The sequence below is a fragment of the Mangrovibacter plantisponsor genome (assembly GCF_003182475.1).
GTDB classification, from domain to species: domain Bacteria; phylum Pseudomonadota; class Gammaproteobacteria; order Enterobacterales; family Enterobacteriaceae; genus Mangrovibacter; species Mangrovibacter plantisponsor.
In genome coordinates this window covers 1-115,343 of the sequence record NZ_QGTS01000009.1, presented here as the reverse complement: position 1 = coordinate 115,343, position 115,343 = coordinate 1, and the positions used below count along the sequence as shown (strand labels likewise).

95 protein-coding genes, 1 tRNA gene, 2 rRNA genes, 1 pseudogene and 1 riboswitch are annotated in these 115,343 nt (G+C 50.6%); of the genes and pseudogenes, 37 read left to right on the top strand and 62 right to left on the bottom strand.

Annotation, left to right across the window (positions count from 1 at the left end; all coding sequences use genetic code 11):
• The first annotated feature begins 140 nt into the window (after positions 1 to 140).
• The 5 genes from DES37_RS15710 to DES37_RS15690 all read left to right on the top strand — a co-directional run bounded on the left by DES37_RS15710 (position 141) and on the right by DES37_RS15690 (position 5,046).
• Entirely contained in the window at positions 141 to 455 is a 315-nt protein-coding gene (locus DES37_RS15710; protein WP_036108914.1) for a PTS sugar transporter subunit IIB, read from the top strand.
• A gap of 13 nt (positions 456 to 468) precedes the next feature.
• Complete coding sequence (locus DES37_RS15705) at positions 469 to 1,794, top strand: PTS sugar transporter subunit IIC (RefSeq protein ID WP_036108912.1); 1,326 nt, start codon at positions 469 to 471, stop codon at positions 1,792 to 1,794.
• A gap of 18 nt (positions 1,795 to 1,812) precedes the next feature.
• On the top strand, positions 1,813 to 3,201 hold the full coding sequence (locus tag DES37_RS15700; RefSeq protein WP_110026648.1) for a glycoside hydrolase family 1 protein: 1,389 nt from the start codon (positions 1,813 to 1,815) through the stop codon (positions 3,199 to 3,201).
• A 6-nt stretch (positions 3,202 to 3,207) separates the two neighbouring features.
• A complete protein-coding gene (locus DES37_RS15695) occupies positions 3,208 to 3,510 on the top strand; it encodes a PTS lactose/cellobiose transporter subunit IIA (RefSeq protein ID WP_110026646.1) in 303 nt (100 codons plus the stop codon).
• Positions 3,511 to 3,669: 159 nt separating this feature from the next.
• Positions 3,670 to 5,046 carry a carbohydrate porin gene (locus DES37_RS15690; protein ID WP_036108905.1) on the top strand — a complete coding sequence of 459 codons (1,377 nt, stop codon included), beginning with the start codon at positions 3,670 to 3,672 and terminating at the stop codon, positions 5,044 to 5,046.
• Positions 5,047 to 5,726: 680 nt separating this feature from the next.
• Here the strand turns inward: DES37_RS15690 and DES37_RS15685 are convergent.
• From DES37_RS15685 to soxR, 3 genes are all read right to left on the bottom strand, one after another.
• Positions 5,727 to 7,076 (bottom strand): NCS2 family permease, encoded by a 1,350-nt coding sequence (locus DES37_RS15685; protein ID WP_036116602.1) that lies wholly within the window; start codon positions 7,074 to 7,076, stop codon positions 5,727 to 5,729.
• 332 nt (positions 7,077 to 7,408) lie between these two features.
• A complete protein-coding gene (locus tag DES37_RS15680; protein WP_110026645.1) occupies positions 7,409 to 8,071 on the bottom strand; it encodes a glutathione S-transferase family protein in 663 nt (220 codons plus the stop codon).
• Positions 8,072 to 8,440: 369 nt separating this feature from the next.
• The gene (gene soxR / locus DES37_RS15675; protein ID WP_036116597.1) at positions 8,441 to 8,899 is read right to left on the bottom strand and encodes a redox-sensitive transcriptional activator SoxR; all 459 of its coding nucleotides are present in this window, start codon (positions 8,897 to 8,899) and stop codon (positions 8,441 to 8,443) included.
• Between the two features lie 84 nt (positions 8,900 to 8,983).
• On the opposite strand from soxR, the gene soxS reads away from it, so the two are divergent.
• Positions 8,984 to 9,307 (top strand): superoxide response transcriptional regulator SoxS, encoded by a 324-nt coding sequence (soxS, locus tag DES37_RS15670; RefSeq protein WP_036116595.1) that lies wholly within the window; start codon positions 8,984 to 8,986, stop codon positions 9,305 to 9,307.
• 9 nt (positions 9,308 to 9,316) lie between these two features.
• On the opposite strand, the gene DES37_RS15665 is transcribed toward soxS, so the two are convergent.
• Positions 9,317 to 10,906, bottom strand: a complete 1,590-nt coding sequence (locus tag DES37_RS15665; protein ID WP_036116614.1) for an EAL domain-containing protein — start codon at positions 10,904 to 10,906, stop codon at positions 9,317 to 9,319.
• Positions 10,907 to 11,249: 343 nt separating this feature from the next.
• A complete protein-coding gene (locus DES37_RS15660; protein WP_051691537.1) occupies positions 11,250 to 12,683 on the bottom strand; it encodes a GGDEF domain-containing protein in 1,434 nt (477 codons plus the stop codon).
• A gap of 615 nt (positions 12,684 to 13,298) precedes the next feature.
• On the opposite strand from DES37_RS15660, the gene DES37_RS15655 reads away from it, so the two are divergent.
• Complete coding sequence (locus tag DES37_RS15655) at positions 13,299 to 13,580, top strand: YjcB family protein (protein ID WP_036116593.1); 282 nt, start codon at positions 13,299 to 13,301, stop codon at positions 13,578 to 13,580.
• A 168-nt stretch (positions 13,581 to 13,748) separates the two neighbouring features.
• Here the strand turns inward: DES37_RS15655 and DES37_RS15650 are convergent, their stop codons facing one another.
• The 6 genes from DES37_RS15650 to DES37_RS15625 form a co-directional block, all read right to left on the bottom strand.
• On the bottom strand, positions 13,749 to 14,336 hold the full coding sequence (locus DES37_RS15650) for an SMI1/KNR4 family protein (protein WP_110026643.1): 588 nt from the start codon (positions 14,334 to 14,336) through the stop codon (positions 13,749 to 13,751).
• A gap of 110 nt (positions 14,337 to 14,446) precedes the next feature.
• Positions 14,447 to 15,409: a LacI family DNA-binding transcriptional regulator gene (locus DES37_RS15645; protein ID WP_110026813.1), complete on the bottom strand. Its 963-nt coding sequence runs from the start codon at positions 15,407 to 15,409 to the stop codon at positions 14,447 to 14,449.
• 80 nt (positions 15,410 to 15,489) lie between these two features.
• Positions 15,490 to 16,389, bottom strand: a complete 900-nt coding sequence (locus tag DES37_RS15640) for an ROK family protein (protein WP_110026642.1) — start codon at positions 16,387 to 16,389, stop codon at positions 15,490 to 15,492.
• 54 nt (positions 16,390 to 16,443) lie between these two features.
• Positions 16,444 to 16,758, bottom strand: a complete 315-nt coding sequence (locus tag DES37_RS15635) for a PTS lactose/cellobiose transporter subunit IIA (RefSeq protein ID WP_110026640.1) — start codon at positions 16,756 to 16,758, stop codon at positions 16,444 to 16,446.
• A gap of 21 nt (positions 16,759 to 16,779) precedes the next feature.
• Complete coding sequence (locus DES37_RS15630) at positions 16,780 to 18,102, bottom strand: PTS sugar transporter subunit IIC (RefSeq protein ID WP_110026638.1); 1,323 nt, start codon at positions 18,100 to 18,102, stop codon at positions 16,780 to 16,782.
• An 11-nt stretch (positions 18,103 to 18,113) separates the two neighbouring features.
• A complete protein-coding gene (locus tag DES37_RS15625) occupies positions 18,114 to 18,428 on the bottom strand; it encodes a PTS sugar transporter subunit IIB (protein ID WP_110026636.1) in 315 nt (104 codons plus the stop codon).
• A gap of 178 nt (positions 18,429 to 18,606) precedes the next feature.
• On the opposite strand from DES37_RS15625, the gene DES37_RS15620 reads away from it, so the two are divergent.
• The 5 genes from DES37_RS15620 to manA all read left to right on the top strand — a co-directional run bounded on the left by DES37_RS15620 (position 18,607) and on the right by manA (position 26,380).
• Positions 18,607 to 19,878: a PTS sugar transporter subunit IIC gene (locus DES37_RS15620; RefSeq protein ID WP_110026635.1), complete on the top strand. Its 1,272-nt coding sequence runs from the start codon at positions 18,607 to 18,609 to the stop codon at positions 19,876 to 19,878.
• 312 nt (positions 19,879 to 20,190) lie between these two features.
• Positions 20,191 to 21,528 carry a maltoporin gene (locus DES37_RS15615; protein WP_110026633.1) on the top strand — a complete coding sequence of 446 codons (1,338 nt, stop codon included), beginning with the start codon at positions 20,191 to 20,193 and terminating at the stop codon, positions 21,526 to 21,528.
• Positions 21,529 to 21,539: 11 nt separating this feature from the next.
• Positions 21,540 to 23,732 carry a CBM35 domain-containing protein gene (locus DES37_RS15610; RefSeq protein WP_110026631.1) on the top strand — a complete coding sequence of 731 codons (2,193 nt, stop codon included), beginning with the start codon at positions 21,540 to 21,542 and terminating at the stop codon, positions 23,730 to 23,732.
• 60 nt (positions 23,733 to 23,792) lie between these two features.
• A complete protein-coding gene (locus tag DES37_RS15605; RefSeq protein WP_110026630.1) occupies positions 23,793 to 25,208 on the top strand; it encodes a glycoside hydrolase family 1 protein in 1,416 nt (471 codons plus the stop codon).
• Entirely contained in the window at positions 25,205 to 26,380 is a 1,176-nt protein-coding gene (gene manA / locus DES37_RS15600) for a mannose-6-phosphate isomerase, class I (RefSeq protein ID WP_110026628.1), read from the top strand. The genes DES37_RS15605 and manA overlap by 4 nt, the downstream gene beginning before the upstream one ends.
• A 79-nt stretch (positions 26,381 to 26,459) precedes the next feature.
• On the opposite strand, the gene malI is transcribed toward manA, so the two are convergent.
• Positions 26,460 to 27,482 (bottom strand): Mal regulon transcriptional regulator MalI, encoded by a 1,023-nt coding sequence (gene malI, locus DES37_RS15595; protein ID WP_110026626.1) that lies wholly within the window; start codon positions 27,480 to 27,482, stop codon positions 26,460 to 26,462.
• 237 nt (positions 27,483 to 27,719) lie between these two features.
• Here malI and malX point away from each other — a divergent pair, with 237 nt between their 5' ends.
• Complete coding sequence (malX, locus tag DES37_RS15590; protein ID WP_110026625.1) at positions 27,720 to 29,291, top strand: maltose/glucose-specific PTS transporter subunit IIBC; 1,572 nt, start codon at positions 27,720 to 27,722, stop codon at positions 29,289 to 29,291.
• Positions 29,292 to 29,366: 75 nt separating this feature from the next.
• Entirely contained in the window at positions 29,367 to 30,545 is a 1,179-nt protein-coding gene (locus DES37_RS15585) for a MalY/PatB family protein (RefSeq protein WP_036116585.1), read from the top strand.
• Positions 30,546 to 30,625: 80 nt separating this feature from the next.
• Here DES37_RS15585 and DES37_RS15580 read toward each other — a convergent pair whose 3' ends face one another.
• The 8 genes and pseudogenes from DES37_RS15580 to ssb1 all read right to left on the bottom strand — a co-directional run bounded on the left by DES37_RS15580 (position 30,626) and on the right by ssb1 (position 42,031).
• A complete protein-coding gene (locus DES37_RS15580; RefSeq protein WP_170123779.1) occupies positions 30,626 to 31,351 on the bottom strand; it encodes a 3'-5' exonuclease in 726 nt (241 codons plus the stop codon).
• Position 31,352: 1 nt separating this feature from the next.
• Positions 31,353 to 33,218, bottom strand: coding sequence for a putative nucleotidyltransferase substrate binding domain-containing protein (locus DES37_RS15575; protein ID WP_110026621.1), 1,866 nt, complete (start codon positions 33,216 to 33,218; stop codon positions 31,353 to 31,355).
• 112 nt (positions 33,219 to 33,330) lie between these two features.
• The gene (locus DES37_RS15570) at positions 33,331 to 34,962 is read right to left on the bottom strand and encodes a sodium/sugar symporter (RefSeq protein ID WP_036116581.1); all 1,632 of its coding nucleotides are present in this window, start codon (positions 34,960 to 34,962) and stop codon (positions 33,331 to 33,333) included.
• A 733-nt stretch (positions 34,963 to 35,695) separates the two neighbouring features.
• Positions 35,696 to 36,857, bottom strand: a pseudogene (locus DES37_RS15560) (IS3 family transposase).
• 127 nt (positions 36,858 to 36,984) lie between these two features.
• On the bottom strand, positions 36,985 to 38,355 hold the full coding sequence (locus DES37_RS15550; protein WP_110026616.1) for a DNA-processing protein DprA: 1,371 nt from the start codon (positions 38,353 to 38,355) through the stop codon (positions 36,985 to 36,987).
• Positions 38,352 to 40,451, bottom strand: coding sequence for a RecQ family ATP-dependent DNA helicase (locus DES37_RS15545; protein WP_110026615.1), 2,100 nt, complete (start codon positions 40,449 to 40,451; stop codon positions 38,352 to 38,354). Before DES37_RS15545 ends, DES37_RS15550 begins: the two co-directional genes overlap by 4 nt.
• Positions 40,452 to 40,465: 14 nt before the next feature.
• A complete protein-coding gene (locus DES37_RS15540; protein WP_110026613.1) occupies positions 40,466 to 40,930 on the bottom strand; it encodes a restriction endonuclease subunit S in 465 nt (154 codons plus the stop codon).
• A 552-nt stretch (positions 40,931 to 41,482) separates the two neighbouring features.
• Positions 41,483 to 42,031 carry a single-stranded DNA-binding protein SSB1 gene (gene ssb1, locus DES37_RS15530; protein WP_036116551.1) on the bottom strand — a complete coding sequence of 183 codons (549 nt, stop codon included), beginning with the start codon at positions 42,029 to 42,031 and terminating at the stop codon, positions 41,483 to 41,485.
• Between the two features lie 259 nt (positions 42,032 to 42,290).
• Between ssb1 and uvrA the strand changes: the two genes are divergently transcribed.
• Entirely contained in the window at positions 42,291 to 45,116 is a 2,826-nt protein-coding gene (gene uvrA, locus DES37_RS15525; protein WP_110026611.1) for an excinuclease ABC subunit UvrA, read from the top strand.
• Positions 45,117 to 45,123: 7 nt separating this feature from the next.
• On the opposite strand, the gene DES37_RS15520 is transcribed toward uvrA, so the two are convergent.
• The 6 genes from DES37_RS15520 to dnaB form a co-directional block, all read right to left on the bottom strand.
• Positions 45,124 to 45,477: an MmcQ/YjbR family DNA-binding protein gene (locus DES37_RS15520; protein ID WP_036116546.1), complete on the bottom strand. Its 354-nt coding sequence runs from the start codon at positions 45,475 to 45,477 to the stop codon at positions 45,124 to 45,126.
• Positions 45,474 to 45,899 (bottom strand): secondary thiamine-phosphate synthase enzyme YjbQ, encoded by a 426-nt coding sequence (locus DES37_RS15515; RefSeq protein WP_110026610.1) that lies wholly within the window; start codon positions 45,897 to 45,899, stop codon positions 45,474 to 45,476. Before DES37_RS15515 ends, DES37_RS15520 begins: the two co-directional genes overlap by 4 nt.
• 134 nt (positions 45,900 to 46,033) lie before the next feature.
• Positions 46,034 to 46,744, bottom strand: a complete 711-nt coding sequence (gene aphA / locus DES37_RS15510; RefSeq protein ID WP_110026608.1) for an acid phosphatase AphA — start codon at positions 46,742 to 46,744, stop codon at positions 46,034 to 46,036.
• A gap of 166 nt (positions 46,745 to 46,910) precedes the next feature.
• Positions 46,911 to 48,104, bottom strand: a complete 1,194-nt coding sequence (locus tag DES37_RS15505) for an amino acid aminotransferase (protein ID WP_110026606.1) — start codon at positions 48,102 to 48,104, stop codon at positions 46,911 to 46,913.
• 252 nt (positions 48,105 to 48,356) lie between these two features.
• Positions 48,357 to 49,436: an alanine racemase gene (gene alr, locus DES37_RS15500; protein ID WP_036116538.1), complete on the bottom strand. Its 1,080-nt coding sequence runs from the start codon at positions 49,434 to 49,436 to the stop codon at positions 48,357 to 48,359.
• Positions 49,437 to 49,450: 14 nt separating this feature from the next.
• A complete protein-coding gene (gene dnaB / locus DES37_RS15495; protein ID WP_036116608.1) occupies positions 49,451 to 50,866 on the bottom strand; it encodes a replicative DNA helicase in 1,416 nt (471 codons plus the stop codon).
• A gap of 133 nt (positions 50,867 to 50,999) precedes the next feature.
• Here dnaB and DES37_RS15490 point away from each other — a divergent pair, with 133 nt between their 5' ends.
• Positions 51,000 to 51,983, top strand: coding sequence for a quinone oxidoreductase (locus DES37_RS15490; protein WP_110026811.1), 984 nt, complete (start codon positions 51,000 to 51,002; stop codon positions 51,981 to 51,983).
• Positions 51,984 to 52,196: 213 nt separating this feature from the next.
• Here the strand turns inward: DES37_RS15490 and pspG are convergent, their stop codons facing one another.
• Positions 52,197 to 52,442, bottom strand: a complete 246-nt coding sequence (gene pspG / locus DES37_RS15485) for an envelope stress response protein PspG (protein WP_036116536.1) — start codon at positions 52,440 to 52,442, stop codon at positions 52,197 to 52,199.
• Positions 52,443 to 52,571: 129 nt separating this feature from the next.
• Entirely contained in the window at positions 52,572 to 53,555 is a 984-nt protein-coding gene (gene dusA / locus DES37_RS15480; protein ID WP_110026605.1) for a tRNA dihydrouridine(20/20a) synthase DusA, read from the bottom strand.
• Positions 53,556 to 53,823: 268 nt separating this feature from the next.
• Here dusA and DES37_RS15475 point away from each other — a divergent pair, with 268 nt between their 5' ends.
• Positions 53,824 to 54,243 carry an anti-virulence regulator CigR family protein gene (locus DES37_RS15475; RefSeq protein ID WP_036116533.1) on the top strand — a complete coding sequence of 140 codons (420 nt, stop codon included), beginning with the start codon at positions 53,824 to 53,826 and terminating at the stop codon, positions 54,241 to 54,243.
• A gap of 21 nt (positions 54,244 to 54,264) precedes the next feature.
• Here DES37_RS15475 and araC read toward each other — a convergent pair whose 3' ends face one another.
• From araC to DES37_RS15460, 3 genes are read right to left on the bottom strand one after another with little or no spacing between them, the layout of a single operon-like run.
• Positions 54,265 to 55,146 carry an arabinose operon transcriptional regulator AraC gene (gene araC, locus DES37_RS15470; RefSeq protein WP_110026603.1) on the bottom strand — a complete coding sequence of 294 codons (882 nt, stop codon included), beginning with the start codon at positions 55,144 to 55,146 and terminating at the stop codon, positions 54,265 to 54,267.
• 11 nt (positions 55,147 to 55,157) lie between these two features.
• Positions 55,158 to 57,179, bottom strand: coding sequence for a beta-galactosidase (locus tag DES37_RS15465; protein ID WP_110026601.1), 2,022 nt, complete (start codon positions 57,177 to 57,179; stop codon positions 55,158 to 55,160).
• Positions 57,180 to 57,196: 17 nt separating this feature from the next.
• Positions 57,197 to 58,429 (bottom strand): oligosaccharide MFS transporter, encoded by a 1,233-nt coding sequence (locus tag DES37_RS15460; protein WP_110026600.1) that lies wholly within the window; start codon positions 58,427 to 58,429, stop codon positions 57,197 to 57,199.
• A gap of 306 nt (positions 58,430 to 58,735) precedes the next feature.
• Here DES37_RS15460 and DES37_RS26065 point away from each other — a divergent pair, with 306 nt between their 5' ends.
• Genes DES37_RS26065 through DES37_RS15445 form a run of 4 tightly spaced genes read left to right on the top strand, consistent with a single transcriptional unit; the run spans position 58,736 to position 61,284 of the window.
• Positions 58,736 to 58,858: a hypothetical protein gene (locus tag DES37_RS26065; RefSeq protein WP_281271488.1), complete on the top strand. Its 123-nt coding sequence runs from the start codon at positions 58,736 to 58,738 to the stop codon at positions 58,856 to 58,858.
• On the top strand, positions 58,855 to 59,508 hold the full coding sequence (locus DES37_RS15455) for a metal ABC transporter ATP-binding protein (RefSeq protein ID WP_110026598.1): 654 nt from the start codon (positions 58,855 to 58,857) through the stop codon (positions 59,506 to 59,508). Before DES37_RS26065 ends, DES37_RS15455 begins: the two co-directional genes overlap by 4 nt.
• A gap of 22 nt (positions 59,509 to 59,530) precedes the next feature.
• Positions 59,531 to 60,409, top strand: a complete 879-nt coding sequence (locus tag DES37_RS15450) for a metal ABC transporter permease (RefSeq protein ID WP_036116522.1) — start codon at positions 59,531 to 59,533, stop codon at positions 60,407 to 60,409.
• Positions 60,406 to 61,284, top strand: coding sequence for a metal ABC transporter substrate-binding protein (locus tag DES37_RS15445; protein ID WP_110026596.1), 879 nt, complete (start codon positions 60,406 to 60,408; stop codon positions 61,282 to 61,284). Before DES37_RS15450 ends, DES37_RS15445 begins: the two co-directional genes overlap by 4 nt.
• Positions 61,285 to 61,332: 48 nt before the next feature.
• On the opposite strand, the gene DES37_RS15440 is transcribed toward DES37_RS15445, so the two are convergent.
• Positions 61,333 to 62,586, bottom strand: a complete 1,254-nt coding sequence (locus DES37_RS15440) for a conjugal transfer protein TraF (protein ID WP_110026810.1) — start codon at positions 62,584 to 62,586, stop codon at positions 61,333 to 61,335.
• Between the two features lie 325 nt (positions 62,587 to 62,911).
• Here DES37_RS15440 and zur point away from each other — a divergent pair, with 325 nt between their 5' ends.
• Positions 62,912 to 63,424, top strand: coding sequence for a zinc uptake transcriptional repressor Zur (gene zur / locus DES37_RS15435; protein ID WP_036116517.1), 513 nt, complete (start codon positions 62,912 to 62,914; stop codon positions 63,422 to 63,424).
• A 57-nt stretch (positions 63,425 to 63,481) separates the two neighbouring features.
• Here zur and DES37_RS15430 read toward each other — a convergent pair whose 3' ends face one another.
• The gene (locus tag DES37_RS15430; RefSeq protein WP_036116515.1) at positions 63,482 to 63,691 is read right to left on the bottom strand and encodes a CsbD family protein; all 210 of its coding nucleotides are present in this window, start codon (positions 63,689 to 63,691) and stop codon (positions 63,482 to 63,484) included.
• Positions 63,692 to 63,980: 289 nt separating this feature from the next.
• On the opposite strand from DES37_RS15430, the gene DES37_RS15425 reads away from it, so the two are divergent.
• Positions 63,981 to 64,418, top strand: coding sequence for a MarR family winged helix-turn-helix transcriptional regulator (locus tag DES37_RS15425; RefSeq protein WP_110026594.1), 438 nt, complete (start codon positions 63,981 to 63,983; stop codon positions 64,416 to 64,418).
• 96 nt (positions 64,419 to 64,514) lie between these two features.
• Entirely contained in the window at positions 64,515 to 64,802 is a 288-nt protein-coding gene (locus DES37_RS15420) for a DUF1330 domain-containing protein (RefSeq protein WP_036116512.1), read from the top strand.
• Between the two features lie 770 nt (positions 64,803 to 65,572).
• On the opposite strand, the gene dinF is transcribed toward DES37_RS15420, so the two are convergent.
• The 3 genes from dinF to DES37_RS15400 form a co-directional block, all read right to left on the bottom strand.
• A complete protein-coding gene (gene dinF / locus DES37_RS15410; RefSeq protein WP_110026591.1) occupies positions 65,573 to 66,898 on the bottom strand; it encodes an MATE family efflux transporter DinF in 1,326 nt (441 codons plus the stop codon).
• 99 nt (positions 66,899 to 66,997) lie between these two features.
• Positions 66,998 to 67,612: a transcriptional repressor LexA gene (gene lexA, locus DES37_RS15405; RefSeq protein ID WP_036102991.1), complete on the bottom strand. Its 615-nt coding sequence runs from the start codon at positions 67,610 to 67,612 to the stop codon at positions 66,998 to 67,000.
• A gap of 168 nt (positions 67,613 to 67,780) precedes the next feature.
• Positions 67,781 to 68,149: a diacylglycerol kinase gene (locus tag DES37_RS15400; protein ID WP_036102989.1), complete on the bottom strand. Its 369-nt coding sequence runs from the start codon at positions 68,147 to 68,149 to the stop codon at positions 67,781 to 67,783.
• 130 nt (positions 68,150 to 68,279) lie between these two features.
• Here DES37_RS15400 and plsB point away from each other — a divergent pair, with 130 nt between their 5' ends.
• Positions 68,280 to 70,718, top strand: a complete 2,439-nt coding sequence (plsB, locus tag DES37_RS15395; protein WP_110026590.1) for a glycerol-3-phosphate 1-O-acyltransferase PlsB — start codon at positions 68,280 to 68,282, stop codon at positions 70,716 to 70,718.
• A gap of 108 nt (positions 70,719 to 70,826) precedes the next feature.
• Here plsB and ubiA read toward each other — a convergent pair whose 3' ends face one another.
• From ubiA to malK, 5 genes are all read right to left on the bottom strand, one after another.
• Positions 70,827 to 71,708 (bottom strand): 4-hydroxybenzoate octaprenyltransferase, encoded by an 882-nt coding sequence (gene ubiA / locus DES37_RS15390; protein WP_110026588.1) that lies wholly within the window; start codon positions 71,706 to 71,708, stop codon positions 70,827 to 70,829.
• The gene (gene ubiC / locus DES37_RS15385) at positions 71,693 to 72,220 is read right to left on the bottom strand and encodes a chorismate lyase (RefSeq protein WP_110026587.1); all 528 of its coding nucleotides are present in this window, start codon (positions 72,218 to 72,220) and stop codon (positions 71,693 to 71,695) included. Before ubiC ends, ubiA begins: the two co-directional genes overlap by 16 nt.
• Before the next feature lie 183 nt (positions 72,221 to 72,403).
• The gene (gene malM, locus DES37_RS15380; RefSeq protein WP_110026808.1) at positions 72,404 to 73,324 is read right to left on the bottom strand and encodes a maltose operon protein MalM; all 921 of its coding nucleotides are present in this window, start codon (positions 73,322 to 73,324) and stop codon (positions 72,404 to 72,406) included.
• 124 nt (positions 73,325 to 73,448) lie between these two features.
• The gene (locus tag DES37_RS15375) at positions 73,449 to 74,723 is read right to left on the bottom strand and encodes a maltoporin (RefSeq protein WP_110026585.1); all 1,275 of its coding nucleotides are present in this window, start codon (positions 74,721 to 74,723) and stop codon (positions 73,449 to 73,451) included.
• A 39-nt stretch (positions 74,724 to 74,762) separates the two neighbouring features.
• Positions 74,763 to 75,872 carry a maltose/maltodextrin ABC transporter ATP-binding protein MalK gene (malK, locus tag DES37_RS15370; protein ID WP_036102983.1) on the bottom strand — a complete coding sequence of 370 codons (1,110 nt, stop codon included), beginning with the start codon at positions 75,870 to 75,872 and terminating at the stop codon, positions 74,763 to 74,765.
• A gap of 375 nt (positions 75,873 to 76,247) precedes the next feature.
• Here malK and malE point away from each other — a divergent pair, with 375 nt between their 5' ends.
• The 3 genes from malE (at position 76,248) to malG (ending at position 79,962) form a co-directional block, all read left to right on the top strand.
• Complete coding sequence (malE, locus tag DES37_RS15365) at positions 76,248 to 77,438, top strand: maltose/maltodextrin ABC transporter substrate-binding protein MalE (protein WP_110026584.1); 1,191 nt, start codon at positions 76,248 to 76,250, stop codon at positions 77,436 to 77,438.
• A 76-nt stretch (positions 77,439 to 77,514) separates the two neighbouring features.
• Entirely contained in the window at positions 77,515 to 79,059 is a 1,545-nt protein-coding gene (malF, locus tag DES37_RS15360) for a maltose ABC transporter permease MalF (protein ID WP_110026582.1), read from the top strand.
• A 12-nt stretch (positions 79,060 to 79,071) separates the two neighbouring features.
• Positions 79,072 to 79,962 carry a maltose ABC transporter permease MalG gene (gene malG / locus DES37_RS15355; RefSeq protein ID WP_036102978.1) on the top strand — a complete coding sequence of 297 codons (891 nt, stop codon included), beginning with the start codon at positions 79,072 to 79,074 and terminating at the stop codon, positions 79,960 to 79,962.
• Positions 79,963 to 80,096: 134 nt separating this feature from the next.
• Here malG and psiE read toward each other — a convergent pair whose 3' ends face one another.
• Complete coding sequence (psiE, locus tag DES37_RS15350; protein WP_036102976.1) at positions 80,097 to 80,510, bottom strand: phosphate-starvation-inducible protein PsiE; 414 nt, start codon at positions 80,508 to 80,510, stop codon at positions 80,097 to 80,099.
• A 143-nt stretch (positions 80,511 to 80,653) separates the two neighbouring features.
• Between psiE and DES37_RS15345 the strand changes: the two genes are divergently transcribed.
• The 4 genes from DES37_RS15345 to DES37_RS15330 all read left to right on the top strand — a co-directional run bounded on the left by DES37_RS15345 (position 80,654) and on the right by DES37_RS15330 (position 84,583).
• Positions 80,654 to 81,307 carry an aspartate/glutamate racemase family protein gene (locus DES37_RS15345; RefSeq protein ID WP_110026580.1) on the top strand — a complete coding sequence of 218 codons (654 nt, stop codon included), beginning with the start codon at positions 80,654 to 80,656 and terminating at the stop codon, positions 81,305 to 81,307.
• 377 nt (positions 81,308 to 81,684) lie between these two features.
• Positions 81,685 to 82,260 carry a PDC sensor domain-containing protein gene (locus DES37_RS15340; protein WP_110026578.1) on the top strand — a complete coding sequence of 192 codons (576 nt, stop codon included), beginning with the start codon at positions 81,685 to 81,687 and terminating at the stop codon, positions 82,258 to 82,260.
• Positions 82,261 to 82,357: 97 nt separating this feature from the next.
• Positions 82,358 to 83,935, top strand: coding sequence for a methyl-accepting chemotaxis protein (locus DES37_RS15335; protein ID WP_110026577.1), 1,578 nt, complete (start codon positions 82,358 to 82,360; stop codon positions 83,933 to 83,935).
• Positions 83,936 to 84,022: 87 nt separating this feature from the next.
• Complete coding sequence (locus tag DES37_RS15330; RefSeq protein ID WP_170123778.1) at positions 84,023 to 84,583, top strand: GNAT family N-acetyltransferase; 561 nt, start codon at positions 84,023 to 84,025, stop codon at positions 84,581 to 84,583.
• On the opposite strand, the gene DES37_RS15325 is transcribed toward DES37_RS15330, so the two are convergent.
• From DES37_RS15325 to kduI, 10 genes are all read right to left on the bottom strand, one after another.
• Positions 84,570 to 86,660, bottom strand: a complete 2,091-nt coding sequence (locus tag DES37_RS15325; protein WP_110026573.1) for a YjbH domain-containing protein — start codon at positions 86,658 to 86,660, stop codon at positions 84,570 to 84,572. The genes DES37_RS15330 and DES37_RS15325 overlap by 14 nt on opposite strands.
• Positions 86,660 to 87,415: a capsule biosynthesis GfcC family protein gene (locus DES37_RS15320; protein ID WP_110026571.1), complete on the bottom strand. Its 756-nt coding sequence runs from the start codon at positions 87,413 to 87,415 to the stop codon at positions 86,660 to 86,662. The genes DES37_RS15325 and DES37_RS15320 overlap by 1 nt, the downstream gene beginning before the upstream one ends.
• Complete coding sequence (locus DES37_RS15315; RefSeq protein ID WP_036102971.1) at positions 87,415 to 88,050, bottom strand: YjbF family lipoprotein; 636 nt, start codon at positions 88,048 to 88,050, stop codon at positions 87,415 to 87,417. The genes DES37_RS15320 and DES37_RS15315 overlap by 1 nt, the downstream gene beginning before the upstream one ends.
• 62 nt (positions 88,051 to 88,112) lie before the next feature.
• Positions 88,113 to 88,448, bottom strand: coding sequence for an exopolysaccharide production protein YjbE (gene yjbE, locus DES37_RS26210; protein ID WP_036102969.1), 336 nt, complete (start codon positions 88,446 to 88,448; stop codon positions 88,113 to 88,115).
• A gap of 375 nt (positions 88,449 to 88,823) precedes the next feature.
• On the bottom strand, positions 88,824 to 90,473 hold the full coding sequence (gene pgi / locus DES37_RS15305; protein ID WP_110026569.1) for a glucose-6-phosphate isomerase: 1,650 nt from the start codon (positions 90,471 to 90,473) through the stop codon (positions 88,824 to 88,826).
• Between the two features lie 258 nt (positions 90,474 to 90,731).
• Positions 90,732 to 91,535, bottom strand: a complete 804-nt coding sequence (locus tag DES37_RS15300; protein ID WP_200874762.1) for an IclR family transcriptional regulator — start codon at positions 91,533 to 91,535, stop codon at positions 90,732 to 90,734.
• A 71-nt stretch (positions 91,536 to 91,606) separates the two neighbouring features.
• The gene (locus DES37_RS15295) at positions 91,607 to 92,914 is read right to left on the bottom strand and encodes a TRAP transporter large permease (RefSeq protein ID WP_036102964.1); all 1,308 of its coding nucleotides are present in this window, start codon (positions 92,912 to 92,914) and stop codon (positions 91,607 to 91,609) included.
• A 3-nt stretch (positions 92,915 to 92,917) separates the two neighbouring features.
• Entirely contained in the window at positions 92,918 to 93,427 is a 510-nt protein-coding gene (locus DES37_RS15290; protein WP_110026568.1) for a TRAP transporter small permease, read from the bottom strand.
• A 62-nt stretch (positions 93,428 to 93,489) separates the two neighbouring features.
• Entirely contained in the window at positions 93,490 to 94,479 is a 990-nt protein-coding gene (locus DES37_RS15285) for a TRAP transporter substrate-binding protein (RefSeq protein WP_110026566.1), read from the bottom strand.
• 60 nt (positions 94,480 to 94,539) lie between these two features.
• On the bottom strand, positions 94,540 to 95,388 hold the full coding sequence (gene kduI, locus DES37_RS15280; RefSeq protein WP_110026564.1) for a 5-dehydro-4-deoxy-D-glucuronate isomerase: 849 nt from the start codon (positions 95,386 to 95,388) through the stop codon (positions 94,540 to 94,542).
• Between the two features lie 311 nt (positions 95,389 to 95,699).
• Positions 95,700 to 95,893, top strand: a riboswitch (Lysine riboswitch).
• 154 nt (positions 95,894 to 96,047) lie between these two features.
• On the opposite strand from kduI, the gene lysC reads away from it, so the two are divergent.
• Positions 96,048 to 97,409, top strand: coding sequence for a lysine-sensitive aspartokinase 3 (gene lysC / locus DES37_RS15275; RefSeq protein ID WP_110026562.1), 1,362 nt, complete (start codon positions 96,048 to 96,050; stop codon positions 97,407 to 97,409).
• Between the two features lie 126 nt (positions 97,410 to 97,535).
• On the top strand, positions 97,536 to 98,468 hold the full coding sequence (gene panS, locus DES37_RS15270) for a ketopantoate/pantoate/pantothenate transporter PanS (RefSeq protein ID WP_110026561.1): 933 nt from the start codon (positions 97,536 to 97,538) through the stop codon (positions 98,466 to 98,468).
• A 60-nt stretch (positions 98,469 to 98,528) separates the two neighbouring features.
• Here the strand turns inward: panS and DES37_RS15265 are convergent, their stop codons facing one another.
• Positions 98,529 to 100,157, bottom strand: a complete 1,629-nt coding sequence (locus DES37_RS15265) for a Na/Pi cotransporter family protein (protein WP_110026559.1) — start codon at positions 100,155 to 100,157, stop codon at positions 98,529 to 98,531.
• A gap of 158 nt (positions 100,158 to 100,315) precedes the next feature.
• Entirely contained in the window at positions 100,316 to 101,275 is a 960-nt protein-coding gene (locus DES37_RS15260) for a LysR substrate-binding domain-containing protein (protein ID WP_110026557.1), read from the bottom strand.
• Positions 101,276 to 101,356: 81 nt separating this feature from the next.
• Here DES37_RS15260 and DES37_RS15255 point away from each other — a divergent pair, with 81 nt between their 5' ends.
• Both DES37_RS15255 and DES37_RS15250 read left to right on the top strand, forming a co-directional pair.
• Positions 101,357 to 102,178 carry an MBL fold metallo-hydrolase gene (locus DES37_RS15255; protein ID WP_110026555.1) on the top strand — a complete coding sequence of 274 codons (822 nt, stop codon included), beginning with the start codon at positions 101,357 to 101,359 and terminating at the stop codon, positions 102,176 to 102,178.
• Between the two features lie 3 nt (positions 102,179 to 102,181).
• Positions 102,182 to 103,522 carry an amidase gene (locus DES37_RS15250; protein WP_110026553.1) on the top strand — a complete coding sequence of 447 codons (1,341 nt, stop codon included), beginning with the start codon at positions 102,182 to 102,184 and terminating at the stop codon, positions 103,520 to 103,522.
• 130 nt (positions 103,523 to 103,652) lie between these two features.
• On the opposite strand, the gene metH is transcribed toward DES37_RS15250, so the two are convergent.
• Positions 103,653 to 107,336 (bottom strand): methionine synthase, encoded by a 3,684-nt coding sequence (metH, locus tag DES37_RS15245; protein WP_245930100.1) that lies wholly within the window; start codon positions 107,334 to 107,336, stop codon positions 103,653 to 103,655.
• A 197-nt stretch (positions 107,337 to 107,533) separates the two neighbouring features.
• On the opposite strand from metH, the gene iclR reads away from it, so the two are divergent.
• Positions 107,534 to 108,367 (top strand): glyoxylate bypass operon transcriptional repressor IclR, encoded by an 834-nt coding sequence (gene iclR / locus DES37_RS15240; RefSeq protein ID WP_036102933.1) that lies wholly within the window; start codon positions 107,534 to 107,536, stop codon positions 108,365 to 108,367.
• On the opposite strand, the gene aceK is transcribed toward iclR, so the two are convergent.
• From aceK to rrf (DES37_RS15200), 7 genes are all read right to left on the bottom strand, one after another.
• Positions 108,364 to 110,142: a bifunctional isocitrate dehydrogenase kinase/phosphatase gene (gene aceK, locus DES37_RS15235; protein WP_110026551.1), complete on the bottom strand. Its 1,779-nt coding sequence runs from the start codon at positions 110,140 to 110,142 to the stop codon at positions 108,364 to 108,366. The two genes, iclR and aceK, sit on opposite strands and share 4 nt — an antisense overlap.
• Positions 110,143 to 110,232: 90 nt before the next feature.
• Positions 110,233 to 111,540 (bottom strand): isocitrate lyase, encoded by a 1,308-nt coding sequence (aceA, locus tag DES37_RS15230; protein ID WP_110026549.1) that lies wholly within the window; start codon positions 111,538 to 111,540, stop codon positions 110,233 to 110,235.
• A gap of 102 nt (positions 111,541 to 111,642) precedes the next feature.
• Positions 111,643 to 113,241, bottom strand: coding sequence for a malate synthase A (gene aceB / locus DES37_RS15225; protein WP_110026548.1), 1,599 nt, complete (start codon positions 113,239 to 113,241; stop codon positions 111,643 to 111,645).
• 252 nt (positions 113,242 to 113,493) lie between these two features.
• Complete coding sequence (gene metA, locus DES37_RS15220) at positions 113,494 to 114,423, bottom strand: homoserine O-acetyltransferase MetA (protein ID WP_110026546.1); 930 nt, start codon at positions 114,421 to 114,423, stop codon at positions 113,494 to 113,496.
• 385 nt (positions 114,424 to 114,808) lie between these two features.
• Positions 114,809 to 114,924: ribosomal RNA gene (gene rrf / locus DES37_RS15210) — 5S ribosomal RNA — on the bottom strand.
• A gap of 34 nt (positions 114,925 to 114,958) precedes the next feature.
• Positions 114,959 to 115,034: transfer RNA gene (locus DES37_RS15205), tRNA-Thr, on the bottom strand.
• A gap of 36 nt (positions 115,035 to 115,070) precedes the next feature.
• A 5S ribosomal RNA gene (gene rrf, locus DES37_RS15200) occupies positions 115,071 to 115,186 on the bottom strand.
• Positions 115,187 to 115,343 lie beyond the last annotated feature (157 nt).

The window sequence follows — 115,343 nt, the reverse complement described above, 5'->3', positions numbered from 1 at the left end:
ATGTAAATCCGATTAATCGCCCTATTAATTAGTAGAAATTGATAACTATCACACTTCCTTACCATACAAATGGAAACCGGTTTCCATATGATATCCAATCATGAGCGAAACAACTTTCTGTCTTTGGAGGATGGTCGTCAATGTTCAAGATTATGCTGTGCTGCTCTGCCGGGATGTCCACCAGTCTTCTGGTGAGGAAAATGGTTGAGGTGGCGGAAGAAAGAAATTTGCCAGTCAAGATTGATGCATATGGTGTTTCCGAGTTTGACACTCAGTTTCCACAATATCAGGTAGTGCTTCTCGGGCCACAAGTAAAATATATGTTGAAAACACTCTCTGATAAGGCCGCTACTCAGGGCATTCCGGTGCAAGCCATCGATATGATGGATTACGGTATGCAGCGTGGCGATAAGGTACTGGATTATGCACTGTCGCTCATCGACGCGACTCACTAAGTAAGGTGAACTCATGAGTTCGTTATATCAGTCAATGATTGCCTTTATTGAGCAATCTCTCACTCCTCTGGCGGGGAAACTCGGGCAGCAAAAATACGTTATCGCGATTCGTGATGGTTTTACTGCCGCGCTACCCTTTATGATAATCGGCTCGTTTATGCTGGTATTTATCTTTCCACCCTTTTCGGCTGATACCACTAATTCGTTTGCCCGTGGCTGGCTGGATTTTTCCCAGACATACCGCGAACAGCTGATGTTACCGTTTAACCTCAGCATGGGCGTGATGACATTCTTTATCTCTGTTGGCATTGGAGCCAGTCTTGGCCGCCAGTTCAACCTTGATCCGGTAATGTCAGGCCTGCTGGCATTTATGGCATTCCTGCTGGTCGCCGCGCCGTATGCAGACGGTAAAATTTCCACTCAGTACTTATCCGGACAAGGGATTTTCACCGCCCTGATCACCGCCATCTACTCCACCCGAGTCTATGCATGGCTGAAGCAGAATAATGTGACGATTCGCCTGCCAAAAGAAGTGCCAACCGGCGTGGCACGTTCATTTGAAATACTGATTCCGGTTCTGGTGGTCATTGCCACATTGCACCCACTGAACTTGTTTATTGAAGCGCAAACCGGAATGATTATTCCGCAGGCGATTATGCACTTACTGGAACCACTGGTTTCCGCGTCCGATTCCTTACCTGCAATTCTGCTCTCCGTACTACTGTGCCAAATATTCTGGTTCGCGGGCATTCACGGTTCACTGATTGTCACTGGCATCATGAACCCATTTTGGATGGCTAACCTGTCGGCAAACCAGGCTGCACTGGCTGCAGGCGTAGCTCTGCCACATGTTTACCTGCAAGGCTTCTGGGATCATTACCTGTTGATTGGCGGCGTGGGCTCTACCTTACCACTGGCCTTTCTGTTGTTACGCAGCCGCACCACACATCTGCGTACCATCGGCAAAATGGGCATAGTACCCAGCTTCTTTAACATCAACGAACCCATCCTGTTCGGTGCCCCCATCATCATGAACCCGATGCTGTTTATCCCTTTCGTCTGCGTGCCGCTGGTTAACGCCGTACTGGCGTATACCGCAACCCGGCTGGGCTGGCTGGAACAGGTGGTATCACTCACCCCCTGGACCACACCTGCACCAATCGGTGCGTCGTGGGCGGCTAACTGGGCGCTCAGCCCGGTGATTATGTGCCTTATCTGTATGGTAGTTTCTGCTCTGATTTACCTTCCGTTTCTGCGCGCGTATGAGCGCTCTTTAATGAAAACAGAAGAGCAGAAAACACAGGCGAGAGTAGGTGCAGCAGAAACTATCAGCAACTAAGACGAAGAGGTAAGAATAATGAAATATGTATTCCCCGAAAATTTCTGGTGGGGCAGCGCCAGCTCCGCACTACAAAGTGAAGGCGAAGGTTATTACACCAGTAGAGGGGAGACCACATGGGATCACTGGTTTGCCAGCCAACCTAACCGGTTCCATCAGGAAACAGGGCCTCAGGATACGTCCCAGTTTTACCGTCACTGGCAAGACGACATTCAGTTACTGAAGCAGCTTAATCACAACAGTTTTCGTACATCCTTAAGCTGGGCACGTCTTATCCCGAATGGCATTGGTGAAGTTAACCCCGAAGCAGTTGCTTTCTATAACCAGGTTATTAACGAGTTAATTGAACAGGGCATTACACCTTTTATTACTCTGTTCCACTTCGATATGCCGATGGCAATGCAGGAAATGGGGGGATGGGAAAACCGCGAAGTTGTCGATGCCTATGCCCGCTACGCAAAAATCTGCTTTGAGCTTTTTGGGGACCGTGTTTTGCACTGGTTTACCTTCAACGAGCCCATTGTGCCAGTGGAAGGTGGATATCTGTATGATTTCCATTATCCGAATGTCGTTGATTTCCGCCGTGCTGCAACGGTGGCATATAACACCGTACTGGCACATGCTAAAGCTGTTCAGGCATTCCGGGCAGGGCATTATGCGGGAGAAATCGGTATCGTTCTGAATCTTACGCCATCTTATCCGCGCTCACAAAATCCGGAGGACCGAAAAGCAGCACATCATGCGGATTTACTGTTTAACCGCAGCTTTCTCGACCCAGTACTGCGAGGCAAATACCCTGCAGACCTGGTGACGTTACTCAAAGACTACGACCAGTTACCAAAATGCCAGGCGGAAGACAGCAGCACTATTGCTGAAGGAACGATCGACCTGCTGGGTATTAACTATTACCAGCCACGCCGTGTGAAATGCCGCGATAGCATCGTGAACCCATTAACGCCGTTTATGCCGGAATGGTTATTTGATAATTACGAAATGCCGGGGCGAAAAATGAATCCGTATCGTGGATGGGAAATCTATGAGCCTGGCATTTACGATATTTTAGTCAACCTGCGTGATAATTATGGTAACCCACGATGTTTTATTTCAGAAAATGGCATGGGTGTTGAAAACGAACAACGCTTTATTGAAAACGGAAAAATTAACGACCAATACCGCATCGATTTTATTTCTGGCCACCTTAAGTGGTTACACAAAGGAATTAGCGAAGGTTGTAATTGCCTTGGTTACCATATGTGGACATTTATTGATAACTGGTCGTGGTGCAACGCATATAAAAACCGCTACGGTTTTATACAACTGGATTTAGCCACACAAAAACGCACTATCAAGAAAAGTGGCGAATGGTTCGCCATTACCGCTATTAATAATGGTTTCGATGAGGAGTAATTAATCATGGTTGAATTAGAAGATGCTGTAATGGAAATAATCACCAACGCAGGCCAGTCCAGAAGTTTGTGTTTCGAAGCCCTGCATGCTGCACGCTCTGGTGACTTTGACGAAGCCAAAAAACTGTTACATGAAGCCGATGGCTATGCCCGCCGGGCGCATCACATGCAAACTAAATTGATAGAACAGGATGCAGGAGAAGGCCGCCAACCGATGACATTAATTATGGTTCACGCGCAGGACCACTTAATGAATTCACTATTGGCTCGTGAATTATCTGAAGAGATCATTCACCTTTACCAGCGTTAATAGCCACAACATTTATCATGGGGAATTTATTCCGGTAGTATTTTAACACTCTGTACCTCTAAGTCCATTTCTGAATACTGATGCCAGATAAACAATCTGCATACCAGTACAGGATGGTTATTGCCAAAATAATAATTTAATATAATGAGATAGCTACAAATGAAAATGAAAAAACTTCCACTAATAATGGCAGTTACGGTCGCATTTTGCCCAATATCCGTACTTGCACAAGAATTTACTCAAGAACAAATCGACGCCATAGTAGCAAAGGCTGTTGATAAAGCACTGGCAGATCGGCAGGCAAAAATAGATGCCGCAACCGCCAAAAAGGCTGATGTTATCACCGAGCCACAAAGTGCTGCCCAGTCGCCTGATATGGCGATTCCGTTTGGCGTGAAATTTACTGGTTATGCCCGCTATGGTGCGCATTTTCAGTCTGGCGACCAGAAATATGTTGGTGTGGATGGCTCCTATAATGGTGCATCGGCCATTGGGCGTCTTGGTAATGAAGGTAATGGGGGTGAATTCCAGCTTTCCAAAGCATTTAAAGGTGATAACGGAGCCATCTGGGACATTAACGTCATGTTTGACCATTGGGGCGACGAAGTTAACCTGAAAAAAGCTTATGCAGGGGTAACCAACCTGCTGGACTCTAACCCGAACGCCTACTTCTGGGCGGGCCGCGATTTCCATCAGCGGCCACAACAAGGTATCAATGACTATTTCTGGATGAACCACGACGGCCAGGGTGCCGGGGTGAAAAACTTTGATATTAGTGGTGTTCAGTTTGATGTCGCGACCGTGGCTGCGGTGGAATCCTGTAGCCCGGAAGTTATGGAAGATGAAACTAACCCGTCTCGTATCACCTGTACTGGTGGCTCCGGCACTGGCGATAAAGGCAACTACGCACTGACATCCAAAATACACGGTATGAAAGTTGGCCCACTGGATCTGGAGCTGTATGCCAACTATGGGTTTGATTCCAAAGCTATCGATAGCGACGACCGGATGAGTGCCTGGCAAGGTGGCGTGGTGCTGAGCCACACCAATGACAGCGGCGTGAATAAAATTATCGCCCGTTACTCTGATAACTCCGATAACAGCGTGTTCAACAAAACGGATGGTCTGACTGCTGTTTATGCCAGCTTCGAAGGCCTGCACAAGTTCTCACAACGCGCACAGGTCGAATATCTGCTGGCGTTTCATGACTACGACAATAAAACAGACAATACTGACAACCGTAAGAACTATGGTGCAATCATTCGCCCAATGTACTGGTGGAACGATGTCCACTCCACCTGGCTGGAAGCAGGTTATCAGCAAGTCAGGTACGATCAGGGTGGTACTAACAAAGGCTGGAAACTGACACTCTCGCAAAATATTTCTATCGCGATGGGGCCGGAATTCCGCCCGATGTTGCGCTTCTACGTGACGGGTGGCCAGGTGGATAACCAACGTACTGCGCACGTTAACGGTACGGATGACCAGACACTCGATGATTTCAACGTTGGCGCAATGTGGGAAGCCTGGTTCTAATGTTTTGCACTGACTCCCGCAGTTCACAATCTGCGGGAGTTCCAGTCGTGGTGGTAAACGGAACAGCCATACCTGCCTGGTGAACGAAATCCACTCTGCCAGTACTGAGCAAATTGCGCGCCGTGTCAGCCACACTGCCTTTACTCACCCACTGCGCCCGGCGCCCGCAGGGCACGCCTCAACGATTTAGAGGCCACACCCGTTTGTATGCTCACAGCAAAAAACACACAAAGACAGATCAGGCACAAATTCCACAGCCACACCATACAGCACAAAAAAAACCCTACTTGCAGCGAGGCCTGTTCGCGTAAGACCGGTGAACCGCAGAAAGGAAGACAAGGTTATTCCGCCCGGATGGCGGAATAAGGCGAAACGAGGCATGGATGCCGAGTCGAGCCGGCCGCAGGCTGACTGCCCGGAGGTGAACGCAGTGCGCAGCACCGGTCGCCCGCGAAAACGGGGATTGCAAAGGGGGCGAGCCCCCTTTCGCCCGTTCACAGGCTGTGAAGCCACATTAGCCACATCACTTCAGGTGAACGGAAACAACCACACTGTAAGTGAACGGAAACAACCACACAGCAAGTGAACGGAAACAACCGCACTGTAAGTGAACGGAATCAGTCACCACACCGGCATCAGTACAAAGCAAACAAAACCAGGACAACAAAGGGGCGAGCCCCTTAAATCGCCCATCCCCCGGCATAAAACGCCACCAACGCAACAGCAATCACCAGCGTCCCAACATTCAGCTTACGCCATTCACCAGACACAATACGGCCAATCACCAGCGCAGCAAAACCCAGCATAATCCCGGTCACAATGTTACAAGTCAGGACAATAAACACCGCAGTGATAAGGCCCGCCATCGCATCGACAAAATCATCAAAATCAAGGCGCGACACATTACTCAGCATCAGCAACCCCACATACATCAGTGCAGGCGCAGTGGCATAAGCAGGCACCAGGTAAGACAGTGGAGACAGGAACATAATCAGCAGGAATAACAAACCAATCACCACAGCTGTCAGCCCGGTTTTGCCACCAGCAGCCGTACCTGCAGCAGACTCAATATACACAGCCGCCGGTGCCGCTCCCACAAGGCCGGAGAACACACTGCTCACTGAGTCACTGGTCAGCGCTTTACCACCATCAATAATCTGCCCGTCTTTATCCAGCAGATTAGCCTGGCCTGCCACAGCACGAATCGTACCGGTGGCGTCGAATACCGCCGTCATAACCAGAGCCAGCACACTGGGTAAAACAACCGGGTTCAGCGCCCCCATAATGTCCAGGCTACCAATCAGTGAATGCCCATTTTCATCGTTCAGGGAAGGCATTTGAAAGAAACCGTGGAAGTGAACTGATGGGTCAAAAATCAGCCCAACCACAGAAACCCCAACGATAGTTATCAGAATCCCGCCTGGTACTTTCAGCTTTTCCAGGCCAATTATCACAGCCAGGCCAATCAGTGACATAATCACAGGAAAACTGGCAAAATCCCCCAATGCAACCGGTAAACCATCCAGCGGGTTTTTGATAACCAGACCAACCCCATTGGCAGCAATCAATAACAGAAACAGGCCAATCCCAATCCCGGTACCTTGCGCAACACCCGCGGGCAGGTTACGTAAAATCCAGCTACGAATACCCGTTGCAGAAATAACACTGAACAAAACCCCCATCAGGAATACCGCGCCCAACGCAACAGGAATACTGATGTGTTGCCCCAGCACCAGGCTGAATGCCGTAAAAGCAGTTAACGAAATAGCGCAACCAATGGCCAGTGGCAGGTTAGCCCACAGCCCCATAAGGAGAGAGCCAAAACCCGCAACCAGGCACGTTGCTACAAATACGGCAGTGGGTGGGAACCCTGCTTTACCGAGCATGCCAGGCACCACAATGACGGAGTAAACCATGGCGAGGAAGGTTGTCAGGCCAGCGATGACTTCCTGGCGCACGGTGCTGCCACGTGCTGAAATTTTGAACCAGGCGTCGAGAGAGCCGCCGGCACGCGGAGAAGGTGTAGACATACTGAAAATCCTCTGAGATTTCTTGGCTGGTTTTACTGCGAAGAGACAACCCGGTAAACGTAAACTTCCCGCAACTGATGTGAGATACAGCGAGGCACCACAAAAGCAAACGTTTAACTTCGCAAGCGAAAACACTGACTGTTTTTTGAGGCCTGCGATTATCAAGCCTTCTCACAGCCATTTTCAACTTTACTGTGCGGCTTTTCGCGAAAAAAAACGTTCTGTTGACCAGAGATTAACCAGCCGATGCGCAATCGTTATCGTCTATGCGCAATGCTGCAACAATATTGCAGCATTAAACCTGCTGTAGCGGCAAAAGCACTGGGGTGACATCAGGTGCTGAGGGTCAGAGGCCCGCCAACCTCGATGGCTTTTTGCCAGGCCGCGCGGGATTCCACAGCAGAAATCCAGCGGCGGGTATGAGAAAGATCTTCAGGCGCGCGCCGGGCAAGCATGGCAATCACCGGGAAGCTCATTTGAAAATCAGCACAACTGATAGCATCGCCAGCAAACCATTCATGGGCTTCCAGATGTTTTTCGATAAAATTGACATGGATATCTATTCGGCGATTCAGCCATGTTTTCTGTACCGCTTCACCAAACATCGCACCAATAGTACGAAAGGTTTCAGGCACCGGAGGCCTGTCGAGGTTACCAAATACCGTTTTCATTACCATCAGCGGCATCAGTGAGCTTTCTGCATAATGCAACCAAAATCGGTAATCAGCGCGGGACTGAGCAGCCGAGGGTTTAAACTGATTTTGCACATCGTAGGTTTCCTGAAGATATTCCAGAATAGCGCCAGACTCTGCCAGTACCAGGCCGTTATCCTCCAGGACAGGGGAACTCCCCAGCGGATGAACACGCTTCAGTGCATCCGGTGCCAATAATGTACTTTCCCGTTGGTAACGCACCAGCTCGTAAGGCAACCCTAACTCCTCCAGCATCCACAAGATCCGGTGAGAACGTGAGTTAGTGAGGTGATGCAGTTTCATACTTATCCCCTAATAAGAACACCCTGTTTTAACTATATCCAAAATAAGCAAATTTGCCGGGAAGCCATGAGCAAAACGCCATGTTTTACTGGCAACTTCAAACTGAAGGCTATAAACAGATGTCGGCAACCTGGTGAAAATATTTAGGAAATAAACACACAATAAAAAAAATTGTGTGTTTTTCATACAGCGCACTATACTTATTTATGTCGGGGCGCACCGGTACCTGAAAGCAAAGGCTGTAAAGGGGCTCCGATGTCGGGGGAAACCCTCCTGCCCAATGCGGGATAGAGCGAAAGACAACCGGCAAAACGAAAGCGCCAGCAATGGCGCTTTCGTCGTTCAGGCAGGGTTATAGCAGTTTTAATGCTACTTATCTTCCAGCAGGCGGGCACCACTGCCCTGCTCACCGAGTTTATCGCCTGGGTTGCGCAACGGACAATCACTGCGCGACAGGCAGCCACAACCAATACAACCATCCAGTTCATCCCTCAGGGCTTCCAGGGTTTTGATACGGTGATCCAGCTCTTCCCGCCAGCCCGAGGAAAGCTGTTTCCATTCGGCAGGAGTCAGTCGGTGCCCTTCAGGCAAAACACTAAAGGCTTCACCAATGGTTGACAGCGGAATACCAATACGTTGCGCAATCTTAATTATTGCTACATAACGCAACACATCACGCGTGTAACGCCGCTGATTACCACTATTTCTCGTACTTTTAATCAGGCCTTTGCTTTCATAAAAATGCAGCGCAGAAACCGCCACGCCACTACGCCTGGCAACATCACCGGGCGTGAGGAGCGCTTTTATACGGGGAGATTTATTTTGCATAATTCGCTTTACCTCAAGTTAACTTGAGGAATTATACTCGCCCCAGATGAAACTTTCTAATTGAGAGCAACGCGAGGGAGTCTTATGTCACATCAGGATATTATCCAGACGCTGGTTGAGTGGATTGATGAACATATTGATCAGCCTTTAAACATTGATGTTGTGGCGCAGAAATCGGGCTATTCGAAGTGGTATTTACAACGGATGTTTCGGGGAGTCATGCACCAAACGCTGGGTGATTATATCCGCCAGCGCAGGCTGAATATGGCTGCAGAGGCGTTACGCACAACTGAACGCCCTATTTTCGACATCGCCATGGACTATGGCTATGTATCTCAACAGACCTTTTCACGCATTTTCCGCCGCCAGTTTGACAGAACGCCAACTGACTACCGGTTACAGGCCTGACAGGTAGCATTAAAAGACCCAGTGCGGCTTGCCGGGGAACACGGTTTTTCGGGCAAGCCAGGCCTCAAACTCATCGGAAGGCATTGCCCGGGCAAAATACCAGCCCTGGCAGTATTGCACACCCCGCTTAAGTAACCAGGCAACCTGTTCCATGTTCTCAACACCTTCCGCAATCGTTTTGAGTTGCAGGCTGTGTGCCATTTCAATGATATGCTCCGCAATCAAATGGCTGGTATTCGGCCCAACCAGCGTATCAATGAAAGACTTATCAATTTTGAGAATATCCACGTTCAGTGAATAGAGGTTTTGCAGGTTAGAATAGCCGGTACCAAAGTCATCAATTGCCACTTCAAAACCTGCGGCCCGAAAGGCCTGGATAACCGGCGTCGTTTTCGCGACATCAATAAAACCACGCTCAGTCACTTCAATCTTGATTTGCCCGGTTTTCACACCGAACTGATGTGCTTTATCAGAAATCCAGTCAATCAAATACGGGGAATGAAAATCCGTGGCAGACAGGTTGATGGAAATATAAATATCCGGAGTTTTTGCCAGGTACTCACCCAGGTCGTCAAAGACATAATCAATGACATATTCAGTCAGGTGAGACATCAGCCCTTCCCGCTCCGCCACAGGTATAAACACTGCCGGGCTCATCAGCGGGCCTGAATAACCATGCCAGCGCAGTAGCGCTTCCGCGCCAACACACCGGCCAAGCTTAATATCGACAATTGGTTGATAATGCAGGTGGAACTGTTTTTTCTTCATGGCATTCATCAACAAACGACGGGGAGAATTAAGCTCCCGCTGCGCCCGTGACCATCCCATAAAGATAAGCAAACTCAAGATTACCCCCAACGGCACAGTTACAGTCATTTGGTGAGACCAGAAACTGTAAAACAGGTCATCTGAGGTTGATACAATGACAGCTATGGGGCGTTTGGCATTGCTTATGCTGTAAAAACGCTGGTTGGCGCGAAACATCGAATTGCCATGCCGAATTAACCCGGACAAATCCTGTGCGTCAACACCTGGGCCCAAAGAGAAAAAGTGCATTGTGCGGGTATCGAAAATCCCCCACTGCATTGATTTGTCGTTGGTTATAACGTTACCAAACGCCAGAGGGTTCACCACCGCAACATAATTCCCTTTGCGCATGTAAACCATTTTGTGGCCGGAGAAAAATGGGGTATCGCGAAAATAATAGATAGCGACATCACCTTCACGCGAATAATCCGGAGCCCCCAGGTAAAAAGGGAGCGACGGGCGTAAGAACGTCGAACAGAGCAGGTCATCGTTATGCGCGTAAATCAGCTCCTCCACATCCATGGAGGTTCGCAGGCTGGTAAGCATACTCACCTGATGTGCAGGCGAACAAGGGATCCCGCGAAAACGGCTGGCATCTTCGCGAACATCGTTCACATGGCTAATCACGCTTTCACTTTTTTCGAGAACCATAGAGGCAAATGCCTGCAAGTGCTGTTGCGTATCATTTTCAGCACGGATTCTCGCGAACCAGATTGCAAAGACAATTGGTAGCATGACTATCAGCAAAACGCCGATTATTCGCAACGTTTTCTTCCACGGCTGGAGAGTCATAGATGCCTCATAAGCGCGGTTATAGCACCTGGTAATGAGAATCAGTAAAAATAGACGTTTACGTTGCATGAATCCCTAAAAATTAGCAATAGGGAATACCTTTAATTTTCTTAAATTTCAGAGAAACAGTCGCCATTCGTCATAAATTAACGCTATAAATAAAGTGATTTGGTGTTTTGATAATCAATTACAAATATTGGCTGAGAAATACGCTAACGACGGAAAAACCTTGGTCATAGAACGCTACGCATAGCAAAAGCGGGACATAAGGTAAATAACAGCTGGAACATCGCATAAATCAGTTAAAAAACAGCATATTTACATCACACAATTAAGATAAATCTTAATTTATCGATGTTTTCGCTATCCACTGCGGTGAACCCCCAACGATAACAGACATACCGCGACCATTGCGTTTCGCACCATACAGCGCTTCATCCACTTGTTTTAATACTTCACTGGCAGGCATGACTTCGCCAGAACGTAAAGAAAGAATACCCGCACTGAAAGAAATACGCAGATCATGGTAGCCTGGAACCACCTGGCTGTTGGCAAGGCGCTGGCGAAATTGCTCAATAAAACGCCATGCCTGCTGGCTATCAGCTGCCGGGAAAATCGCCAAAAACTCTTCTCCGCCAAGGCGGCCGGTAACCATGCCAGGTAGAGGATGAGCCTGCAATTCCCGGCCAAAAAACGACAGGGCAATATCACCGACTGAATGCCCCCAGCGGTCATTAATGCTTTTAAAATAATCCAGATCAAACATAACCACCGACATACCATTCTGAATCACAAGGTGGCTGTTGCGCAGCAGAATCTCATTGAGTTGCGCAAGAATGCCCGCCCGGTTGAGGCACTGAGTGAGCTCATCAGTAATGGCTTTACGCGCCAGACGCTGCTCTTCACGTTTACGTGCAGTAATATCCACACCAATATTCAAAATAGAATGATCCGGCAATAAAATATTTGACCACAAGGTGGTTAATACGCGCCCGTTTTTATCAATTGGGTACCATTCCTGCATTTTATCCCCTGGCACCGTGGTTACCGAGGCCCGAACGCGTTCACGAACTGTCAGGTCGGGATAAAAAAGTGCCAGTGGATCCGGAAAGCGATTTAATTCATCCCGGCTCCAGCCAAATAATCGCTGGCATTCCCCGTTCCATAATATGCAGCGATTATCTGCACTAAATGAATTTATTAATATTGGCGCATTCGAAAAAAGGGTGGTGTATTGTGAAACTATCTTTTGCGTCTCGTTTAGCAGAAGCGAATTAACAGAATGCTTAATTAGATATTCTTTTATTGCTCCGGAAATAATAGCTGCAAGATTACGGAGTACTTTTTGCGAATAAGATTGGTGGGGGAAAGCGAGAAAAAAATAACCAGCGACATCACCATTTTGGTGTCGAAGTTTACCTAATACAGCAGATTCAAGGGCACACAAGTTACTCTCAGACCGGGAAAAGAAATGCTTACCGACCCCACTTTCCCAAACCACAGTGTTCCACCCGCACGCCTGCAGGCGTTGGTCCGCAAGCATCTGGTAAACATCCTGCTCCTGGCAAGGACAACAACCACTCACCAGGACATTAAGACTTTGTGCTTCTTGCTCAATAAGAGCGACCCACCCCAGGCTCGCACCAAGTGCATGAGTAAAAGCATCAATAACCTGTTCGAGAGAGGCGCTTTCAAGAATAACCGGAAGCACCCCGGCCAGGGCATTCAATATTGAATCAGGTGTCTGTATATGGTGCTCAGCATTATCATTTTTCATTTAGAATTATTCACATAACTATATGAATTCGAATAAAATTAACTGAACAACGCTATCGCATTGCGTTATAAATGCAGACTAAAAATAGATCTGTATACAGTGTGATGCGCCAAAAAATATAACAATAACAATCAATACCAAAGGTGACACAGGGTCTGAAAAAACCCACCGTGATATAACACAGTGTAATAAGTCATGAAAAAGTATTAGTAATCAATACACTGGCATACAAGCGCAGTTAATAATCACTTGCGCCATAATAAGTCAGCCTGGTTCTGCTGTAAATAACATCAGGCGGTGCAGGCAACATAGTGATATTTATAATCAACTGATTTTATTTATATAATTAGCCACACCCAGGATTATTCCTGGCAAATTTTCCAACGACCACAAACCACGCTAGTATTTTCCCTTTATAAAATAATCACATAAAACATCCGTACATTTTTTTAAAAAATTATCATCGTCAACTGGTGAATAAAACAACAAATGTGATATAGTTCACAAAAATGAGTTAAAGATTGCTTCATCACCTGCAATGTCACTGCGCTTTCTCAAGGCCGACGTCATCAAAACCAGCCACAGAAAGCCACAGAAATACTGAGGATTGTTTTCATGGCTACTCTAACAACGAGCGTAATGCTGATGCGCTGGCCACTGTTCAGCGCTGTGCTGATGTTTATGGCAAGTACCCTTAATATTCGTTTTCGCCGTAACGAACGTTACGCGCTGGCATTTGTAAGCACCAGTTGTGGTCTGGCAGCATCTTGCTGGTTTGCAACAACATTACTGGGCTTATCGCTGGTTGATTTAAGTATTTTCTGGGTACATTTCAAAGATGTAATGGTTGATATTATGAGCCATACGCCCCCGGAATGGCCGGTTATGGTTAGCTAAGTTCAGCAGTTAGCTGAAGTGCCTTCTGCAATAGTGGATAAAGCGAATAAACAATACGTTACAGCAAAACACACCATTTTATTCTGATAGCATAACCAAACCGCTAAAGAGCAAACATCCGTGTTCTGTTGCCCCGGGGTGCTACTTTTTATTTCACTTTCTGGTGAGTTAATATTCGCTGACAAACGCGTAATTACTTTCCAGCACCCCGGCGATATACGCCTCAAAGCTATCTGCCAGGACAATATAACTGTCCGGGTCGTGCAGAAAGCGTACCACCTGGCCACAAGTACCACCGGTTGCCGGGTGGAAATCGATATACAGGCGAGAAGTTCCACCATTATTAAGGCAATGAGCAAAACACAACCGTTCACTCATCGCGACAGAGGTATCAATCCGGCTGTCCACATCAATGACATCCGCCTGCCCGAGCCACTCGCCATAAATATCATCAATTGAATCCCCAAAACGCTGTTCTTCCTGCATTTGTTCACAAGAAAGCAGATAGTAACCAAAGTCCTCGCCTACATCGGATGCCAGTAACAGCAAATTGACCATTTGCCCGCCATACTTTTTCCAGTATGTACCATCAACTTTACTTAACAGTTGCTGTAATTCAGGTGGGCATTGTGGGTAACGTTTTACCAGTTGCGCAAGTGCCTGTTCTGTTGCACCGCACAGCACAGCCCACTGTTCCTGGTTTTCTTCATCCAAATGTAACCTGACTTTTTCGAGGTGGCGCTCAACCAACGTCATAACCTCTCCCTGATGCACAATTAACCAAAGCGCTATCTTGTGTTTTCCAGGTGAAGGCGTCAATCAGCCAGCTGCTATAAATGAAGCAACACTTGCGCAGCTGACGAATGTCAGGATAAGTTGGCGACAGACTGGCGGGGGACAAGCCGCCCGGAAATGGCTTTAGCATCACAGGCAACCAGTGGCCGGCCTTCAATCAGAAGACGCAAACGCTGAACACAACCTTCCAACATTTGTTCCAGTGGCCAGGCGATACATGTCAGTGGAGGGTAAAGTAGTGATGCCAGTGGCGAATCCTCAAGGCTCAATAGTGAAACCTCCTGAGGAACGGCAATATTGAACTCACGTAACAGACGCATTGCTTCAGCAGCATAGCTGTCCCGCTTTACAATAATCGCACTGTATTTATTGAAGCTATTAATTAACGTCAGTAATGCCTGCTCAACATCATCATTCGCCTCCAGCAGTAACTGCCGATTAAATGGCAACGAATAATTCTGCAGGACATTACGGTAACCTTCGATCATTTGCTGGCTGGCAGGGTCGTTGCTGGTATCAACCAACAATGCGATATTGTGATGCCCCTTGTTCATTATGTAGCGACAGGCACTTTCAGTCGCAAAGGTAAAATCATAGCCAGCATGTTCGCTGGGAGTGTTCCCGGCATATTCAAAGGGAAGGACATTTTCTGGTAGCCCGGGCATAACACTGCCCATGACAATAACAGCTACGCACTGGTGTTGAAGCTCATCAATAGCCGCAGCCTGCTCGGTTGCATCACTGACATACTGCACCATTAAATTCTTATTCAAAGACCGCACACTACGGGATAACAAAGGAAGAACCCGTGACGCACGACTCTCATCCTGAGATGAAATCACCATACCAACATGATTCGAGCTTTGGCTGGCAAGATTTTGTGCCGCGAAACTGGGGCGATAATTTAACTCCTCGACAGCACGGAGTACTGCCACCCGGCTCTCTTCACGAACGCCACGCGTGCCCGTAAGTACGCGGGAAACAGTCGCTTTAGAAACATTCGCAAGACGCGATACATCATCTATTGTTGGCATGGCGTTTTCAGTGTGGAATTTTGTGTAGCTTAACATACCCGCACTAAACTGTCTTATCGCAGACATATGCGAACGCCTGCTTATGACATGTCCATAGTGGGCAACCACGCCGCACCTCTGACTCCACTGGAATCTCCGTATTTCGCTTTAACAATACGCGTGCGGCAAGTGCCGGAAAAGAGCCAGGGCACGACTGAATCCGGCAGTGTTTCATAAATTAAATCAACATTAGACAACCCACCACCTAATACAATGACATGGGGGTCGAGAATATTGATAACAGAGGCCAGGCTTCGAGAAAAAGCACCAATAAAATGAGCCCAGTGTGCCACCGCTGCGGGCTCACCTTCACTGACCAAACTTATAATCTCTGGAGCAGTAATATTTGCACCAAAGCGCCGGGAAAATCCCGTACCGGAGATAAAAGTTTCAATACAATTTAGTTTGCCACAATAACACTGCTGCGCTGGACCATCTTGCATGGCATCATAACCAGGCAATGGGTTATGCCCCCATTCGCCAACAATTGCATTTGGCCCACTAAGCAAAGCCCGGTTCACAACGATTCCTCCGCCACACCCGGTACCGATGATGACGCCAAAAACTGTACCCGCTCCCGCACCGGCACCATCTACCGCTTCAGATAAAGTAAAACAATCCGCATCATTCGCCAGCCATACAGGCTGCTGAAGAGCTCGAGATAGATCAGCTTTTAAATCATGCCCATTCAATACCAGACAATTACTGTTTTTAATCACATGGCTAACAGGATCGAGTGCGCCTGGTAGCCCTATTCCCACAGAGAAAGGGACTGGCGACCGCTGCCTGATTGAGCCAATCAGCGACAGTAATTCTTGCATAAACTCATGATAAGTGGTCTTACAGGTGGGGCGACGCTCACAGGTAATGCTATTCCCCTGTTCATCTAACAATACGGCTTCCATCTTTGTGCCGCCGATATCCAGACCAAGATGTAACATAGAGCCCTCGGTTTCCTTGCCGGGAGTAAGGCTCCCGGCATTAGTTATCTCTGCTTAGCTTCTCGCTTCTCTGGAACGATAAACATCAATCAGTTCAGCAATGAGCTCTTGAGCCAGAATAGAAGTCATCAGATGATCCTGAGCATGAACCATCACCAACGTCATTCTGGTTTTCCCTTCACCTTCATCCGCTTCAATTAGCTGAGTCTGCACTCGATGTGCTTCCCGGGCATATTGCACCGCTTCCTGCATTTTCCCGTCTGCACCTGAAAAATCCCCTGCTTTTGCGCAACGCAGCGCTTCGTAACACAAGCTGCGTGACTGACCAGCATTGATAATAATGCCCATCACCTGTTCTTCTAATTCCATGAGTCACTCCTGATTTGTTCGTTATACAGACTGCAGCGCTTCATCGCCATGCTCTGCCAAATTCTCTTTTTCCTGATCAAGCAATTGTTTTTCATAAGCTTTCAGGAATGGGAAATACATCACTGCCGACATAGCCATACAGATGAAACACATAATTACCGGACTGAATGTCCAGTTCGCAGCCCAGGAGGCACCAATAGGCGCGGGGGTAGTCCACGGCGTCATAGAAACCACCCTGCTGACAAGATCAAGTTTCAGTGCAAAATATGCCAGCGTGGCATTAACCATAGGGACAAGGACAAAGGGCAGGAAAAACAGAGGGTTCATGATGATTGGCGCGCCAAATAAAATGGGCTCATTAATATTGAATGCCCCCGGAACGACGCCCATACGGCCAATGGTGCGCAAGTGTACCGCTTTGCTGCGCAGCAACATCAACGCTAATGGTAATGTGGAACCGACGCCACCAATCAACAAATAGTGATCCCAAAATCCCTGAACATAAATGTGCGGGATAGCCTGGCCAGCAGCCATAGCGGCCTGATTGACTGATAAATTAGCCATCCAGAATGGGTTCATTATGCCCGTCACAATAAGAGCGCCATGAATCCCGGCGAACCAGAGTACCTGGCAAACCAACACAGAGAGCAAAATGGCAGGTAAAGTGTCTGATGCGGCAACCAACGGCTTCACCAAAGACATGATAGCTTCAGGAATAATCATGCCTAATTCCGCTTCAATAAACAGATTCAGCGGATGCAGTGTCACCACTATCGCCAGGACAGGAATCAGAATCTCAAAAGAACGCGCCACCCCAGTGGGAACCTCTGGCGGCAGGCGGATAGTGACATTGTGCCGTTTCAGGAAGGCGTACAGTTCCGTAGAATAAATTGCGACCAGAATTGCCGTAAAAATCCCTTGCCCCGATAAGTAATCTGTTGCTATTTGCCCATCTTTTAGTGGCGCTGCCACCAGTAAGAAGGCCATCAAAGACAACATGCCTGATGTCAGCGGGTCCAGGTTATGGTGTTTGGCGAGACTTGCCGCAATCCCGACTGCAATGAACAGCGTCATGATGCCCATACTAAAGTGGAAAGGCAGCATCAGTGCTTCCCGGTGGTTCAACGAGAACTGCAACCAGGCTCTGGCAAATCCCCATGAGGTATCCGGAGAGAAAGGAGGGAAAATAAACACCAACATAAATGAGCCCACTATCATAAATGGCAGTGCGGTAATGAACCCATCACGAATAGAGGTGACATATTTCTGTTGCCCGACAGCACCCGCCATCGGAGTAATTTTATGCTCAATGAGTGAAATTAATTTCGCGTACAGAGTGCTCATAAGTCGCCCCTTTAATTTTTGTTGTCGATTAGGGAAAGGGCAAAATCAAGAACCGCACCACCTTTTTGCATGCCATAGTCCATCATATTGATAGGCTCAACACGGATACCCCAAGGGTCAGCCTGCTTTTGCAAATCGCCTTGCATGTATTTCACTTGCGGCCCCAGTAATACCACCTGGTAATTTCCTACCTGCTGCGCGAACTCGGCCACACCAAAAGCTTTTATTTCGACTTCCAGATTTCGTTTTTGCGCATCTTCAAGCATTTTCTTCACCAACAGACTCGTGGACATGCCTGCGGAACAACACAACATGATCTTTTTCATTGCTAACTAACTCCCAGTCATTCTGATGACGTGAATATAGCCACAACGGACTTAAAACGGAAAGCGCTTTCCAAGTATGGATTATTTTATTGTGACAACGATCACCAGAAGCCTCTTTCACTTTACCAGGATGTGCGCCATTATCGCGGCACATTAACGCATCCAAAAAAGGTATGTTATGAACATTCACTTGATGAATGTCATCGTCGATTTGATCGAGCAACGCCTGACTCCGCTTGCAAATATGTTGACCCGCAGCAAGCACATCACCGCGATGCGCGACAGCTTCGCTCTGGCTATGCCATTCGTGATCGCAGGGAGTTTAATGGTGCCACTATTGTTTCCACCTGTTTCCATTCAGGGGGATTCATGGCCTGGAACCTTATATTTACTGGTTCGTCCGGTGCTCCTGCCCACTTTTGAACTCACTATTGGGCTGGTTGCCTTGATTGTTGCCTTTGGTGCCAGTGCAAGCCTGGCAAAGCAATATCATTTACCTGAACGGTTATGTGGGCTGACGGGGTGCCTGGCTTTTTTATTGTTTATTGGCTTCCGGGAAAATGGCGGAACCAATGTTTTTCTGGGCGGTATGGGTATTTTTACCGCCTTATTTTCCAGTATTTATTCAATTGAAATTATACGTTTTTTTTACAAAAAGGGATGGTGTGTCCGTTTGCCAGAAGAAGTCCCTGTCATGACACGCAATGGCTTCCAGTTACTGGTACCGTTGCTTGTGATAATGCTGTCCATAAGTGTCGTCAATGCGGTTTTACAGCAGGCTTGCGGAAAGATATTGCCGGAACTCATCAGCGAAGCTGTCAGGCCACTGATCATTGCTTCCGATACCCTTACTGCAGTACTTATCTCCTTATTAATCTGTAACTTACTATGGTTTGTCGGGATTCACGGCGCGCTGATAGTCACCGGAATAATGAACCCGTTCTGGATGACTTATTTGTTTGAAAATCAACAAGCTCTTGCTTCTGGCACAGCTATGCTGCCACATATCTATTTACAGGGGTTCTGGGATTTTTATTTACTGATTGGTGGGATTGGCTCCACACTCCCCATGGTATTTATGGCAATACGCAGCCGCTCCAGGCAACTGAAAAGCGTGGGGAAAATAGGCCTTTTACCTTCGTTGTTTAATATTAACGAGCCCATTCTATTTGGCTTTCCCATCATTATGAATCCGGTATTTTTGCTACCGTTTCTCTTTGTACCATTAATAAATGCCTGTATTGCCTGGTATTTAACTCAAGCTGGCATACTGGATCGAGCAGTCGCCATGCTCCCGTGGTCAATGCCTTCTCCACTGGGTGCAGCATGGTCGGCTAACGGCAGTTGGAAAAATTTTTGTATGTGTTTGTTCGCATTATTTAACGCGTGGATGCTTTATCGCCCATTCTTCAAAGTATACGAAAAGCAGCTCATGGCCGCTGAGCGCTGAATAAATGACACATTTCTAAAGCCAGGCCCGCTCAGGCGGGCAAAACTCAATTAATACATTGAATTTAAACGCGATTAATAACTGGCACTCTGAGAACTCGTCCTTTCTGGCAGCCTGACTCTAAGGCGTCCATCGTCGTCCTCACATTCTTTCGTGACAAAAATCACAAAAAACATTCTCACTGGCTTCATTTTGTGATGAACACCAGCAAATACGGAAAGCGCTTTCCATATTTGGATATACATTTCCGTTTTATCCTCGTAAATTTCCTGCTTGTTATCTGGCTATTTATAAAAATGACAAAGGAAAATCATGATAAAGCTAATTAAATCAATACCTCTGTCCTTACTTGCCCTTGGGGTAATGAGTGACTGCGCACGCGCAGAACAGCAGTATGACTTCGCGCTTCATGGCTATCTCCGCTCAGGCATCCTGGCAAACTCGGATGGTAACCGTTCGGATTCTCTGGGGCTAATGCCTGACGGGAAATGGCGACTTGGCAACGAAGAAGATACCAAAATTGAACTGTTACCCCAGGTAACACTGACCTCTGACTCTGGTGTGGTGGCCCGGGTGAAAGCCAATCTTACCCATCAGTCCAAATGTACTTCGGACTGGAACTGTCTGGATGACGACGGGAAAAGTATTCAATTCCGTGAAGGATTCGTGGAGTTGAGTAACCTCGACTTTGCACCAGATATCACTTTCTGGGGTGGGAAACGCTATAGCAGTTCCAACACCTCAAGCCACCAGTTTGACTGGGAATATATTCAATATAACGGTACCGGGGGCGGGTTTGACGGCATGGACCTGGGCTTTGCCAAACTGGATGCCGGCATTTATGCCTTTTCTCCGACAGATGAAACGGATGCCTTCCCGGTAGATAAAAACGAGCAAGGTTATCCAGATGATTACTCACTGAATGTTTGGCTGAAAAAAATTGCAGGTACAGGGTTTGATTTGGAATTGATTGGCCACCGAATGAACCGTAATGAAAACCACCCTACTGCTGCGCAACATGGCTACGGTGTGACAGGTGTTTATAACTTTGATGGTTTTTACGGTCTGACTGGCGGCTATTCCCGTGTCGTCTTTCAGTATGGCCGTGGCCTCGCCGCAGGTGATTCTTTAGGCAAAAATGGCTGGGGTTGGGCAAACCTGAACGACACACAATCCTGGCGTGTGGTACTGGATAATCTCGCAACTGTCGGTGACTGGGAATTCGCGACCTTCGCGTTTTACCAGAAAGATAAAAATTACCGTTGGTGGAGCAGTGACAACGATGGCTGGGGCCGTACCAGCTGGGTTGCCGGTATCCGCCCGTATCAGCAAATTACCCGCAATTTCGCTATGCAATACGAATTGGGATACGAATATCTCGATGACGACAACTACAAGGGGGTTGGCGGTAAAGGCAAAGGGGGTCTGACCAAAATTACCGTTGCTCCTACCTTGACGTTTGACTCCGGGTTCTGGACCCGGCCACAACTGCGCTTCTTCGCCACCTGGGCAAAATGGGACAAAGGCGTCTCAGACGCACTGGATGGCACCTACAACTGGGATACCAACACGATCTCTGCTGGCGGTTATACCCGCAGCGGTAAGACCGACACCCTCAATTTTGGTGTACAGGCTGAAGTTTGGTTCTGAGGAAGACGCATATGAAGAACCCTATCAAAAAAACGTTATTAATCGCTATGTTGTCAATTTTAGGCAGCACTGGCGCAATGGCGGCTGAACAATCACATTTTGAACACTTTATTACCCGCGATGGCGCCCGCCTGCTTGATGGTGACAAAGTGTTTCGCTTCGCCGGAATTCATGCCCCGGAGCTACACCGCATTGAAGATGATGCCCGTGGCCCCTGTAAAGCCGACCCCCGTGGCTGGGGGCAATACTTTAAATGGCCCACGCCTGATGAACAGGAAAACTGGATCAAAGCGATCGTGCGAACAGGTGCAAAGGCAGAGCGTGTCTATGTGCTTTCTGTACAACAAGAATTTGACAAAGCCTGTGGGCGGGAAACCCATATTCTGGCCCCTTCAACCCCCGATGGTATGCCGCGCCTGAATGAAAAGGCGATGGAAGTCTACGATAACATGATTGCACAAGCAGATAAGCAAGGACTGCGCCTGATACTGCCATTTATAGATCATTGGTGGTGGTGGGGTGGACGCGAGCAACTGGCCGCGTTTTACCACGAAAAACCAGAAGATTTTTACCGCACCGACAGCAAAACTTACAAGGCATATTTGGACATCATCAAACAAGTGATCACCCGGAAAAATACCATTACCGGCCGATCTTACTTTGATGAAAAAGCCATTATGGCCTGGGAAACGGGTAATGAACTGGAAGATACCAATGCCGCATTTCTGAAAACCACTGCAGCATGGATAAAAAAGTGGGCGCCGCATCAGTTAGTTATTGATGGAACTTACAAGAAGATCAATGCATTCGCATTAACGGATCCGAACGTCGACATTATCAGCAACCACTATTACACCAATGCTGACAACAACCACCCTGAACAGGTCACAAAAGATCTGACCGCGATCGGTGGTAAAAAAGTCTATCTGGTTGGGGAATTTGGTCTTCTGGACAGCCATGACCTGGATAGCATTATGCAGGCAATAGTACATACCAAAGTCAATGGTGCACAGGCCGCAGGCGGCTTTATCTGGGGTTTCAGGGGGCATCGCCATGAGGGCGGTTTTTACTGGCATAAAGAATATACCGGCCATTACAGCTACCACTTACCAGGTTTCCCTTCTGAGGGCAAAGCTAACCAGGAAATGGAAGTGGTCAACCTGGTACGTAAAGCTTCTGCACAACTGGCAGGCCAGGAAAAAGTACCCCCATTACCGGTTCCTGAACCACCAAAACTGAGGGAAACCACTTCTCCTTTTGCCATTAACTGGATGGGATCCCCTACCGGACGTTACTACGACGTCGAGCGGGCGACCTCGGTAACCGGCCCATGGAAACTGGTAGGAAAGAATATTTCCGATGGTGTTAACCGCTGGGATCCCACCACAATGAACTTGTTCAGGGATAATTACCGGGAATTAACGCTGGGAGAAACCCTGTATTACCGCGTCATTGCGAAGAATGAAAGCGGCGCCTCTCAACCATCTAACATTATTCACGTTATGCATACCCAGAAAAATAAAGCGCCTGTGGTAATGCTGACTGAAACGCAGAGTACAACGCAGGACAAAGGCATACTGCTGGCGGCTCAATGGCAGGATGATACCTTGCCTGACAACAAGGTGAGTACCCTATGGAAGGCTGACAGCACAAGCGTTCACTTCTGTGATGCCCGGCATCCCCAAACCCGGGCATGGTTTGATGCACCAGGGAACTATGCCCTCACCTTCACCGCAGATGATGGCTTATTACACACCACGAAAACCCTCATGGTCACCGTTAACCAGGCCGTGGCAACAGCACCAGCTGATTTTTGCCATTTCACCAGCCCGTTAATGACCGTTGATCAGGGAAAACTCCACGCGACAGAAAGTGACAAAGATACCCTGGCTCTGGGTACAGACGGCTTTCTCGGCCCTTTTGCTCATGAGGGCGACAGGGTTACCTGGTCTGTTGAAGCCCCGTGGGATGGGCAATATCAGTTGCAAGTTCATTTTAATGCCAGGTGGGGAGGAAAGAAAAACTCGTTTGTCATCAACCAGGGCACTCCGGTTGACGTTGAATTTCCACCTACAGATGAGACAGGTAGTGAATTAACACTGCCTGTCACCTTGAAAGCAGGCCATAACACTATTTCGTTTGGCCGGTTTGCCGGTGACTGGGGATATATGTTTGTTAAATCTATCCAGGTCACTACAGAGTAGTGCGCTTTAACCGCGCCCTTTGTGGCGCGGTTTTTTTCATTCTATTTTTAAGGAGGAATTATGACTCAGTATACTTTTCCCACTGGCTTTTTTTGGGGGGCTGCAGCGTCTGGCCCACAAACAGAAGGTGATATTAATAAACCCCATCGTTCTATTTGGGATAGCTGGTTCAGAGAACAACCTGAGCGCTTTTTTCAACAAATTGGTCCACAGAAAGTCTGCGAAACCTATGACAAATTCCGCGAAGATGTCGCGCTCATGAAACAAACAGGCTTTAACTCATTTCGTACATCAATTCAGTGGTCACGGTTAATTAACGACCTGGAAACAGGCGAACCCGATGCGGACGCAGTACGGTTCTACAACGCATATTTTGATGAAATGATATCCAACGGCATTACGCCGATGATCAACCTTTACCACTTTGATATGCCAGAAGTATTGCAAAAACGCTATGGTGGCTTTGAGTCAGCCCATGTTACTGAACTTTTTGCCCGTTTTGCCCGTACTGCGTTCCAGTTATTCGGCCATAAGGTGAAACACTGGATAACATTTAATGAGCCCATTGTGCCGGTCGAAGGAGGGTATTTGTATGATTTCCACTACCCCAATAAAAAAGATGGCAAACTGGCCGCTCAGGTTGCTTTTAATATTATGCTGGCTCATGCCAAAGCAGTAAGAATATTTCGTGAAACAGTTCCCAATGGTGAAATTGGGGTTGTACTTAACCTGACACCCTCTTATCCACGCAGTGATTCTGACGCAGATAAGAAAGCCGCCTGGTATGCCGACTTACTGTTTAATCGAAGCTTCCTCGACCCGTTGGTGAAACATGAATTTCCCAAAGAGCTCTGTGAAATTCTCGCTACACATGATTGCCTGCCAGAAATGCAGGCCGGCGATGCTCATCTTATCACCAGTAGCGCCATTGATTTTCTTGGGGTGAATTATTATGTTCCACGGCGCGTAAAAGCCAGGGAAAGTGCTTACACACTCGATTACTTTACCCCTGAATACTATTTTGAAAATTATGTTGATCCTGACGGGCGGTTTAACCCTTACCGGGATAATAACGAGATCCTGCCACAGGCAATTTATGATATTGCCACAAACATTCGCGATAACTACGGCAATATCAAGTGGTACCTGGCAGAAATTGGAATCGCGATGGATGAGGAATCAGAAGGGCAACCTCAGGCAGATGGTGTCATTGATGATACATTTCGCATTAGGCTGATGGAAGAGCACCTTCTCCAGTTGCACCGGGCTATCACTGACGGCTCTCAATGTTTCGGCGTTCACCAGTGGACCTTCATTGATAACTGGTCATGGATTAATAGCTTTAAACGCCGTTATGGTTTCTGGCGGCTTAATCTCACAACAGGTGAGCGGCAAATAAAGCGCAATGCTCTCTGGTTTGAAAAACTGGCCCGCTCTAATACGCTGACAATTAGTACACCGGAGGGAGAGCAATGAACCCTCGCGTATTCTACCCACTGCACAACACCATCAAGCACTACCCCTGGGGCAGCAAGCAGGCATTCAGTACATTATTCGCCATTTCTGACACCGACGGGCAGCCTCAGGCAGAAATTTGGATGGGTGCACACCCTTCAGGTTGTTCTGTGGTGGAGCAGCCCAACGGCACACAATTACCGTTAAGTGAGCTGATTAACCAGGAGCCGGAAACAACGCTGGGTCTGCGAGTCTCACAGCAATTTGGTGAGTTGCCTTTCCTGCTCAAGGTACTGGCGGCCCAAAGTGCATTATCGTTACAAGTGCATCCGGAAAAAACATATGCAGAGCAAGGTTTTCTCCGGGAACAACAAATGGCATCAGGTGACTACCATGACGGTAACCATAAGCCAGAGCTGGTTTATGCTCTGACTCCATTTATGGCAATGAACGGATTCCGGCCTTACGATGACATCATTCACCACTTCGAACTTCTTGATGCACCAGAGATTAAGCATGCGCTGGCAGACTTTAAAGCGCAACGTGATGAATCAGGCTTACAGCATTTCTTTATTGCCCTGATGCAGTTGGAGACTGCACAGCGTAGTGCTGCTCTCGCCAGACTTGAAGAGAAAAATAATACTGGGGTATTCCCGCAAATAACGCCTTACCTCAAAAAACTTATTCAGGATTACCCTGGTGATATTGGTTTACTTAGCCCTCTTCTCCTGCACTGCATCACCCTGGATCCCGGTGAAGCAATGTTTTTGTGGCCAGGCACATTGCATGCTTATATCCAGGGGGTAGCAGTTGAAGTTATGGCTAATTCAGATAACGTACTGCGCGCCGGGTTAACAGCAAAAAAAATTAACCTGCCAGAGCTAGTGCGCTGTACACATTTTCATTCCCGTCCGGAAAACACCTTAACCATGAAACCTGTTCAGGAAGGCCATTTTTTGTCTTACCCTGTTCCGGTGGAGGATTTCCGCTTTACTTTGTCAAAAACTAACGATTCAGTGCCAGTTATGCTTGAAAGTGTCCAAATCATCCTGGTTATGAGTGGTCATGCGATGCTGAGTCACGCCAATGGCGAGACGCTCAACCTGGTAGCTGGCCAGTCTGCTTTTATCCCTGCCAGCACCGGGGAGTATGTACTGAGCCATCAAGGTGAGGTTTGCCTGGTCAGTGCTTGATCTGGTTTCCCCTGAGCCATCCACAGTGATGGGCTCAGGGTTACAGGAAGGTAATATTATGCGGCTGACAGCACTGTAACTACGCCGATTCGCGAATGATAAGTTTTGGCGGCAGGATCAGGCTGTATGTTTCACTGCTACGCTGCCCAAGCTGGCTGATTAACCGCCTGGCGGCCTGGCGGCCCATTTCACGCGCATTGAAATTGACAAACGTAAGGGAAGGTTCGGTTAGTTCCGCTTCTTCGACGTCGTCAAAGCCAATAACAGAAACTTGCTGGCCAATAAACTGATCTTTACCGATTGACCGCCCCGCCCGGTGTACACCATAAACCGCACCCAGCGCAGTTGACGAATGGTGGCACAGCATCGCGGTCACTTGTGGCTGCGCTAACAGTAATTGCTCCACAGCCTGAGCGGCAGACGACTGGCTTTTCCCGCATTCCACCACCCATTCAGGCCTGAATGGTAAACCAAACTGCAAGAGTGTTGAGCAGTACCCACCAATACGTTCAGCCCGGCACAAAGAGTGGCTTGCCCCGCCAATGTAAGCAATTCTGCGGTGCCCCTGGCGGATAAGATGTTCAGTCGCGAGTTTTGCCGCAGACATATTATCCGGCCCAACATAATCAACCTGTTTATACACTGGCGCACGAGCAATGCAGACCAGTGGTAAACCATGTTCTTGCAGATTCTCAAGATTGAATGGCTGGCTTTCGTCGATAGGGCAAAACGCTATGCCACCAACGCCCTGCCGCGCCATGGTTAACAGACATTTTTCGAATTTTTCCTGGCTGTCACCACTCTGAGCCAGAAACAGCATAAAACCCTGCTGCTCTATCTCCTCGCTGATACCAGAAGCCACTTCAGCGTAGTAAGGATCACTGATGTCTTTCAGTATTAATCCAATGATTTCGCCTGCCCCGGAACGCAGGTTAGCTGCGGCCCGGTTACGTATGTAACCCAGCTCTTCGACGGCACCATTCACTTTTTCTATCGTGTCAGTAGAAATCCGCCCTTTGTTGCCCAACACCATCGACACCGTAGAAACCGATACACCGGCATGTTTAGCCACTTCTGTGATGGTCACCTTTTTTGCAGACATAGATTCACTTTCAGGATGAGAAAAACGTTTTATCAGAAAACTTTAACCCTGGAAGCCTGATTTTAAAAGCTCGCAGTTTGGGGAAGCCAAACTTGTTTAACACGATCACAGATATTTTGATAAAACGTTTTATCAAAATTTTACCTCTGTATATTGTGCGGATAAAGACAAAAATCCCCTGCACATAATCAGTTGATGGCTTGTGCGCTAAAAGTTCTCAAACTCTGGAGACGTGATATGTCGAATGCTAACAAATCGACCATTTGGGAGTTCCTGCAAAGCCTGGGCAAGACCTTCATGCTACCCGTGGCACTGCTGGCATTTTCCGGCATCTTACTCGGGGTCGGTAGTTCGTTTTCGAGTTCGGCGGTTAAGGCAGCAATCCCTTTGCTGGATAATAACTGGTTGCAATACTTGTTCATGTGGATGACCAAGATTGGTCTGGTCGCCTTTATCTTTTTGCCAGTGATGTTTGCCGTTGCCATTCCGCTGGGTTTAGCCCGCGAAGAGAAAGGCGTCGCAGGGTTTGCCGGGTTTGTTGGCTACGCAGCATTCAATCTCGCCATCAATTTTTTCTTAACAGTTGCGGGCGTGCTGGATGACCCAGCCGCGCGCACAGCTTATGGCGTAAAGAATATTATCGGCATTGAGTCTATTGATACCGGTATTCTTGGCGCGGTTATTGTGGGCGTAATTGTTGCCAGGCTCCACCAGCGTTACTACACATTCAAAATGCCCGATGCGCTGGCCTTCTTCGGCGGTGCGCGCTTTGTGCCAATTATTTCAGCCATTGTTCTGGGTGTGGTGGGCGTATTTATTCCCTATGTCTGGCCTTACTTTGCTGCGGGAATTAACAGCATAGGCCATGTTATTGAAAAGGCCGGGGTCTTTGGCCCAATGCTGTTTGGCACTGGCGAGCGTTTGCTGCTTCCTGTTGGGCTTCACCATATTTTGGTGGCACTGATTCGTTTCACCGAAGCGGGCGGCACGATGGATGTCTGCGGGCAAACCGTCTCTGGCGCACTGAACATCTTCTATTCTGAACTTTCCTGCCCCACGACCACGGCTTTCACACCAGAAGTTACCGCGTTTTTATCTCAGGGGAAAATGCCTGCTTTCCTGGGCGGCTTACCTGGTGCGGCTCTGGCGATGTACCATTGCGCCCGCCCGGAAAACCGGTCAAAAATCAAAGCGCTGCTTATTTCTGGCGTCGTAGCCTGCGTTATTGGTGGCATTACCGAACCACTCGAGTTCCTGTTCCTGTTTGTTGCGCCGGTTCTGTATTTGATTCACGCCATCCTGACGGGCATTGGCTTTATGCTGATGGGGATGCTGGATGTCACTATTGGCAATACCGACGGTAATCTGATCGACTTCCTGGTATTTGGCGTGCTGCAAGGCACGGCAACCAAATGGTATTTAGTGCCTCTGGTGGCAGGTATTTGGTTCGCGGTTTACTACGGCGTGTTTAAGTTCGCTATTACCCGGTTCAACCTGAAAACGCCAGGCCGGGAAGTGGATAACGCTGCGGTTGATCAAGAGTTGCAGGCAGTATTTGTCAATGAATCTGGTAAAGGTGCGGCAGTCCTCGCAGCTCTGGGCGGGAAAGAAAATATTACTTCACTGGATAACTGCATAACGCGCCTGCGCCTGTCCGTTAACGATATGAGCTTAGTGGACGACGCCAAACTGAAGGCGCTGGGTGCCCTGGGCGTGGTGAAATTAGACAAACACAGTTTACAGGTAGTAATTGGCACACAAGTTCACCTGGTGAAAAACGAAATGCAGGCCATTATTTCCGCAAGCTAAGAACGGTTTGCATTAATGCTCACTTTCGGCACGTTTCTTTCCAGTGCCGAAGGTGCGTAACCTGGGGTGATACGCATGACACAGAACACTGACTTTGATACACCGATTGACCGCACTGGTACTTACTGCACACAGTGGGATTATGTCCAGGACAGGTTTGGGCAGCCCGGCCTGCTGCCTTTTACCATTTCAGATATGGACTTTGCCGTACCAGAGCCCGTGCTGGCCGCCCTTAAGCAGCGGCTTGCACACCCGGTTTTTGGCTACAGCCGCTGGAACCATGATGATTTTAAGTCTGCCATCAGCCACTGGTGCCAGTCCCGTTTTGGCTGCGCCATTGATAAGCAACATGTGGTTTACGGGCCATCCGTTATCTACATAGTTTCTAAACTGATTGAGCAGTGGACTGAACCTGGTCAGGGTGTTGTTTTTCATACACCCGCTTACGATGCGTTCGACAAAATGATTACCGGCCAGGGAAGAGAGTGTATTCATAGCCCGCTGGTTAACAGGCAGGGCCGGTTTGAAATCGACTGGGGCGATTTAGAGCGCAAGCTGGCTGATGCCAGGAACACACTGTTCTTATTATGCAGCCCGCACAACCCAACCGGGCGGGTATGGAGCAGGCACGATCTACAAAAACTCGCAGATCTTTGTGCACAGCACCATGTCAGGGTTATCTCCGATGAGATCCATATGGATCTCTGTTTTAAACCTCATACGCCGTATGTCGGGTTTGGGCCATCTGAGCACTGGGCACTGGTAACTTCCGCATCCAAGTCGTTCAATATCCCGGCACTGAACGGTGCCTGGGCGTTGATTCCCTGCCCACAGGCCAGAGAGCAGTACCTGCACAAACTCAAAGACGTGGATGGCCTTTCATCACCCGCTATTTTGGCTGTTCTGGCAACCATGGCGGCTTACCACGAAGGCGCGACATGGCTTGATGCACTGAATAATTACGTTCGGGCGAATCATGTGTATTTACAGGAAACACTGCACAGCGCATTCCCTGAAATAAGCTACCAGTTGCCCGATGCAACTTATCTGGCGTGGCTGAACCTGAGGCCGTTGAAGCTCAATATGGCAGAGCTTAACCAGGCATTAATCGAACAGTTTCACGTAGCCATTATGTCTGGTGAGGTGTACGGGGAAGCTGGCCTGGGTTACTTGCGCCTCAACCTTGGGTGCCCACGCGCCAAAGTAGAGCAAGGTGTGGCAGCATTAATCCAGGCGATTAAACTGCAACGGTAAGCAACCAGGGGTTGTGTGCACGAGCAACCCGCCGCCTTCCCCTTGGTATATGTGGCAAATAGCCTGTGTGGCAAAAAGCATCATGGCTGAGAATACTGGTACAGCTCGCCAACCGTGGCACTGGCAGCAGTGTGGCGGTACAGTCGGTCGATTTGCACCAACAAGAGTTCAGCACAAGCCACTGCATCCACCAGCGCATGGTGTGCCGGGTAATCAGGCAGCCCGTAACGGCGGCGGACTTCAGCCAGTTGCCAGTAACCACGCGGCTCTTGCTCCATTCCCCAGGGCCGGGGTAATGATTTTTCGATGTTAAGCGTATCCAGCCAAATCAGAGCGGGGGCTGGCAACCCTGCCAGCCTGAAAAAACGCGCAATAAATGCCTGTTCAACCACGGTGCCATGCCCTAATACCACCTGCCCATCCAGCGCCTGCCATACGCTTTCCAGTGCTTCTGCCAGTGGTAACCCCTGGCGCTGCATCTGGGGCAGAATATGGTGTAACCGAATTGCGTCCCCCTGCTCCGGAACGGCTGACTGCACCAGCATATGCCGCGCAGAGGCAAGGCGGATTATACCCGCCGGTAATGCCACAAACCCGATACTGACAATATTGTCCTGGTCCGGGTTCAGGCCACTGGTTTCAAAATCCAGAGCGAGAATGGTTTGCCCGAACAGAGGTGCATTTTCACCAGCCAGTGGCCGGGAAAACACGGTCGCCAGAGCCCCAGGCCAGGGTAAACCGGCCTGTTGTGCATAAAGCTGTGCAAGCCGTTGCCAGGCAGAGCGACGCAGGAAGGGCCAGCGCATCTTACAGCCCGAAGTGCATTTTCGCGGCATCCTGAAAACCGCTGATAATCCGGAAAGCGTCTTTCAGGTGCTGGCGTTCAAAACTGCCAAAGCGCGCAGGTTGCAGGATGTTATCCGGGGTATCGCCACGCTTCAGGGCCTCACGCTGGTGAACATAACGTAACTGATTTACATAATGCCAGGTGCCCGACATATTCTCCCCGGAGGCATGGTTCAGAACCCCGGCATCAATCAGTGCCTGAATACGCTCCCCGGTATTCAGTTGCCGTAACCCCTGCTGCAAACTGTAAATGCGTACCAAATCCACCAGGCAGTGAATCGACGCATCTTTAATATTCAGTACCTTCTGGTTATCGCCATTTTTTTCCAGTACCAAATTATGGAAGATGCCCAAAGGAGGGCGAATACGCAGTGCATTACGCAACAGAGAAACCATAAGCCGTGGATTATTGCTCACTTGCTGATGGCGGTAATCGTCTACCCGGGCAAACAGCGCCGGGTCCCCGTCAAGGCAGCGCAGCTCAACAAACACATTCAGATTGAGCAGGTATTCATATTCCGGGTTAGTTGCCCACTTGCGGTAATAATGGCACCAGACCCTTTCGCGCTGGCACCATTTAGAAGTAGCCGCCATAAACCGGCCACTGCACAGGGTATAGCCGCACTCTGCCAGCCCTTTGCATATATACATGGCAAAGTGGTTAAAGTAGCGCAGGTCACGTTCAGTTGCGCTGTCTTCCAGAATCAATGCATTATCCTGGTCTGAAGACATATGCACTTCATTACGGGCATGGGACCCCGCAACCACCCAGCTCCAGGCGCAGGGCGGCTCACCAAAATAGTGAATCGCCATGGCTATCAGACGGCGGGTAAAGGCATCGTAAATCATGGTCATGACATCACCAATGATATCGGGCGCCACGTTGCCGTCTACCAGTGCCGCAAAAATGGCTTCCCGCACTGGCAACAATGCCTGCAATGCAGCAACGGAATCTGCCCGGCTGATTTGGTCGATTAAAAATATCGCCTGGACGCTGTTTTTCTGAATCAGTTGCTGGGGTGTAATCAGCCCCACCGGTTGCTGGCGGGCATTGAGCACTGGGATATTCTGGATGTTGTATTGCATCATCAGCAGTGTGGCGCGCAATACCCGCTGGTCATCCTGCACGGTGTGCAAAGAAGCGGTCATCACATCCGCTACCGGCCGTTGAATATCAACCCCTTGTGCCACCACCCGGCGTGTCATGTCTTTGTCCGTCATCATACCTACCAGGCGGCCCGCGTCATCGACGACAAAAGCACAGGTGGTACGCACGACATTACGCATCTGATGCGCAACCTGCTGGATGGTATCGCCCGGTTTAACCAGTGCCATATTCCGGCTGGCAACTTCGGTGACAGGTTTAAAAAACAAGCCTTTATCGGTATCTGACCACTGTACTTCAACCGCTGACGCCATGCGGGCCCAGGCACTGCGCGCCAGTTGCGAAATGATATGCGGGTAACCGGCCAGGGCATCAATCAGGCGCGCGTAAACAATCCGGTAGATAAGCGAGCTTTCCAGCGCCCGCACGCTGTAGTCGGCCACCTGCTGTTCCGGGCTGGCATGCAGGCTGAAACCGAACAGATCATCGCTGCCCAGTTTGGCTCGCAGGCTGCCATCTTTATGGCGCTGCTCAACCACACCAGAGCGAATAAAATAGAGATACTCCTGGTTATCTGGCGGATACTGCAGCACTTCATCCTGAGCCAGCCAGAGAATTTCCATATGGCGGGAAATACTATCCAGCACCGATACAGGCAATGATTCAAAAGGCTTCAGCGATTGCAGAAAGTTTATGATATTTGGCAGTAATTCATCATTCATCAACACCTCCGCCATAAGCAACAAAGGCCTTCTACTGAAGGCCTGAGGCTGACGACACACCTCATGTTCGTGCAGAACCAGAGGGTGTCACTCAATAAAAACCTGCCGTGTTTTACCAGAACAGCGCGTACAGCACCGCCAGTATCACAACAATGGCATAAGCCGCTACGTTAAAACTACGCTCTGTTTTAAAAGTGGCGGCAGTGACATGAATTGCACCGCTGTCATCATCCTGCTCTGATGTGCTCAGGCTGGTGAAGGCAATCACCACGATAGTAAACAGCAGGGTATACAGCATCTGGTCCATGAACGGCATGTTCAGCGGCATGAACTTCAGGAACAGTGCAAACGGAATGGATGCCACAACCCCAATGATAGCGCCTTTACTGGTGGTTTTTTTCCAGAACAGGCCCAGCAAGAAGACCGCCAGGATACCCGGGCTCACCAGACCAGTATATTCCTGAATATACTGGAACGCCTGACCGATACCACCCAGCATAGGTGCAACAAAGCAGGCAATAACCAGCGCCACAACCGCAGAAATACGCCCAACATTAACCAGTTTGTGGTCACCGGTATTCGGTGCGATGTGCGCTTTATAGATATCCATGGTGAAAATGGTCGCGGTGGAGTTCAGCATGGATGCCAGGGAAGACACAATTGCCGCAGCCAGCGCCGCAAACACAATGCCTTTAATACCAGCAGGCAGGAACTGAGTCAGCCACGGGTAAGCTTTATCGGCATGTGCAACACTTGGCAGGTTATGTGCCGCAACAGAACCCATTTGCGCCATCAGTTCCGGAGACTGGGTAATGACATAAGCCGCGATACCCGGAATAACCACCAGGAACGGAACAATCAGTTTCAGGAAGGCAGCAAACAGAATACCTTTCTGTGCTTCCGGAACAGATTTCGCCGCCAGAGTACGCTGGATAATGTACTGGTTGAAGCCCCAGTAATACAGGTTGGCAACCCACAGACCACCAATCAACACAGCAATGCCCGGCAAGTTCATATATTGCGGGTTGCTCTGGTCGAGGATCATCTGGAAGTGTTCAGGTGCGGCATCAAACATTTTGCCGAAGCCGGACAGGAAGCCGCCATCACCGCCAATAAAGGAGACGGCCATCCAGGTTGTCATCAGGCCACCGAGTACCAGGAAGAACACCTGAATAACATCGGTCCATACCACGGCAGAAAGACCACCATAGAGGGAATACACCAGCGCAAACACCGCCAGACCAATGATGGAATAAATCATTGGGATCCCAAGGATAGTTTCCAGTGCCAGGCCACCCAGATAGAGCACGGAAGTCAGGTTGACGAAGATGTACAACGCAATCCAGAAGATAGCCAGAATCGTCTTCAGGTTTTTGTTGTAACGCTTTTCAACAAACTCGGGAATGGTATAAATGCCTTTCTCAATAAAGACCGGCAGGAAGTATTTACCCACAATGATCAGCGTGATTGCTGACATCCATTCGTAGGACGCGATAGCCAGGCCAATAGAATAGCCAGAACCTGACATACCAATGAACTGTTCTGCGGAGATATTGGCGGCAATCAATGATGCCCCAACCGCCCACCACGGCAGTGATTTACCTGCCAGGAAATAGTCTTCCGTGCTCTTTTTACTTCCTTTCTTGTCTCTGGAAACCCAGATCCCGACCCCAATGATTATCGCAACGTAAACGGCGAAAACCATGTAGTCCAGGGTGCCTAAGCCGTTCTCGATGTTAGCCATCTGCCACTCCTATCCTTCACCCAAAAGCTGTTTGATAGCAGGAGTGTAATCGCTACCACTAATGAATAATGTCTGTTATCTCACATGTTTTAACTTTAATTTCATTATGTAAAAATAAAAAACATTAAAACAAATAAAAATCAAATGGTTACAAATAGAAGATGTAAACACGAAGTTTTAGTTAAGTTACATTGACATAACTAAACAGCATGGTTTTCTGGAGTTTTTGAAATCGGTTACAATGGTTTTTGTTGTGAATCAACATGTATCACACCGTATCTTGCGAACACATGAGTACCGCCAGGTTATCATCTTCAGGGCTGTTCAGGGCAAATGCCCGGTACTTTCAAAAGCGTTACAGCGAGGCACAAAAACCACCGTGCCCGTATTCACCAACAGTGTTAAAACCTGGGTGGCTAAAAATGAGAAGGAGTACAGGTGGGTTCTGAATAAAAAAACTCCGAATGTTCCCATCCGGAGTATCAAAGCCACGTACTTATACTACTGAGGTACTTTATTATAATGAGAAGAGAGGAAGACTACTCAACATAAAAAATATAATAATCAATACTCCAGGCTCAGCAGCCGTAAAAACTGACTTTTGGTAAAAATCATTCAGATGACATGTTTTTCACGCAATAAATTAATTTCGGCTCACTGTAACCCAGGTCATGTAATACCGTTGCAGTATGTTCCCCCCGCAATGGAGAAGAAGTAATATCAACCGAAGTGGTCAACAAAAACTGGCCACCGCGTTAGAGTTTTTCCAGTATCGGTTTTCTGATTCGTTTGGTGGTAACCCACCATTATATTCGTGCGGTCTTAGAGCGCTGTAATATCTAACGATATAGTCCGTTATTGCGTGAGCTGCATCGCTGAAGCTTACATAGCCCGTCGCCGGTACCCATTCGTTCTTCAGACGCCTGAAGAAGCGCTCCATCGGACTGTTGACGCTCAGCAGTTTCCACGCCGACTCATACTCTGCCTGAGCCGGTATCGCCACAGCAGCTGCCGGAACAGCCTGCTCGTATAATGACTGACTTGATCGCTGTGGAACATCACCCCGACTGGCTTACCACGGATTTCCCATGCCATTTCCAGTGCTTTCATGGTGAGCCTGCTGTCCGGCGCGAGCGACATGGCCCAGCCCACTGGTTTTCTTGCGAACAGGTCGACAACAATGGCAAAGTACGCCCAGCGCTTACCCGTCCAGATATAGGTCACATCACCGCACCTGATTTGGTTTCGTTACGGCGAACTGTCGCTCAAGATGATTCGGGATAGCAACGTGCTCATGACCGTCACGCTTATACCGGTGAGTCGGCTGCTGGCAACTGACCAGCCCCAGCTCTTTCATGAGTCTGCCAGCAAGCCAGCGCCCCATCTGGTAGCCTCTCTGGGTTGCCATTGTGGAGATGCTTCTTGCTCCGGCAGAGCCGTGGCTGATGCCATGCAGTTCAAGTACCTGACTGCGTAATACAGCCCGTCTGCCGTCTGGCTTTTCAGGACGGTTTTTCCAGTATTTGTAGCTGCTGCGATGAACCCCGAACACATGGCAGAGAGTGGTCACAGGATAACGCGCCCTGAGTCTCCCGATTATCGAGAACTGTTCAGGGAGTCTGACATCAAGAGCGCGGTAGCTTTTTTAATATTTCATTTTCTATTTCAATACGTTGTAGCTTTTTCCTGAGCTCACGAATTTCAATTTGTTCCGGGGTAATGGGGAGGCTTTTGGTGTTTTTCCCTGCCGCTCATCACGTAATTGTTTCACCCATCGCATCATTGTGGAAAGGCCGACATCCATAGCGCTGGCTGCATCTGCCACGGTATAGTTCTGGTCAACGACCAGTTGAGCGGATTCGCGTTTAAACTCTGCGCTGAAATTTTTTTTTCATTATGGCACCTGTGTTGTTCTGAGGTGAGCATATCACCTCTGTTCAGGTGGCCAAATTCAGTAAACCACTTCACTGCAGTGACTTTCTGAACCAGGGTTTCTTCCGTCATGGCCATGAGCAAATCCTTCTATTTCTTGTTCTTGACTTGGTAGCGTACAGGACGGGTGAGTTTTTCTAGCAAACCTTCTTCTTCAGCACGCTTCAGCCATTCAGTTAGCTGAGACTTATGAAGCTGAGTACTTTCAATCAATTCATCGACAGTGACTGGCTCATCGGCCAAACGTTGAAGCTCGGAAGTAAACAACTGATAGAAATCGACAGGGCTTGATGGCGCGGCTTCGCTTTTGGCAGTCTGCTCTGAAATAGTTTCAATATTTGTCTGACTTTCGTTGACAATACGCTCAACCTCTGGCTCGACAATTTTTATTTCAGGCACAGATTCAATCTCTGGACAAGACTCAGTCTCGGCGAACAACTCAGGCTGTGCAGACATGGAAAAGAGATCGCCCATTTGCTCCCTCACCTGATTCGCACGGCCACCTTCATTGCTCATTAAATCCGCAATATTGAATTCTTGAGTATCCGCCTCCAGCCAACGGCCACCTTTAGCGACCAAATATACATTGGCCGCATCTTTATCTGTTGTCTGCTTAACCCACAGCGGCACCCATGCCTTTTTCAAATTTTCTTCTGCACCGTTTAGCGTGCCGCCTTTTTTGCCCGAGTGAATCACCAGAGAGCTGTCTGCCAGACAATAGATGTATTTGTTGCGGGCCATGGCATTACCTGCGCTGAACCCCGCCTCGGGGTAGAAAGGCGAAACTAACACAGCATGAGCGTCCATCAGGCCTTTGCGCCACTTGCTGCTGGTCGCCGCTTTTAGCAGGCTATCGGCCATCACACCAATCACCGCGCCACCTTGTTTGATAGCACCAAGCATCGCCGTTTCATCAACGCCGCGCGCACCGCCAGAGACAATAGCAATGCCCTCAGCCGCTGCTTTCACACCCACTCGGTCAGTGAATGCCAGATCAGACTCACTGGCATTCCGCGAGCCAATAACCGCCAAGCCTCCGATATTCAACAAGGCTTTGTTACCACAACCAAACAGCACTGGCGGAGAATCTGTTTTCAATCGCTGCTTTAAGCGTTTTGGATATTCTGGATCAGAGCGGGTCACCACCCAAAGTCCAGCCCGTTGCCATTTTTCCATAGCCAGTGCGAGGCTATGACCACGATTCAGCAATTCAATGATGCGCTCCGCACTGATACGTGCATCGTGCCAGCCTTGCAGCAAGGCTTTCGGGTCGGTAACCAACAGGTCCGCTGGCGTGGTGGCTTTTTCTTTTAACCATAAGGCAAAGCGGCCCCATTCCGAATTAGTCAGCGGCTTTGCGCTTTCGCTGCTGGCTTTTGAAAAATAACTGGTCAGCAGCAAGGTCGCTTGCGCTGTGGGTGACAAAGAGCCGTCAGTTGAAGAAAAGTGAGATACATTCATGAGTCTTTCACCGAAGATGAAGCCAGCGCGACGGGATAGACCACACCACTGCCTGCTTGCTGTAAAAGTGCCGCGACGACAGTTAGCGTCCAACCAGAATCTACTATGTCATCCACTAACAAAACCGGTTGCCCCTGATAAAGCTGAATCACAGTAAACGCCCCATCCAGATTGCGACATTGGTGGAAGCGATTTTGCTGGCCTTTTTGCGGCTGGTTGTCTTTGACTTTGCTAACCGCATCCACAAATGGCAGCCCCAATCGTGCGGCCAGGCGACGCGCAAAATCTGGTACCAATTCAGGATGATTACGCGACGGCACGCAGCACACCCACTGAGGAGCAGGGTCAGGCTGCCAACGCTGATGTATCATTTCTGCCATGGCTTCAACCAATTCATCACCGAAACGCCCGGCATGTTTATTATCGGCAACTGTTCGCCCCCAACCAGCATCACCCCAGCGGGATAAAACACGGCCTTCCTGCGCGCGAAGTCGCTGGGGTAGATTGCCGCGAAAGCCGTATTCCAGAAACGCATTGGCCGCCACCTGTGCTTTTGGGGCAATTACCATTTCCGCATGCTTGAGGAAGGTGCTTGCGCTATGTGCCAAAGCAGGATCAACTGGTGCATTGATAACAGGCTGCCCCAGGCAAGACGAACATTTACCGCAAGGCATAGGATCGAGATCGTCCAGCGCCCGTCGCAAGAACGTCATTTTGCAGCCAGCATCATCCAGATACGATTGAACCTCTTGCCATTCCTGCACACGCTGTCCGGTTAAGTGTGCTATTCGGGCATGATCCATCTGGTAGCGAACAGGGGTTCTGACCCAGCGGCTACCGTCTTTAATAATAGGTGCCGGATTCTCCACGCCCAGCAACTTAAGTACTTTTTCAATCTGACCATTGCGCAGGTTAGTTTGTTCTTCGATGCTGCGCAGTGACAATCCATCACTCTGCTCCAACACCTGCAAAATCTCACTCACCTGATCCTCTGAAGGAAAAGCCGAGTCGCGGAAAAACTCGTGAATATCCTGATCTTCCACACCCGACATCAACACACCCACCGCATGATCAATACCACGCCCAGCACGGCCCACTTGTTGGTAATAAGCAACGATAGAGCCCGGCGCTTGATAGTGAATCACAAAGCTTAAATCCGGCTTGTCGTAACCCATCCCCAACGCTGTAGTGGCCACCAATACCTTTAACTGGTTGTTGAGTAGCAACTCTTCCAGATGCTGGCGGTAGGCGTTGCTGTTTTCAAAACCATCATGCTCAACACTGCCGTGATAGGCCTTGGCATCTATGCCATTCGCAACCAACCACTCAGCCACTTGTTCGGCGTCTCGTACTGTTAAGGTGTAAACGATGCCTGTACCCGGCAAGATGGGTATCACCTGCGCCAACCAAGCCAAACGGGATGCCTGATCGGGCAATAGCATGGTTTGCAGCGCCAGGCTTTCACGAGTCAACGGACCACGGTGAATCTGGATATCGCCAAGCTGGGTTTGAATGTCCGCTACTACGCGATTATTAGCTGTCGCGGTAGTGCCCAGTACCGGCGTATTAGCAGGCAACTGGCGAAGAATATTCACGATGCGGCGGTAATCCGGGCGAAAGTCATGGCCCCAGTCAGAAATACAGTGTGCCTCATCAATCACCATCAAGGCGATGCGGTCGGCAATGGGCTGCAACACGGTTTCAATAAAGCTGTCGTTAGCCAGGCGCTCAGGGGAAATCAGTAAACAGTCGACTTGATTATTCAAAATCTGCTGCGTCACCGCCTGCCAGTCGTTTTGATTGGCGGAGTTCATGGTCTCCGCAACAATGCCCAAACGCTGCGCCGATTCAATCTGGTTACGCATCAAGGCCAACAAGGGCGAGACAATAATAGTCGGCCCCATGCCGCGATCACGGAAGATTTTTGTGCTGATAAAGTAAACCGAGCTTTTACCCCAACCGGTGCGCTGCACCACTAATAACTTCTGCCGATGATTCACCAAGGCATCAATCGCTTCCCACTGGCCATCACGGAATTCGGCGGCGGGATTAGCCAGTGCTGTTTGAAGTAATTGTTGGGCTTGGGCACGGTTCATGATCACTCCTTAATTTACACGGTTAGCTCGCCGCTTATTAGTTTGGGTAGTAGCAGGTCGCGGGCCTTAGCGAGACTGGCATTCTGTGACATTAGATTTCGAATCTGATCGAAGTTATTCTGAACTACCTGTACAAACTCATCCAAAATACTATTTGGAGGCAAGGGAACAGCATACTTATCAAGACAGGAATGCTGTACTTTCTGGCGACCAGACGAACCAGTCATGTTTTTGATAGCATTCACTCTAAACGGATACGAACAAGCTAAACAGTAAAATTCAGAAGGTACTCGCCTTCCTCTCAATACGATGAACTCTGTAGAACCACAAGCCACTTCATCTTCAGAAAGGAAATAAGCATAACCTGTTTTTCCGTTATCCAAACAAGGGGGAATCCGTGCTAACAAGACGTCATTCTTCTTAAATTTCACGTTGGTGTGTTTGGTACGCTGCTCAAAATCAGCTGTATTCGCCGTCATCGCTGATTCGGATAGTTATGACATGGGCACATGGCTAATTTCTTTACCTTTTTCGCCTGTAGCGGTCAACTCATCATCCAGCCAGGGGTTGGAGAGCGCCTTTGATGGCATCCTGCCTTGCTTGCGCTGACGTCCATCTCATGTGGCTTGAAGAAATCTTTGGTCAATAACCGTTGTTCAAGGTTAATGCCACGACTATCTAGAAAGCGTAACAACAAGACCAGGTTGTTAGCAGCAGCTAGCGTCGTTGAGAAGGCATAGCCTCTATTACGGATTTAGGTTGTTAAAAACAAAGTTGGGTAATACATGGGAAGGCCAGAAGCACGATCCACTACCATGCAATAGCGCTCACCACTATCCATGACAAATGTTGTAACTCTGTAGTTCTTTTCCATGCACTCACACCCCATAAAAATTACACGATTACAAGGTACACTATATGTGAAAAATCACCAATTTATACAAGACACTTTTTCCAGTGCCAGAAATAAAAACCCCTGAATTAACAGGGGCCTATGTTTACAGTCTTTACAGATAACTCTAAGGTCATCTTCAGAACGGAATATCGTCGTCGAAATCCATTGGCGGTTCGTTAGACGGTGCTGGTGCGCTCGGAGCCTGTTGCGGGCGAGACTGCGCGCCGCCACTGAATGCAGCGTTATTGCCTTGCGGCTGCTGCGGCTGACCCCAGCCACTCTGCCCGCCCTGGTTACCCTGGTTGCCACCCATTGGTGCACCACCCTGGCCACCCTGACGACCACCCAGCATTTGCATGGTGCCGCCAACGTTAACCACGATTTCAGTCGTGTAACGTTCCTGGCCACCCTGATCCTGCCATTTACGGGTGCGCAACTGGCCTTCAATATAAACCTGTGAACCTTTACGCAGATATTCACCTGCGACCTCAGCCAGCTTGCCGAACAACACAACACGGTGCCATTCAGTCTGCTCTTTCATTTCACCGGTCTGCTTGTCACGCCAGGATTCGGAAGTAGCCAGCGTAATGTTGGCTACTGCGCCACCATTTGGCATATAGCGTACTTCCGGGTCCTGGCCCAGGTTACCGACGAGAATCACCTTGTTTACGCCTCTGCTGGCCATGATAGTCTCTCCTGAAAAACGGTTAGCGATAGTTTAAACGCGGCATTCTAACACGCCAGTTAAGCAGATTATAGTTGCGATAATGCTTCCAGGGTATCGTTGTACGTTACATGCTTTACATAGAAACACTGGATATCCATTCAGGTTTTATTGTGTCATAATTAGCCGTTTCGGGTCGCCGGCTTTTCGTCTTGCTGGTTTTTAGTTGTAAAAACAAGGGCGAGAACCGGGATGACTGCATTTACTCCGGGGAAGGTGAATGGACAAGATAGAAATTCGGGGCGCCCGCACCCACAATCTGAAAAACATCAATCTGGTCATTCCGCGCGATAAACTGATTGTTGTGACGGGGTTGTCTGGGTCGGGTAAATCATCACTGGCATTTGATACACTGTATGCAGAAGGCCAGCGCCGCTACGTTGAGTCGCTTTCAGCTTATGCGCGCCAGTTCCTTTCACTCATGGAAAAACCGGATGTTGACCATATTGAAGGCCTCTCCCCGGCGATTTCTATTGAACAGAAATCCACATCACACAACCCGCGTTCCACCGTTGGTACTATCACGGAAATTCACGATTACCTGCGCTTATTGTTTGCCCGTGTAGGCGAGCCACGCTGCCCAGACCATGATGTCCCGCTGGCGGCGCAAACAGTGAGCCAAATGGTTGACAATGTGCTGGCGCAACCTGAAGGCAAACGCCTGATGCTGCTGGCTCCCATCATTAAAGAGCGTAAGGGTGAGCACAGCAAAACGCTGGAAAACCTGGCAAGCCAGGGCTATATCCGTGCACGTATTGATGGCGAAGTTTGCGATCTGTCCGATCCGCCCAAACTGGAACTGCAGAAAAAACACACCATTGAAGTGGTTGTGGACCGGTTTAAAGTGCGCGAAGACCTGGCTCAGCGCCTTGCGGAATCATTTGAAACCGCACTGGAATTATCTGGTGGTACTGCCGTTGTCGCCGACATGGACGACACCAAAGCAGAAGAACTTCTGTTTTCTGCGAACTTCGCCTGCCCGATTTGCGGGTACAGCATGAGCGAACTGGAACCTCGCCTGTTTTCCTTCAACAACCCGGCAGGTGCCTGCCCAACCTGTGACGGGCTGGGTGTACAACAATTTTTCGACCCCGAGCGGGTTATCCAGAATGGCGAGCTGTCACTGGCTGGCGGCGCGATCCGTGGCTGGGATCGCCGTAATTTTTACTATTTCCAAATGCTGCGTTCACTGGCCGATCACTACAAATTTGATATCGAAGCCCCCTGGGACAGCCTGGGCGCCGACATTCAAAAAGTGGTGCTGTATGGTTCCGGTAAAGAAACCATTGAATTCAAATATATCAACGACCGGGGCGATACCTCCGTGCGCCGTCACCCGTTTGAAGGGGTGCTGCACAACATGGAGCGCCGTTACAAAGAGACGGAATCCAATGCAGTGCGTGAGGAGCTGGCGAAATTTATCAGTAACCGCCCCTGCGCCAGCTGTGGAGGCACCCGCCTGCGCCGCGAAGCCCGCCATGTATTTGTAGAAAACACTCCGCTGCCAACTATTTCTGATATGAGCATCGGCCACGCCATGGATTTTTTCAGAAACCTGAAGCTGTCCGGGCAACGGGCCAAAATTGCTGAAAAAGTATTGAAAGAAATTGGCGACCGCCTGCAATTTTTAGTGAATGTCGGGCTGAATTACTTAACGCTGTCCCGTTCTGCGGAAACGCTTTCCGGTGGGGAAGCACAACGTATTCGTCTGGCAAGCCAGATTGGCGCCGGGCTGGTTGGGGTGATGTACGTACTGGATGAACCTTCTATTGGGTTACACCAGCGTGATAACGAACGCCTGCTGAAAACCCTGATTCACCTGCGTAACCTGGGTAATACCGTTATTGTGGTGGAGCACGATGAAGACGCCATTCGTGCAGCAGACCATATTATTGATATTGGGCCCGGAGCCGGGGTTCACGGCGGGAATGTGGTTGCCGAAGGGCCACTGGCAGATATCCTGGCGGTTCCTGAATCGCTGACCGGCCAGTACCTGAGTGGTGTGCGTAAAATTGGCGTGCCGAAAAAACGCATCCCGGCAGACCCGAATAAAGTGTTAAAACTGAGTGGCGCCCGGGGCAATAACCTGAAAGATGTCACACTGACTCTGCCCGTCGGGTTATTTACCTGCATTACCGGGGTTTCCGGTTCGGGTAAATCCACACTGATTAACGACACCCTGTTCCCGATTGCCCAGAAGTTACTGAATGGTGGCTCCAGCATAGAGCCTGCGCCTTATCGGGAGGTTCAGGGTATTGAGCATTTCGATAAAGTCATTGATATTGACCAGAGCCCCATTGGCCGCACCCCACGTTCTAACCCGGCAACCTACACCGGCATTTTCACCCCGGTGCGTGAGCTGTTTGCCGGTGTGCCGGAATCCCGTTCCCGTGGTTACAACCCCGGGCGTTTTAGTTTCAACGTGCGTGGTGGCCGCTGTGAAGCCTGCCAGGGTGATGGCGTGCTGAAAGTGGAAATGCACTTTTTGCCGGATATCTATGTGCCCTGCGACCAGTGCAAAGGCAAACGCTATAACCGTGAAACCCTGGAAATTAAATACAAGGGTAAAAATATTCACGAAGTGCTGGATATGACCATTGAAGAAGCCCGCGAATTCTTTGATGCCGTACCGGCGCTGGCTCGCAAGCTCCAGACATTAATGGATGTGGGGTTGTCCTACATTCGCCTTGGGCAATCAGCAACAACACTTTCCGGCGGTGAAGCACAGCGTGTGAAACTGGCCCGGGAGTTGTCCAAACGCGGTACAGGCCAGACGCTGTACATTCTTGATGAACCCACAACCGGCCTGCATTTTGCCGATATTCAGCAGTTGCTTGAGGTATTGCACCAGTTACGCGACCAGGGCAACACCATCGTGGTGATTGAGCATAATCTGGACGTAATTAAAACTGCAGACTGGATTGTGGACCTTGGGCCGGAAGGCGGCAGTGGCGGCGGGGAAATCCTGATTTCCGGCACACCAGAAACTGTTGCCGAATGCGAGGCTTCCCACACTGCACGCTTCCTGAAACCCATGCTGAAATAAACCGGGCTTAACGGGAATATTGCTGCCTCAGGGATGCAGGCAGCAATTCCAGCGCCTGTTGCCAGGCATCTTCCACCAGGTAATAAATTTGGGAATCCGGCAGGCTGCCATCCAGCCACAGTGTGCTCCAGTGCGCTTTATTCAGCAGTGCACTGGGGAAAACATCTTCATGAGACTGGCGTAACAGCTCGGCCAGTGCCGGGCTGGTTTTTAGCGAAAGCGCCGGGCGGCCATCTACTTCGTGCAACATAGCGAACATCACATCCGCCAGTTTAATTTGTGTTGCGGCCCACTCGCGGTGCGCCGACTGCGTCACACCCGGTTTATTCATGCAGAACGTGAGTAACTGAGACTGGTTCATGGCATTGGCTCCCCTTGTAGCGTCACGACAATACGCCGCGCGCCACCATGGATTCGGTGTTCCCCTAACCAAATCCCTTGCCATGTCCCCAGCGACACACGCCCGCGCTGTACGGGCAGGGCTAACGATACGCCAAGCAAAGAAGATTTGATGTGCGAGGGCATATCATCTGCCCCTTCGTAGTCGTGCTCATAATCGCCCTGGTCCGGAACCGTGCGTAAAAAATGCCGTTCCATATCGCCCCGCACCGTGGGATCACAATTCTCATTCAGTGTCAGCGAAGCAGAAGTATGCTGCAGCAATAAGTGCAACAGGCCAGTATTCACCTGGCTGAGAGCAGGAATATTGCCGAGAATTTCCTCCGTGACCAGGTGAAAGCCACGAGGTTTGGCGCTGAGTGTCAGAATCTGTTGATGCCACATGGTGTTGGTCCCTGGTTAACAAAAAGCACATGCAGGCACACATGCCTGCGTGTTTAAGTGTGCAGCATTTTGCTAAAAGGTAAACCCTGTGGCATCACAAGCAGCACAACCAGGCCGTGCTGCCGCCCTGGCACTCAGTATTCGGAATTAACAATCACCTCTTCGCCAAATTTACCGGCAGAAGGCAATGGGCGATAGGTGGAGTTGGAAGCACGCAACACGCGAATACCACGGATACCGGCATCGCGCGCCGCAGTGATATCGCCATCAGAATCGCCGTAGAAAATGCGGATTTGTTTATCCACCAGCCAGTTTGTTTTCGTGTTCTGGCCCGGGTTATCGCCGGCAAAAATCACCGGGTTCATACTACTGGCGGGAATATGGAAATCGTCCTGCAAGGTTTTAGAGACCGTTTCTGTTTTTGTCTGGCTGCGCCCGGTAATAAACCAAATGCTGTCACCCCGCCGGACGTGCATATCAATCAAGGCGCGGGCCACTTCTTTAGGGATGCTGAATTCATCCCAGCCATTATTCATTTTTTCCCAGAATGCCGGGTTGCTCAGGTAGTCATTGCTTTCCGGAGAGAACATTTTTTTGCCGCGGTAAAAGCCCGGGCTTGAGAACAACACAGTGTCATCAATGTCAAACCCGACAGCCATTGGCGGGCGACCAAGCAGGCTATTTTCAATTTGCGCCACAGATACCCAGTGAACCGGAGCCTGTGCGGCCAGTTGCGCAACGTTAATACCACTATAAAGCGGTGGTGTGGATTCTTTGGCAACTGCGGTATGAGACAGGGCCAGGCCCAGGAAGAGTGCGCCTAATGCGCGGGTCAGTTTATGCATGTTATCCCTGTGTATCACGGTGTTAGTTAATCTCGTTTTGCTCATCGCGTGAATCGAGGAAAACCTTAACGTTAAGCCGGTCCTGAGGGAAGGTTTTTTTATGCAGAAATAAGCAGAAAGTGTGATACCTGCCGGAATATTGCCACCCCGACAGGTAAGTAAGCACTCACATTACAGCAGCAAAGGCTTCGGCAACGCGGTTAACATTACGGGAGTTAAGCCCGGCCACACACATGCGCCCACTGGCTATCAGGTAAACCCCAAATTCATCACGCAGGCGGTCAACCTGAGCGGCACTCAGCCCGGTATAAGTAAACATACCTCGCTGTTTCAGGAAGTAGCTGAAGTCGTGGTTTGGCAGCGCCTGTTTCAGCGTTGCTACCAGAGCCTCACGCATGCTCAGAATGCGAACACGCATTTCTTCCACCTGGGCCAGCCAGTCGGCTTTCAGCGCCGGATCATTCAGTACCAGCGATACCACTTGCGCACCGAAATTCGGCGGGCTGGAGTAGTTACGGCGTACCGTGGCTTTCAGTTGCCCTAACACCCGGCTGGCGGTATCAGCGTCTTCACACACCACTGACAGCCCACCAACACGTTCGCCATACAGCGAGAAAATCTTGGAGAAAGAGTTACTGACCAGTGCCGGAATACCTGCGTTGGCAATGGCACGAATGGCATAAGCATCGTCATCCATACCCGCGCCAAAACCCTGATAGGCGATATCCAGGAACGGAATTAACTGGCGGGCTTTGAGCACCTCCACTACGGCATCCCATTCTGCCGGCACTAAATCAGAGCCAGTCGGGTTATGGCAGCAAGGGTGTAACAACACGATGCTTTTTTCAGGCAAACCGGCAAGGGTGTCCAGCAGGGCCTGAGTGCGGACCCCTTTGGTTTCGTCATCAAACCAGGGGTAAGTACCCACTTCGAAACCAGCACCCGCAAAAATGGCAATGTGGTTTTCCCATGTTGGGTCGCTCACCCACACACCGGATTCAGGGAAATAGCGTTTCAGGAAATCGGCCCCGACTTTCAGCGCCCCTGAGCCACCTAATGTCTGAATAGTGGCAATCCGACCTTCACGCAGCGCCGGGTGGTCTGCACCAAAGAGTAAAGGAGCAATGGCATTGCGATAGCCACCCAAACCTTCCATTGGCAGGTAAACAGATGCGCCATGAGGCGCGGCATTCAGACGGGCTTCGGCTTGTGCCACTGCCCGCAGTTGCGGAATGGTACCGTCTTCATCGTAATAGAGACCGATACTCAGGTTCACTTTATCCTGGCGAGGATCGTCTTTGAAACGTTCCATCAGCGACAGAATAGGATCGCCTGCGTAGGCGTCAACGTTCTGAAACACGCGGGGGTTCTCCTGATATCCATTAAGTAGGGGTGCCGCAAACTAAGGTTGTATTTACCTGGTTTTATCTCACGCCTCGGCAGCGGATAAAGCAGGCAACAACAAGCTGTTTAACGGAATTACCACAATAAACCGGAAGTAATGGGAAAGCGAGAGTAAAGCAGCGTGGATTAACGGTGGAACAACGATTTCAGGCGGTGTAACAATTTCAGGTGATATAACACCGGGCGGTAACCCGCCCGGATGAATGAATCAGTCAAGGTAGTGCATGGCGACACGAGATGTCAGGCGGGTAATAAGTTCGTAAGCACTCACTTTCGTTACTTCCGCTATGCGTTCGACGGGTAAGCCTTCTCCCCACATCACAACGCTGTCGCCGGGGTGTTCTTGTGCATCTGGCCCCAAATCAACACAAATCATGTCCATGGCGACCCGGCCAACCAGTGGCACTTCACGGCCATTCACCAGCACGGGCGTGCCTGATGGCGCACTGCGTGGATAGCCATCGCCATACCCCATGGCCACCACACCCAGGCGCGTATCGCGCTGGCTTACCCAGGTGCCACCGTAGCCTACTGGTTCACCGGCTTTGTGGTCACGTACCGCAATCAGGCTGGATGTCAGGCTCATAGCTGGCTGGAAGCCAAAGTCAGTTCCCCAGGGTTTGTGGTCCAGCGGAGAAACACCATAGAGAATAATCCCCGGGCGTACCCAGTCAAAATGAGACTGAGGCCAGAGCAAAATACCGCCCGAAGCAGCGATAGATTTCAGGCCAGGTTTGCCTTCAGCAAAATGGTTAAAAATAGCCAGTTGCTGTTCGGTCGCCCCCACTTCCGGTTCATCGGCACGGGCGAAATGGCTGACGATATTCACTGGCTGGCGCACATTTTTGCACTGGCTCAGGCGGGCATAAAACGCTTCTGCTTTTTCCGGGCGAACCCCCAGGCGGTGCATGCCGGTATCAAGCTTCATCCACACTGTGACGGGCTGGCTCAGCTGCGCCTGTTCAAGGGCTTCAAGTTGTTCTTCGCTGTGCACCGCTGTGTGGAACTGCTGGCTGGCGATAACCGGCAGGTCGCTGGCATTAAAAAAACCTTCCAGCAATAACACAGGTTGAGTGATGCCCCCTTCGCGCAGGCGGATGGCCTCTTCCAGGCGGGCAACGCCGAACGCATCGGCATCTGGCAGGGTACGGGCAGTTTCTAACAAACCATGCCCATAAGCGTTTGCTTTCACAACTGCCACCAGGCGGCTGGACGGAGCCAGTTCACGCAGGCGTTGCAGGTTATGTCGCAGAGCGCGGCGGTTAATCACAACAGTTGCCGCTTGCATGTTTATTCCTTCAATTATTCTTCGTCGTATTGCGGGCCTGCATAGTTATCGAAGCGCGACCATTGCCCGTTAAAGGTCAGACGCACAGTCCCGATAGGGCCGTTACGTTGCTTACCGATAATAATTTCCGCGATGCCTTTGAGATCACTGTTCTCGTGATACACCTCATCGCGGTAGATAAACATAATTAAGTCGGCATCCTGTTCAATGGAGCCGGATTCACGCAAGTCTGAGTTGACCGGGCGTTTATCTGCACGCTGTTCCAGTGAACGGTTAAGCTGTGACAGCGCCACCACCGGCACCTGCAGCTCTTTTGCCAGCGCTTTCAAAGAACGGGAGATTTCGGCGATTTCCAGAGTACGGTTGTCGGACAACGACGGCACGCGCATTAGCTGGAGGTAGTCGATCATTATCAGGCTTAAGCCATCGTGCTCACGGAAAATACGCCGGGCGCGAGAGCGAACCTCTGTCGGAGTCAGGCCGGAAGAGTCATCAATGTACATATTGCGCTTCTCCAGCAAAATCCCCATGGTGCCGGAGATACGCGCCCAGTCTTCATCATCTAACTGACCGGTACGGATACGGGTCTGGTCGACGCGAGACAAAGACGCCAGCATACGCATCATTATCTGTTCCGCGGGCATTTCCAGGCTGAAAATCAGCACCGGTTTATCCTGCAACATGGCGGCGTTTTCGCACAGGTTCATGGCGAATGTGGTTTTCCCCATAGAGGGACGCGCCGCGACAATAATCAAGTCTGACCGTTGCAGGCCTGCGGTTTTCTTGTTGAGGTCCTGGTAACCGGTATCTACCCCGGTCACGCCATCGTGCGGTTGCTGGTAAAGCGTTTCAATACGCGCAACTGTCGCTTCCAGGATCTGGTCAACAGATTTGGGGCCTTCATCTTTGTTGGCGCGGTTTTCTGCTATCTGGAAAACCCGGGACTCAGCCAGGTCGAGCAAATCTTCACTGGTGCGCCCTTGTGGGTCAAACCCGGCATCGGCTATTTCGTTGGCAACGGCTATCATTTCACGCACAACAGCACGTTCACGGACGATATCTGCATAAGCGCTGATATTCGCTGCACTTGGCGTATTTTTTGATAACTCAGCCAGGTATGCAAAACCGCCAACACTTTCCAGTTGCCCCTGGCGCTCCAGCGATTCCGACAGCGTTATCAGGTCAATGGGGTGGCCGGTTTCCTGCAGACGGTGCATTTCCGTAAAAATAAGCCGGTGCTGCCGGGTATAGAAATCTTCCGAGACTACGCGCTCGGCAACATCGTCCCAGCGTTCATTATCCAGCATTAACCCGCCCAACACTGACTGCTCCGCCTCAAGAGAATGCGGAGGAACTTTCAGCCCGGCCACTTGCAGATCACGCGGTTCGCGCGGCTCAGCGGGTTTGTTGAAGGGTTTATTTCCTGCCATAGTGAAAGGGTTTACCAAAAATTGAACGGGGAAACGTGGCATTATACCTGAAAACCGTCAGTTTGCAGGCAGTGGAATGCACTTACCTGTATCAGTAAACCACGATACCCACACAGGAGGCAGTGAAACAGTTATGGCAACGCGTATTGAATTTACCAAACATGGTGGCCCCGACGTGTTACACGCCGTGGACTGGACGCCCCCTGAGCCCGGCGACAACGAGGTCCAGGTTGAAAATAAAGCGATAGGTATCAACTACATTGATACCTATATTCGTAGTGGGTTATATCCCCCGCCTTCGTTACCCAGTGGGTTGGGAACAGAAGCGGCAGGCATCGTCGCTAAAACAGGTAAAAATGTCACCCATTTTCGCCCCGGCGACCGGGTGGTTTACGCCCAGAGTTCGTTAGGTGCTTACAGCAGCGTACACAATGTGCCTGAGCATAACCTGGCACTGCTTCCCCCGGCGATTTCCTTTGAGCAGGCAGCCGCGTCTTTCCTCAAAGGGCTGACCGTGTTCTACCTGTTGCGTAAAACCTATGAAATCAAACCCAGTGAAATGTTTTTATTCCACGCTGCGGCAGGTGGTGTTGGGCTGATTGCCTGCCAGTGGGCTAAAGCGCTGGGGGCAAAACTGATTGGTACGGTGGGTTCAGCACAGAAAGCTGAGCGGGCTATGCAGGCCGGAGCCTGGGCCACCATCAACTACCGTGAAGAGGATATTGCCGGGCGGGTTCGCACGTTAACTGGCGGGAAAAAATTGCCAGTTGTGTATGATTCGGTTGGTAAAGACACCTGGGAATCTTCACTTGATTGCCTGCAGCGCCGGGGTTTGATGGTTAGTTTCGGTAATGCTTCCGGGCCGGTCACAGGTGTAAATCTTGGTATCCTCAACCAGAAAGGTTCGCTGTATGTAACCCGCCCTTCACTTAATGGTTATGTTACTAACCGTGAAGAATTGCAGGAAGCGAGCAGTGAACTGTTCTCGCTGATTGCCAGCGGCGTGATTAAAGTCCAGGTGGAGGAAGCGCAGAAATTTGCTCTGGCAGATGCTGCCCATGCGCATAAGGTTTTGGAAAGCCGCCAGACTCAGGGCTCAAGCCTGTTAATTCCCTGACAAAGAAAATGGTAAAAATACAAATGATTAGGGCTTCCCGCAGGAAGCCCTTCATTTTTATAGTTCGCGCTGAATTTGTAGGGTACAGCTGCGATGAATTTGGTAGATAGCGAAAGCATAGTGACAGATTTAATAAGTAAATAATATGTTGTTAACGGAAAAGTTGTAAAAAAGTTCCAGGGTTGTGATCAGCCGCTCAAACAACCTGTCATATCAACGCATATCACGGCGATAATGTGAGCGTGATTGGGTATTGTTGCCATTATTTATAGCCCGGATAACCCACACAGCGACAATAGCCAGTAGTAACCAGGGCAACATTTTGAGCATTAACACCAGCAGCCCGCCAAAAAACATCACGCCCACAGCCACCAGCAGCGCAACAAAAACCCCCACCAGCGACACACCAGTCACCAGCAGCATAATAAAAAATCCCAGCACAAATAATAGTTCCAGCATCGTCAGTACCTCCAGGTAATAATCAGAGGTATTACAAGAACCATGCCAGAATATAATCACATGATTTTGAAACAAAAAACCCCAGCGCACAGGCCGGGGCATAGTGAATTTAACGATTATTGCGTCAATTTAATCAACACGTGCCACTTTGCTCAGCGCGGTCTCCAGAACCTGAATATCTGCGCCAGGTTTATGGGCATTTTCACTCAAGTAACGACGCCACTGGCGGGCACCAGGCACGCTCTGGAATAAACCCAGCATATGGCGGGTGATATGGCCCAGGTAAGCACCCTGGCTCAGTTCCCGCTCAATATACGGGTACATAGCCCGCACAACATCAGCCGGGGACGGGCTGGCAGTGGTGTCGCCAAAAATCTCGCGGTCAACAGACGCCAGTAGGCCCGGATTTTGGTAGGCCTCACGCCCCACCATCACGCCATCCATATGTTCCAAATGCTGTTTCGCTTCTTCCAGCGTTTTCACGCCGCCATTAATCGACATTGTCAGGTGTGGGAAATCACGCTTCAGTTGCCATACCCGGGGGTAATCAAGAGGCGGAATTTCGCGGTTCTCTTTCGGGCTTAAGCCAGACAACCAGGCTTTACGGGCGTGAATAATAAACATGTCACATCCACCCTGTTGGGAAACAGTTTGCACAAAATCACACAGGAATTCATAGCTGTCCTGGTCATCAATGCCAATACGGGTTTTCACTGTAACCGGAATCGACACCACATCGCGCATTGCTTTAACGCAATCCGCCACCAGTTGCGCTTCCCCCATCAGGCACGCACCAAAGCGCCCGTTTTGCACCCGGTCAGACGGGCAACCCACATTAAGGTTTACTTCATCATAACCACGTTGCTCAGCCAGTTTCGCACACTGCGCCAGGGCAGCCGGGTCGCTCCCCCCGAGTTGTAACGCAACCGGGTGCTCTTCTTCGCTGTAAGCCAGGTAATCGCCTTTGCCGTGAATAATCGCCCCGGTTGTCACCATTTCGGTGTACAGCAGCGTATGGCGTGACAGCTGGCGCAAAAAATAGCGGCAATGGCGGTCAGTCCAGTCCAGCATGGGGGCAATGGAGAAACGCGACGCTGAATACGCTGAGCACATAGAAACAACCTTTATGAAAAGTAGCGGTAAATAACAGTAACCCCACCACCAACCTGCACACCGGAGCAGGCTGGCGTAAAAATGGGCTACGGATTATACAGTCCAGGCCACAGTGGGGCAACGTGGAGGGAACAGGCAATGCCAATACCCGTAGCCGCGCCAGGCAAATAGTGCATTTTGCCGCGATATTTACCCGCCAGGTTTATACTTTGGCTTATGCACCACCATAAGCTGCGTGTACAGCGATGCGCTAACAAGGAGAATTATTATGCGTCACCGTCATACCTTCTGGATAAACGCACTACTCGCCATAAGCCTGGCATCACTTCCTGCTGCCGTTCTTGCCAATAATGGCAACGGGCATAAACCAGACAAAGCCAAACACAGCCAGGGAAATAACCACGGCAACAATAAACAAGATAAAGATATCGACTGGGGCGATTTCCGCCTGAAAGCAAAACATATGGGGTACACCGGGTATAAACCCCTGCCACCGGGGATAGCCAAAAAACTGGTGCGTGGGCAGCCTTTACCGCCGGGGATTGCCAAAAAAGCTATTCCGGGCGACCTGGGGCGTTTGTTGCCTTATTACCCGGGGCGGGAATGGCGCATTGTGGGAAATGATTTAGTGTCTGTTGTGATAAGCACAGCCATTGTTGCAGAAATTATTCATGATGCGTTTGATTAACCAGGTTACGGTGAGCAGGCCTCATTTCACCATGCCATGCAGTACACCATAACGCTTTTTATACTCACGCGGCGCCACGCCATTGTGGCGCCTGAAAATACGCGAAAAATACATTGCATCACTGTACCCTACCGCCTCGGCAATATTGCTTACCGATAGCTCCGTGCTTTGCATTAAAGCTCTGGCACGGTTAACACGCTGTTTCTCACGCCATGAAAAGATGGTCTCTCCCATTTCACTGCGGAACAGATGCGCCAGACGGGAAGGAGACAGAAATACCATCTTCGCTAACGCATCTACGGTCATTTCATCAGCAATATTGTTATTCAGATAGTCGCACAGTGCATTAATACGTGGGTCGACATTATGGCGGTTACTTTGCGGCTGCATCTGGAAGCAATGCAGAATCAGGCGTTCAAGGGCATTCATTGCCAGCGCTTCAGACAACGGGGCATCATCGCTGTTATGGTGAATAACCTCGGAAAACAGTGCCTTTAACCCTTCCTGTATTTCTGGTGTCTCACACTGTGTCCGGCCAATATTCTGATGGGTGTTATCCCAGCGCAGCCAGTCCAGCCAGTAAGGGCGGGGCATAAAATAGATCCATAAATGGTCCCAAAAATCATGGGATTCAGCACGCCCGTAGTGGTGTGGTATTCCAGGGGGAAACAGCACTAACTCCCCTTCCTGGCAGGTAATATACCCCTCACCTGCTTTAACCCGCCCGGCTCCACGTAACGTAAGGTTAATGATGTAACCTTTCATGCCTTGCGGGCGGTTGATGTAATAATCAAGCCGCCCACCACGGGATATGGGGGTATACCCCGACACCAGATACGCATTAAACGTAAAACTCTTCATCAGGGGAGAAAAGTTTACCAGGTCGTTCATATCCAGTGGCATATCCATCTCCTTTATGCCTCCTCCTGTTCCAGGTCAGAAGCAATAATTACTGTATCCCAGGGAGCCAGTATAAGGGGCGTGCCCCGGCTAACCCGGCCTTGCTGGAGTACCTGAACACCATTCACGGGTGCAGGCAAGTTTTGCGGTGTTGGGGAATAATTAAAGATAAACACCCTTTCCTGCCCGTCGGCCTGGTAAAGCCGCCGCACAATGACAGGGAAACTCGCATCTGCAGCCTGCGACGATAACCGGAGATCGGCAGTAAATTGCGAAAACAAACCATATAACCACGCTTTTTCCGGCAAAAAACCAACATACATAGCCTGCCCTTTACCATAATGAGCCCGTGTGACTGCCGCATATTGCCCCCAGGCAGGGTGATGGTAGCGTGTCATAACTTCTGTTTCCGGGTCTGGCGTCAGTAATTCTGCCCACAGCTCTGCCTCGGTGTCCGGTAACCCAATGGCACTGGCATCTACTTGCAGGGAATCCGGGCGCGTGAACTGGTTATAGGTTACGCCGCACACATCACGCAGGCCGCCGGGTTGTGGTGTGCTACGAACTTTCACGTTCTCATCACTGAAACCTGATTTAAAACTAATAACCGCACGACCGCCACGTTCAACCCAGGCGTGAATCCGGGACAACAGGCCGTCCGGCGCACTGTAAAGTGCCGGAATAATCATTACTTTGTATTTATCGCACTGAGCGTCCACATCATTAATAATGTCCACACCCACGTTGTTGTCGTACAGAGCATCATGGAAACGGCGGAAAATATCATTCCAGACATTGGTTTTGCCGTCTGCCGGAGGGAAGTGATTCAGCGCATCCATAGCCTCATTGCTAATCAAAATAGCCACATCATGGCGGGCTGACAGGCCAGATAATTGTTCACCATACTGCGCGAAGTCTTTACCAATGGTACAGGCTTCACGCCAGGTGGGGTTGGGCGCGAAATCGTGGCTCAATAACCCTTTCCAGTATGTTTCAAAGGAGTTGTGGATAGAGTGCCAGTGCCAGTAAGAAACCATTCGCGCACCCTGGGCAATATGGCTGAATGCCTGCAGCCGCAATTGCCCAGGGTATGGAGTCCATTCAGGGAAGCCCTGTGCCTGGGTTTCCAGCACGAAATAATTGGCACCCTGTTTAATTCCGCGAGTTATTGCGCCGCCAAAGGCGATTTCGCGCCCTGTCAGGTGATCCTGGGTGGGATGGTAAATATCCACCCCGGCAACCGTCAGCGCCCGGGCCGCAGCAAAATGATCCACCCGTGGCTGAACCCCATATGAATAGCCGCGCCATTCAAAATCAAAGTTATGAGTAATAAACTGGCCGGGCTTGCAGTACTCACGCACCAGCTCCCCCTGCCAGGCCAGATAAGCCGTCACTTGCTCGCGTTGATACTGAGAGAAAGCACAAGCCAGGCTGGCATTAATGGTGCTTTCCACCGGAGGGAAGTCAGCCCAGTCATCAATGCGATTGCTCCAGTAATCCAGGCCAAAGTCATGGTTAAACTGGCTGATATCCGGGTAGCGCACCTTGAGCGACTCAATAAACCCGGACTGCATCCAGTGGCCGGTGTTGTCATAGTGCTTAGTTTCATTATCCAGTTGATACCCAATAACTGCCGGATGCTGACAAACATGCGCCATCAAAACCCGGATGATATTTTCCGCATAACGGCGAAACACCGGGTTGACGATGTCCATGATTTGGCGCGGGCCATACTTCTGGGTACCCTGAACCGTCGTTACCATCACTTCAGGGTGTTTTTTGGCAAGCCAGGCTGGAATGGCATACGTCGGCGTCCCGATAATCACCGCAATCTCTGCGGCATGCATGGCATCCAGAACACGGTCAATATGGTAGAAATTGTAGGTGCCTTCAGCCGGTTCCAGTGTACTCCAGGTGGATTCAGCAATACGGACGACGTTAATTCCGGCCGCCAGCATCATTTCAATATCTTTTTCAAGGCGGTCTTCCGGCATATATTCATCGTAATACGCCACACCATAATATAATTCAGCCATACTGCCTCCTCCTGGGGTTATTTAGCTAAAACAGGCTCAGAAATAAACGCTCGTGCTTTGTCCAAAGTCACTACGGACATCAGCGTAAAGAACAGCGCGATACCTCCCAGTAAGATATAACTATCCTGGAACCCGTAGCGTTGGTACATATGACCAATACCCGTTGAAAGAAAAATTGAACTAAAGCTCTTCGAAAATTGGAAACCTATTAAATAAACTGTTGCAGATAACAGCGGGTTAAAATTAGCCGTAATATATTTAAGCGCGGCCACCAGCAATACTGAGCTTTCAAAGCCGTGCAACAATTTGATAAGGCTGATAGAAACTGGCCCAATTGCCCACGCAGAACCAATAATACGAAAACTCATTATCATGCCACAGTATATCAACGCATTTTTTGGGCCTATTTTGTTAACAAACCATGGGGCAAAAAACATCACCAATGCATCCAGGAAAATTTGCCCGGTAGTCAGGTAACCGAAGACTTCTGCGCCGCGCGCTTTGGTTTCGAAGAAATGGCTGTAATAAATAGCGAATTGCTGGTCATAGGTTTCATAAATAGCACCAACACCAATCATATATGCACCAAAGAACCAGAATTTCCTCATCTTTAACAGCGTGATGGCATCATTCAGGTTGACAGGTGAACGCGCTGGCTGCACTACCTGCCCTTGTTCATTCTGGTCCGGCCGAGTTTTCCACACTGTAAATAACAAAAATACCCCGGCAACACTTGCCATCCAGAAAATATAGTTGGCATCGAAACCAAACAGTTTTCCGGCGATAAAGGTGCCAATGGCCGCACCAAAGCCACCGAACATACGTGCCCGACCAAATTCAAAACCAGTGGCGCGACTGACTTTATCTATATAAGCTTCACATACACCGCAGCCAGCACCATACGCCAGGCCGATATAAATACCTCCGGCAAGGGCACCGAGTATGACATTTACTTTTAATAATGGCGCGAAAACATAAATCCAGTAAGGCGCAAATAACGTAATAATAATCGCCAGCATCCACATTAAATTTTTGCGGTAAACCAGCTTATCTGAAATAAATCCGAAGAAAGGTTGAACAGCAACAGACACAATAGCGGTAAAAGAGTACACCAGACCAACATCTGTGTAATCAACACCAATTTTCTCTGTTAACCACAACGACAGATAAGGATAACAACACCCCCATCCAATGAAGAAAAACAGAAAGAACAGGCAGCTCATGACATAGTTTTTATTTAATGAAACCATGATACACCCCGGTACAGTAATCGATAAAATGCACTGCAAAAATTACTACGAGGCGAGAGTATTAAGGTGGAAAGTTTCGCTGGAAACCTGTAAAAATCTGCTGTCTGATTATGAGTTGTGAAACAGCTCACAACCTCCCCATAACCACAGGGGAATTTCTGCTGTCATCCAGCATTGATACTTTCCCGACCAGCACCGTTAAGAGTTACCTGAAATACCCGGACACAATTTCTCAGCAAAAATGCTTCACATTTTTTATAACGGCAATTATGTTATGTTATAACATTATTTACAGGCGTTTTTACAATGCACTCTTCTGCAAGCCACCACTCCTTGTTAACGCTGTCCTCACTACTGCGCATTGTGTGCGCACTGGCGTTGCTGGCCGGGCTGTGGTGCGCCATTTACTGGGCTAACGCACTAGCATGATACACCTTGAGAATTTAGCTACAGGCTACCGCCGTCAGCGCATTGGCCCACCTTTTAATGGCACCTTTCATACCGGTAGCCTGACAGCCATTGTGGGCGCCAACGGCACCGGGAAATCCACTTTACTAAAAACGCTGGCAGGTATTTTGCCGCCAGTTTCCGGCCAGGTGAGCTTCCCGGAAGGCCGGCCACGCATTGCCTGGCTGCCGCAACAAGCTGAACTGGACCACCAATTTCCACTGACCGTGTTTGACGTAGTGTCTATGGGGTGCTGGCCCGCATTGCGCTTCTGGCAACGCTTCTCTCGCCAGCGTATGGCACAGATCTGGCAGGCTATTGAGCAGGTTGGCCTGGTTGATATGGCGAAAAACACCATCAATACGCTTTCTGGCGGGCAGTTCCAGCGCATGCTGTTTGCCCGGTTACTGCTACAACAGGCACCACTGGTTTTACTGGATGAGCCATTCACGGGTATCGACCAGAAAACCGGCGAATTACTGGTCAGCGTAATGCAACAAATGCACCGCGACGGGCAGACGCTGATTGTTGTTCTCCATGACAGCAGCCTGGTAAAACGCTGCTTTCCGGACACTCTGCGCCTTGAAAACCAGCATTACCAATGGGGGAACACCCTGGAAGTGATGGCGTAAATGCTGTCCGGGGTTAACTGACATGTTTTATCACACCATTATCGATCCTTTTATTCAGTTCGGTTTTATGCGCCGGGCGCTGGTCGCCTGCCTGGCGCTGTCACTGAGCATTACTGTACCGGGTGTATTTTTGCTGTTACGCCGTATGAGCCTCGCCGGAGATGCGCTATCCCATGCCATTTTACCTGGGGTTTCAATTGGTTATTTGATGTACGGCATGTCGCTGGTAGCCATGGGGTTTGGTGGGTTTATCGCCGGGCTGTTAGTTGCACTGGCTTCCGGCTGGGTGAGCAACCTGACACCGTTACGGGAAGATGCCAGTTTTGCCGGCTTTTACCTGGGTTCACTGGCGCTTGGCGTAACCCTGGTGTCATTACATGGCTCCAGTGTCGATCTGCTGCATATGCTGTTTGGCTCCATTCTTGCGGTAGACAAACAAGCATTATTTTTCGTGGGCTATATCGCATCATTTACCTTGCTGTGTATTGCCCTGCTCTACCGTTTGCTGGTGATGGAAGCGTTTGATAAAGCATTCCTGACAGTGAATGCCCGCCGGGCTCCGGGAATCATCAATGCGCTGTTTATGACACTGGTGGTGCTGAACCTGGTGGCGGGTTTTCAAATCCTCGGCACGCTGATGACAGTAGGCCTGATGATGTTGCCTGCAATTTCAGCCCGCTGCTGGGTGAACCGGCTGCCCGCCTTGCTCACCGTCTCAGCAATATTAACTGCGTTGTCTGCTTTTATTGGCCTGGTGTTCTCGTTCCATGCGGGGATACCCGCAGGCCCGGCTATTGTGCTCACCGCCGCACTTTTCTTTATGGTCTCAATTCTCTTTGGGGCTCACAACGGGCTGATTCCCGTTTTTGGCAAGCGAACCACTCAGAAGGAAACGTCATGAAATCCATTAAGCCTTTATCTCTGGCAGTGCTGTTGCTCAGCCCGGCTGCTGTTTTTGCCGCAACACTGAATACCGTCGCCAGTTTCTCTGTGCTGGGCGATATTGTGAAAGAAGTGGGCGGCACACATGTGCATGTCACGTCACTGGTGGGCCCGAATGGCGACCCGCACACCTTTGAACCGAAACCGGCAGACAGCCAGATCCTGCACAATGCTGATGTCGTTTTTGTCAGTGGTCTGGGAATGGAAGGCTGGATGGATCGCCTGATCAGCGCATCGGGTTATAAAGGCGAAGTAGTCACAGCTTCCGAGGGTGTTAATTCGCGCCAGATGCAGGAAGATGGCAAAACTGTAACAGACCCTCATGCCTGGAACAGTGCGGCCAATGGCGCAATTTACGCACGTAACGTTATGAATGCGTTAATTAAAGCAGACCCACAAGACGCCGATTATTTCCGCCAGCACGGTTCTGCTTATATTGAAAAACTGAACAAACTGGATGCCTGGGCGAAACAAACCTTTGCCGCTATTCCAGAAAGCCGCCGCCATGTCATCACCAGCCATGATGCCTTTGGGTATTTTGGTGCCGAATATGGTGTGAAATTCCTTGCACCGGTAGGCTTTTCTACTGAAGCCGAAGCCAGTGCCAGCGATGTTGCCGGGCTGATTAACCAAATCAAGCAGGAGCATATCCACACCTACTTTATCGAAAACCAGACAGACCCGCGCCTGGTAAAACAAATTGCCGCAGCAAGTGGTGCTAAACCTGGGGGTGAATTGTACCCGGAAGCATTAACCACTAAAGACGGGGTTGCCCCGACTTATGTGGCGGCGTTTAAACATAACGTGGAAACCATCGCTGCCAGCATGAAATAACAGGCAGAGTAACACCCCGGCGAGCGACTGCCACCGGGGTGTGTTTTATCAGAAGGTGAAAGTCAGTTGCGCACCCGCGCCCCATGTTTCTTTTTCTCCCACCAGGCCATTAATATCCAGGTGAACCCGGTTAAATGGCGCAAAACCCAGGCCTGCAGTCACTGCATTGTTATCATTGCCTTTAATATCAGCCTGGTAACCCGCCCGCACTGCCAACCAGCTTAATGGGCGAACTTCAGCCCCGGCTCTCAGGTATTGTGAGTTCTCTTCGCTCTTAAAACCTTTGGTTTCTGTCAGGTCGCCATCGGCTGTCAGTGTCAGTAACTCGTTGCTCCACGCAACCCCCGCCGTTACCAGTGGTGAAATTTGGAAGGTATCTTTGTAGCCGTTGATCTCTTTGGTATCGATATCGCGCGGAACCAAGTTTTGCCCACTCAAGCCAACCGTCCAGTGTTCACCGAAGTCTGCCGCGATCCCCGCATCCACGTTAAACCCGGTGTCGGTGTTGCGGTATTTACTGTCACGCAGGTCGTCACTGTTATAGTTGTAAATAGAAACGGAGTAGTTATACAGCCAGGTTTTTTGCAGTTTTGGCGTCACACCAACGGATACCGGAACACCGCCAATATCAAACTGTTTTGCCAACGCAATCCCGTAATCAGAGACAATCGCTGCCCGGCCAAAGCCGGTTGATTTCAGGTTGTCCTGCACAGCACTGGGATCCAGAGCTGCGGCTGCGGCTGCAGTAGTACTGTTGGAAATATTTTGTAACAGCGCAACATCATTGGGATCGATATAAGAACTCACCCGCGCGCGCGCCCAGGCCTTGGTGACAAACGCCATCGAGATAGTACTGGTGGGAATACTGACCGCCAGACCAGCAGCTGCTTTAGCGCTGGCTGTTTTGCCATCCAGATAATTCAGTTCATCAGCCAGATCGCCTGCCGCAGCCTGAATTCTGGGTAATTGCTGGGTGAAATTCAGAAATGTGATGTTGCCGATTTCATCCCGCCAGGTGTCCACTCTGTCACTGATGTCGTCAATTTCATTACGCAGGTTGTCTTTGTCTGATATCACAACGCCTACCGACGGCAGCACAACAGACACGTTGTCATCGTCGTGAGATTTCGCCAGCAGAGCCGGGTTTATCAGCACACCACTGCCATAACTGGCAGAAGCGACCCCTGCCCCCCCCATCCCATCACTCCGCGATTCGGCCCAGGTATTGGCAGCCAGCACTGGGTGAGCAATCAAAAATGTGGCAGTCATGGTCGCCACTGAAACTTTGCTTATTCTGTTCACAGGCATTCCGTCCAGGTATTGTGAATAATTTTCGACCACCCTCTTTATCACCCAGGTAGCCGCAAGCTATTGCTGTGAATAACGGCGAAAAAAGCAGGTTATTGCAGTGTTTAAAAAGACGTATCCATCCTGGACAAATTGTTATTTTGTGACCTACCTCATATGTATAGTTCAGGTTTTTGATTTTTGTGAAGGTTTCCCGGCAAAGCGCACCACATTACCAGGCTCCACTCGATGCAGGCAAACGCGGCAATGTGGCGCACATATCGGTGTTTTGAGCGGTTCATGGTAAAGTAGCCTCTTTACGACCATGTTGAGGGGCGGGATGGATAAGTCTGGGACACAAAACCTGTTAGCTCGGGCAGAAAAGCTTTGCCAGCAGCGCAATGTACGCCTGACACCACAGCGCCTTGAAGTGCTGCGCCTGATGAGTGAGCAGGACGGGTCGATAAGCGCATATGACTTGCTGGACTTATTGCGTGTCGCAGAACCTCAGGCCAAACCTCCCACAGTTTACCGTGCTCTGGATTTTTTGCTGGAACAAGGGTTTGTTCACAAAGTTGAATCCACTAACAGCTACGTGCTGTGCCACCTGTTTGACCAGCCCACTCATACCTCCGCCATGTTTATTTGCGACCGTTGCGGCGCAGTGAAAGAAGAGTGTGCGGAAGGTGTAGAAGACATCATGCACAGCCTGGCGGCCAGCATGGGGTTTGCATTGCGCCACAATGTCATTGAAGCCCATGGTTTATGTTCACAATGCGTGGAAGTGGAAAGCTGCCGCCATCCGGAAAGTTGTGGGCATGACCATTCTGAACAGGGTAAGAAGAAGCGCTAACCACTGTTTGGCTACAGAGGGCCGTGAAGCCCTCTGTGACGATGAATCAAAGGGAATTTACCACCGGTAGTCGTCGCGTTTTTCCCAGGCGGCCACTTCTTCTTCAGCCCGGGCTTTCGCGTAACCATAACGTTCCTGAATTCGGCCTACCAGTTGGTCACGCTTCCCTTCAATGACTTCCAGGTCATCATCGGTCAGTTTGCCCCACTTTTCTTTCACCTTACCTTTGATGATTTTCCAGTCTCCACTGATTTCCGTCATATTCATCACAGCGTCCTCGCGGTTGGTTAATTGAAACAGTGCCGTTTACTGACAGCTTGTTTTGCTTACCTCATGAAAAATTGTAGTTCATCGAATTGTATTTGATTATTTTTTAAGAATGTTTAACTGACAAACCCGAATAATACCGCCTGTAAATTCCTTTCAAACAGCGCTGCCTTTTCCGCTCGCTGGCATTCCGTTGTTAATAACTTGTAAAACCCACCGGGGAAAATGATTTCCCCCTAAAATAAGTTGCGGTAACATTGGCGGAATCCCCCGTGAAGGCCTGCCGCTTATGCCACCAGAAAATTTGCTCCTTGATAACCAACTGTGTTTTTCCCTCTATTCGGCGAACCTGGCACTGAATAAAATCTACCGTAATGTGCTTAAGCCTCTGGAGATAACCTATCCCCAATATCTGGTGCTGCTGATCCTCTGGGAATCTGACCAACAAACGGTTTCGGCCATTGGTGAGCGCCTGTTCCTGGATTCCGCCACCCTTACGCCGTTACTGAAGCGCATGGAAGCCGCCGGTCTGGTTGCCCGCCAGCGATCCACACAGGATGAACGCCAGGTGATTGTCAGCCTGTCTGATAAGGGCCGGGGCTTGCAGCAACAAGCGGAAGGTATTCCTCAACATATTTTGTGCGCTTCTGCCTGTGACCAGGCCGAACTCATCACGCTTAAGCAACAACTCGATACCCTGCGCAATCAGTTGATCAAAAACGCCTGAAAGCTTTAAAGGCAAGAAACACGAAAAACACAGCCCGGTGCTCTGCCATGATAGGGGTTATCTTTTAGTTACCCCGTTCAACCCCGGAGAGAAACGATGAGTGCTTATGTAATTTTCGTGCGCAAAACCACGCATGATGAACAAGAAATGCAAACCTACGCAAAACTGGCCGGAGAAGCTCGCGGCGACCATCCCATTACTCCGCTGGCTTTTTACGGTGATATCACCACTCTGGAAGGCGATGATGCCGAAGGTGCGGTTATTCTGTCATTCCCGGATATTGAAGCTGCAAAAGCCTGGTACTACAGCGATGCATACCAGAAAGCCAAAAAGCACCGCAATTTGGGTGCCGACTACCAGGTGTTATTGATTCAGGGGGTTTGATCAACAGGTTGTTCTTTCTGTAAAACAGAACCAGATCTGGAACCTATAGCCACATCAGTCTGGGTGAACGAAATTTTCAGTTGCAGCAAAAACAACCTGCCAGTACTGAGCAAATTGCGCGCCGTGTCAGCCACACTGATTTTACTCACCCACTGCGCCCGGCGCCCGCAGGGGGCACTGGCCCCCTGCACCCCCTTTCGTGGCCGGCAAAATCGCCGCTTCGCGGACATTCGGCTTACCCCGGCGGCCTGTTCGGGTACCGCTCCGAGTCGGCTTCCTGCCTCCCGTCGCTCTGCCTGCGTCCTGCAGGCAGCCCCGGCCCGCCAGGCACGCCTCAACGATTTAGAGGCCACACCCCACACCCGTTTGTATGCTCACAGCAAAAAACACACAAAGACATACCAGGCACAAATCCCCCAGCCACACCACACAATACAAAAAACCCCGCTACTTGCAGCGAGGCCTGTTCGCGTAAGACCGGTGAACCGCAGAAAGGAAGACAAGGTTATTCCGCCCGGATGGCGGAATAAGGCGAACCGAGGCAGGGATGCCGAGTCGAGCCGGCCGCAGGCTGACTGCCCGGAGGTGAACGCAGTGCGCAGCACCGGTTGCCCGCGAAAACGGGGATTGCAAAGGGGGCGAGCCCCCTTTAGCCCGTTCACTGGCTGTGAAGCCACATTCACCACATCACTGCAAGTGAACGGAACCCTCTACACTGACACCACAGCAAGTGAACGGAACTTTCACCACACTGGAAGTGAAAGCCCCCTTCACTTCACCTCAAACCACGTGCCATCCCGCCAGTGCCGCCGCCAGCACCACCCCAACGTCACCCCGCGCAGCACCAAAAACACCACCAAAGAAAACCACAACCCATGATTCCCAAACCCAGGCAGTGTCAGCAGGCACACCGCAAACCCTGCGGCTGAAAGCGCCATACTGTTACGCATTTCTGCGCCCCGGGTCGCACCAACAAACATCCCGTCCAGCAAATAACACCACACCCCGGCAACCGGCAGCAGCACCTGCCAGAACAAGTATTTATCTGCCAACTGGTGTAATGCTGGTAGCGAAGTCAGTAAGCCAATAATTTGCGGCCCGGCAAGGGCATAAACCAGAGAGAACCCCAGAGCTACCACACCAGCCTGGCGGCATGCAGCGCCCCATACAGCCAGCAACTGCCCTTTGCTCCGGGCCCCAAAAGCCTGGCCGGAATGGGCTTCTACTGCATAAGCAAAACCATCAAGTGCGTAAGCGGTAAAGGTCAGTAACGTCATCAGTAATGCATTTACCGCCACAATATCGCCACCCAGCCTGGCGCCAAGCACCGTGATGGAAGCAAAGCAGCCCTGAACCAGTAAAGAACGCAGCATGATGTCACGGTTTAACGCCATCAAACGCCGAATATTACCGAACCACACCGTTTTCAGGCCTGCCAGAGGAATGCCCCGCAGCACCAGAACCCGCCAGACCATCACCAGCCCCAGAAGCAGCGTGACATACTCAGAGAGAGTGGTTGCCAGCGCAGCCCCTTTCACGTTCATACCCAGCCCCATTACCAGCCAGATATCCAGCGCGATATTCAGCACATTACCCACCACCAGCAGAATAACCGGAGCACGGGCATACTGCACACCCAACAACCAGCCCAGTAACACCAAGTTAGCCAGTGAAGCGGGGGCACCCAGCCAGCGAACCGATAAAAATGCCTGCGCCTGGGACAATACCGCTTCACTGCCGCCCGTCACGGTAAGTGCGAGGTGAATTAATGGCGCACGAAACACCACAATGGCGACTCCCGCCACCAGTGCCAGCAATAACGGCTGCATCAGGGCTCGTAACAACCCCTCGTCGTCTCTTGCGCCATAAGCCTGGGCCGTTAACCCGGTAGTACTCATCCGTAAAAACAGCAGCAGCATAAACAGAAAACTGGTTGCTGTTGCGCCAATAGCCACGCCACCAAGGTAATCCGGGCTGTCCAGGTGCCCAATCACCGCAGTATCAACCAGGCCCAATAACGGTACGGTGATGTTGGACACTATCATGGGAATAGCCAGGCGCCACAATGCCCGGTCAGTTCGGGAAAAAAATCGCATCACTTACCCCGGATAAAGTTTGGGGAAACACCCACAAAAAAGCCGTGACACAGGCTGGCTGCATCACGGCTGTAAAAGCATAGCAAATTAAGGATTCGGTCAGAGCCAGTCGCCGTTGCGAATAACGCCAACAGCCAGGCCCTCGATAGTAAAGTTTTGCTCACGTAAATCGACAACAATGGGTTTGAATTCGTTATTTTCAGGGAGTAACTGAACTGTATTCCCTTGCTGTTTCAGGCGTTTAACGGTTACTTCGTCGTCGATGCGTGCCACAACGACCTGGCCATTACGCACATCCTGCGTTTTATGCACTGCGAGCAAATCGCCATCCATAATACCGATATCTTTCATTGACATACCACTAACGCGCAGTAAGAAATCCGCATGTGGTTTAAACAGGGAAGGATCGACCTGATAGTGGCCTTCAATGTGCTGCTGAGCCAGCAGTGGTTCACCGGCAGCAACCCGGCCAACCAGCGGCAGGCCGTCGTCATTGGATTCTTCCAGGAGCAGACGAATACCACGAGAAGCGCCAGAAACGATTTCGATAACCCCTTTGCGGGCCAGTGCTTTCAGGTGTTCTTCTGCCGCATTAGGCGAACGAAAACCCAGACGTTGCGCTATTTCCGCACGGGTTGGAGGCATCCCCGTCTGGCTAATGTGATCCCGGATGAGATCGTAGACCTCCTGCTGTCTGGTAGTAAGTGCTTTCATTCCTTCTGCCCCCTGGGTGTATATACAGTTATGCTGTGAGTATATACAGTTAATGGTGATTTTGAAACCACAATTAAGCAAAAAACCAGGGACTTATCCCATAAAGTAGCCAGAGGTAACCAGACAGCGCCTGAAATACACGGTATCAAGCGTTTTTTCAGGAAAAACTCAGAAAAAATGAGACCAGAGCACGCTTCCCCAGGTAAACAGGGCGAGTATAATTGCGAACAACACTGCAGCGGACCCCATATCTTTAGCCCTGCCAGAGAGTTCGTGAAAATCTGTTCCCACCCGGTCAACAATGGCTTCAATAGCACTGTTGAGAATTTCGATTATCATAACCAGAGTGACGGAGCCGATAAGCAACACGCGGGCAATGGCACCGACATCCAGCCAACAGGCAATAAAGATAGCCAGTACAGTAGCAACTCCTTCCTGGCGAAATGCGGCTTCATTGCGCCATGCCGCACGAATACCTTTCCAGGAATAACCGGCTGCTTTAATGATTCGGGTGAGTCCAGTGGTGTTACTTGCCATAAAGGAACCTTTTTAGCTTAGTGGCGTCAATGCCTGTAGCGTCGCGCAGGCAACTTCCTCAGAAATCCAGGCGGGTTTCTGTTATTCTTGCGACGCATTTGCGTTTTTAACCAGAGGCTTTACAACGTTTATGTCCGGTTGGCCACGAATTTACTACAAATTGCTGAATTTACCATTAAGTATGCTGGTAAAAAGCAAATCTATTCCGGCGGATCCTTGCGCCGAATTGGGTTTAGATACCTCTCGCCCTATTATGTATGTGCTGCCTTACAATTCAAAGGCAGACTTACTGACATTACGGGCGCAATGTCTGGCACACGATTTGCCAGACCCGCTGACACCTCTTGAAGTGGACGGTGCCTGCCTGCCACGCTATGTATTTATTCATGGCGGGCCGCGTGTATTTACGTATTACACGCCGAAGGAAGAGTCCATCAAGCTGTTTCATGATTACCTGGATCTGCACCGCAGCAACCCCAATCTGGATGTCCAGATGGTGCCAGTATCAGTGATGTTTGGCCGTTCACCAGGCCGGGAAAAAGGCGAAGAAAACCCGCCGCTGCGCCTGCTTAACGGCATTCAGAAGTTCTTTGCCGTGCTATGGCTGGGCCGCGACAGCTTCGTGCGTTTTTCGCCGCCCGTCTCTCTGCGCTGGATGGCGACAGAGCATGGCACAGACAAAACTATCGCCCAGAAGCTGGCCCGGGTTGCACGTATGCACTTTGCCCGGCTGCGCCTGGCGGCTGTCGGCCCGCGCTTACCTGCCCGTCAGGACTTGTTCAATAAGTTGTTGTCTTCAAAAGCTATCGCCAAAGCGGTAGAAGATGAAGCGCGCAGCAAGAAAATCTCCCATGAAAAAGCACAGCAAAATGCCGTTGCCCTGATGGAAGAAATTGCCGCGAACTTCTCCTATGAAGCCATCCGCATGACTGACCGCGTGCTGGGCTTCACCTGGAACCGGTTATATCAGGGCATTAACGTTCATAACGCTGAGCGGGTTCGCCAGTTGGCCCATGAAGGCCACGAACTGGTGTATGTTCCCTGCCACCGCAGCCATATGGATTACCTGTTGCTGTCCTATGTGCTGTATCACCAGGGGCTGGTGCCGCCGCATATTGCAGCTGGCATTAACCTGAACTTCTGGCCCGCCGGGCCGATTTTCCGCCGGCTGGGTGCTTTCTTTATTCGCCGTACGTTTAAAGGCAATAAACTCTATTCAACCGTGTTCCGTGAATACCTGGGGGAATTGTTCAGCCGTGGGTATTCGGTGGAGTATTTTGTTGAAGGGGGGCGTTCGCGCACCGGCCGCCTGCTTGACCCAAAAACCGGCACACTGTCTATGACGATTCAGGCCATGCTGCGCGGCGGTACCCGCCCGATTACGCTGGTGCCGATTTACATTGGTTATGAACATGTCATGGAAGTGGGCACCTACGCGAAAGAGTTGCGTGGCGCCACTAAAGAGAAAGAGAGCCTTATCCAGATGATGCGCGGCCTGAGCAAGCTGCGTAACCTGGGCCAGGGGTATGTCAATTTTGGCGAGCCAATTCCACTGACCAACTGGCTGAATCAGCATGTCCCGGAATGGCGTGATGCGATAGACCCCATCGAAGCGATACGCCCGCCGTGGTTAACCCCCAGCGTGAACGAAATTGCTCATACACTGATGGTGCGCATTAACAATGCTGGTGCGGCTAACGCCATGAATCTGTGTTGCACAGCTTTACTGGCCTCTCGCCAGCGTTCACTTACCCGTGAGCAACTGACTGAGCAGTTAGAATGTTACATGAGCCTGCTGCGCAATGTGCCTTATTCACCGGATTCTACCGTTCCTGCATTGTCGGCCAGCGAGCTTATCGACCACGCATTGCAGATGAATAAGTTCGAAGTAGAAAAAGACACGATTGGCGATATTATCGTTCTGCCCCGTGAGCAGGCCGTGTTAATGACCTACTATCGCAATAACATTGTGCATATGCTGGTGATGCCGTCTTTACTGGCCTCAATTATTACGCAACACCGTAATATCACACGCGAAGATCTGCTGAGCCGGGTAGAAGTACTGTTCCCAATGCTTAAAGCAGAGCTGTTCCTGCACTGGGATAAAGAAGCACTGGGTTCTGTAGTGGATGCGCTGCTCAATGAGCTGGTGCAGCAGAACCTGATTCTGGAAGACAGCGGCCGTTTCCGCCTGAACCCGGCACGCTCCCGGACTCTGCAGCTGCTTGCAGCCGGGGTGCGCGAGACGATTCAACGTTATGCAATCACCTTCTGGCTGTTGAGCGCCAACCCGACGATTAACCGCGGGACGCTGGAGAAAGAGAGCCGTACTGTGGCACAACGTTTGTCTGTACTGCACGGTATCAACGCCCCTGAGTTCTTCGACAAAGCGGTGTTCTCTTCTCTGGTGCTGACACTGCGTGATGAAGGCTATATCAGCGATACCGGTGACGCGGAGCCAACAGAAACCATGAAGGTTTACCAGTTGCTGGCTGAGCTGATTACTTCGGATATCCGCCTGACAATTGAAAGTGCTGCATCACAAGGCGAAGACGCACCCGCGCAATAACCGTTGAGTGTGTACAAAGCAAAGTAAAAAATGGCGGGAACGTAAATTCCCGCCATTTTTATGCCCGGTTACAGTGCCATTACTCAGGGCAGTTAATCAGGCCACCATTCAGGACAGGGGCGGCAGATAATGTACAAACAACCCTAAAAATAACACCAGCCCTACATAGTTGTTATTCATAAAGGCTTTAAAACAGGCATCCCGGTCGCGCCCGGCAATGAGTTTTTGCTGGTATGAAAACAGCCCCGCAGCAAGCAACAGCGACCAGTAAAACGCCCCGCTCAGGTGATTAAGCCAGCCCACCAGCACTAACAGTGCGAGAACCGCCACCTGCAATATGCCAATAATCAGTTTGTCGTAGCGCCCAAACAGAATAGCGGTGGATTTCACGCCTATTTTCAGGTCGTCATCTCTGTCTACCATGGCATATTGCGTATCATAAGCGACAGCCCAAAGGATATTGGCTAAAAACAGTAACCAGCAACTGAGCGGCAACTGTTCACTCACGGCCGAAAACGCCATGGGAATTGACCAGCCAAACGCAGCCCCTAATACCACCTGAGGTAAATGGGTGTAGCGTTTCATAAACGGGTATACCCAGGCCAGCGCCAGCCCGGCGACAGACAGCAGAATCGTCATGGTATTCAGGGTGAGCACCAGCACGAAAGACAACAATACCAGTACACCAAATAACGTAATCGCTTCGCGCTCTGTGACATCGCCACTGGGTAATGGGCGGCGAGCCGTGCGCTTGACATGCCCGTCAAATTTGCGGTCGGCGAAATCATTCACCACACAGCCTGCGGCACGCATTAACCAGACACCAGCAATGAACACCAGCAGAATAGTTACCGGCGGAATGCCTGGTGCTGCAAGCCACAGCGCCCATAAAGTAGGCCAGAGTAACAGTAACGCGCCAATCGGTTTGTCAGTACGCATGAGCCGGTGAAATGCCAGCAGCTTATTCTTCTGCGTCAGACTCCACTCCATTTTTCATCCTCTTGATACAACGGTGATGCAGGTAAAAACAATTCGGTCAGTAATAATGGTTTGCCCGACAAACGGAGGCGGGAACGGCGCCCCCATAAGGTTTCACTGCGCCCCGGGTGAATAAAATCGCGTGTAAGGGCTGATGAGGTAAACAAATACCTGCCAAGCGGCGTTGTGCCCAGGCGCTGTAACGCCAGCTCCGGGCCATTCAGGGTGGATAACGGCACCACAGTGCGCCCCACCAGCCAGGGCGTACTATCGCCCAGCAAAATAATTTCCCGTAACCAGTATTGTGGTTCACGGGGTAACCAGTTGACGTCTTCGCCCACCTGTTCCGGCGTTACAAAGCCTTCCGATAGCAGCGTCACACTAACCTTGCTGCAACAGCGTTCAAAACGCTTTGTCATTGAGTCTTCCAACAACAGCCAGTCACGCAGCCAGGCTGACAGGTTATCCGGCAGGGTGTCGGAGAAAGACAGCGCCCGTAATTGCGCCAAAGCAGGGTGCATCATGCCCAACAGTCTCCAGAACAGAACAGTGGACATTGTAACGCAGAACACGAAAAGGGTGTGGCAGGAAAATAGCAGAAACCAACAGCCATGTAACAAAAAACCAACGGCCACAGACAAGCCTGCCGGTGGAAAAAAGGTGCGCAGACGCGCACCAAGGCTTACAAGATCAGCAATGTGGGGTGATTACCCCTTGCCTTTTACACTACTGATAAAGGTTTTACGTGCGCTGGTGGATCCAAGACGCTCGGCCTCATCAAGTAATTTCAACGCCTTATCTACATCACCTTTGGCAACTGCCTGCTTAATGGCCTGGTTAAAGTAGGCTTCGGTGTCATTCAGCATGGGCTCCGCTTTCGGTGCCGGAGCGGGTGCCGCAACAGGCGCGACAGCTGTGGCAGTATTTCCGACGGTGACCGTTGGGGTGCTGGCTGAAGAACCAAAGATAGGCCCAACCAGGATGCTGGCTCCGGAAGAAGTTTTCACTTTCAGTTTGAGCGTACCCTCTGCAGCGTGCTGCGCTACCGGGTCCGGAATATCCGGAATGGCATTACCCGCGCCTTTGGCGTAAGCCTTGGCCGGAGCAATCAATGTGGTGGTACGTTGAACATCCTGCGGAGTCGTAAAGACCAGTAAGTAAATTTTCTGCTGCCCTAACGCAGGCGTCAGTTTCAGGGTGCCTTCCAGCCGGTCGGCGGCCATCACACCAGGTTGTTGGTAAGTGAAGAAATTCGCCGGGAACCAGGCTGACGGGTTCATATTTTGGTCCAGTACCAGCACATTCGGGGCGAATACCCGGTTCTGTGCCACTTCACTGGTCAGGGTAATTGAGAGTTCGCCAATATTGGCAGGCACGCTGTATGCGGCCACTGGCCCGGTAATGCCCGGGTTACTGAGTTGCTGGCCCTGTGTTGCCAGCTTAACTTCTACATTCTGCCCGGAATTTAACGGCTGCCAGGTTAACCGCTGGAGTGACTGAGCACTGAAAGTAGGCGCTCCGGCGAGATTTTGCGGCACCAGGTCAACTTCAGCGAAAGAGATTGCGGGAACAGCGGCGAGCAACCCTGCGCTCAGGCAAAGGGCAATGAGACTTTTTTTCATTGTTATGACCTCGATTACAGAAGGGATACGGTAGCCAGGCAATAGCGCGTATCCACATAACTGCGTTCAACAGGGAAAGATTGAAGAGGGGGTTGCCCCCCTCTGGTTTAACGCGTTGTAGTCTTCAGGCTTACCACCAGATTTCCATCTGGGCGCCGAAGGTCCACTCGTCGTTGTCACCACGGCTGTAGGTGGTGGTGCTGGTATCGGCAGCCGCGTAACCGCTGTCGTTGTAGCCCCATTTTTCATCCCACTTGGCGTAGGTGGCGAACAGGCGCAGAGCCGGGCGGGACCAGATGCTGTCGCCAGCCTGCCATTGCTGTGCCAGGGTCACTTTGTACTGGTCGTTGTGCTTGCCAGCGCTCTGTGATTTCACGTTGTCGTAGCCCACTTCCAACAAGGTGCTCATGATTGGCGTCCATTTGTACATTGGGCGCACGCCCACGGTGTACCAGGTGCTGCCATTCTTGCTGTCCATGTCGATATCCTGATACATACCGACATACATCAGTGCCCATTTGTCGTTGAAATCGATGGCACCATGGTTCAGCACACGAATCATATGGCCGTCGTTGTTCAGGGTGCCCTGCGCATGGCCACTGTTCCAGGTGGTCATCGCATCAGTTGCATACTGAACGACAAACTTGTTGAAACCGCCGCCAATAGACTGGGTATGTTCAGCGGTGAACATGTAACCGTCTTTGGTTGCGCCATCTTCCAGGCGGTAGTTGTCACGTGGGTTAGCACGGCCATAATCCACACCCAGTTCCAGCACACCACCCGGGTTCACTTCCAGGCCCGCTAAGCGCACGTCAAATACGTCGTTGGCGGTTTTGGATGCATAATCACGTTCACGGTCGCTGGTGAAGGTGTAAGAACCACCAGTTTCAGAGTTACGGGTAGCAGCAACAGACAACTTACCAAAGCCGAGGTCTACGTTTTCCAGACCGGCACCAGGACCTGAAATATCCCAGTAGTAGAAGTCGATCATGTGAACGTCATGACGTTGGTAGAAGCGTTTACCGGCCCAGATGGTGGAGCCAGGCAGTGCATCAATCAGGTTTTTACCCTGAACGTTGGCTTCACGAAATGCCGGGCTGGTGGATTCCCAGTCATCCATCTGAGAAACCGAGTAAGCGACGTTAGTGTCGAAATAGAAGCTTTTATCGCCTTCTTTCCACACTTCCTGTCCCAGTTTTAATTCCGCGTAGGTTTCACATTCGTTGCCCAGACGGTATTTGCTTTGCGCGCCGGTGGCGGTAAAGCACTGCTGTTCACCGCCACTACCCGTCCAGCCAATACCAGAACGGGCATAACCGTGGAAGTCAACGGCCAGCGCCTGAGCAGACATCACACCCGCAGCCACTGCGATAGCCAGGGGAAGTTTGCGCAGAGTAATCATCATTCTATCTCCTGAGGTCATTGCTTTTATTGTGAGGGTCACTTAAACACCTGGCTCCTGATGCAACCGACGGCAGGCTGTGCCATCTTCCTTGAATAAGTGGCAGCGCTCTGGCGGCAAGCCAATGGCGAATGTCGCGCCCTCTTGCACCAGCACCACGTCGTTCTGGCGGTAAACCAGGTTTTGACGCAGCGCCGGAATCTGAATATGGATTTGTGTTTCATGCCCCAGTTGTTCCACCACCTGCACTTCCCCTTCGAGGGTGACATCGGCGATTTCACTGGGCAGTAAATGTTCGGGACGAATGCCCAAAGACATGTTGGCCCCCACCTGAACGCCAGTGCTTTCCACCGGCAGCCATACGTGCTGGCGGTTAGGCAGCTCAACCTGCACTTGTTCCAGTGCGGTTGCGGTGACTTTAACGGGCAGGAAGTTCATTTTGGGCGAGCCGATAAAACCGGCGACAAAGCGGTCTGCCGGGTAGTGATACAGTTCAAGAGGCTTACCGACCTGCGCGATACGGCCGGCATCCAGCACCACAATTTTGTCGGCGAGGGTCATTGCCTCTACCTGGTCGTGGGTGACGTAAATCATGGTGCGTTTCAGGCGTTTATGCAGACGGGAGATCTCAATGCGCATTTGCACACGCAATGCCGCATCCAGGTTAGACAGGGGCTCATCCAGCAGGAATACCCGAGGCTCAGCGACCAGAGTACGGCCAATCGCCACACGCTGGCGCTGCCCGCCGGAGAGCGCTTTCGGGCGACGGTCCAGTAAATGGGCCAGTTGCAGCACTTCAGCAACCTGGTTAACACGCTGGTTAATCAGCTCTTTTTTGGCACCAGCCAGTTTCAGGCCGAAAGACATGTTTTCCGCCACCGACAAGTGCGGATAAAGCGCATAAGACTGAAATACCATGCCCACACCACGTTCAGCGGGAGGGACATCATTCATACGTTTTTCGCCAATGAACAAGTCACCACTGGTGATGGTTTCCAGACCCGCAATCATGCGTAATAACGTTGATTTACCACAGCCAGACGGGCCAACAAATACGACAAATTCGCCGTCGTTGACTGTTAAATTGATGTCTTTCGACACCACCACGTCTCCCCAGGCTTTGGTTACGTTCTGTAACTGCACGTTTGCCATCGAACTTCTCCCTTCATCCATCACTCAACCCGCCAGCGGCAGGTAATACAAGATGTGTCCGACTATGAGGGAGTTTGTCGTCAGGAAAATCCTCCACCCATGGCTTTTTTATGGGGGAGGAGACGGGAGGATGAGAAACACGTACAGGCAGGGAAAATCGTGGGCTGGCAGGGATTTTCGTGATCCTGACGTCAAAAATCGGTGCTGTTTTGTGTGCTACAGGCCACATAACGGGGATTTATGAGAGACACGTCACACAAACCTCCCTTACGGCGTAGTGCCAGGGAGGATGAGATTTTCCTGTTCTAATCCGAAACTGGCACAGGTAAAGCCACACAGTGTATCCACGTGCATATCACCTAAAGGATGGAACATATGAAAATTAAAACCGGCGCACGTATCCTCGCGTTGTCTGCGCTGACGACAATGATGTTTTCTGCCTCTGCTCTGGCCAAAATCGAAGAAGGCAAACTGGTTATCTGGATCAACGGCGATAAAGGCTATAACGGCCTGGCCGAAGTAGGTAAAAAGTTTGAACAGGACACCGGGATTAAAGTCAGTGTTGAACATCCGGACAAGCTGGAAGAGAAATTTCCGCAAGTAGCTGCAACAGGCGACGGCCCGGACATTATCTTCTGGGCCCACGACCGTTTTGGTGGATATGCGCAGTCTGGTCTGCTGGCTGAAATCACCCCGGATAAAGCTTTCCAGGACAAACTCTATCCGTTTACCTGGGATGCCGTTCGCTACAATGGCAAACTGATTGCCTACCCAATAGCTGTCGAAGCGTTATCACTGATTTACAACAAAGACTTGCTGCCAAACCCGCCAAAAACCTGGGAAGAAATTCCGGCACTGGATAAAAAACTGCGTGCTGAAGGTAAGAGCGCGCTGATGTTTAACCTGCAGGAGCCGTACTTCACCTGGCCGTTAATCGCCGCTGATGGTGGCTATGCCTTTAAATATGAAAACGGCAAATACGATGTCAAAGACGTGGGTGTGGATAACGCAGGCGCGAAAGCCGGCCTGACTTTCCTGGTTGATTTGATTAAAAACAAACACATGAACGGCGACACCGATTACTCGATTGCTGAAGCGGCATTCAACAAAGGCGAAACCGCCATGACCATTAATGGTCCGTGGGCCTGGGCGAATATCGACAAGAGCAAAATCAACTACGGTGTGACTCTGCTGCCAACCTTTAAAGGTAAACCCTCAAAACCGTTTGTTGGTGTACTGAGCGCCGGGATTAACGCAGCCAGCCCGAACAAAGAACTGGCGAAAGAGTTTCTGGAAAATTACCTGATGACTAATCAGGGACTGGAAACCGTAAACAAAGATAAACCACTGGGTGCTGTTGCGCTGAAATCTTACCAAGAAGTTCTGGAAAAAGACCCGCGTATCGCCGCTACCATGGCTAACGCGCAGACCGGTGAAATCATGCCGAATATCCCGCAGATGTCTGCATTCTGGTACTCCGTTCGTACTGCTGTAATTAACGCCGTTACTGGCCGCCAGTCTGTCGACGCAGCGCTGAAAGACGCCGAAACACGTATTACCAAATAAACCATCAGTCTCCACCTTCTCCCCACCGGGAGAAGGTGCCTGATACCCCGCAGTTCCCGTAGTAGAGGAAGACCCCATGGATGTGATGAAAAAGAGCCACTGGTGGCAAAGCGACAGTCTGAAATGGTCTGTTATCGCCTTGCTTGGGTTACTGGTCGGTTATCTTGTGGTAGTGATGTACGCCCAGGGGGAGTACCTGTTTGCCATAATGACCCTGATTATCAGTAGCCTGGGTTTATATATTTTCGCCAACCGCCGTACCTATGCCTGGCGCTATGTGTACCCGGGGCTGGCCGGGATGGGGTTATTTGTACTTTTTCCGCTGGTTTGCACCATTGCCATTGCGTTCACTAACTACAGCAGCACCAACCAGTTAACTTTTGAGCGGGCACAACAAGTGCTGATGGACCGCCAGTACCAGGCGGGCAAAAGTGTCCGGTTTGCGCTCTACCCTGCTGGCGACAAATGGCAACTGGCCCTGACTGATACTGCTGAAGGGAAAAACTACCTTTCTGAACCGATTACACTGAGCGGCAAGCAACACTTAACGCTGTCCCCGGTGGATGCCCTGCCAGCAACAGATCACGCCAACCTGCGCGTAATTACCCAAAACCGCCAGGCACTTGGCGAAATCACCGCCGATATTCCCGGTAACCCTGGGCTGGTGATGAGCTCATTACGTGAATTTTCCGGTACCCGGCCTTTATATACGCTGGGCAAAGATAACAGCCTGACCAACAACCAAACCGGTGTGATGTACCGCCCGAACGATAAAAGCGGCTTTTACCAGGCTGTGGATGCCAGCGGTAACTGGGCCAGCGAACAGCTAAGCCCGGGCTATACCGTAACCATTGGCTGGGATAACTTTACGCGTGTATTTACCGATGAAGGCATCAAGAAACCTTTCTTCGCCATTTTCATCTGGACCATTGTTTTCTCTGCCCTCACTGTTTTCCTGACAGTTGCCGTCGGTATGGTACTGGCCTGCCTGGTACAGTGGGAATCCCTGAAAGGAAAAGCGATTTACCGGGTACTGCTCATTTTGCCTTATGCGGTGCCATCGTTTATTTCTATTCTGATTTTCAAAGGGTTGTTTAACCAAAGTTTTGGTGAAATCAACATGATGCTAAGTGCGTTGTTTGGCATCAAACCCGCCTGGTTCAGTGACCCGACGACTGCCCGCAGCATGATTATCATCGTCAACACCTGGCTGGGTTACCCTTACATGATGATCCTGTGCATGGGGCTGCTGAAAGCAATTCCGGAAGATTTATATGAAGCATCGGCGATGGATGGCGCGGGCCCGTTCCAGAACTTCTTCCGCATTACACTGCCTTTGCTGATTAAGCCACTGACACCACTGATGATTGCCAGTTTCGCGTTTAACTTTAACAACTTTGTTCTGATTCAGTTGTTAACCAACGGCGGCCCGGACCGGCTCGGCACTACCACACCGGCAGGTTATACCGACTTACTGGTGAGCTACACCTACCGTATCGCCTTTGAAGGCGGCGGCGGGCAGGACTTCGGCCTGGCGGCAGCCATCGCCACAATTATATTCCTGCTGGTTGGCGCACTGGCTGTCGTGAACCTGAAAGCCACCCGCATGAAGTTTGATTAAGGAGGAATCATCATGGCTATGGTGCAACCCAAATCGCAAAAATTACGCTTACTGACCACTCACTTACTGTTGCTGTTGTTTATTGCGGCCATCATGTTCCCGCTGTTAATGGTGGTGGCGATCTCTCTGCGCTCCGGTAACTTCGCAACGGGCAGCCTGATCCCCGATCAAATTTCCTGGGAACACTGGAAACTGGCGCTGGGGTTCAGTGTGGAACATGCCGACGGGCGTGTCACACCGCCCCCGTTCCCGGTGCTGTTATGGCTGTGGAACTCAGTCAAAATCGCCGGTATTACCGCGATTGGGATCGTGGCGTTGTCCACTACCTGCGCTTACGCTTTCGCGCGGATGCGTTTCCCAGGCAAAGCCACCCTGCTCAAAGGGATGCTGATTTTCCAGATGTTCCCGGCAGTGCTGTCACTGGTTGCGTTATACGCATTGTTTGACCGCCTCGGCCAGTACATTCCGTTTATTGGCCTGAATACCCATGGCGGGGTGATTTTTGCCTACCTCGGCGGTATTGCACTGCACGTCTGGACGATTAAAGGCTATTTCGAAACGATTGATGGCTCGCTGGAAGAAGCGGCGGCACTGGATGGTGCCAGCCCGTGGCAGGCCTTCCGCCTGGTGTTGCTACCGTTATCGGTGCCAATTCTGGCGGTGGTCTTTATTCTGTCGTTCATTGCCGCAATTACCGAAGTGCCGGTTGCTTCACTGCTGCTACGTGATGTAAACAGCTACACCCTGGCCGTAGGTATGCAGCAATACCTGAACCCGCAGAACTACTTGTGGGGCGATTTTGCGGCTGCCGCAGTGTTGTCCGCGATACCGATTACTGTTGTGTTCCTGCTGGCGCAGCGCTGGCTGGTTAACGGCCTCACCGCTGGCGGTGTTAAAGGCTAACCTTGTTCCACCCCCGCGCGACCTGCCTGTACGCGCGGGATGTAATGCCACTGCAAACCCTCATTGTTAAGCCAACTTGTCTCTGTCTTTGGCGGCCTGAAGAGCCGCCACTTTTTTTTGCGCATCACGCACATTTATTCCCGCCGCAGCCTGCTACTGTTGCATAGCCATAGCGTAATCACTAACAGCAGAATAGCGGCAGAGTAGATAAGGACATCGATTGGGGATTTATGGTCGATGATTATCAGGCGCACAATCGCCGTAATACCGATATAAACAAAGTAACGTAATGGGAAATGAAATCCCGACTGAAAGTACTTCACAATCAGGGCGATAAATTCGAAGTAAAGGAAGTAAACCACCAGGCCTTCAATCAGCAGGTATTTACTGGCCTGCTCATTCGGGGTGAACAGCACATCAGCAAGATGCAAGGTTTCTTTACCGAGAAAAATGACCAGTATTAACCCAAGGCAGGTCAGCCCCAGGTTGAGAATGGTTTGCAAAATTGTCGAAATCAATTCGACACGGGCGCGCGCTAATGACGTCATAACAGACTCCACTTTATTGCGGTCTCTGGCCTGTTATACGGCAAAAATGTGATCCAGATCCATATTTTTTTCTTTAGCATAGTGTGCTATCCATACGTGAATCTGTTCATGCGGAGTGATACCGATACCAACCGGAGGTCTCTATGATTCGCATTGCCTGTTTACACACGGCACCCGGTAATGAAGCGTTATTTGACCAGGCCGCTCAGGATACGGGCCTGCCCGCGGGGTGTTTAAAACACACGGTGATGCCGCAACTGTTGCGCACGGCGGAAGCCAGTGGTGGGTTAACCTCAGCACTGGAAGATGATGTAATCCGGGTGCTTCTGGCACTAAGCCATCACGCCGACGCAGTACTGCTGACCTGCTCAACGCTTGGCCCGGCGGTAGACAAACTCAACCAGCGCTCACCCGTCAGCATTCCGGTGTTGCGCGTTGACCGGGCATTGGCGCAAGCAGCAATGGCCCAGGGTAAGCGCACGGTGGTGTTGTGTGCCACCCAAACAACGGTTGAACCTACCCGGGTACTGTTCGAACTGGCACGCCAGCGACCTGAACAGGTAATGGAAACCCGGCTGATTCCCGGTGCCTGGGATGCTTTTTTACAGGGTGACCAAATCCTGTACCACGAGCGGATTATTGCTGCCGTACAACGGGCTCTGACAGAGGGTGCCGAGTGTGTTGCACTGGCGCAGGCATCCATGAGCAGTGTCAGTAAATATTTGCCAGCCTGCTCCCCGGTACTGACCAGCCCACATCTGGCGCTGGAACAGTTAAAACAGCGCTTATTTGAATAACTAAAACTACCCCCGCCGGAATCAAAGTTCGTCGGATACATGATTCAGGCGGGGTACCTCTTCCACAAAAGAAGTGCGCACCAGTAATTTCATATAATCTTTTCAGATAAAACAATATAATTTCCAACCCGCAGACACAGAATTATATTCCGCCATAAATGAAACCACAGCCATAAAAAACCAGGAGAATAAAAAAATAATTATTATAAAATAATAACCTCAAGAACTATATCAAGAAAATTTATTCTTACTACATTCAAATCGCTGTTTTAATTACCCCCTCTTAATATTCCCTTGATACCACTTTTGAGTATCGTGACATCCAAACTTAATAAGCTAAACTTAAACTCACACTTAAAAACAAACTGGTAATTTATATGAAAAAATCAATAGCCTGTGGTTTATTCTGTGCCAGCCTTCTTCTTCCATTAACCGGTTCGGCTAATGAGTATTCAGGAGCCATAACTAAACTTGCCGATACAGATATTAAGAGCTGGATCTCATCTCCAGAAATAATTAATGCTGTAAAAGCACAAAATCAAAAAAACTCAGGTCTGACTGCAGCAGACATTAACAAAATGGATAAAGAATGGACGTCTGAAGTAACCCAAAAAGAAAAACCATTGATAGACAAGGTGTTAAATAATCCATTATCAGCGTTTCTCAGGAAAAAACTTGATGACAGTAATGGAGTGTATACTGAAATTTTTGTTATGGACGACAAGGGGTTGAACGTTGGGCAGAGTAATATTACTTCTGACTATTGGCAGGGTGATGAAGCCAAATGGCAACAAACCTATGCTAAAGGGCCCGGAAGTATAAACATCAGCGAAGTTGATGAAGATGAATCAACACAAACCTATCAAAGCCAGCTTAGTTTACCCATCGTGGACCCTGATACAGGTAAAGCGATTGGTGCTATCACAATAGGTATAAATGTTAACGCGCTCTAAAAATACGCAGGGAGCGATATCATTTCCTCCCTGCGTATAAATCATATTATCTGTTAATAACAGGTAGTGTTTCCACGACAACATTGGTGGAGCCTGTATGCGTTTCTTTAAAAAAATAAGCACTAAAATGGCACTGATGGCAATTATAATTATCTGTGCCGGATTTACTGTTACCACATGGGTTACTCAGCAACATGTGAGCCGGGCTTTTATCGAACGCGAACTATCAAGTAAGCAGGTTATTAGTAAGTTTCTTGCTCAAAGCATTTCGCCTTCAGTAAAATTTCGCAAAGCTGACAGAGTGAATGATGAAGTCGTTGCGCTGGCGAAACAAACCGGTAAAGACATGAGTTTTTCCGCTGTATTTACCAATGAAAACACTATTTTCTCAAGTTATGGTGATGATAAGCAGGCACTGGCTACACTGGAAACGTTATTAACCAAAAATAAAACTAACCTTTCTGGTGGAGCAATACAGAGCCTGGTGACTGATGATGCCATCTTCTTACTGGTTCCTGTACTTAATGCAAAAGATAACGCCTGGTTGGGGACGCTGGGGCTAACATGGAGCCTCAGTACAATAAAAGAAAAGATCCATTCTCTTATTATGGGATTAATGTCAGTAGCGATTCCCGTCGTACTGGTTGTGATTGCTTTTCTACTCCCATGTATGCGCTATCTGGTATTCCGCCCTATCAGCCAAATCAACCGGCTGGCCGCTGAACTGGCTCATGGTGAAGGCGACTTACAACGGCGTATCATTTATAAACGGCAAGATGAATTGCAAGAATTGTGCAGTAATATCAATCAGTTTATCCAAAAAGTACAGGAAGCACTGGGAGAAGTGACTCGCCAGTCTGCCGCCCTGACACAGATTGCGACAGAGAGCCGTCGGGTTTCCGAAGATGCTAATCTTGCAGCGCAATCACAACGTAAAAACCTGGCGAGTATGTCCCATTCACTCACGGGAATGCTGGCATCAATTAAGAAAGTCGCCAATAACGCAGCAAATGCAGAATCTGCCACTAATGATGCACAACAACTCTCTGATGAAGTGAAAACGACTATCGATTATAACCGTACTGTTATCGGGACACTGGCTTCTGAAGTTGAGAATGCGGCGATGGCTATTGCCCGCCTGTCTGATGACAGCAAACAAATAGGCTCAATAGTGGATGTGATACAAAACATTGCCGATCAGACTAATTTGCTGGCACTTAACGCCGCCATTGAAGCCGCCTGTGCAGGCTCCCATGGCCGTGGATTTAGCGTTGTCGCAGATGAAGTACGTACCCTTGCAAATAAAACCCAAAGCTCCACCAAAGAAATCAAAGCAATGATTGCTACTTTGCAATCAGAGAGCCAGGATGCTGCCAATATCATGGTTCAGGGGCGGGATAATGCCCGCAACAGCGTAGAACACGCTGAACAGGCACGGGAAGCACTGATCCGCATCACCAGTGAAGTAGAAGAAATCTCCAGCGTGAATACACAAATTGCTACTGCGACACAGATGCAGTCAGAAACAGCAGAAAACCTGATAATGGACATTGCAAATCTTAACAAGCTTAGTGATAGTTCCGCTGACAGTGCTGCTCAGGCAGCCAGAATGGGGGCTGAACTGTTTGACCTCATCGAGAAAACCCAACAAACGTTGGCACGGTTTAAAGTGTGACACAGAAACCATTCTCCCATCTGGTTGCCGGGTAAAACAGAACGATGGCAAGATACCTGTCATTAACCGCGGTATACAGGCATGACTATGATGGAATTTTCTTTTCGGGAAGCAGGCGAAAAGGATGCGCCACTGCTTCACCAACTGGGCACCGAAAGTTATCAGCACCACTTTGCTCACTTGTGGAATAACCCACAAGAGATGCAGGCATTCATGCATAAATCCTTTGATCCTGCCGCGATTCGCGAGCGGATGGGCACGCCCGGTAACCAGTGGCTGGTTGCCGAAGCAGGCAAACCAGTCGGTTTTGCCGAACTGACCTGGCATGAACGGCTAGCACACCCCTCGCCTCAGGGCGCGTTTCTGAACAAAATCTATTTGCTGCCGGGGCTTACCGGGCAAGGACTGGGGCAGGCTTTTTTTGACGAGATAATCACCCGGGCAATGGCTCATGGGGAAACGTCGTTGTGGCTGGAAGTGCTTGCAGAAAATCATGGCGCCCGGCGTTTTTACATGCGCCAGGGGATGCATGTTATGAAGAAGCTGGTGTTTCAAAGTGCAACGCAAACCAGTGATATTTTACTGATGGCGATGTCACTTCCCCGGCCAGGAACTGCACCGGGGAAGCCTCAGGTTAACGGAAGTTAACGCTGCGGTCGCTGGTCATGCTGTAGAGGTCGAATTTACGGCCCAGCATCTGCCCACCATCACGGGTAAGCGGCGACCAACTGACTTGCGCACGGCTGCGTGTCGGGTAGGCGCTGAACAGATCCATCGGTACAGAAATATACACCCCTTTGGTGAAATCCCCTTCGCCGTATTCGTCTGGCGACACATTGGTGATAGTGGCGTAAGTCCCGACCACAATCCCGCTGTCGAAGTGTTTCGACACTTCCAGCGTCGCGCCCTTGTCGCCTGCCAGATACTGCCCAACACTCAGCTTCATCAACACATCTGGTGCAAATGACGGATTCCAGTATGCAGTAACATGGCCGGTTTTCACGCTGTAATCAGTGAATTTCATCATGTCTGTTGGGCTGGTCCAGTCGCGCTGTTTCACGTAGTTAGCATTGACACCTAACGCCCAGTCGCTGTCCAGTGGGCGCCACAATACCTCTGTCCCGACACCGCCAAACATGGTTTCCAGGTAACCACCATATACCTGGCCGTAAAAACCATTACCCAGATACTGGAAGTAGTTCGCCTGCAGGTTATTGATGTAGTAATTGTTTTCCACATATTCACGTACACGAGTACGAACTCGCGGTAACACAGAGTCGCTACTGGTGTAATTAAATTTGCTGTAGTTGTTGGTCAGGTTCACGAACAGGCTGCCGGTAGTTAATAAATGGTCGGTCAGCCAGTAATCCGCCGTTCCCATTACCCCTAACTGGTACATGTAGAAGTTTTCCGGGCCACCTACAGACTGGTTCAGCACTGGGTCGAGCGAGTAATTGAAGCGGCTTTTCTCGATATACCAGCCTTGCTCAGTGTCATCCGGAATATCCGGGTTTTCCCGTTTTTGCAGTAACGGCGTTTCCTGCCCCAGAGGTTCACCTTCCAGATGGCGTTTCAGGCTGGCGACATCGGTTTCAGTGGTAACCTGCGGCAAATTCACACTGCTTTCCGTAACCTTAATGGTACGAATATCCGCCGGGAGATCATTCATGATGATGCGGTTTGCACGCACCACGCCTTCATCTCCATCACGGTACTTTGCCTGGTCACCAGAAACATATAAGGTATCGCCTTTGATCTGGATTTTCGGGTCGATGTACCCGGCGTTGTATTTCAGTTGGGTTAACTGGTTTGCCACTACGGTATGTTGCAGCACGGCATCCTGTGGCTGCGGCTCATATGCCGGGCGGCGGCTGTCTGTCCAGTAATGGCTCAAATCATTAAAGTTGGTATGCAGGGTAAAACCGAACATGAACGTGTTGCCGCGCTCATAGCTCAGGCTGGCATCAGCCCAGTTTGATAAACGGTAAACAGCCCCGACGTTAAATTTACTTTTTTGCTCGATTACCCCGGCGTATTCATCACTGTAGTTGTTGCCTTCATATTCCAGCTTCAGGCGCAGTGGCTGCCACGGGGTTTGGTATTCAATCCCACCAAATAAAGCACTCGGGCCATGAAACATGTTACCCGCACTGAGTGAACCTGCCGCCTGGTAGCTGGTGTCACGGTAGCAATAGCTGCCACTGACACTACAGAACGGGTTTTTGATATTGCCACTGGTGCCCAGGTAACCCCAGCCAATGCCGAGCGAGAAATCGAATGGCCCCCAGGCTTTACTGGCGACCAGGTATTCACTGTCAAACAGCCCGGTACCGCCAATATCACGCAGACCAACAGCGACTTGTGGCAACCAGTATCCTTCTTCCCACAAACGCAGTTTCATATCGAAGGATTTATCTTTGTAGGTTTGGTTGCCAGAGAACGCCTCTACGTTACTGTATTTGCGGGTACGCACGTCGGTATAACGCAGTGTGGTTTCCAGCCAGGGGAATAACTGAATGGAACCAGAATAAAAGCGGTACTGGTCGTTATCATGGTAGTTAAAGCTGAAAGAGCCTTCACGAGCCATTCGGGCAGTGGGGGTTTGCAGTAATCCCACGCCACCAAAGTCTGATTGCGTTGTGTTGTCTGGCGCGACATAAGTTTCAGCATGACAGGCCGTTGCCACGGCCATCGCCATCAGACTGTATAAATATTTTTTCTTCATCAATCTGGTATCCGATGGGTCAGAGAAGTCAGGATGCGCTTATTCAACTCGTCCCACGACGATGAGAACAAATGCGAACCAAAGCCAACAAAAATCAGGCTGCCCGGAGAGGGTTCAACATGGCGCTTATTCCAGTACGCCACGGGGACTTGCTCAGTTGTTCCATCCGGGTAAATCACCCAGGCATAGCTACGCTCAGCACCACTGAGCAGGCTTTGGTCATCCAGGTAATCCGCCACAGATTCCCCAGGTGTAAAGGCTACAGTTTCGGGTTTGCTGACCAGGCCCAGTATGGTCACGGTATTGGGTTGTGTGGGAAGCCAGAGCTGGTATTGCCCTTCCAGTGGTACGTTCTGCTGGCTGTGCAACCGTAACCAGTCCGGGTCGAGACGTACCAGTTGGCGCCCTGTCACTTTCACCAGAGCCAGTTGTGCCCGCAATGCCTGAATAGCCGCACCGCTGTCGCCGCCTTCATCCCGGGCCAGTGCATCCAGGTCTGCCAGTAATTGCTGGTGTTCTTGTTGCATTTTGATGCTGGCGCCCTGGTAGCTGATCACCGCGCCCCGCCACCAATCGCTGTGTACCTCTGGTGCTGTAACGACATCTGCCAGTCTGGCGACATTATTCAGTTGTACTGGAGTGCTGTTGCCTGGCATGTTCACGGTGACAGTGCCTGCAGCCCAGGTGGAAGCCGGGCCTGCGGTAAACCCCATCATCAGGGAAAAGAGAATCGGTGCGGTTTTTGTCAAATTCATTATTGTGCCGCCTTTAACAAGAGCTGGGTGACCGGATAATAATCGCCACCTAAATACTGACGGGACTGGAGAATTAATCCTGAAGAAGAGACCCAGTAGCGGTTCTGCCAACTGGCATCATCTGTAGTGACTTCTTCATTAAGCACCCTCACTGCCAGGGTTTTATCGGCAATTTTCAGGGTGTCTGTGCCATCCCAGTGGAATGTTGAACGGGCAACGGCATAGCGCACTTGCTGGTGCTCAGTCCAGCCCATGCGCCGGGTCCACTGCGCACCGTCCTGTAACGTCGCTACGTTCGCCAGCGGGTCTACGCTAAGGTTATCCACTTCAAGGAGGTTATCTGTCAGGCCCAGAGTTTTCACCAGACGCCCGTGTTGTGCCACCATCACCGCGCCATCCTGAGTGGCCCATTTTTGCTGGCCCTGTTCATCCCAGGCCAGAACAACAAAGATACGTGGCCCGCCATTTAAAGAAACGTACTGGCTGGCATAAGGCATGTTTTGAATTTCGTCGTCAGTGAGTTTGACGCCGTTATCGCCCCACAGGCTGTCCCACAACGATACCCCAAGCCCTTTCGTGGTTGCTGAACACGCCTGAAGAAGCAGGCAAATCATAATTATTAGCAGTCGTTTCACCACACGTCCCCGGGGTCAAAATAACCACACCGAAGTGTGGTTATGATTAAAACACTCACTAATTAGCGAGTGGCCGTACTGGTCGTCGTTGTTGTAGTGGTTCCGGTATTTGCACCGTTACCACCACCGGTTGCGGCTAAAGCCATACCCATTGCGGAACCCATTGTGCTGGCACCGGCTGCTGCTGAACTACCAACAGAAACTGAACTGGCGGCAGCGCCAGCAGCATGACCGAAACCAACCTGGCTCAAACCGGCAGCCGGGCCAGAAGCCTGGCCAAAACTAACCGGAGTCGCACTGGTCGCTGCACCGCTCTGGCCGAAACCAGGTGCTGCACTGGCAGAACCAGCCGCAGCAAGTGCAAATATGGCAAATGCGCCATAGACGAGTTTCTTCATAACAATTTCCCTTCACTAAATGAATGGAGATTTACCTGAAAACTTTTCAGGCGCGATCGAGTATACACAACAACCCGGTGTGATTTGGCTCACAGCGAATAACCCGATGGGTTTTCAGAAAAGATGAAGATATAAAGAAATTCACAGCAAATTAGAATTACCAAACAGATAAAAATCAACTAGTTAGATTTAAATTATTTAGATGAATAATCCGTTTTGTCTGAAAAGAATGGCGAGGGATAATAATAGATTAAACGCTTTTCAGAATAACCTTACTCATAATTAATGGTTATGTGCGTTTTTTTCACAGATTTATCTTATAAAAAATGCCGGTATAAAACCGGCATTTTAAAATATATAGCGAAACTTAATAAATTAAGCGCGCCAGGATTTATAACGGTTAATCAGGCCGTTGGTGGAACTGTCGTGGCTTTCCACCGCGCTCTGGTCACCCAGTTCCGGCAAAATGCGGTTAGCCAGTTGTTTACCCAGTTCAACACCCCACTGGTCAAACGTGAAGATGTTGAGAATAGCGCCCTGAGTGAAGATTTTGTGTTCATACAGCGCAATCAGTGCGCCAAGGCTGAACGGAGTAATTTCACGCAACAGGATGGAGTTGGTTGGGCGGTTGCCCTGGAATACTTTAAACGGCACCACATGCTGCAGCGTTGCCGGGTCTTTACCCTGGTCACGGAACTCTTGTTCCACTACATCACGAGATTTACCGAATGCCAGCGCTTCTGTTTGCGCAAAGAAGTTGGACAGCAGTTTCTGGTGATGGTCGCTCAACGGGTTGTGAGTGCTTGCCGGTGCAATAAAGTCACACGGAACCAGTTTGGTGCCCTGGTGAATTAGCTGGTAGAACGCATGCTGACCGTTGGTGCCCGGTTCACCCCAGATAATTGGCCCGGTCTGGTAATCCACTGCGTTGCCGTTACGGTCAACATATTTGCCGTTGGATTCCATATTCCCTTGCTGGAAATAGGCCGCGAAACGGTGCATATACTGGTCGTATGGCAGAATAGCTTCGGTTTCAGCGCCGAAGAAATTGTTATACCAGATGCCAATCAGTGCGAGGATAACCGGCAGGTTTTGCTCAAGCGGGGTGCTGGCGAAATGTTTGTCCATTTCGTGTGCGCCACTTTGCAACTGAATAAAGTTATCAAAGCCCACAGACAGAATGATGGACAGGCCAATCGCAGACCATAAGGAATAACGGCCGCCAACCCAGTCCCAGAATTCAAACATGTTGGCAGTATCAATACCGAATTCGCTTACCGCTTTGCCATTGGTGGACAGCGCAGCAAAGTGTTTGGCAACGTGTTTTTCATCACCGGCAGTTTTCAGGAACCAGTCACGGGCGCTGTGCGCGTTGGTCATGGTTTCCTGAGTGGTGAACGTTTTGGAAGCCACCAGGAACAGCGTGGTTTCCGGGCTAACATTTTTCAGCACTTCCGCAATATGGGTGCCATCAACGTTAGACACAAAATGCATGTTCAGGTGGTTTTTGTACGGGCGCAGGGCTTCTGTCACCATGAACGGACCAAGGTCAGAGCCACCAATACCAATGTTAACTACGTCAGTAATCGGTTTACCGGTGTAACCTTTCCATTCGCCGCTGATAATGGCTTCAGAGAAGTGTTTCATCTTCTCAAGCACCGCATTCACTTCCGGCATGACATCTTTGCCATCGACCAGGATTGGTGTGTTGCTACGATTGCGCAACGCAACATGCAGAACAGCGCGGTCTTCAGTCCGGTTAATTTTTTCGCCGGAGAACATAGACTTAATAGCAGAAGACAAGTCTGTCTCTTTTGCGAGGGCCAGTAATTTATCAAGCGTTTCCTGCGTGATGCGGTTTTTGGAATAATCCACCAGCATCAAATCGTTGAAAGTAGCGGAAAAACGAGAAAAACGATCGCTTTCTTTAGCAAAGAGTTCACTGATAGTGACGTCTTTCATGTCGGCGAAGTGTTTCTCAAGCGCCTGCCAGGCTGCGGTTTGCGTTGGATTGATATTTTTCATAGCAACACTCTTTTGATTTGAGAATTGTGACTGAACACGATTGTAGCGCTTGTATGCTGCATTTGTGATGATTTTCTGTGTCATAGCATGATGTTACCCATAACATTTGATGTATTTCAGTTTCCTGGTAGTTTTCATCAGGCACACAGAGCCCATGTTGCACATTCTGGGGCAAAAAAAGCGGGGAGAGAGAATCAGAGAAGTGCCAGCCCACGGGGAATAGCCGCAAAACTGGCACAGAAATGTTACCAGTATCGGCTAACAGGGGCTGCTTTCGCTGCTGTCACAGCGTGAAATGATGTGCTGGCTGAGTTGACTGGCGACCGCCAGCAATGCCTGCCGGGTGTGCTCAATATCTTCTACCGGGTGGTGTACAGTGCGGGTATTCAGGGTCATATAGGGCACGGTTATCACGGCCAGCAAATCCCCTCGTGCGCCAAACACTGGTGCACTGATGTTCGTAACCCCGGATATTTGCGGGCTTTCCCCCTGGTAGTACCCTTGTTCGATAGTGGTCGCTATCTGGCTGCGGGCATAGGCCACCTGTTCATCTGTGGCGTCGTCCAGCGCAATCATACGCTGGCGCTCACTCTCTTCACTGTAACTCAACAGCACAATCCCTGAACCAGAAGCGCAGATATCCAAATGAGCACCAGTACGCAGGCTGAACCCCATTTTATACGGGCTTTCCTGACGGGCGATAACCACCAGTTGGCCATTACTGTACTGGCTGAGGTGGCAAGACTGGTTTACTTGCAGGCACAGTTGCTCCATCAGGCTGCCTGCCCGTTTGAGCAACATGGCAACCGGTGGGTGTTGGTTAGACAGGGTAAACATTTTGAGTGTCAGAACGTAACCTGACACATCTTCTTTATAATCAATGTAATGCTGTTCCTGCAGCACCGAGAGCATGCGGAAAATTTCATTGACGCTGCGGTTCAGCCGTTCAGCAATTTGCTTTTTGGTTAATGGCTCATCCTGTGCGGCCAGCAACTCAAGGATAGCCAGCCCTTTTTCAAGGGCGGGAGCACGGTACTCTGTCGTCATAATCTTGGGGGTCACAGGCGAAAAATCGTTAACAGGAACAGACTTTAACCTGGTGGCACACAAGAACAAAGTGCCACCAGGCGCGCTTATTTAATCAACCCCATCAGTTGGGGCACTGTCATAGAAATGGCCGGGATGTAAGTCACCAGCATCAAGACGCCGACTATCACCACGAAGAATGGCAGCAGGGTTTTTACCACCGCATCAATGGATATTCCGCTGACTTTGCACCCGGTAAACAGAATCGGCCCGACAGGTGGCGTAATGGTCCCGAGCGACAGGTTAAACACCAGCAGGATGCCAAACTGTACCGGATCCATCCCAAGCCCGGTGCAGATGGGCAGAAAGATAGGTGTAAAGATCAGTACCGCAGGGGTGGGATCCATAAAAGTACCCACGAACAGTAATACGATATTAATGATCAGCAAAATAATGATGGGGTTACTGGTCAGTGAGAGGAGCGAGTCCGCAATCATGCCAGGGATCTGAGTAAACGCCATCACCCAGGACATAATCGACGATGTTGCCAGCATAAAGATAACAATTGCCGACATCTTTGCTGTACTCAGAAAAATAGCCGGTAACGTTCTGACATCCAGAGAGCGGTAGCACAGGCTCAAGAACAGTGAATACACAACGGCAATAGCCGAGGCTTCTGTTGCCGTAAATACGCCACCCAGAATCCCGCCTATCACCACCACAATCATGGATAAACTGGGAATAGCGTCCACCGCCACTTTCAGGCATTCCCGCAATGACATGGTGTGGCGCAATACGTAACCCCGGCGCTTTGCCATAAAGCCCGCCACCAGCATCACACCAAGCCCCCACAAAATACCGGGGACATAGCCGCCCATAAACAGCGCGGAAATCGACACACTCCCGGCCACTGTTGCGTAGACAATCAGCGTGTTACTGGGTGGGATCAACATGCCCGTTGGTGCAGATGCAATATTCACTGCGGTACTGAACGCCGGGTCATAGCCTTCTTTGCGCTGAATCGGCGACATAATGCCACCAACCGCCGCGGCTGATGCCACACCTGAGCCGCTAATCGAGCCAAACAACATATTGGAGACAATATTGGTTTGCGCCAGTGAACCGGGCAAAAAGCCGCTGAAAATTTTGGAGAAATTGATCAGCCGAATAGCTATCCCACCGTTATTCATAATGTTGCCTGCCAGAATAAAGAAGGGAATAGCCAGCAGTGCAAACGAATCAAGGCCAACGAAAATACGCTGGGCAGAGGTAATCATCGCGCCTTTCATGGGCAAAATAGCCAGCATTGCCCCAAACGAAGAAATCCCCACACTAATACTGATAGGCGCACCAATAACCAGGAAAAACACAGTGCCACAAAACATGATTAATGCTGCAATCAGGGCTATATCCATTGTTTATTCCTCCCCGCCTGGTGCACTGTTCAGCGTATTCAGGCGCCGGAACAGGTGAATTTCGTTGTACAGGAAATAGAAAATAATCAGCCCGCCACTCAATGGAATGGCGCTGTAGATGTATCCCATGGGAATTTGCAGGGCGGAATCCAGTTGCCACATTTGCCGCAACACGGTGTGGTAGCCGCCAATTATCATGATGGTGAAAGTAAAAACAGCGATAGCCAGTTCGGTAAACATGTCAGTAATAATTTTCACCCGTGGGGAGAACTTATCTTTAATAAAGCTGATAGCCATATGTTCACGCAGCCCAAACACATAAGCGCTGCCAAACAAAATGAGCCAGATAAACAGGTAGCGCGATAATATTTCGCTGACAGCGCTGGGGCTGTTAAATAAATAACGGGTAATTACCTGCCAGGTGATCAGCACTGTCATCAGGCCGACAATGCCGATACAAACCCAGGCGACGAAGGTATCAAGGTATTTTTTGAACGTCTCGAGCACCGCCATGGCTTATGTTCCTTTGTCGATAACGGCAACCCGGCAAGCGCTGGCTTACCGGGCGAGGGAGTTTACTGAAGTGCGACAACTTTTTCGTAGAGCGCTTTTTGTTCCGGTGTTTTCACCAGTTCAGTTTGCAGACCTTTGCAATTTTCCTGGAACGGCTGGATATTCACTTCATTGAATTTCGCGCCCTTTTCTTCCGCTACTTTTTTGGCCTGCTCAATCTGCTCAGCCCACAGGCGGAATTCGGTCAGCGTGCTTTCTTTTGCCAGCTTGCGTAACGTTTCCTGATCCTGTTTTGACATGCTTTCCAGGAAATCGGTACTGACTACAACCAGGTCCGGCACCATCAGGTGGCGTGTGGCAGAGAAATAAGGCGCAACTTCATACTGCTTCAGGTCGGCATAGGTGATTTCATTGTTTTCTGCACCATCCAGCACGCCCTGTTGAATAGCGGTGTAGACTTCGCTCTGGCTCATAGGCACACCAGTGCCGCCCATGCAGGTCAGCATTTTCAGCATGGTGTCAGACTGCATGACACGAATTTTCTTCCCTTTCATATCAGCCGGGGTATTTACCGGGCCAGCTTTGGTGTACATGCTGCGCGCCCCGGCGGTATAGGCGGTTAACACCGTAAAGCCGAAACGGGAGGTGGATGCAAATAACGGGTCAAGCACACCGGAGGTAAAGACTTTTTCCTGGTGAGCCGGGCCGCTGTAGATATACGGCAGGCCAATCACGGTAAAGGTTTTATCGTAATTCTCCGCCAGAGGGTTTGCGACCACCGCCATTTGCACCGCGCCGTTTTGCACTAATTCCAGCGCGGCACGCTGATCACCCAATAATTCGTTAGGGAAGATATTCAGCTTGTAACGCCCCTCGGTTTGTTGAGCCAGCTTATCGCCCAGCTCTTTCAGTGCCAGGTACTGAGGGTGCTTATCCGACTGGTTAAAGGCGGCTTTAATCTCTTTTGCGGCATGCGCCAGAGAAGAGACGCTCAACAGGCCACTTAATACCGAACACAGCGCCAGGCGTTTAAAGGTCGTTTTCGTCAACATAATCGGGTCTCCATCAGAGGTTTTAATCAGTCATTCACTGTTATTTTGTTATCTGCGTTCTCAGCGCAGGTCCGTCATTGCAACAAAATCCATGTCATCGAAGGTTTGGTTTTCACCCGCCATTCCCCACACAAAGCTGTACTGCCGGGTGCCGCAACCAGAATGAATTGACCAACTGGGTGACAGCACCAGTTGTTTGTTACGCACCACCAGGTGGCGGGTTTGCTGGGGTTCGCCCATAAAGTGGAATACCACCTGGTCCGGCGCCATGTTGAAATACAGGTAAGCTTCCATACGGCGTGCATGGGTGTGTGCTGGCATGGTGTTCCACACATTACCCGGGCGCAGATGGGTAATGCCCATGCAGAGCTGGCAGGTGGTGAGCACTTCCGGGTGCAGGTATTGGGTCAGCAGGCGCAGGTTGGCATTTTGCTGGCTGCCCAGTTCTACCTGGCGCGCCTCTTCACGTTTGATAATGCGGGAAGGCCAGGTGTGATGAGCGGGGGCGCTCAGGCAGTAAACCGCGGTTTCTGTTTGTGGGTCTTCGCTAAGTGAACGAAAGCTTACTGCCTGTGTGCCCATCCCCAGATAGAGCCCGTCCAGGTACTCCAGTTGGTAGCTCTCACCTTCGTTGCATGTTACCTCAACCGGCCCCCCCAGATTCACCAGGCCCATTTCCCGGCGGGCAAGAAAAAAAGGTGTACCAAACGCTTTGGTATCAATCACTTCATCCAGTGCCAGTGGTGTTGCTTGTGGGCAAACACCAAGCGCCACCACCCGGTCGATATGGCTGTACACCACATGAATTTCGCCAGGGGTGAACAGAGATTCAGTAAGAAACGTGTCACGCAGGCGCTCGCTGTCATAAGTGCGGACATCATCAGGATGGGTATTCCAGGTTGTTTTCATCGGGGGTCTCCTTGGTTGAATTTCAGTGTAAAAACTATTCATAGGTGATCAACATAATTCATATATGAATAATCAAACCTGTGAATCCCGGCCCTATTTTTAATAGCCAGAAAAAACACATAGTGCTGTTGATAAAACAAACAGGAATAACGACCGGTCTGGAGAGCAAAACAACCCGGTTAAAAATACGGAGGGAGCACTTCTGAATGGCGAGTTATGCGGCAGAATGAAAAATCCGCAATTAAAGAGCGTTGACAATGTTCGCCGAACGAATTATTTCTATTAGCGCTACTTATACGAAGTGATTCGTGTAAGCCAGAAGAGGCGCGCCGCCCAGGTATTATGTCTGAGTAACCAGTACGCAGATGGCATAAGAGGGGGAGCGGCGCCGAGGTAACACGTATCTGGTCGTACGCGTTATCGGCTGCAGGGGCTGAATCCCCTGGGTTGTCACCAGAAACGTCCGGCAGTCGTTCGTTTCGCAAGGTGGGGCGCTTCTGGGTGTATCGTAGTGCTTGTTTTAACCTGTCTACGTCTCCCGTTTATCGCTCTTCCCTTGTGCCAAGGCTGATGAAATACCCACGGCTTCCTGTTTAGCCCACATGGAGTGCCGGGTATAAAGATATTGCCACCCAAAGTGGCCCTGACACGAGGTTATAATGACTCACGCACTTTCCCAGACAGTGGTTGCCAAATTCGGTGGTACCAGTGTCGCTGATTTCGACGCCATGAATCACAGCGCAGATGTCGTGCTGGCAAATAAACAGGTACGCCTGGTTGTTTTGTCTGCGTCTGCTGGCGTCACCAACTTACTGGTTGCCTTGTCTGAAGGCCTGGAAGCGACAGAACGTTTTGTTAAGCTGGATGCCATTCGTAAGATTCAATACGATATTCTTGAGCGCCTCGCCAACCCGCTGGTCATTCGTGAAGAGATAGATCGCCTGCTCGAAAATATTACCACTCTTGCCGAAGCTGCCTCACTGGCAACATCCAACGCGCTTACAGATGAACTGGTCAGCCATGGTGAGTTGATGTCCACGCTGTTATTTGTGGAAGTGTTGCGGGAACGGGGTGAAGAAGTGCAATGGTTTGATGTGCGTAAAATTATGCGTACCAGTGACCGGTTTGGTAAAGCCGAACCCGATATTGCAGCACTGGCAGAACTGGCACAAACCCACTTGCAGCCTCGCCTGGTTGAATCACTGGTTATTACTCAGGGTTTTATTGGTAGTGAGGCCAAAGGCCGTACCACTACACTTGGCCGTGGCGGCAGCGACTACACAGCCGCACTGCTTGGTGAAGCACTGCATTTAAGCCGGGTGGATATCTGGACTGATGTCCCCGGCATTTACACTACCGACCCGCGTGTTGTGCCTGCGGCGAAACGCATAGATGAAATTGCGTTTGAAGAAGCCGCCGAAATGGCGACTTTCGGTGCCAAAATACTGCACCCGGCAACTTTACTTCCTGCAGTACGCAGTGAAATCCCGGTGTTTGTTGGTTGCAGTAAAGACCCATCGGCTGGCGGTACCATGGTCTGTGGCACAACCGAAAACCCCCCGTTATTCCGCGCGCTGGCACTGCGCCGCCGCCAGACATTACTTACCTTACATAGCCTGAGCATGCTGCATTCCCGTGGTTTTCTGGCTGAGGTATTTACCATTCTGGCGCGCCATAATATTTCGGTCGATTTAATCACCACATCTGAAGTCAGCGTGGCTATCACGCTGGATACCACCGGCTCAACCTCAACAGGTGATTCTCTGTTAACCACCGCGCTGCTGACCGAGTTGTCGTCATTATGCCGGGTCGAAGTTGAAGAGAACCTGGCGCTGGTGGCATTGATTGGCAATGAGTTGTCTAAAGCCTGTGGTGTTGGTAAAGAGGTATTTGGTGTCCTGGAGCCTTTCAACATTCGCATGATTTGCTATGGTGCCTCCAGCCATAACCTGTGCTTTTTGGTGCCTGGCAATGAAGCCGAAGATGTGGTGCGCAAACTGCACCGTAATCTTTTCGAATAAACACCAGGTTCAACCCGCTATTGTTCCCAGGGCGCATCAGCGCCCTGTTTGTTACTGAATGGCGGCAAAAACATCAGAAACACCCAATAAAAACACTATAAACACAACAACCTGCAAGGAAAAACCATGTTAACCGTTCTAACGCGGCTGTTCCCACTTTGGGCCGTACTGCTTTCTGTTATGGCGTATTACACGCCTACCACTTTCACGCCCATTGGCCCCTGGGTCACTACGTTGTTAATGCTGATTATGCTCGGCATGGGCGTGCACCTGAAGGTGGATGATTTTAAACGTGTGCTGTCACGCCCTGCCCCGGTTGCTGCCGGGATTTTCCTGCATTACCTGGTTATGCCACTGGCCGCCTGGGGACTGGCAAAACTGTTTCATATGCCACCTGACCTGGCTGCCGGGATGATTCTGGTTGGCAGTGTTGCCAGTGGTACCGCTTCGAATGTCATGATCTTTCTGGCAAAAGGCGATGTGGCGCTGTCTGTCACTATTTCGTCTGTTTCCACTCTGGTGGGCGTATTTGCCACACCGCTGCTCACCCGGCTGTATGTCGCGGCCGATATTCAGGTGGATATCGCTGGCATGCTGCTGAGTATTCTGAAAATTGTCATCATCCCGATTGCACTGGGCCTGGTGATTCACCACACTCTGCCCCGGCTGGTGAAAGCCGTTGAACCCTGGCTGCCCGCGTTCTCAATGGTGTGTATTCTCGCCATTATTACTGCAGTGGTGGCAGGTAGCGCGGCAAATATTGCCTCGGTTGGCCTGGTGGTGATTGTGGCGGTTATTCTGCATAACGCGATTGGGTTATTAGGCGGTTACTGGGGCGGGCGGCTGTTTGGCTTCGACGAATCCACCTGCCGTACCCTGGCGCTGGAAGTTGGCATGCAGAACTCTGGCCTGGCTGCGGCGCTGGGGAAAATTTACTTTACCCCGCTGGCTGCGTTGCCCGGCGCTCTGTTTTCCGTGTGGCATAACCTGTCCGGGTCGTTGCTGGCGGGTTACTGGTCCGGGAAGCCGGTAAAACAGAAAACAGAAGCCCAAAAATAACCCCGATTTCCGGGGCTGTTGTTGGGTTACTCGCCAGGCGCAATATGGCCTGGCGGGCAATTAACTCTCTTCGCGTTCGTCGTCGTCAGGTTGTTCCAGCACCGTGTACGCCACTGCACAGAACAATGAGTTCAAGCGCCGCATATCCCCCAACAAACCAAGGTGCAGTGAACTGGTTTCAATGCTTTGCACGTTTTGCTCATGCAGGCGGTTAACATGGGCATGAGAATAGCGGCGAATCATGATCCGCAGGCGGTGCTTGTGCCTGCGTAAACGCCGGGCGCTGGACACATCCCCTGAATAAAATACTGAAACCCCCAGTTTGAGGTTCTCTTCCAGTTGGTTTATCAGGCTGTCCAGCTCTTCCATACCTTGTGGCGAGAATGCCCGCCGGGCAGACAACGATTTATCTGCCACCTCAATCCCCATGCGTTCAATAATTTCAGCAGACTGCTGCAGGTTCATGGATGTTTCAATGATATGCGCCCAACGCCGGGATTCCTCTTCAGCCAGCTCATCCCGCGGAATACGGGCTAAATACAGCTTGATGGCGTTATGCAGAACATCGACCTCTTCCGCCTGGTTACGCAATATCTTTTCCAGCCGCGGTTCGCCTTTCAGTTCTCTTTGCCACAAAGCGAGCATTTGCTCCACACGGTCGCCCATGCGCAGAGTTTCCCGCGACGCATTCGCCAGTGCCAGCGCTGGGGTGCTCAGGGCGGAGCTGTCCAGGTGCTTCGGCCGCACACTGTTATCCAGCTCCGGTGGCGATTTCACCAGCGTACTGCACAACCGCGCCATGCTGTCCACGAAAGGCAGCATCGCCAGGCAACGAATCAGGTTATAAAACACATGGAAGTAAATGATCAGTTCTGAATCAGACACTGGCAGGTGCTGCATTCCCCGGGCAAGGACATGCACAAAGGGCAGTACCAACAGGCTGCCAATCAGTTTGAATAACAGGCTCCCCAGCGCAACCCGGCGTGCAGCGGGTGCGGCGGCACTGTTGTTAATCACCGCCAGAATGCCGGAACCCAGGTTTGAACCAATCACCAGACAAAGCCCGACCGGGAAAGCGATAACACCTGTTGCGGTTAATGTGGCCGTCAGCAATACTGCCGCCAGGCTGGAGTAACTGATAATCGCAAACACCGCGCCAATTAACGCATCCAGCAAGATATCGCCGGTCAGCGAGGCGAAAATCACTTTGACGCCATAGGCCTGAGTAATGGGAGTGGCCGCCTGCACAATCAACTCCAGTGCCAGCAGAATAAGCCCAAGGCCAATCCCCACCCGCCCCAGTTGCCCGGCCCGTGTTTGTTTACGGCCAAGGAAAAAGATAACGCCAATAAAGATCAGTAACGGTGACAGCCAGGAAAGGTCAAATGTCAGAACTCGTGCCATCAGCGCGGTCCCGACATCGGCTCCCAGCACAATGACCAGTGCAGGTGCCAGGGCCACCAGGTTCTGTGAAACGAACGATGTCACCAGTAACGTTGTTGCGTTGCTACTTTGCACCAGGGCTGTAACACCAATACCGGCGCAAAACGCCATGGGTTTACGTGAAATACTGCCACTGAGCACACTGCGTAAACGCGCGCCAAACACGCGCATCACGCCGGTTCGCACAATATGTGTTCCCCATACCAGCATGGCAATCGCCGAAAGCAAATGAAGTAATGTCAGCAAAGGCACTCCTTTTTATTGTCAGCCGGGGTTTATACCCACCGGTCTTGTATCATTTCATAGCAACCTGATTAATCAGTATATGTGATAGCTTGTAAAGAAAAGACAAGGGGCAAAAGCATGGGCAGACATGCCTGGCTTTGCCCTCCCCCGCAGGCCAGCTAACCAGGCCTGGTGACTCGAGCGCTCTGTGCCGCGAGTTTACTGGTAATGCATTCGCACACCGTTGTGCGCAGCCAGCGGCTGGCCGGGTCTTCGTTGTGGGCGTTATGCCACAACAGCGACAACATATAATCCGGCATGTTTACTGGTACCGGAGCCGCCTGCAGGCCATATAACTCACACCATGAATGAACCAGCCCTTGTGGGACTGTGGCGAACAGCGGCAAACGGCGCAGCAACAACGGTAGTGCAGAAAAATTTGGCGTGACGTAACGTACACGGCGCGCCCGGCTCCGTTGTTGTAGTTCGCTATCCAGCGCACTTTCACTGGCGCCACGGTACGACACCAGCACATGCTCATAACGCAGAAAGGTGTCCAGCGTTAACGGCGCATGGCAGGGAATTTGCCGGTAATCCCACAGGGTAGAAAAACCGGCGCAGGCGATGTTCTCACGGGTGAGATCCCTGCTGGTTTCATTACCCACCGTTACCGCCAGGTCTGCCTGTTGCTGCTCCATTAATGGCACCGCCTGCCAGGGGTCAGTTGCCACTACTTTAATAGTAATATGGGGTGCGCAGGCCGATAGCTCCGCCACAAGTTCTGGCATTAACCAGTGCTCTACCCAGTCGCTCATGCCAATGGTAAAGCTGCGCGCATCACTCGCCGGGTCAAAGTGTTCTGGCGTGAAGATAGTGCGGTGCAGACCCTGCATCAGCGGCGCAAACTGCTTAACCAGGTGTTCGGCCCGTGGTGTGGGAGACATTCCCTGTGAGGTGCGCACAAACAGCGGGTCATTAAACATGTCCCGCAATCTTTTTAGTGCCGCACTCACCGCGGGCTGGCCTAAATACAGCTGGTTGGCCGCCTGAGTAACGCTGCGCACCCGGTACATCACCAGCAAAACAACCAGTAAATTCAGGTCAATACGCGAAAAATCACTTTCATTGATGCTTTCCATAAATTTAATCAATTTAATTAATTATATTCAGGAAAGTATAGTCAGGCGCTCTGGTTTTCACCATAAAGTAAGGAGCCTGTTATGACTATCCGAATTGGTAACTGTGTGATTCAAAAAGTCACAGAACAGACGGCGGCGTTTCCTTTCGCTACGTTGTTTGCGGCACACAGTGGCGAGATGAGTAACCAGTTAGCACAACAGCCTGCGGATATTTCCATTCACAGCTGGCTGGTGCGTAGTGGCAACCATACCGTTGTGGTTGATACCGCAACGGGAAACGGGCGCGACCGGAATAACAACCCACTGTTCCACCAGTTGCAAACACCTTACCTGGACAACCTGACACAAACCGGTATCACTCCGGAAGAAGTAACGCTGGTGATGATGACCCATGTGCACACCGACCATGTTGGCTGGAATACCCACCTGCAAGACGGGAAATGGCAGCCAGGGTTCCCCAATGCACGTTATGTTTGCTCTGCAACTGAGCTGGCACATGTGCAGAACAACCCGGCAACTCAGGCGTTGTACCACGACAGCATTCTGCCCCTGCTGGAGAGTGACCAACTGGATGCCGTGGATGTACGCGAAGATACGCTGTTTGCCGGGGTACTGCGTTATACCTCAACGCCGGGCCACAGTGTGGATCATGCATCCATTGTGCTGGAAAGTGCCGGTGAACACGCGATTTTTGCCGGTGATGTTATGCACCACCCCATTCAGTTTCAGCACACTCACTGGAACTCCCGGTTTTGTGAAGATCTCCCGCAAGCCATTGCCTCACGCCAACGTGTTATAGACTGGTGCGCAGAACATCAGGCAATCTGGTTCAGTTCACACTTTGCCGGCAGTTCATGTGGGCGCGTAACACCTGGCCGGCAATGGCTACCTTTGGAGGTGTAATTCATGCAGTACACTGACTACCTGGCTGCGTCACTCAGCGAGTTACAACAAGCACTGGCAGAAAAAACGGTGACCGCCGTTGAACTGGCAGAATTTGCACTCAGGCGCATTACTGAGGCGGACAAATCACGTTATAACGCCATCACCTGGTTATTCGCTGATGAAGCCCTGGCTGCGGCACAGGAAAGTGACAGGCGGCGGCAGCACGGTGGGCATACAGGCCGCCTGGCCGGTATTCCGGTGCTTATCAAAGATAATATTGAAGTAAAAGGCTGGCCCACCAGTGCAGGTTCCGTGGTGCTGCGTGAAGTCATCGCCATACAGGACGCGCCACTGGTACAAACATTGCGTAATGAAGGCGCGATTTTAATAGGTAAAACCGCTATGCATGAGCTGGCCGCCGGAATAACCGGAGCCTCTTCGCTGAGTGGATTCACCCATAACGCGTGGGTTGAAGGGTTATCGCCAGGTGGCTCCAGTAGCGGTTCTGCCGTGGCTGTTGCCGCAGGCTATGTCCCCCTGGCAATAGGTACGGACACTGCGGGTTCGGTGCGTATTCCTGCGGCATTTAATGGCCTGCCGGGGCTGCGTATGACACGAGGAGCACTGAGCACGCAGGGTATCGTGCCACTGTCGCCAACTCAGGATATCCCCGGGCCGCTGGCTCGTTCAGCGCAAGATTTACGCCTGGCAACCGAAATACTGAGTGGCAAGGTGTTTGCAGAACCTAATGAACCTTTGCGGATTGGCTTCTGGCAGGAAGGTTTTGCGCCACAGGAAACAGAAATAAACCAGTGTGTGCGTAAAGCTCTGGCCCCGTTTATGCCACAGGATGTGAGCTGGCCACAATTGGCAAGCCTGGCCGCAGAAGCGAATATTATTGCCTGGGAATTTGCTGATGCACTGGCAGGCTGGCTGGCCGATAAACCCCAGGCGAAGTACCACACGCTCCCCGAAATAGCGGCCTCGGGCCGGTACCACCCGCAACTGGAAACGGTACTGAAAACCCGTGCACAGCACCCAGGCACAGACAGCGATTCTTACCCGCAAGTGCAACAGCGCCAGGAAGCACTTTACCAACAACTGGAGCAATTTTTTACCCACCAACAGATTAACTTACTGGCGTTTCCTGTAGTGCGGCACCCGCCTGTCAGGCTGGGTGAACACCAGGAAGGTAGCAACGCGTTGATCTCTGCGGTGACCGGTGCACCAGCAATCAGCCTTCCGGCTGGCCTGAGCACTGGTGGCTACCCAATAGGTGTAGAGCTGCTGGCCCTAAGAGGGCGTGAAGATTTGTTGTTACAGGCAGCAGAAGAGATTGAGCGGGCCACAGGCCACATCTGAAAACAGCCGAAGCTTTGGTGTAACGGTTCATGAATATTGAGCACCGGGAATGATGCAAAAAATAAAGCGAGCAGTATGCAACATACCACTCGCTTTAATTCGGAATAGCCGGTTTAATTACTCGGCAATACTAATCTGCATCGTAACCTAAGTTCGGGGCCAGCCAGCGCTCAACTTCTTCAACAGACATATTTTTACGCCGGGCATAATCTTCCACCTGGTCACGCTGAATTTGGGCAACAGCAAAATACTTGCTGTCCGGGTGGCTGAAATACCAGCCTGAAACAGAAGCTCCCGGCCACATGGCGTAAGATTCTGTGAGTTTCATTCCAGTGTGGGTTTCAACATCCAGGAGTTCCCAGATAGCGGCTTTCTCAGTATGCTCCGGGCAGGCAGGGTAACCCGGTGCCGGGCGAATACCGCGGTAGTTTTCCCGAATTAACTCTTCGTTACTCAGGTTCTCTTCCGGTGCATAACCCCAGTACACTTTGCGCACGCGTTCATGGAGATATTCGGCAAAGGCTTCCGCCAGGCGGTCAGATACCGCTTTCACCATGATTTTGTTGTAGTCATCATGCTGAGCATCAAAGGCCGCGGCCAGTGCATCTTCTTCCAGCCCGCCGGTTACAGCGAAAGCGCCCAGGTAATCTGCTTTACCACTGGATTTCGGTGCCACAAAGTCTGCCAGGCAATAGTTGGCGAAACCGGTTTTTTCTGTTTGCTGGCGCAAATGGTGGCTGACTACTTTTACTGAGGAGCGGCTTTCATCGGTATAGATTTCAATGTCGTCCCCAACCCGGTTTGCCGGGAACAGGCCAACTACACCACGTGGTGTCAGGGACTTATCTGCCACCAGCTTATCCAGCATGTCGTTGGCATCTTTAAACAAGCGCTGCGCTTCCTCGCCCACCACTTCATCTTCCAGAATGCGGGGATATTTACCGGCCAGCGACCAGGTCATGAAGAAAGGCGTCCAGTCGATATAGTTACGCAGCGTGTCGATACCCACGCTGACAGGCTGAACCCCCAGACGGTGAGCAACTGGTGGTGTATACAATTCCCAGTCAAATGCGAGGTCGTTTTCCCGGGCTGCTGCCAGGGTCACCGGCGGTGTGCGTGGCTTTTTGCGGCCATGCTGGATACGCACAGTTTCGTACTCTTTACGCACCCGGGCCACAAAGTCGCCATACTGGGTGGCGGAAAGCAGTGATGAAACCACCCCAACAGTGCGCGATGCGTTCTGCACATAGACTGTTGGCCCACTGTAGTTTTGCTCAATTTTAACCGCAGTGTGCGCTTTGGATGTTGTCGCGCCGCCAATTAGCAGCGGGATGGTGAACCCCTGGCGTTCCATCTCTTTCGCTACATTCACCATTTCATCCAGTGACGGGGTTATCAGCCCGGATAAACCAACAATATCGGCATTCTGTTCGCGTGCTGTTTTCAGAATTTTTTCTGTCGGCACCATTACGCCTAAATCGATGATTTCGTAGTTATTACACTGCAACACCACACCAACGATATTTTTACCGATATCGTGCACATCACCTTTAACCGTTGCGAGAACGATTTTCCCGTTACTGGTACCGGCCTGTTTGCTGGCCTGAATGAAAGGTTCAAGATAGGCGACAGCCTGTTTCATTACCCGGGCAGATTTCACCACCTGCGGCAGGAACATTTTGCCTTCACCAAATAAGTCACCCACCACATTCATGCCAGACATTAACGGGCCTTCAATAACTTCAATAGGCCGGTCGGCATTCTGGCGTGCTTCTTCGGTATCCTGCTCAATAAACTCGGTAATGCCTTTGACCAGGGCGTATTCCAGGCGTTTCACCACTTCCCAACTGCGCCACTCAGCCTGTTGGGCATTGGCGCTGTCATCGGTTTTACTGCCACGGTATTTTTCGGCTAATTCCAGTAAACGCTCGGTGCTGTCGTCGCGCCGGTTCAGTACCACATCTTCTACGGCGTCACGCAGTTCAGCAGGGAGATCGTCGTAAATTGCCAGTTGCCCGGCATTCACAATCCCCATGTCCATGCCGTTACGAATAGCGTAATAGAGGAACACGGCGTGAATAGCTTCACGCACCGGGTCGTTGCCACGGAAAGAGAACGAAACGTTGGAAACACCGCCAGAGATCAGGGCATGAGGCAATTCGCGTTTAATGTCTTCACAGGCACCGATAAAATCCAGTGCATAGTTATTGTGCTCTTCAATCCCGGTGGCAACGGCAAAAATATTCGGGTCGAAAATAATGTCTTCCGGCGGGAACCCTACCTGCTCAGTGAGGATTTGGTAAGCCCGGCGGCAAATTTCAATCTTACGTTCGCGGGTATCGGCCTGGCCGGTTTCATCAAAGGCCATCACCACCATAGCCGCACCGTAACGGCGTACCTGGCGGGCGTGTTCAATGAAGATGTCCACGCCTTCTTTCATGGAGATAGAGTTGACAATGCCTTTGCCCTGAATGCATTGCAGGCCTTTTTCAATAACTGACCATTTGGATGAGTCAATCATGATAGGTACCCGGGCAATATCGGGCTCACCGGCAATCAGGTTCAGGAAGCGCACCATGGCCGCTTCGGCATCCAGCATGCCTTCGTCCATGTTGATGTCGATGATTTGTGCGCCGTTTTCTACTTGCTGGCGCGCAACATCCAGTGCTTCACCGTATTTCTCTTCTTTGATAAGCCGTTTGAATTTAGCGGACCCGGTGACGTTGGTGCGCTCACCCACGTTCACAAACAAGGTTTCCGGGCCAATATTAAGCGGCTCAAGGCCGGATAACCGGCAGTTTACCGGCAGCGACGGGCGCTTACGCGGCGCAATACCTGAAACGGCTTCATGCATGGCCGCAATATGTTCAGGTGTGGTACCGCAGCAACCCCCAACAATGTTGAGGAAACCAGCCTGTGCCCACTCTTTTATCTGGCGAGCCATTTCAGCGGCATCTAAATCATATTCACCAAACGCATTGGGCAACCCGGCATTCGGGTGTGCGGTGACATAACATTCTGCAATACGGGATAACTCAGCGACATACTGGCGAAGTTCATCCGGCCCCAGGGCGCAGTTCAGGCCAAAAGAGAGCGGTGAAGCATGGCGCAGGGCATTGTAAAATGCTTCGGTCGTCTGGCCTGATAAAGTACGGCCCGAGGCATCGGTAATCGTGCCGGAAATCATGATGGGCAATTCAACGCCCAGCGCTTCAAACTCGGTTTCTACGGCATAAATCGCGGCTTTCGCATTCAGCGTATCGAAGATGGTTTCAACCAGAATCAGGTCTGCACCGCCGTTAACCAGCGCCCGGGTAGATTCACGGTAGGCGTCCACCAGCTGATTAAAGGTGATATTACGAAAAGCCGGGTCGTTAACATCAGGCGAGATAGACGCGGTACGGTTTGTCGGGCCAAGCACCCCGGCGACATAGCGCGGTTTTTCTGGTGTGCGGGCTGTCCACTCATCAGCACACTGGCGAGCCAGGCGAGCCGCCTCATAGTTAATTTCTGCCGAAAGGGACTCCATCTGGTAATCGGCCATCGCAATGGTCGTGGAGTTGAAGGTATTGGTTTCAACAATATCTGCGCCCGCAGCAAAATACGCGTTGTGGATATCAGCAATCAGCGCCGGGCGGCTCAATACCAGCAGGTCGTTGTTGCCTTTGACATCGCAGGGCCAGTCGGCAAAGCGCTCGCCCCGGTAATCCTGTTCTTCCAGACGGTGGCTCTGGATCATGGTACCCATACCACCATCCAGGATAAGAATGCGTTTTTCTAACGCCTGATGAAGTGTTTCGACCTGCTTGCTCACTCTGACTCCCAACTTCTGATTAACGCGGTGCTGCTGGCGAAAAGACCAGCAGACCATACTGGCACAAGTTGTGTCAGGGGAAAAGTAGCCAGACATGAGACATGTTCAGGTTGATAATATCTGGCAGTTTTTTTTCAGTTGCATTATCGTTAAATAAAACGAAAACAATTTCCACGATACAGAAACAGGAGGCCATCATGGCAACAGCGGTTCCGGCAAAACGCGGGAAAAAACCCCGTTCTGCAGCGGCAGCTCCCGCTCCAGCAACCGGCCAGGTGCAGTCCCTTACGCGCGGTTTAAAACTGCTGGAGTGGATAGCGGAGTCAGGAAGCAATGTGGCGCTGACAGAGCTGGCTCAGCAGGCTGGTTTGCCGAACTCCACCACGCACCGCCTGCTAACTACATTACAACAACAGGGTTTTGTTCGCCAGGTAGGTGAATTAGGGCACTGGGCGATTGGCGCACATGCGTTTATTGTTGGCAGCAGTTTTTTGCAGAGCCGCAACCTGCTGGCCATTGTTCACCCGGAACTGCGCAAGCTGATGGAAGCCTCCGGAGAAACCGTTAACCTGGCTGTGCTGGATATGAGCGACCACCAGGCCATTATTATTGACCAGGTACAGTGCACGCAGTTAATGCGGATGTCGGCCCCTATTGGTGGGAAACTGCCGATGCATGCTTCCGGCGCAGGTAAGGCGTTCCTGGCTAATTTAAATGAAGACCAGGTTTCCGGGTTACTGCACCGCCAGGGGCTGCATGCCTATACACCCGCGACACTGACATCCCCGGTACTGCTGAAAGAGGACCTGCTGCAAATCCGCAAGCGTGGTTACTCGTTCGATGACGAAGAGCATGCGCTGGGCCTGCGTTGCATAGCCTCCTGCCTGTATGATGAACACAAAGAGCCGTTTGCCGCGATTTCGATTTCCGGCCCGATATCCCGGATTACCGATGACCGCGTCACTGAGTTAGGCGCAATGGTGATTAAAGCCACGCGCGAGCTGACACTGGCGTGGGGCGGGCAGCGCTAGGCTGCCCTTTCATTTTTTCGTGGCGGTGTGTGCGGGCTTTCCAGTGCATCGCCATAGCGCTGGTTAAAGCGCTGTTTACGCCGGTAAGCATAGACATCTTCCACATGGCCTGAGCGGATGCGCGCCTGCAGGGTGCGCCAGTATTCAGCCCTGAATAAATCCCCGTGCATTTCATCAAACAATGGCCCAATGCGCGGGTCAACACATAACCAGTGGCGGAATTCCTCCGGGAAAACATCCCCCGGAGAAACGCTATACCAGGGCTCACCTGACAGTTCATCTTCCGGATAACGGGCCGGGGGAATATCCCGGAAATTCACTTCGGTCATGTAGCAAATTTCGTCGTAGTCATAAAACACGACGCGCCCGTGGCGGGTGACGCCGAAGTTTTTAAACAGCATATCGCCGGGGAAAATATTCGCGGCAGCCAGTTGGCGAATCGCGTTACCGTACTCTTCTATTGCATCCCGCAGCGCCTGGCCTTCCACTTGTTCCAGCCAGATATTCAGCGGCACCATACGGCGTTCAATATACAGATGCTCCAGGATGATGTTGTTCCCCTCTTCGGTAATTTTTTTGGGGGCTTCTTCCCGCAGTAATTGTAATAACGCCGGGCTTATCTGGCGTTTATCGATAACGAAATTTTCAAAGGCCTGGGTATCGGCCATGCGCCCGACTCTGTCATGCTCCTTTACCAGTTGGTAGCAGGCGCGTACCCGCTCTTCATTCACCTCTTTCTGGGGAGCAAACTGGTCTTTAATCACTTTAAACACCCGGTCAAACCCCGGTAAGGTGAACACCAGCATCACCATTCCTCGCACACCCGGAGCCTCGATAAACTGCTCGCTGGTGTGGTTCACATACTCCAGGTATTCGCGGTAGCTTTCTGTTTTACCGTGTTTCTGGCAGCCTATCGCCATATAGAGTTCAGCCGTGGTTTTGCCCGGCAAAATGCCGCGCAGCCACTCGACTAACGCCGCAGGCAGTGGTGCATAAACCATGAAATAGGAACGTGCGAAGCCAAAAACAATACTGGCATCGCCCGGGTTGGTCAGGCAGGTATCAATGACCAGTTGCCCGTCTGGTGTGCGGTGTATGGGTAATAGAAATGGCAAGATATCCCCACCGGGTTGTACCAGTTTTGCCACCAGCCACGCGGCTTTATTGCGGTAAAACAGTTCTGTCGCGACATCCAGCGAGCACCCTGCCAGCACCTCTTCCCCTAATGTTTCCCGCAAGTGACGCAGAATGTAGCCCACATCCCGTGGCAAGTTTTGCCAGGGCAGGCGTAAAGGTAAGTCAGTTAATAAGGTGGTGAGCAGTGCCTGCCAGCCATGATGGGGAATGCACTGTTTCGCCAGTGGGCGTGGATTTGGCCGAAAACGTTGTGGTGGCTGGGAGCTGAAAATAAACAGGCGATCAGGCGTGAGAGAACGGTGCTCGAACAGGCGGCAGTAAACAGAGTTAAAGAAGCTTTCAGCTATTTCAAACCGTGGGTAGTCTGGCAACAATGCGGTGTACTCTTTTTTTACCCGCAACAGAAATGCGCTGTCTGTGGCTTTGCCTTCAGTAATGCAGCGTAACTGCTCTACCACCAGTCCGACATGGTGGTCGTATAAGTTAATTCGCTGTTTCATCGCCTGTTGAACCGCCTGCCAGTCGGCCTGTTCAAAGCGCTGCTGTGCCCCGGAGGTCACTTCAAGAAAACGGCCATATTGCGCGTCAAAACCTTGCAAAATGGTCTGTGCTATCAGCAATTCCAGCCCACGAGACATAAGTATCTCCTGATAAAAATAACGCACAAAGAGAAATGCGGGTGAGCATCCTGCCCACCCGCACCGATTCCCGGAGGAAGTGACGGGAAATCAGAACTGTGCTTCTTCCGTTGAGCCAGTCAGTGCGGTCACCGACGATGCACCACCCTGAATAATGTTGGTTACTTTATCGAAATAGCCGGTGCCCACTTCTTGTTGGTGCGACACAAAGGTGTAACCTTCTTTGCCTGCGGCAAATTCAGGTTGCTGTACTTTTTCCACGTAATGTTTCATGCCTTCGCCCTGAGCATAGGCATGGGCAAGGTCAAACATGTTGAACCACATGCTGTGGATCCCCGCCAGGGTAATGAACTGGAACTTGTACCCCATGGCGCTCAACTCTTCCTGGAAGCGGGCAATTGTGTTGTCGTCCAGGTTCTTTTTCCAGTTGAAGGAAGGCGAACAGTTGTAGGCGAGTAACTTGCCGGGGAATTGTGCGTGAATGGCATCGGCAAAACGGCGTGCCTGCTCCAGGTCTGGCGTAGAAGTTTCGCACCACACCAGGTCGGCATACGGCGCATAAGCCAGGCCACGGCTGATAGCCTGTTCCACCCCAGCCAGGGTGCGATAGAACCCTTCGCTGGTGCGTTCGCCAGTAATAAACGCCTGGTCGTATGGGTCACAATCTGAGGTGAGCAAATCGGCGGCATCGGCATCTGTACGAGCAACCAGCAGAGTGGGCACGCCCATTACATCTGCAGCCAGGCGAGCCGCAACTAATTTTTGTACGGCTTCCTGGGTAGGCACCAGCACTTTGCCACCCATATGGCCGCATTTTTTCACCGAGGCCAGCTGGTCTTCAAAGTGAACAGCCCCCGCCCCTGCGGTAATCATCGACTTCATCAGTTCAAAGGCGTTAAGTACGCCACCAAACCCCGCTTCGGCATCCGCAACGATCGGCAGGAAGTAATCGATATAACGTGGATCTTCCGGATCGATACCCGCAGACCACTGAATTTGATCGGCACGGCGGAAGGTGTTGTTGATACGATCAACTACCGATGGCACCGAGTTCGCCGGGTAGAGCGACTGGTCCGGATACATGCTGGAAGCCAGGTTGGCATCGGCGGCTACCTGCCAGCCGGAAAGATAAACCGCTTCAATACCCGCTTTGGCCTGTTGTAATGCCTGGCCACCAGTCAGTGCGCCCAGGCTGTTTACATACCCTTTTTTGGATTCGCCATTAAGCAGACGCCACAGTTTCGCCGCTCCCAGTTGTGCCAGGGTGCATTCCGGATTCACGGAACCACGCAGTTTCACTACGTCTTCAGCACTATAAGGGCGGCGGATGCCTTCCCAGCGCGGTTGTTGCCATTCTTGTTCTAATTGTTTGATTTGTTGAGTACGGGTAAGGGTCATTTGCAGTGCTCCATTTGTCTTGTTTACCTGGCAAACCAGGTGCAATTTGTTACAGCGATTTCGCCTCATTAGGTTTGTTCGCCGCCAGCAATTCAGGGGCTGTCAGGCCAGTAAGCGGTAGCCTGGCAACGTCAGGAAGTCGATCAGCTCATCTGATGTGGTGATTTGTTCCATCAGCCGGGCGGCTTCATCAAAGCGCCCTTGTGAGAAGCGCTGGTCACCCAGTTCTTCCTGAATCACTAACATCTCTTCGGCAAGCATCTGGCGGAACAGGTCTTTGGTTACGGGCTGGCCGGTGCTCAGGGTTTTCTCATGGTGAATCCACTGCCAAATTGAGGTACGGGAAATTTCTGCCGTTGCTGCATCTTCCATCAGGCCATAAATCGGGACGCAACCGTTGCCGGAGATCCAGGCTTCAATGTACTGCACAGCTACGCGAATATTGGCGCGCATTCCTTCTTCGGTACGTGCTCCCGGGCAGGGCTCGAGCAGTTGTTCTGCGGTAATGGGTTCGTCCTGTTCGCGGGTGATAGCGAGCTGGTTGCGGTTGCCACCCAGCACGTTGTCAAAGACCGCCATAACGGTGTCTGCCAGGCCCGGGTGAGCAATCCAGGTGCCATCATGCCCGTTGGTGGCTTCCATCTCTTTGTCTGCTTTGACTTTGTTCAACACCCAGTTGTTGCGTTCGCTGTCTTTACTGGGAATAAATGCCGCCATGCCGCCCATGGCAAAAGCGCCGCGCCGGTGGCAGGTTTTAATGAGCAGGCGGGAATAGGCACTCAGGAATGGTTTATCCATCGTGACGCTTTGGCGGTCTGGCAACACGCGGTCCGGGTGGTTTTTCAGGGTTTTGATATAACTGAAAATGTAGTCCCAACGGCCACAGTTCAGGCCAACAATGTGGTCACGCATCGCATGGAGAATTTCATCCATCTGGAAAACAGCCGGAAGCGTTTCAATCAGCAATGTGGCTTTAATGGTGCCGCGCGGCAGTGAGAAGCGGTCTTCCGTATAACTGAATACTTCGCTCCACCAGGCCGCTTCCTGCCAGCTTTGAGTTTTTGGCAGGTAGAAATAAGGCCCACTACCTTTCGCCAGCAACGTTTCGGCGTTGTGGAAAAAGTAGAGCGCAAAATCGAACAGGCTGCCCGGAATCGCTTCGCCGCGCCAGGTGACATGTTTTTCTGGCAAGTGCAGGCCTCTGACCCGGCAAATCAGTACCGCCGGGTCGGGCTTAAGTTGGTAGATTTTGCCATTCTCATTGGTCCAGGTGATTGTGCCATTGATAGCATCACGCAGGTTGATTTGCCCTTCGATAACTTTTTCCCAGGAGGGCGCCAGTGAGTCTTCGAAGTCTGCCATAAAGACTTTGACATTGGCATTGAGTGCGTTGATCACCATTTTGCGTTCAACGGGGCCGGTAATTTCTACACGGCGGTCCTGCAAATCTGCCGGAATTCCACGGATTACCCAGTCAGAATTTCTTATGGAAGCAGTTTCCGAAATAAAACCAGGCAGCTTTCCGTTATCAATTTCCTGCTGAACTTTAACCCGCTCAGCCAGCAAATCATTACGTTGATCCGTGAATGTACTCACCAGATCGTTGAGAAAGGCCACGGCATCTGGCGTTAATACCTGTCTTTCCTTTTCAGTAAATTGCTGATTAAAAATAATTTCTTCTGTTATCGTTGGTTGTGTCATGTCACTGTCCTCCGGATTTTGCCTTGCCAACGCGCTCCCATGAAGGGTGAGAAGCACTGTTGTGTACTTTTCACCCAGCAAGAATAAGCCTAATCCAGTTTTACATAAAATCAAAAACAATTTCCATTTTTGATTTTATTTTCATTTAAATCATTGTTTAATAATGAATTAAATTTATTTATTTGCAGGAAGTGAATTTCATAAATAAAAAAGGCACCCGAAGGTGCCTGATAACATGCTGAAACGCTTTAGTTAATCGAGCGTTGGATTCATATGGCTCAGATCGTATGGCGTGATCTGGTAAACGAAGTAGTTCAGCCAGTTGGTGATCAACAGATTACCGTGGCTACGCCAGGTAGCGCGGGGTTTATTTTGTGGATCGTTGTTGGGGAAATAGTTGTGCGGTATTACCGGCGCGATCCCGGCGTCAATGTCACGAAAATATTCGTTTGCCAGTGTCGCGGCATCGTATTCTGGGTGGCCGGTAACAAATGCAAGGCGCTTATCACGGCTGGCAAACAGGTAAGCATCGCCACCTTCAGATTCGGCAAAAATATCCAGGTCGGTATAGTCACGAATCATTGATGCCGGGAAGTCGGCATAGCGTGAGTGTGGTGCCAGAAATGAATCATCAAACCCTCGCGTCAGCAGAGCGTGGGGTTGCAGAATATGGTGTTCATATACACCAGACAGCTTTTCTTCGCGTGTTTGTTTCGGGATATTGTAGAGGATATTAAGTGCTGCCTGTACCGCCCAACAGACAAACAGGGTGGAGGTAACATGCTCTCTTGCCCACTCCAGAACCTGTTTGATTTGCGGCCAGTATGCCACATCATTGAATTCTACCAGGCCAAGAGGTGCACCGGTAACAATCAGGCCATCGTAGTTGTCGTGGCGTATATCCTCAAAATCACAATAGAAGTTATTGAGGTGTTCTACCGGTGTATTACGGGATTCCCGGTGATCGATACGTAATAACTGGATATCCAGCTGCAGCGGTGAGTTGGAGAGTAAACGCAAAAACTGGTTTTCCGTTTCAATCTTCTTCGGCATCAGATTAAGAATCAAAACCTTAAGTGGCCTGATTTCCTGTCCTCGTGCACGTGATGATGTCATCACAAATACATTTTCATTCCGCAAGAAGTTAACTGCTGGTAACTCATCAGGCACCCGAATTGGCATAACCTTATATCCTCACTGCATACGTTTAAACGTTTAGACATCCAGACAGCCAACAATAACCAGGATTGAGGAAAATGTCGAGTCTGCATCCAGAAGGTGAAAATGTTTCACGACTGTGCGCGGGTAGCACGGCTTATGTGTTCAAAATATATACTGATGCATTTATCAGAAAAGTAAAATACCTACTAAGGATGCAGTGCAGTGTACCGGGTGAGTGTGGTGTGGGCGAGTATAGTGCGGGTTACGTGCAGAAAGGGGGCAGGCAGCGGCTGAAGCATGCCTGTATTCGCAGGACGGGAGGTGTATGGCTGCAGAATAACGGGCTGGATAAGGGCTTATAAAGCAAAAAACCCCCAGCTTTCGCTGAGGGTTCTTCTTAATTGAAGCCTGGCAGTTCCCTACTCTCGCATGGGGAGACCCCACACTACCATCGGCGCTACGGCGTTTCACTTCTGAGTTCGGCATGGGGTCAGGTGGGACCACCGCGCTGTTGCCGCCAGGCAAATTCTTTCTTTGCCGAACTCTACCGAATAACTGGTGCTGATACCCAGAGTCGAACTGGGGACCTCACCCTTACCAAGGGTGCGCTCTACCAACTGAGCCATATCAGCACAACAAAACCTGCTTTAGCAGGTTTTTAAATTGAAGCCTGGCAGTTCCCTACTCTCGCATGGGGAGACCCCACACTACCATCGGCGCTACGGCGTTTCACTTCTGAGTTCGGCATGGGGTCAGGTGGGACCACCGCGCTCTTGCCGCCAGGCATATTCTGTTTTATTCACCGCCTCACGGCCATGAATATTATCCGTTAACAAGCTAAAAATTTCGTCTCTCACACCAAAACATCTTTGGCGTTGTAAGGTTAAGCCTCACGGTTCATTAGTACCGGTTAGCTCAACGCATCGCTGCGCTTACACACC

Excerpts from the sequence above, each read along its gene's own strand:
- DES37_RS15710 (WP_036108914.1), top strand. The coding sequence starts at position 141 with ATGTTCAAGATTATGCTGTGCTGCTCTGCCGGGATGTCCACCAGTCTT.
- DES37_RS15705 (WP_036108912.1), top strand. The coding sequence starts at position 469 with ATGAGTTCGTTATATCAGTCAATGATTGCCTTTATTGAGCAATCTCTC.
- DES37_RS15700 (WP_110026648.1), top strand. The coding sequence starts at position 1,813 with ATGAAATATGTATTCCCCGAAAATTTCTGGTGGGGCAGCGCCAGCTCC.
- DES37_RS15695 (WP_110026646.1), top strand. The coding sequence starts at position 3,208 with ATGGTTGAATTAGAAGATGCTGTAATGGAAATAATCACCAACGCAGGC.
- DES37_RS15690 (WP_036108905.1), top strand. The coding sequence starts at position 3,670 with ATGAAAATGAAAAAACTTCCACTAATAATGGCAGTTACGGTCGCATTT.
- DES37_RS15685 (WP_036116602.1), bottom strand. The coding sequence starts at position 7,076 with ATGTCTACACCTTCTCCGCGTGCCGGCGGCTCTCTCGACGCCTGGTTC.
- DES37_RS15680 (WP_110026645.1), bottom strand. The coding sequence starts at position 8,071 with ATGAAACTGCATCACCTCACTAACTCACGTTCTCACCGGATCTTGTGG.
- soxR (WP_036116597.1), bottom strand. The coding sequence starts at position 8,899 with ATGCAAAATAAATCTCCCCGTATAAAAGCGCTCCTCACGCCCGGTGAT.
- soxS (WP_036116595.1), top strand. The coding sequence starts at position 8,984 with ATGTCACATCAGGATATTATCCAGACGCTGGTTGAGTGGATTGATGAA.
- DES37_RS15665 (WP_036116614.1), bottom strand. The coding sequence starts at position 10,906 with ATGACTCTCCAGCCGTGGAAGAAAACGTTGCGAATAATCGGCGTTTTG.
- DES37_RS15660 (WP_051691537.1), bottom strand. The coding sequence starts at position 12,683 with ATGAAAAATGATAATGCTGAGCACCATATACAGACACCTGATTCAATA.
- DES37_RS15655 (WP_036116593.1), top strand. The coding sequence starts at position 13,299 with ATGGCTACTCTAACAACGAGCGTAATGCTGATGCGCTGGCCACTGTTC.
- DES37_RS15650 (WP_110026643.1), bottom strand. The coding sequence starts at position 14,336 with ATGACGTTGGTTGAGCGCCACCTCGAAAAAGTCAGGTTACATTTGGAT.
- DES37_RS15645 (WP_110026813.1), bottom strand. The coding sequence starts at position 15,409 with ATGCCAACAATAGATGATGTATCGCGTCTTGCGAATGTTTCTAAAGCG.
- DES37_RS15640 (WP_110026642.1), bottom strand. The coding sequence starts at position 16,389 with ATGTTACATCTTGGTCTGGATATCGGCGGCACAAAGATGGAAGCCGTA.
- DES37_RS15635 (WP_110026640.1), bottom strand. The coding sequence starts at position 16,758 with ATGGAATTAGAAGAACAGGTGATGGGCATTATTATCAATGCTGGTCAG.
- DES37_RS15630 (WP_110026638.1), bottom strand. The coding sequence starts at position 18,102 with ATGAGCACTCTGTACGCGAAATTAATTTCACTCATTGAGCATAAAATT.
- DES37_RS15625 (WP_110026636.1), bottom strand. The coding sequence starts at position 18,428 with ATGAAAAAGATCATGTTGTGTTGTTCCGCAGGCATGTCCACGAGTCTG.
- DES37_RS15620 (WP_110026635.1), top strand. The coding sequence starts at position 18,607 with ATGAACATTCACTTGATGAATGTCATCGTCGATTTGATCGAGCAACGC.
- DES37_RS15615 (WP_110026633.1), top strand. The coding sequence starts at position 20,191 with ATGATAAAGCTAATTAAATCAATACCTCTGTCCTTACTTGCCCTTGGG.
- DES37_RS15610 (WP_110026631.1), top strand. The coding sequence starts at position 21,540 with ATGAAGAACCCTATCAAAAAAACGTTATTAATCGCTATGTTGTCAATT.
- DES37_RS15605 (WP_110026630.1), top strand. The coding sequence starts at position 23,793 with ATGACTCAGTATACTTTTCCCACTGGCTTTTTTTGGGGGGCTGCAGCG.
- manA (WP_110026628.1), top strand. The coding sequence starts at position 25,205 with ATGAACCCTCGCGTATTCTACCCACTGCACAACACCATCAAGCACTAC.
- malI (WP_110026626.1), bottom strand. The coding sequence starts at position 27,482 with ATGTCTGCAAAAAAGGTGACCATCACAGAAGTGGCTAAACATGCCGGT.
- malX (WP_110026625.1), top strand. The coding sequence starts at position 27,720 with ATGTCGAATGCTAACAAATCGACCATTTGGGAGTTCCTGCAAAGCCTG.
- DES37_RS15585 (WP_036116585.1), top strand. The coding sequence starts at position 29,367 with ATGACACAGAACACTGACTTTGATACACCGATTGACCGCACTGGTACT.
- DES37_RS15580 (WP_170123779.1), bottom strand. The coding sequence starts at position 31,351 with ATGCGCTGGCCCTTCCTGCGTCGCTCTGCCTGGCAACGGCTTGCACAG.
- DES37_RS15575 (WP_110026621.1), bottom strand. The coding sequence starts at position 33,218 with ATGAATGATGAATTACTGCCAAATATCATAAACTTTCTGCAATCGCTG.
- DES37_RS15570 (WP_036116581.1), bottom strand. The coding sequence starts at position 34,962 with ATGGCTAACATCGAGAACGGCTTAGGCACCCTGGACTACATGGTTTTC.
- DES37_RS15550 (WP_110026616.1), bottom strand. The coding sequence starts at position 38,355 with ATGAATGTATCTCACTTTTCTTCAACTGACGGCTCTTTGTCACCCACA.
- DES37_RS15545 (WP_110026615.1), bottom strand. The coding sequence starts at position 40,451 with ATGAACCGTGCCCAAGCCCAACAATTACTTCAAACAGCACTGGCTAAT.
- DES37_RS15540 (WP_110026613.1), bottom strand. The coding sequence starts at position 40,930 with ATGACGGCGAATACAGCTGATTTTGAGCAGCGTACCAAACACACCAAC.
- ssb1 (WP_036116551.1), bottom strand. The coding sequence starts at position 42,031 with ATGGCCAGCAGAGGCGTAAACAAGGTGATTCTCGTCGGTAACCTGGGC.
- uvrA (WP_110026611.1), top strand. The coding sequence starts at position 42,291 with ATGGACAAGATAGAAATTCGGGGCGCCCGCACCCACAATCTGAAAAAC.
- DES37_RS15520 (WP_036116546.1), bottom strand. The coding sequence starts at position 45,477 with ATGAACCAGTCTCAGTTACTCACGTTCTGCATGAATAAACCGGGTGTG.
- DES37_RS15515 (WP_110026610.1), bottom strand. The coding sequence starts at position 45,899 with ATGTGGCATCAACAGATTCTGACACTCAGCGCCAAACCTCGTGGCTTT.
- aphA (WP_110026608.1), bottom strand. The coding sequence starts at position 46,744 with ATGCATAAACTGACCCGCGCATTAGGCGCACTCTTCCTGGGCCTGGCC.
- alr (WP_036116538.1), bottom strand. The coding sequence starts at position 49,436 with ATGCAAGCGGCAACTGTTGTGATTAACCGCCGCGCTCTGCGACATAAC.
- dnaB (WP_036116608.1), bottom strand. The coding sequence starts at position 50,866 with ATGGCAGGAAATAAACCCTTCAACAAACCCGCTGAGCCGCGCGAACCG.
- DES37_RS15490 (WP_110026811.1), top strand. The coding sequence starts at position 51,000 with ATGGCAACGCGTATTGAATTTACCAAACATGGTGGCCCCGACGTGTTA.
- pspG (WP_036116536.1), bottom strand. The coding sequence starts at position 52,442 with ATGCTGGAACTATTATTTGTGCTGGGATTTTTTATTATGCTGCTGGTG.
- dusA (WP_110026605.1), bottom strand. The coding sequence starts at position 53,555 with ATGTGCTCAGCGTATTCAGCGTCGCGTTTCTCCATTGCCCCCATGCTG.
- DES37_RS15475 (WP_036116533.1), top strand. The coding sequence starts at position 53,824 with ATGCGTCACCGTCATACCTTCTGGATAAACGCACTACTCGCCATAAGC.
- araC (WP_110026603.1), bottom strand. The coding sequence starts at position 55,146 with ATGCCACTGGATATGAACGACCTGGTAAACTTTTCTCCCCTGATGAAG.
- DES37_RS15465 (WP_110026601.1), bottom strand. The coding sequence starts at position 57,179 with ATGGCTGAATTATATTATGGTGTGGCGTATTACGATGAATATATGCCG.
- DES37_RS15460 (WP_110026600.1), bottom strand. The coding sequence starts at position 58,429 with ATGGTTTCATTAAATAAAAACTATGTCATGAGCTGCCTGTTCTTTCTG.
- DES37_RS26065 (WP_281271488.1), top strand. The coding sequence starts at position 58,736 with ATGCACTCTTCTGCAAGCCACCACTCCTTGTTAACGCTGTCCTCACTA.
- DES37_RS15455 (WP_110026598.1), top strand. The coding sequence starts at position 58,855 with ATGATACACCTTGAGAATTTAGCTACAGGCTACCGCCGTCAGCGCATT.
- DES37_RS15450 (WP_036116522.1), top strand. The coding sequence starts at position 59,531 with ATGTTTTATCACACCATTATCGATCCTTTTATTCAGTTCGGTTTTATG.
- DES37_RS15445 (WP_110026596.1), top strand. The coding sequence starts at position 60,406 with ATGAAATCCATTAAGCCTTTATCTCTGGCAGTGCTGTTGCTCAGCCCG.
- zur (WP_036116517.1), top strand. The coding sequence starts at position 62,912 with ATGGATAAGTCTGGGACACAAAACCTGTTAGCTCGGGCAGAAAAGCTT.
- DES37_RS15430 (WP_036116515.1), bottom strand. The coding sequence starts at position 63,691 with ATGAATATGACGGAAATCAGTGGAGACTGGAAAATCATCAAAGGTAAG.
- DES37_RS15425 (WP_110026594.1), top strand. The coding sequence starts at position 63,981 with ATGCCACCAGAAAATTTGCTCCTTGATAACCAACTGTGTTTTTCCCTC.
- DES37_RS15420 (WP_036116512.1), top strand. The coding sequence starts at position 64,515 with ATGAGTGCTTATGTAATTTTCGTGCGCAAAACCACGCATGATGAACAA.
- dinF (WP_110026591.1), bottom strand. The coding sequence starts at position 66,898 with ATGCGATTTTTTTCCCGAACTGACCGGGCATTGTGGCGCCTGGCTATT.
- lexA (WP_036102991.1), bottom strand. The coding sequence starts at position 67,612 with ATGAAAGCACTTACTACCAGACAGCAGGAGGTCTACGATCTCATCCGG.
- DES37_RS15400 (WP_036102989.1), bottom strand. The coding sequence starts at position 68,149 with ATGGCAAGTAACACCACTGGACTCACCCGAATCATTAAAGCAGCCGGT.
- plsB (WP_110026590.1), top strand. The coding sequence starts at position 68,280 with ATGTCCGGTTGGCCACGAATTTACTACAAATTGCTGAATTTACCATTA.
- ubiA (WP_110026588.1), bottom strand. The coding sequence starts at position 71,708 with ATGGAGTGGAGTCTGACGCAGAAGAATAAGCTGCTGGCATTTCACCGG.
- ubiC (WP_110026587.1), bottom strand. The coding sequence starts at position 72,220 with ATGATGCACCCTGCTTTGGCGCAATTACGGGCGCTGTCTTTCTCCGAC.
- DES37_RS15375 (WP_110026585.1), bottom strand. The coding sequence starts at position 74,723 with ATGATGATTACTCTGCGCAAACTTCCCCTGGCTATCGCAGTGGCTGCG.
- malK (WP_036102983.1), bottom strand. The coding sequence starts at position 75,872 with ATGGCAAACGTGCAGTTACAGAACGTAACCAAAGCCTGGGGAGACGTG.
- malE (WP_110026584.1), top strand. The coding sequence starts at position 76,248 with ATGAAAATTAAAACCGGCGCACGTATCCTCGCGTTGTCTGCGCTGACG.
- malF (WP_110026582.1), top strand. The coding sequence starts at position 77,515 with ATGGATGTGATGAAAAAGAGCCACTGGTGGCAAAGCGACAGTCTGAAA.
- malG (WP_036102978.1), top strand. The coding sequence starts at position 79,072 with ATGGCTATGGTGCAACCCAAATCGCAAAAATTACGCTTACTGACCACT.
- psiE (WP_036102976.1), bottom strand. The coding sequence starts at position 80,510 with ATGACGTCATTAGCGCGCGCCCGTGTCGAATTGATTTCGACAATTTTG.
- DES37_RS15345 (WP_110026580.1), top strand. The coding sequence starts at position 80,654 with ATGATTCGCATTGCCTGTTTACACACGGCACCCGGTAATGAAGCGTTA.
- DES37_RS15340 (WP_110026578.1), top strand. The coding sequence starts at position 81,685 with ATGAAAAAATCAATAGCCTGTGGTTTATTCTGTGCCAGCCTTCTTCTT.
- DES37_RS15335 (WP_110026577.1), top strand. The coding sequence starts at position 82,358 with ATGCGTTTCTTTAAAAAAATAAGCACTAAAATGGCACTGATGGCAATT.
- DES37_RS15330 (WP_170123778.1), top strand. The coding sequence starts at position 84,023 with ATGATGGAATTTTCTTTTCGGGAAGCAGGCGAAAAGGATGCGCCACTG.
- DES37_RS15325 (WP_110026573.1), bottom strand. The coding sequence starts at position 86,660 with ATGAAGAAAAAATATTTATACAGTCTGATGGCGATGGCCGTGGCAACG.
- DES37_RS15320 (WP_110026571.1), bottom strand. The coding sequence starts at position 87,415 with ATGAATTTGACAAAAACCGCACCGATTCTCTTTTCCCTGATGATGGGG.
- yjbE (WP_036102969.1), bottom strand. The coding sequence starts at position 88,448 with ATGAAGAAACTCGTCTATGGCGCATTTGCCATATTTGCACTTGCTGCG.
- pgi (WP_110026569.1), bottom strand. The coding sequence starts at position 90,473 with ATGAAAAATATCAATCCAACGCAAACCGCAGCCTGGCAGGCGCTTGAG.
- DES37_RS15295 (WP_036102964.1), bottom strand. The coding sequence starts at position 92,914 with ATGGATATAGCCCTGATTGCAGCATTAATCATGTTTTGTGGCACTGTG.
- DES37_RS15290 (WP_110026568.1), bottom strand. The coding sequence starts at position 93,427 with ATGGCGGTGCTCGAGACGTTCAAAAAATACCTTGATACCTTCGTCGCC.
- DES37_RS15285 (WP_110026566.1), bottom strand. The coding sequence starts at position 94,479 with ATGTTGACGAAAACGACCTTTAAACGCCTGGCGCTGTGTTCGGTATTA.
- kduI (WP_110026564.1), bottom strand. The coding sequence starts at position 95,388 with ATGAAAACAACCTGGAATACCCATCCTGATGATGTCCGCACTTATGAC.
- lysC (WP_110026562.1), top strand. The coding sequence starts at position 96,048 with ATGACTCACGCACTTTCCCAGACAGTGGTTGCCAAATTCGGTGGTACC.
- panS (WP_110026561.1), top strand. The coding sequence starts at position 97,536 with ATGTTAACCGTTCTAACGCGGCTGTTCCCACTTTGGGCCGTACTGCTT.
- DES37_RS15260 (WP_110026557.1), bottom strand. The coding sequence starts at position 101,275 with ATGGAAAGCATCAATGAAAGTGATTTTTCGCGTATTGACCTGAATTTA.
- DES37_RS15255 (WP_110026555.1), top strand. The coding sequence starts at position 101,357 with ATGACTATCCGAATTGGTAACTGTGTGATTCAAAAAGTCACAGAACAG.
- DES37_RS15250 (WP_110026553.1), top strand. The coding sequence starts at position 102,182 with ATGCAGTACACTGACTACCTGGCTGCGTCACTCAGCGAGTTACAACAA.
- iclR (WP_036102933.1), top strand. The coding sequence starts at position 107,534 with ATGGCAACAGCGGTTCCGGCAAAACGCGGGAAAAAACCCCGTTCTGCA.
- aceK (WP_110026551.1), bottom strand. The coding sequence starts at position 110,142 with ATGTCTCGTGGGCTGGAATTGCTGATAGCACAGACCATTTTGCAAGGT.
- aceA (WP_110026549.1), bottom strand. The coding sequence starts at position 111,540 with ATGACCCTTACCCGTACTCAACAAATCAAACAATTAGAACAAGAATGG.
- aceB (WP_110026548.1), bottom strand. The coding sequence starts at position 113,241 with ATGACACAACCAACGATAACAGAAGAAATTATTTTTAATCAGCAATTT.
- metA (WP_110026546.1), bottom strand. The coding sequence starts at position 114,423 with ATGCCAATTCGGGTGCCTGATGAGTTACCAGCAGTTAACTTCTTGCGG.